86 protein-coding genes, 3 rRNA genes, 4 pseudogenes, 1 CRISPR repeat array and 1 riboswitch (2 of these 95 running past the window's edge) are annotated in these 115,343 nt (G+C 30.0%); of the genes and pseudogenes, 73 read left to right on the top strand and 20 right to left on the bottom strand.

Translation table 11 applies throughout. The annotated features are described in order from the left end of the window. From cobJ to JJC02_16620, 15 genes are all read left to right on the top strand, one after another. A protein-coding gene (gene cobJ, locus JJC02_16690; GenBank protein ID UDN54478.1) for a precorrin-3B C(17)-methyltransferase crosses the window boundary here: on the top strand, positions 1-221 show its 3' end. It extends 505 nt beyond the left edge of the window; 221 of the gene's 726 nt are visible here — the last part of the coding sequence; its start codon lies beyond the left edge, outside the window; its stop codon occupies positions 219-221. After that, positions 218-967 carry a precorrin-6A reductase gene (gene cobK, locus JJC02_16685; protein ID UDN54477.1) on the top strand — a complete coding sequence of 250 codons (750 nt, stop codon included), beginning with the start codon at positions 218-220 and terminating at the stop codon, positions 965-967. The genes cobJ and cobK overlap by 4 nt, the downstream gene beginning before the upstream one ends. Positions 968-986: 19 nt before the next feature. Next, complete coding sequence (locus JJC02_16680; GenBank protein ID UDN54476.1) at positions 987-2,465, top strand: cobalt-factor II C(20)-methyltransferase; 1,479 nt, start codon at positions 987-989, stop codon at positions 2,463-2,465. Between the two features lie 25 nt (positions 2,466-2,490). Continuing rightward, positions 2,491-3,396: a hydroxymethylbilane synthase gene (gene hemC / locus JJC02_16675; GenBank protein UDN54475.1), complete on the top strand. Its 906-nt coding sequence runs from the start codon at positions 2,491-2,493 to the stop codon at positions 3,394-3,396. Continuing rightward, complete coding sequence (gene cobA, locus JJC02_16670; GenBank protein UDN54474.1) at positions 3,386-4,885, top strand: uroporphyrinogen-III C-methyltransferase; 1,500 nt, start codon at positions 3,386-3,388, stop codon at positions 4,883-4,885. Before hemC ends, cobA begins: the two co-directional genes overlap by 11 nt. Positions 4,886-4,900: 15 nt before the next feature. Beyond that, on the top strand, positions 4,901-5,866 hold the full coding sequence (gene hemB / locus JJC02_16665; protein ID UDN54473.1) for a porphobilinogen synthase: 966 nt from the start codon (positions 4,901-4,903) through the stop codon (positions 5,864-5,866). A gap of 152 nt (positions 5,867-6,018) precedes the next feature. After that, the gene (locus JJC02_16660; GenBank protein ID UDN54472.1) at positions 6,019-6,597 is read left to right on the top strand and encodes a bifunctional precorrin-2 dehydrogenase/sirohydrochlorin ferrochelatase; all 579 of its coding nucleotides are present in this window, start codon (positions 6,019-6,021) and stop codon (positions 6,595-6,597) included. A 193-nt stretch (positions 6,598-6,790) separates the two neighbouring features. After that, a 16S ribosomal RNA gene (locus JJC02_16655) occupies positions 6,791-8,293 on the top strand. A gap of 284 nt (positions 8,294-8,577) precedes the next feature. Next, positions 8,578-11,474, top strand: a 23S ribosomal RNA gene (locus JJC02_16650). Positions 11,475-11,600: 126 nt separating this feature from the next. Further along, a 5S ribosomal RNA gene (gene rrf, locus JJC02_16645) occupies positions 11,601-11,717 on the top strand. The 16S, 23S and 5S rRNA genes sit together here, the layout of an rRNA operon. Positions 11,718-12,229: 512 nt before the next feature. After that, on the top strand, positions 12,230-13,300 hold the full coding sequence (locus tag JJC02_16640) for an ABC transporter ATP-binding protein (GenBank protein UDN54471.1): 1,071 nt from the start codon (positions 12,230-12,232) through the stop codon (positions 13,298-13,300). After that, positions 13,284-14,153: a sugar ABC transporter permease gene (locus tag JJC02_16635; protein UDN54470.1), complete on the top strand. Its 870-nt coding sequence runs from the start codon at positions 13,284-13,286 to the stop codon at positions 14,151-14,153. Before JJC02_16640 ends, JJC02_16635 begins: the two co-directional genes overlap by 17 nt. A 54-nt stretch (positions 14,154-14,207) precedes the next feature. Further along, a complete protein-coding gene (locus JJC02_16630) occupies positions 14,208-15,068 on the top strand; it encodes a carbohydrate ABC transporter permease (protein UDN54469.1) in 861 nt (286 codons plus the stop codon). Between the two features lie 30 nt (positions 15,069-15,098). After that, positions 15,099-16,403: an ABC transporter substrate-binding protein gene (locus JJC02_16625; protein ID UDN54468.1), complete on the top strand. Its 1,305-nt coding sequence runs from the start codon at positions 15,099-15,101 to the stop codon at positions 16,401-16,403. 61 nt (positions 16,404-16,464) lie between these two features. After that, on the top strand, positions 16,465-17,727 hold the full coding sequence (locus JJC02_16620) for an alkaline phosphatase family protein (protein UDN54467.1): 1,263 nt from the start codon (positions 16,465-16,467) through the stop codon (positions 17,725-17,727). A 367-nt stretch (positions 17,728-18,094) separates the two neighbouring features. Here the strand turns inward: JJC02_16620 and JJC02_16615 are convergent, their stop codons facing one another. The 6 genes from JJC02_16615 to JJC02_16590 all read right to left on the bottom strand — a co-directional run bounded on the left by JJC02_16615 (position 18,095) and on the right by JJC02_16590 (position 24,574). After that, a complete protein-coding gene (locus tag JJC02_16615; GenBank protein UDN54466.1) occupies positions 18,095-20,842 on the bottom strand; it encodes a sigma 54-interacting transcriptional regulator in 2,748 nt (915 codons plus the stop codon). Positions 20,843-20,966: 124 nt separating this feature from the next. After that, positions 20,967-21,935: an SIS domain-containing protein gene (locus JJC02_16610; protein ID UDN56448.1), complete on the bottom strand. Its 969-nt coding sequence runs from the start codon at positions 21,933-21,935 to the stop codon at positions 20,967-20,969. Positions 21,936-22,025: 90 nt separating this feature from the next. Then, a complete protein-coding gene (locus JJC02_16605; protein ID UDN54465.1) occupies positions 22,026-22,856 on the bottom strand; it encodes a PTS system mannose/fructose/sorbose family transporter subunit IID in 831 nt (276 codons plus the stop codon). A 24-nt stretch (positions 22,857-22,880) separates the two neighbouring features. Further along, positions 22,881-23,663 carry a PTS sugar transporter subunit IIC gene (locus JJC02_16600; GenBank protein UDN54464.1) on the bottom strand — a complete coding sequence of 261 codons (783 nt, stop codon included), beginning with the start codon at positions 23,661-23,663 and terminating at the stop codon, positions 22,881-22,883. A 24-nt stretch (positions 23,664-23,687) separates the two neighbouring features. Then, positions 23,688-24,158, bottom strand: a complete 471-nt coding sequence (locus tag JJC02_16595) for a PTS sugar transporter subunit IIB (GenBank protein ID UDN54463.1) — start codon at positions 24,156-24,158, stop codon at positions 23,688-23,690. Beyond that, complete coding sequence (locus tag JJC02_16590) at positions 24,155-24,574, bottom strand: PTS fructose transporter subunit IIA (GenBank protein UDN54462.1); 420 nt, start codon at positions 24,572-24,574, stop codon at positions 24,155-24,157. Before JJC02_16590 ends, JJC02_16595 begins: the two co-directional genes overlap by 4 nt. 502 nt (positions 24,575-25,076) lie before the next feature. Here JJC02_16590 and uvrB point away from each other — a divergent pair. From uvrB to JJC02_16565, 5 genes are all read left to right on the top strand, one after another. Continuing rightward, positions 25,077-27,047: an excinuclease ABC subunit UvrB gene (gene uvrB, locus JJC02_16585; GenBank protein ID UDN54461.1), complete on the top strand. Its 1,971-nt coding sequence runs from the start codon at positions 25,077-25,079 to the stop codon at positions 27,045-27,047. 18 nt (positions 27,048-27,065) lie between these two features. Further along, the gene (gene uvrA, locus JJC02_16580; GenBank protein ID UDN54460.1) at positions 27,066-29,891 is read left to right on the top strand and encodes an excinuclease ABC subunit UvrA; all 2,826 of its coding nucleotides are present in this window, start codon (positions 27,066-27,068) and stop codon (positions 29,889-29,891) included. 257 nt (positions 29,892-30,148) lie between these two features. Next, complete coding sequence (uvrC, locus tag JJC02_16575) at positions 30,149-31,966, top strand: excinuclease ABC subunit UvrC (protein UDN54459.1); 1,818 nt, start codon at positions 30,149-30,151, stop codon at positions 31,964-31,966. Continuing rightward, positions 31,966-32,895 (top strand): HPr kinase/phosphorylase, encoded by a 930-nt coding sequence (locus JJC02_16570; protein ID UDN54458.1) that lies wholly within the window; start codon positions 31,966-31,968, stop codon positions 32,893-32,895. Before uvrC ends, JJC02_16570 begins: the two co-directional genes overlap by 1 nt. A gap of 147 nt (positions 32,896-33,042) precedes the next feature. Beyond that, the gene (locus JJC02_16565) at positions 33,043-34,839 is read left to right on the top strand and encodes a mannonate oxidoreductase (protein ID UDN54457.1); all 1,797 of its coding nucleotides are present in this window, start codon (positions 33,043-33,045) and stop codon (positions 34,837-34,839) included. 200 nt (positions 34,840-35,039) lie between these two features. Here the strand turns inward: JJC02_16565 and JJC02_16560 are convergent, their stop codons facing one another. The 4 genes from JJC02_16560 to cls form a co-directional block, all read right to left on the bottom strand. Then, positions 35,040-36,821: an iron hydrogenase small subunit gene (locus JJC02_16560; GenBank protein UDN54456.1), complete on the bottom strand. Its 1,782-nt coding sequence runs from the start codon at positions 36,819-36,821 to the stop codon at positions 35,040-35,042. 22 nt (positions 36,822-36,843) lie between these two features. Further along, positions 36,844-38,730 (bottom strand): NADH-quinone oxidoreductase subunit NuoF, encoded by a 1,887-nt coding sequence (locus tag JJC02_16555; GenBank protein ID UDN54455.1) that lies wholly within the window; start codon positions 38,728-38,730, stop codon positions 36,844-36,846. Positions 38,731-38,746: 16 nt separating this feature from the next. After that, positions 38,747-39,244: an NAD(P)H-dependent oxidoreductase subunit E gene (locus JJC02_16550; GenBank protein UDN54454.1), complete on the bottom strand. Its 498-nt coding sequence runs from the start codon at positions 39,242-39,244 to the stop codon at positions 38,747-38,749. A gap of 318 nt (positions 39,245-39,562) precedes the next feature. Beyond that, entirely contained in the window at positions 39,563-41,041 is a 1,479-nt protein-coding gene (cls, locus tag JJC02_16545; protein ID UDN54453.1) for a cardiolipin synthase, read from the bottom strand. 317 nt (positions 41,042-41,358) lie between these two features. Between cls and JJC02_16540 the strand changes: the two genes are divergently transcribed. From JJC02_16540 to rlmD, 13 genes and pseudogenes are all read left to right on the top strand, one after another. Further along, positions 41,359-42,129, top strand: coding sequence for a formate/nitrite transporter family protein (locus tag JJC02_16540; protein ID UDN54452.1), 771 nt, complete (start codon positions 41,359-41,361; stop codon positions 42,127-42,129). A 272-nt stretch (positions 42,130-42,401) separates the two neighbouring features. Continuing rightward, on the top strand, positions 42,402-43,316 hold the full coding sequence (gene murB, locus JJC02_16535; protein UDN54451.1) for a UDP-N-acetylmuramate dehydrogenase: 915 nt from the start codon (positions 42,402-42,404) through the stop codon (positions 43,314-43,316). A 3-nt stretch (positions 43,317-43,319) separates the two neighbouring features. Then, positions 43,320-44,033: a PHP domain-containing protein gene (locus JJC02_16530; protein ID UDN54450.1), complete on the top strand. Its 714-nt coding sequence runs from the start codon at positions 43,320-43,322 to the stop codon at positions 44,031-44,033. Between the two features lie 30 nt (positions 44,034-44,063). Further along, complete coding sequence (gene rapZ, locus JJC02_16525; GenBank protein UDN54449.1) at positions 44,064-44,921, top strand: RNase adapter RapZ; 858 nt, start codon at positions 44,064-44,066, stop codon at positions 44,919-44,921. Positions 44,922-44,932: 11 nt separating this feature from the next. Next, positions 44,933-46,039, top strand: a complete 1,107-nt coding sequence (locus JJC02_16520; GenBank protein ID UDN54448.1) for a YvcK family protein — start codon at positions 44,933-44,935, stop codon at positions 46,037-46,039. A gap of 68 nt (positions 46,040-46,107) precedes the next feature. Further along, positions 46,108-46,533, top strand: a complete 426-nt coding sequence (locus JJC02_16515; GenBank protein UDN54447.1) for an NUDIX hydrolase — start codon at positions 46,108-46,110, stop codon at positions 46,531-46,533. Between the two features lie 16 nt (positions 46,534-46,549). Then, entirely contained in the window at positions 46,550-47,503 is a 954-nt protein-coding gene (gene whiA, locus JJC02_16510) for a DNA-binding protein WhiA (protein UDN54446.1), read from the top strand. 150 nt (positions 47,504-47,653) lie between these two features. Continuing rightward, positions 47,654-49,690: pseudogene (locus JJC02_16505) on the top strand (DNA polymerase III subunit alpha). Positions 49,691-50,520: 830 nt separating this feature from the next. After that, a complete protein-coding gene (gene ltrA / locus JJC02_16500; protein UDN56447.1) occupies positions 50,521-52,305 on the top strand; it encodes a group II intron reverse transcriptase/maturase in 1,785 nt (594 codons plus the stop codon). A gap of 151 nt (positions 52,306-52,456) precedes the next feature. Then, positions 52,457-53,992 (top strand): annotated as a pseudogene (gene dnaE, locus JJC02_16495) (DNA polymerase III subunit alpha). 208 nt (positions 53,993-54,200) lie between these two features. Beyond that, on the top strand, positions 54,201-55,160 hold the full coding sequence (gene pfkA, locus JJC02_16490; protein UDN54445.1) for a 6-phosphofructokinase: 960 nt from the start codon (positions 54,201-54,203) through the stop codon (positions 55,158-55,160). A gap of 51 nt (positions 55,161-55,211) precedes the next feature. Beyond that, on the top strand, positions 55,212-56,972 hold the full coding sequence (pyk, locus tag JJC02_16485; protein ID UDN54444.1) for a pyruvate kinase: 1,761 nt from the start codon (positions 55,212-55,214) through the stop codon (positions 56,970-56,972). Positions 56,973-57,145: 173 nt separating this feature from the next. Further along, complete coding sequence (gene rlmD, locus JJC02_16480; protein ID UDN54443.1) at positions 57,146-58,504, top strand: 23S rRNA (uracil(1939)-C(5))-methyltransferase RlmD; 1,359 nt, start codon at positions 57,146-57,148, stop codon at positions 58,502-58,504. A gap of 685 nt (positions 58,505-59,189) precedes the next feature. After that, positions 59,190-59,746: direct repeats of the CRISPR family, unit length 29 nt; unit sequence GTTTTATATTAACTATATGGAATGTAAAT. Between the two features lie 242 nt (positions 59,747-59,988). Here rlmD and JJC02_16475 read toward each other — a convergent pair. Beyond that, positions 59,989-60,165 (bottom strand): hypothetical protein, encoded by a 177-nt coding sequence (locus JJC02_16475; protein UDN54442.1) that lies wholly within the window; start codon positions 60,163-60,165, stop codon positions 59,989-59,991. A gap of 51 nt (positions 60,166-60,216) precedes the next feature. After that, a riboswitch (cyclic di-GMP riboswitch) is annotated at positions 60,217-60,313 on the bottom strand. A 436-nt stretch (positions 60,314-60,749) separates the two neighbouring features. Between JJC02_16475 and JJC02_16470 the strand changes: the two genes are divergently transcribed. From JJC02_16470 to JJC02_16450, 5 genes are all read left to right on the top strand, one after another. Continuing rightward, on the top strand, positions 60,750-61,418 hold the full coding sequence (locus tag JJC02_16470; protein UDN54441.1) for a hypothetical protein: 669 nt from the start codon (positions 60,750-60,752) through the stop codon (positions 61,416-61,418). A 965-nt stretch (positions 61,419-62,383) separates the two neighbouring features. After that, positions 62,384-63,379: an ATP-binding cassette domain-containing protein gene (locus JJC02_16465; protein ID UDN54440.1), complete on the top strand. Its 996-nt coding sequence runs from the start codon at positions 62,384-62,386 to the stop codon at positions 63,377-63,379. Further along, entirely contained in the window at positions 63,366-64,220 is an 855-nt protein-coding gene (locus JJC02_16460) for an ABC-2 family transporter protein (protein UDN54439.1), read from the top strand. The genes JJC02_16465 and JJC02_16460 overlap by 14 nt, the downstream gene beginning before the upstream one ends. Further along, positions 64,220-65,011, top strand: a complete 792-nt coding sequence (locus JJC02_16455; GenBank protein ID UDN54438.1) for an ABC-2 family transporter protein — start codon at positions 64,220-64,222, stop codon at positions 65,009-65,011. The genes JJC02_16460 and JJC02_16455 overlap by 1 nt, the downstream gene beginning before the upstream one ends. 614 nt (positions 65,012-65,625) lie before the next feature. Next, positions 65,626-67,005 carry an MATE family efflux transporter gene (locus tag JJC02_16450; protein UDN54437.1) on the top strand — a complete coding sequence of 460 codons (1,380 nt, stop codon included), beginning with the start codon at positions 65,626-65,628 and terminating at the stop codon, positions 67,003-67,005. Positions 67,006-67,377: 372 nt separating this feature from the next. On the opposite strand, the gene JJC02_16445 is transcribed toward JJC02_16450, so the two are convergent. Next, positions 67,378-68,916 (bottom strand): ABC-F family ATP-binding cassette domain-containing protein, encoded by a 1,539-nt coding sequence (locus tag JJC02_16445; GenBank protein ID UDN54436.1) that lies wholly within the window; start codon positions 68,914-68,916, stop codon positions 67,378-67,380. Positions 68,917-70,095: 1,179 nt separating this feature from the next. Between JJC02_16445 and JJC02_16440 the strand changes: the two genes are divergently transcribed. Continuing rightward, the gene (locus tag JJC02_16440) at positions 70,096-70,284 is read left to right on the top strand and encodes a hypothetical protein (GenBank protein UDN54435.1); all 189 of its coding nucleotides are present in this window, start codon (positions 70,096-70,098) and stop codon (positions 70,282-70,284) included. Positions 70,285-70,312: 28 nt separating this feature from the next. Next, positions 70,313-70,480: an EAL domain-containing protein gene (locus tag JJC02_16435; protein UDN54434.1), complete on the top strand. Its 168-nt coding sequence runs from the start codon at positions 70,313-70,315 to the stop codon at positions 70,478-70,480. A 53-nt stretch (positions 70,481-70,533) separates the two neighbouring features. Here the strand turns inward: JJC02_16435 and JJC02_16430 are convergent, their stop codons facing one another. Further along, positions 70,534-70,857 carry a helix-turn-helix transcriptional regulator gene (locus JJC02_16430; protein UDN54433.1) on the bottom strand — a complete coding sequence of 108 codons (324 nt, stop codon included), beginning with the start codon at positions 70,855-70,857 and terminating at the stop codon, positions 70,534-70,536. 151 nt (positions 70,858-71,008) lie between these two features. Between JJC02_16430 and JJC02_16425 the strand changes: the two genes are divergently transcribed. Further along, complete coding sequence (locus tag JJC02_16425) at positions 71,009-71,527, top strand: nitroreductase family protein (GenBank protein UDN54432.1); 519 nt, start codon at positions 71,009-71,011, stop codon at positions 71,525-71,527. A 181-nt stretch (positions 71,528-71,708) separates the two neighbouring features. Here JJC02_16425 and JJC02_16420 read toward each other — a convergent pair. After that, positions 71,709-72,378: pseudogene (locus tag JJC02_16420) on the bottom strand (hypothetical protein). A gap of 42 nt (positions 72,379-72,420) precedes the next feature. On the opposite strand from JJC02_16420, the pseudogene JJC02_16415 reads away from it, so the two are divergent. Further along, a pseudogene (locus JJC02_16415) lies at positions 72,421-73,125 on the top strand (PLP-dependent aminotransferase family protein). A gap of 483 nt (positions 73,126-73,608) precedes the next feature. Here the strand turns inward: JJC02_16415 and JJC02_16410 are convergent. Further along, a complete protein-coding gene (locus JJC02_16410) occupies positions 73,609-74,100 on the bottom strand; it encodes a DUF2284 domain-containing protein (protein ID UDN54431.1) in 492 nt (163 codons plus the stop codon). 278 nt (positions 74,101-74,378) lie between these two features. Between JJC02_16410 and JJC02_16405 the strand changes: the two genes are divergently transcribed. The 4 genes from JJC02_16405 to JJC02_16390 all read left to right on the top strand — a co-directional run bounded on the left by JJC02_16405 (position 74,379) and on the right by JJC02_16390 (position 80,009). Further along, positions 74,379-75,455: a glycosyltransferase gene (locus JJC02_16405; protein UDN54430.1), complete on the top strand. Its 1,077-nt coding sequence runs from the start codon at positions 74,379-74,381 to the stop codon at positions 75,453-75,455. Positions 75,456-75,521: 66 nt separating this feature from the next. Beyond that, a complete protein-coding gene (locus JJC02_16400; GenBank protein UDN54429.1) occupies positions 75,522-77,444 on the top strand; it encodes a spore surface glycoprotein BclB in 1,923 nt (640 codons plus the stop codon). A gap of 871 nt (positions 77,445-78,315) precedes the next feature. Then, complete coding sequence (locus JJC02_16395) at positions 78,316-78,993, top strand: response regulator transcription factor (GenBank protein UDN54428.1); 678 nt, start codon at positions 78,316-78,318, stop codon at positions 78,991-78,993. Next, positions 78,990-80,009, top strand: coding sequence for a sensor histidine kinase (locus tag JJC02_16390; GenBank protein UDN54427.1), 1,020 nt, complete (start codon positions 78,990-78,992; stop codon positions 80,007-80,009). The genes JJC02_16395 and JJC02_16390 overlap by 4 nt, the downstream gene beginning before the upstream one ends. Before the next feature lie 124 nt (positions 80,010-80,133). Here JJC02_16390 and rhaM read toward each other — a convergent pair whose 3' ends face one another. Then, complete coding sequence (gene rhaM / locus JJC02_16385; protein UDN54426.1) at positions 80,134-80,454, bottom strand: L-rhamnose mutarotase; 321 nt, start codon at positions 80,452-80,454, stop codon at positions 80,134-80,136. Between the two features lie 387 nt (positions 80,455-80,841). Here rhaM and JJC02_16380 point away from each other — a divergent pair, with 387 nt between their 5' ends. The 10 genes from JJC02_16380 to JJC02_16335 all read left to right on the top strand — a co-directional run bounded on the left by JJC02_16380 (position 80,842) and on the right by JJC02_16335 (position 91,462). Next, positions 80,842-81,318 carry an AraC family transcriptional regulator gene (locus JJC02_16380; protein UDN56446.1) on the top strand — a complete coding sequence of 159 codons (477 nt, stop codon included), beginning with the start codon at positions 80,842-80,844 and terminating at the stop codon, positions 81,316-81,318. Further along, a complete protein-coding gene (locus JJC02_16375) occupies positions 81,299-82,270 on the top strand; it encodes a helix-turn-helix domain-containing protein (GenBank protein ID UDN54425.1) in 972 nt (323 codons plus the stop codon). The genes JJC02_16380 and JJC02_16375 overlap by 20 nt, the downstream gene beginning before the upstream one ends. A gap of 209 nt (positions 82,271-82,479) precedes the next feature. Next, positions 82,480-83,874 (top strand): rhamnulokinase, encoded by a 1,395-nt coding sequence (gene rhaB / locus JJC02_16370; GenBank protein UDN54424.1) that lies wholly within the window; start codon positions 82,480-82,482, stop codon positions 83,872-83,874. 20 nt (positions 83,875-83,894) lie between these two features. Then, on the top strand, positions 83,895-85,151 hold the full coding sequence (gene rhaA / locus JJC02_16365) for an L-rhamnose isomerase (GenBank protein UDN54423.1): 1,257 nt from the start codon (positions 83,895-83,897) through the stop codon (positions 85,149-85,151). Positions 85,152-85,160: 9 nt separating this feature from the next. Further along, entirely contained in the window at positions 85,161-85,976 is an 816-nt protein-coding gene (rhaD, locus tag JJC02_16360) for a rhamnulose-1-phosphate aldolase (GenBank protein ID UDN54422.1), read from the top strand. A gap of 297 nt (positions 85,977-86,273) precedes the next feature. Then, positions 86,274-87,725 (top strand): sodium:proton antiporter, encoded by a 1,452-nt coding sequence (locus JJC02_16355; GenBank protein ID UDN54421.1) that lies wholly within the window; start codon positions 86,274-86,276, stop codon positions 87,723-87,725. A gap of 96 nt (positions 87,726-87,821) precedes the next feature. Then, positions 87,822-89,012 carry a PLP-dependent transferase gene (locus tag JJC02_16350; protein ID UDN54420.1) on the top strand — a complete coding sequence of 397 codons (1,191 nt, stop codon included), beginning with the start codon at positions 87,822-87,824 and terminating at the stop codon, positions 89,010-89,012. Positions 89,013-89,257: 245 nt separating this feature from the next. Beyond that, positions 89,258-90,019, top strand: coding sequence for an epoxyqueuosine reductase (locus JJC02_16345; protein ID UDN54419.1), 762 nt, complete (start codon positions 89,258-89,260; stop codon positions 90,017-90,019). 309 nt (positions 90,020-90,328) lie between these two features. After that, positions 90,329-90,607, top strand: coding sequence for a hypothetical protein (locus JJC02_16340; protein ID UDN54418.1), 279 nt, complete (start codon positions 90,329-90,331; stop codon positions 90,605-90,607). Between the two features lie 279 nt (positions 90,608-90,886). Continuing rightward, positions 90,887-91,462, top strand: coding sequence for a DUF1062 domain-containing protein (locus JJC02_16335; GenBank protein ID UDN54417.1), 576 nt, complete (start codon positions 90,887-90,889; stop codon positions 91,460-91,462). Positions 91,463-91,805: 343 nt separating this feature from the next. On the opposite strand, the gene JJC02_16330 is transcribed toward JJC02_16335, so the two are convergent. Then, entirely contained in the window at positions 91,806-92,435 is a 630-nt protein-coding gene (locus JJC02_16330; GenBank protein ID UDN54416.1) for a DUF3786 domain-containing protein, read from the bottom strand. A 311-nt stretch (positions 92,436-92,746) separates the two neighbouring features. Here JJC02_16330 and cprR point away from each other — a divergent pair, with 311 nt between their 5' ends. The 7 genes from cprR to JJC02_16295 all read left to right on the top strand — a co-directional run bounded on the left by cprR (position 92,747) and on the right by JJC02_16295 (position 100,641). Further along, complete coding sequence (gene cprR / locus JJC02_16325) at positions 92,747-93,406, top strand: two-component system response regulator CprR (protein ID UDN54415.1); 660 nt, start codon at positions 92,747-92,749, stop codon at positions 93,404-93,406. A 210-nt stretch (positions 93,407-93,616) separates the two neighbouring features. After that, on the top strand, positions 93,617-94,675 hold the full coding sequence (locus JJC02_16320; protein UDN54414.1) for a flippase-like domain-containing protein: 1,059 nt from the start codon (positions 93,617-93,619) through the stop codon (positions 94,673-94,675). A 251-nt stretch (positions 94,676-94,926) separates the two neighbouring features. Further along, a complete protein-coding gene (gene fdhF / locus JJC02_16315) occupies positions 94,927-97,071 on the top strand; it encodes a formate dehydrogenase subunit alpha (GenBank protein ID UDN54413.1) in 2,145 nt (714 codons plus the stop codon). Between the two features lie 48 nt (positions 97,072-97,119). Beyond that, positions 97,120-97,953 (top strand): formate dehydrogenase accessory sulfurtransferase FdhD, encoded by an 834-nt coding sequence (gene fdhD, locus JJC02_16310; GenBank protein ID UDN54412.1) that lies wholly within the window; start codon positions 97,120-97,122, stop codon positions 97,951-97,953. A 220-nt stretch (positions 97,954-98,173) separates the two neighbouring features. Beyond that, complete coding sequence (locus tag JJC02_16305; GenBank protein UDN54411.1) at positions 98,174-98,725, top strand: 4Fe-4S dicluster domain-containing protein; 552 nt, start codon at positions 98,174-98,176, stop codon at positions 98,723-98,725. Positions 98,726-98,749: 24 nt separating this feature from the next. Beyond that, the gene (locus tag JJC02_16300; GenBank protein UDN54410.1) at positions 98,750-100,126 is read left to right on the top strand and encodes an iron hydrogenase small subunit; all 1,377 of its coding nucleotides are present in this window, start codon (positions 98,750-98,752) and stop codon (positions 100,124-100,126) included. Beyond that, positions 100,126-100,641, top strand: coding sequence for a 4Fe-4S dicluster domain-containing protein (locus JJC02_16295; protein UDN56445.1), 516 nt, complete (start codon positions 100,126-100,128; stop codon positions 100,639-100,641). The genes JJC02_16300 and JJC02_16295 overlap by 1 nt, the downstream gene beginning before the upstream one ends. A 77-nt stretch (positions 100,642-100,718) precedes the next feature. Here JJC02_16295 and JJC02_16290 read toward each other — a convergent pair whose 3' ends face one another. Then, positions 100,719-102,002, bottom strand: a complete 1,284-nt coding sequence (locus tag JJC02_16290) for a conjugated bile salt MFS transporter (protein UDN54409.1) — start codon at positions 102,000-102,002, stop codon at positions 100,719-100,721. 187 nt (positions 102,003-102,189) lie between these two features. On the opposite strand from JJC02_16290, the gene JJC02_16285 reads away from it, so the two are divergent. The 8 genes from JJC02_16285 (at position 102,190) to clpX (ending at position 111,324) form a co-directional block, all read left to right on the top strand. Then, positions 102,190-102,612: a DUF3783 domain-containing protein gene (locus tag JJC02_16285; protein ID UDN54408.1), complete on the top strand. Its 423-nt coding sequence runs from the start codon at positions 102,190-102,192 to the stop codon at positions 102,610-102,612. 100 nt (positions 102,613-102,712) lie between these two features. Further along, positions 102,713-103,651 (top strand): phosphoglycerate dehydrogenase, encoded by a 939-nt coding sequence (locus JJC02_16280; GenBank protein ID UDN54407.1) that lies wholly within the window; start codon positions 102,713-102,715, stop codon positions 103,649-103,651. 186 nt (positions 103,652-103,837) lie between these two features. Beyond that, positions 103,838-105,862, top strand: coding sequence for an NAD-dependent DNA ligase LigA (gene ligA / locus JJC02_16275; GenBank protein ID UDN54406.1), 2,025 nt, complete (start codon positions 103,838-103,840; stop codon positions 105,860-105,862). Between the two features lie 159 nt (positions 105,863-106,021). Next, the gene (rph, locus tag JJC02_16270; GenBank protein UDN54405.1) at positions 106,022-107,371 is read left to right on the top strand and encodes a ribonuclease PH; all 1,350 of its coding nucleotides are present in this window, start codon (positions 106,022-106,024) and stop codon (positions 107,369-107,371) included. After that, positions 107,371-107,841: a metallophosphoesterase gene (locus tag JJC02_16265; protein ID UDN54404.1), complete on the top strand. Its 471-nt coding sequence runs from the start codon at positions 107,371-107,373 to the stop codon at positions 107,839-107,841. Before rph ends, JJC02_16265 begins: the two co-directional genes overlap by 1 nt. A 193-nt stretch (positions 107,842-108,034) precedes the next feature. Further along, a complete protein-coding gene (locus tag JJC02_16260; protein UDN54403.1) occupies positions 108,035-109,321 on the top strand; it encodes a trigger factor in 1,287 nt (428 codons plus the stop codon). Between the two features lie 149 nt (positions 109,322-109,470). Continuing rightward, on the top strand, positions 109,471-110,055 hold the full coding sequence (gene clpP / locus JJC02_16255; protein ID UDN54402.1) for an ATP-dependent Clp endopeptidase proteolytic subunit ClpP: 585 nt from the start codon (positions 109,471-109,473) through the stop codon (positions 110,053-110,055). Positions 110,056-110,073: 18 nt separating this feature from the next. Then, positions 110,074-111,324 carry an ATP-dependent Clp protease ATP-binding subunit ClpX gene (gene clpX, locus JJC02_16250; protein UDN54401.1) on the top strand — a complete coding sequence of 417 codons (1,251 nt, stop codon included), beginning with the start codon at positions 110,074-110,076 and terminating at the stop codon, positions 111,322-111,324. A 71-nt stretch (positions 111,325-111,395) separates the two neighbouring features. On the opposite strand, the gene JJC02_16245 is transcribed toward clpX, so the two are convergent. Both JJC02_16245 and JJC02_16240 read right to left on the bottom strand, forming a co-directional pair. Then, the gene (locus JJC02_16245; protein ID UDN54400.1) at positions 111,396-111,923 is read right to left on the bottom strand and encodes a chromate transporter; all 528 of its coding nucleotides are present in this window, start codon (positions 111,921-111,923) and stop codon (positions 111,396-111,398) included. Next, a complete protein-coding gene (locus JJC02_16240; protein ID UDN54399.1) occupies positions 111,911-112,423 on the bottom strand; it encodes a chromate transporter in 513 nt (170 codons plus the stop codon). Before JJC02_16240 ends, JJC02_16245 begins: the two co-directional genes overlap by 13 nt. Before the next feature lie 171 nt (positions 112,424-112,594). Here JJC02_16240 and lon point away from each other — a divergent pair, with 171 nt between their 5' ends. After that, entirely contained in the window at positions 112,595-114,958 is a 2,364-nt protein-coding gene (gene lon / locus JJC02_16235; GenBank protein UDN54398.1) for an endopeptidase La, read from the top strand. Continuing rightward, a protein-coding gene (locus JJC02_16230; GenBank protein UDN54397.1) for a YihA family ribosome biogenesis GTP-binding protein crosses the window boundary here: on the top strand, positions 114,948-115,343 show its 5' portion. It continues 216 nt past the right edge of the window; only the first 396 of its 612 coding nucleotides appear in the window; it begins with the start codon at positions 114,948-114,950; the stop codon falls past the right edge of the window. Before lon ends, JJC02_16230 begins: the two co-directional genes overlap by 11 nt.

Below are 115,343 nucleotides of genomic sequence, written 5' to 3'. Positions count from 1 at the left end.
ATTTAAGTAAAGCATTTAAAATAATGGGCGAATTTAAAAATGGAAATACACCTGTTGGAGTGGTCAAAGATGTAGGTAGAGAAAATGAAGAAAAATTTGTATGTACTTTTGAAAGTATGGACTTTGAAAAAGTCGATATGACTACAATGGTTATAATCGGAAATAAATCTACTTATATTGATGGTGAGTTGATGATAACTCCAAGAGGTTATACAGTATGATTTTGATTTTAGGAGGAACTTCAGATAGCTTATCTATATGCGATAAGATAAATGAACTAAATCAACCATATATACTTTCAGTAACCACAGATTATGGAAAGGAACTTGCACAACGACATACAAAAAATGTAATTTTAGGGAAACTCGGAAAAGAGGAAATGCTAAAATTTATAAAAGATAATCGTATAGTAAAAATAATAGATGCAACTCATCCTTATGCAGTTGAAGTATCTAAAAATGCTATGTATTGTGCAAAACTATCAAATATAGAATACATAAGGTTTGAGAGAAAATCTCTAATTGAAGAAATAGATTATGATAATAAGTTTATAGTAAATACAATTGAAGAAGCCTGTGAAATAGCAAATAAAATAGGAAAAAATGTATTCATAGGAACAGGAAGTAAAAATTTGAATAGATTTGTAGAAGAAATAAATGATAAAAACTTAGTAGTTAGAGTTCTTCCAACTAGTGAAGTTATACTAAGTTGTGAAAAATTAGGTTTAAACGCAGATAATATAGTAGCTATGAAAGGACCGTTTAGCCAGTGTATAAACGAAGAAACTTATAAGCATTATGGCATAGACTTAGTTATAACAAAAGAAAGTGGAATAGCAGGTGGTTTCTTAGAAAAAGTAAATGCATGTAAAAGTTTCAATATACCAGTGATAATTATTAAGAGAGAATCAATTAACTATGAAAATGTAATCAATGATATAAATAAAATTAAAGATATACTTGTGTAATTTTTTAGGAGGAGAACATATGAAGAAGGCATTATTAGTAGTGAGTTTTGGTACAAGCTATAATGAAACGAGAGAAAAGACAATAGATATATGTGAAAATAAAATAAAAAATTCATTAAAAAACTATGATTTTTTTAGAGCTTATACATCAAATATGATAATAAATAAAATAAGAAAAAGAGATGGAATAGAGATAGATAATCCAATACAAGCTTTAGATAAAATATATGAACAAGGATATGATGAAGTAATAATTCAAACTCTTCATATTATATGTGGAGAAGAATTTAATAAGTTAAAAGAACAAGTGGAAAGCTACTCATCTAAATTTAAAAAGATTGTATTAGGAAGACCTTTACTTACACATATTGAGGACTATCAAGAATCTGTAGAGGCGATTAAACATCAAATGCCTCATATGGAAAATGACGAAGCAGTAGTATTTATGGGACATGGAACTCTTCATGAATCACATTCAGCATATCCAGCATTGGAATATATGCTTAGAGATAATGGAATAAATGCTTATGTTGGGACAGTTGAAGGATATCCAGAAATAGAACATGTAATAAGAAGGCTGAAAGAAGGAAACATAAAAACTGTAAATTTGATGCCATTTATGTTAGTTGCAGGTGACCATGCTGTAAATGATATGGCAGGAGATGAAGAAGATTCTTGGAAAACAATCTTAGAAGAGAATGGGTTTAATGTAAACATACATTTAAAAGGTCTGGGTGAAAATCCTTATATACAAGATAAATTTGTTCGTCATGCGACTAAATGTGCAGAAAATGTTAAGTTTTATGGTATAGGAGCAGGTCCAGGAGATAGTTCTTTACTTACTATGAAAGCAGTTAGTATATTAAAAAAATTAGATATTTTATATACTCCAGAATCAAAAAAAGGTGGAGATAGCTTAGCTTTATCAATAGTTAAAGAATACTTAAATGAATCAATAGAGATAAAATCTAGACATTTTCCAATGTGTTTTGATGGAAATGAAAAAAATATAGCGTGGGACAATATAGCTGAAGAGATTGTTTCAGATGTTAAGAATGGTAAAAATGTAGGATTTGTTACATTAGGAGACCCTATGATTTATAGCACGTATGTGTACATAATGAAAAGAATATCAGATGAGATAGAAGTGGAAACTATACCAGGAATTTCATCATTTTCTAATATAGCATCCAATCAAAATTTCCCATTAGTAATGGATAAGGAAGCCTTAGTAGTAGTTCCTTGTACTATGGAAGATGATAAAATAGAACATGCTTTACAAAATTATAACTCAATAGTATTGATGAAAGTATATAAGAACTTTAAAGATATAATAAAAAAACTAGAAAAATATAATCTAATAGAACATGCTATTTTAGTAAGCAATTCGTCTCAAGAAGGTGAAACTGTATTTAAAGATTTACGAGAGGCACATCTTGAAGATAAAATATCTTATTTTTCTACAATACTAATAAATAAAGAGAACAAAATAAACTAAGGTAACATTTTAAAGGAGATTTGGTATGAATATTGTGGTTGGAACTAGGGGTAGTAATCTAGCACTTATACAAACAGAATGGGTAATTAATGAACTAAAAAAGAAGTATCCAGATATTAGTTTTGAGATTAAAGTCATAAAGACAAAAGGGGATTTGATTCAAAATGTTTCCCTAGATAAAATAGGCGATAAAGGGTTGTTTGTCAAAGAAATAGAGCAACAATTATTAGATGGAAAGATAGACGTAGCAGTACATAGTATGAAGGATATGCCATCTTATTTAGCAGATGGACTAAAATTTGCTCACACACCTAAGAGAGAAGACCCAAGAGATGTTCTGATACTTAGAGAAGGATATAAAAACTTAGATGATTTACCTCATGGAGCAGTAATAGGAACAGGAAGCAAAAGAAGAAAATTTCAATTATTGAAACAAAGACCAGACTTAAATGTGGTTCAAGTTAGAGGTAATGTAGAAACTAGGATACGAAAAATAAAAGATGAAAATATGCATGGGATTGTCTTGGCGGCATCAGGAATAATAAGAGCTAATTTACAAGATAAAATAAGTTCTTATTTACCTGTTGATGTTGTTATTCCAGCACCTGCCCAAGGAGCTTTGGCTATAGAGATTAGAAGTAACGATAGTAATATAGAGAAAATAGTGAATTCGCTAAAAGACGAGAATACAGAAATCCAAATATTGGCTGAGAGAGGTTTTTTGGATGGTGTAAATGGAAGTTGTCATATTCCAATGGCAGCTTATTGTGAAATAATTCAAGATAAAATACACCTTACTGGTTTATATGGAGATTCAGAAGGAAATAAAATAGTAATCAAGTCTATAGATGGAGATATTTCTTCTCCTAGAGAGTTAGGTTTAAAGTTAGCTAAACTTGTATTGAAGGAGTATGAGAATTATGAAGGGTAAGGTTTACTTAGTAGGGGCAGGACCAGGTGATTATAAACTTATGACTTTAAAAGGTTTGGAGTGTATAAGAAAATCTGATGTAATAGTATATGATAGATTAGCAAATAGTAGTTACCTAAGGGAGGCTAAGCCTGGTTGTGAACTTATATATGTAGGAAAGGCATCAAGTAATCATATTTTGCCACAGGAAGATATAAATAGAATTATAGTAGAAAAAGCTAAAGAAGGAAAATATGTGACTCGTCTTAAGGGAGGAGACCCTTATGTATTTGGTAGAGGAGGCGAAGAAGCAGAGACTTTAGTAGATGAAGGTATAGAATTTGAAGTAATTCCAGGTATAACCTCTGCTATAGGAGGTTTATGTTATGCTGGTATTCCTATAACACATAGAGATCATGCTTCATCATTTCATGTAATAACAGGTCATTTGAAGGATGATGATAGTGAAGAATTAAATTGGAATGCTCTTGCGAATAATAAGGGTACTCTTGTATTTTTAATGGGAATCTCAAACTTAAAGAGAATAAGTGAAAACTTAATGAAAGAGGGAAAAGATAAAGATACAGCAGTTGCTCTTATAAGTTGGGCAACTAGATATAATCAAAGAGTTGTTACATCTACACTTGAGAATGTTTATGAAACTGCTATTAAAGAAGAAGTAAAGCCACCAACCCTTATAGTAGTTGGAAGTGTTGTGGGTCTTAGAGAAAAGTTGAACTTCTTTGAGAATAAGCCTTTGTTTGGAAAAAGTATTGCTGTAACTAGGTCTAGAAATCAAAATAGTGTATTGGTAGAAAAAATAATGGATTTAGGTGGAAATCCAGTTGAAATACCTACTATAAAGATAGAAAAGCTACAAAATAATATTAAGTTAGAAAACGAAATAAAAAGTATAAACAAATATAATTATCTAATATTAACTAGTAAAAATGCTGTAGAAATCTTTTTTGAAAAGATATATGAAATGAATTTTGATTTAAGGATATTATCTAATTTAAAAGTATGTGCTATAGGTTCTGCTACATCAAATGAATTGAGAAAAAGAGGAATTATAGCAGATATAGTACCAAAAAAATTTGTGGCAGAGTCACTGTATGAAGAGTTAATGCCTATTTTGAAAAGTAGTGATAATATACTTATACCAAGAGCAGAAAATGCTAGAGACTATCTAGTTGACAAGCTTAAGAATATTTGTGAGGTAACAGAAGTACATACGTATAGAACCGTAATAGATGAAAGTAAAAAAGATGAGATATTAGATATTTTAAATTCTAATGATATAGATTATATAACTTTTACTAGTTCCTCAACAGTAAATAATCTTGTTGAAATTATAGGAAAAGAAAATATTAAAATATTAGACAAAATAAAAACACTATCTATAGGACCTATAACTACAGAGACAATAAATAGTTTAGGTATAAAGTTATATAAAGAAGCTACTAAATCTACGATAGATTCGTTAGTAGATTTAATTATAAAGAATTAATTTTGGAGGCTTGATATGTTAAGAAGACCAAGAAGACTAAGAGCAAGTAAAGCAATCAGAAATTTAGTGAGAGAAACTAAAGTTAATGTAGAAGATTTAATATATCCACTATTTGTAGTAGAGGGAGAACATATAAAAGAAGAAATTAAATCTTTACCAGATGTCTATCATTTATCAATTGATATGTTAGAAGAAGAAGTAAAAGAAATTAGTGAGTTGGGAATTGAACATATAATGTTATTTGGTGTTCCAGATGAAAAAGATGAGTGTGCTTCACAAGCATTTAATGATAATGGAATAGTTCAAAAGGCAATTAGAAAGGTTAAAGAGATAAATCCAGATATGAATGTAATAACAGATGTCTGTATGTGTCAATATACAAGTCATGGACATTGTGGAATTCTAACTAATACTGGTTATGTTGACAATGATAAATCATTAGAGTATTTGGCTAAAATATCTGTAAGTCATGCTAAAGCAGGAGCAGATATGGTTGCTCCGTCTGATATGATGGATGGAAGAATACAAGCAATAAGAGAAGCTTTAGATAAAAGTGGATTAGAAAATGTAGGAATAATGGCTTACAGTGTCAAATACGCTTCAAATTTTTATGGACCTTTTAGAGAAGCAGCTCATTCAGCGCCATCTTTTGGAGATAGAAAAACGTATCAAATGGACCCAGCAAATAGCAATGAAGCTATAATAGAAACGGAGCTTGATATATTAGAAGGTGCAGATATACTTATGGTTAAACCTGCATTATCGTATTTAGATATAATAAGAAGAGTTAAAGACAATTTTGATTTACCCTTAGCAGCTTATAATGTAAGTGGAGAATATTCTATGCTTAAGTTTGCAGTTAGAGAAGGGTTATTAAATGAAGATGTAATTCTTGAATCAATTACCTCTATAAAAAGAGCTGGAGCAGATATAATAATAACTTATTTTGCTAAAGATATTGCTAAGTTGTTGAAAAAATAAATTCTAGAAGTATAAAGAATGTTGAAAAGTATAGGAATTTTAGTTAGCTATTTTACAGTATTTTTATTTAGAAATTTATTGAATAAGAATATATACTAATTTATAATTTCTATACTTTATTTATGTAATTAAATAAACTTTGGAGGTGGAAAATGCTGTATCCTATTAATTTAAAATTAGATGATTTAGATGTAGTTATAATTGGTGGAGGAGAAGTTGCATATAGGAAATGTAAAAATTTTTTAGAATTCAATAAGAGTGTTACTATAGTTTCTAAACAAATTTTAAATAAGTTTTATGAGTCAGAAGGAAATATAAAAATAATAAAGGATGATTATAAAGAAGTGTATATAGAGAGTGCTTCTGTAATAGTCGCTGCTACAAATAATAGGGAATTGAATATGGAAATAGGATTATATTGTAGAGCAAAAAATAAATTAGTAAATGTTGTTGACAACGTAGAAATATCAAATTTTACTGTTCCATCATATATAAAAAGAGGCGATTTACTTATAAGTATATCTACTGGGGGTAAAAGTCCTTCATTATCATCAAAGATAAAGAAAGAGCTTGAGGAGAGATACACTGAAGATTATGAGGAATATTTAAATGTATTAGGTGATATTAGAAAAAAAGTTATAAAAAAATATGAAGATAAAATTAAAAGAAAAGATATACTCAATAGGTTGATAACACTAGATTTAGAAGAGTTAAAAAAATTTGATATATAAAAAATAAAATAAAAAATATTAAAAATGTATTGACGGATTATTTTTAAGGTGATATAGTATTACTTGTCCTTAAGAAAAGGGCAGACATAAAAAATGAACTTTGAAAATTAAACAGTAGGTTAATTTATAAAACAAGAAACAAACCATAAAGCCAGATATTTTGATAACAATAGTATCTGAGCCTGATAAACTTTTATTTGAGAGTTTGATCCTGGCTCAGGATGAACGCTGGCGGCGTGCCTAACACATGCAAGTTGAGCGATTTACTTAGGTAAAGAGCGGCGGACGGGTGAGTAACGCGTGGGTAACCTACCCTGTACACACGGATAACATACCGAAAGGTATGCTAATACGGGATAACATATTTGAGAGGCATCTCTTGAATATCAAAGGTGAGCCAGTACAGGATGGACCCGCGTCTGATTAGCTAGTTGGTAAGGTAACGGCTTACCAAGGCGACGATCAGTAGCCGACCTGAGAGGGTGATCGGCCACATTGGAACTGAGACACGGTCCAAACTCCTACGGGAGGCAGCAGTGGGGAATATTGCACAATGGGCGAAAGCCTGATGCAGCAACGCCGCGTGAGTGATGAAGGCCTTCGGGTCGTAAAACTCTGTCCTCAAGGAAGATAATGACGGTACTTGAGGAGGAAGCCCCGGCTAACTACGTGCCAGCAGCCGCGGTAATACGTAGGGGGCTAGCGTTATCCGGATTTACTGGGCGTAAAGGGTGCGTAGGCGGTCTTTCAAGTCAGGAGTGAAAGGCTACGGCTCAACCGTAGTAAGCTCTTGAAACTGGGAGACTTGAGTGCAGGAGAGGAGAGTGGAATTCCTAGTGTAGCGGTGAAATGCGTAGATATTAGGAGGAACACCAGTTGCGAAGGCGGCTCTCTGGACTGTAACTGACGCTGAGGCACGAAAGCGTGGGGAGCAAACAGGATTAGATACCCTGGTAGTCCACGCTGTAAACGATGAGTACTAGGTGTCGGGGGTTACCCCCTTCGGTGCCGCAGCTAACGCATTAAGTACTCCGCCTGGGAAGTACGCTCGCAAGAGTGAAACTCAAAGGAATTGACGGGGACCCGCACAAGTAGCGGAGCATGTGGTTTAATTCGAAGCAACGCGAAGAACCTTACCTAAGCTTGACATCCCAATGACATCTCCTTAATCGGAGAGTTCCCTTCGGGGACATTGGTGACAGGTGGTGCATGGTTGTCGTCAGCTCGTGTCGTGAGATGTTGGGTTAAGTCCCGCAACGAGCGCAACCCTTGTCTTTAGTTGCCATCATTAAGTTGGGCACTCTAGAGAGACTGCCAGGGATAACCTGGAGGAAGGTGGGGATGACGTCAAATCATCATGCCCCTTATGCTTAGGGCTACACACGTGCTACAATGGGTAGTACAGAGGGTTGCCAAGCCGTAAGGTGGAGCTAATCCCTTAAAGCTACTCTCAGTTCGGATTGTAGGCTGAAACTCGCCTACATGAAGCTGGAGTTACTAGTAATCGCAGATCAGAATGCTGCGGTGAATGCGTTCCCGGGTCTTGTACACACCGCCCGTCACACCACGGGAGTTGGAGACGCCCGAAGCCGATTATCTAACCTTTTGGAAGAAGTCGTCGAAGGTGGAATCAATAACTGGGGTGAAGTCGTAACAAGGTAGCCGTATCGGAAGGTGCGGCTGGATCACCTCCTTTCTAAGGAGAATTACCTACTGTTTAATTTTGAGGGTTCGTTTTTACGAATACTCATTGTTAGCACTTTAAGCAACGGAATTTATTCGTTGACACTGTGCGTTAGCACTTTAAGCAACAGAATAAACTGAACGCATGTGAAGTTTGTTTGTTGGCGCTGTGCTTTAGCACTTTGAAAACTGCATATATATATTTAGTGATATGACATCTAATTTGTAATATATAAAGCTGATAACTTTTTAAAATTATCAAGTTGATAGACTTTAATCTATCAAACCTTTTTAACTGGTCAAGTTATTAAGGGTGCAGGGCGGATGCCTTGGCACTAGGAGCCGATGAAGGACGTGATAAGCTGCGATAAGCTTCGGGGAGTTGCACGTAAACTTTGATCCGAAGATTTCCGAATGAGGAAACTCACTTAGAGTAATGTCTAAGTATCATTAAGTGAATACATAGCTTAATGAGGGGAACTCAGGGAACTGAAACATCTAAGTACCTGAAGGAAGAGAAAGAAATTCGATTCCGTAAGTAGCGGCGAGCGAACGCGGATTAGCCCAAACCAATAAAGTTTTCTTTATTGGGGTTGTGGACATATCATAACGAAGAGGTATCGTAATTGAAGAGGTTTGGAAAGACCCACCACAGAAGGTAATAGTCCTGTATGTTAAACGAGAAGACTTCAGATATGATCCAGAGTACCACGGGACACGTGAAACCCTGTGGGAAGCAGGAGGGACCACCCTCCAAGGCTAAATACTACCTAGTGACCGATAGCGTATAGTACCGTGAGGGAAAGGTGAAAAGAACCCCGGGAGGGGAGTGAAATAGAACCTGAAACCCTGCACTTACAAGCTGTGGAAGCACATTTCTTGTGTGACCGCGTACTTTTTGTAGAACGGGCCAACGAGTTACGTTAAGTAGCAAGGTTAAGCACTTAAGGTGTGGAGCCGTAGCGAAAGCGAGTTTTAACTGAGCGTTCAGTTACTTGACGTAGACCCGAAACCGGGCGACCTACCCATGAGCAGGATGAAGCGAAAGTAAAATTTCGTGGAGGTCCGAACCCACGAGCGTTGAAAAGCTCGGGGATGACTTGTGGGTAGCGGTGAAATTCCAATCGAGCCCGGAGATAGCTGGTTCTCCCCGAAATAGCTTTAGGGCTAGCCTCAAGGTGAGAGATACGGAGGTAGAGCACTGAATGTCCTAGGGGGTATTGCACCTACCGAAGACTATCAAACTCCGAATGCCGTCATCTTATACTTGGGAGTCAGACTGTGGGTGATAAGATTCATAGTCGAAAGGGCAACAGCCCAGATCGTCAGCTAAGGTCCCTAAATGTAAGTTAAGTGGTAAAGGATGTGGGATTGCACAGACAACCAGGATGTTGGCTTAGAAGCAGCCACTCATTCAAAGAGTGCGTAATAGCTCACTGGTCGAGTGATCCTGCGCCGAAGATTTCCGGGGCTAAAACTTACTACCGAAGCTACGGCATCATTATGATGGGTAGGGGAGCTTCCCATACGGGTTGAAGCATGACCGTAAGGACATGTGGACAGTATGGGAGTGAGAATGTTGGCATGAGTAGCGAGATGTGGGTGAGAATCCCACAGGCCGTAAACCCAAGGTTTCCAGGGGAAGGTTCGTCCGCCCTGGGTTAGTCGGGACCTAAGCTGAGGCCGAAAGGCGTAGGTGATGGACAACAGGTTGATATTCCTGTACTACCGATAACCGTTTGAGAGATGGGATGACACAGTAGGATAAGCTAAGCACACTGTTGGTTATGTGTGCCCAAGCATTGAGGCAGTCAGAGTAGGTAAATCCGCTTTGATAATGCTGGGATGTGATGGGGAGCGAAATTTAGTAGCGAAGTAGCTGATTTCACACTGTCAAGAAAAGTCTCTATCGAGGTTAAAGGTACCCGTACCGCAAACCGACACAGGTGGGTGAGGAGAGTATCCTAAGGCCAGCGAGAGAACTGTTGTTAAGGAACTCGGCAAAATGACCCCGTAACTTAGGGATAAGGGGTGCCACCATCCGGTGGCCGCAGAGAATAGGCCCAAGCGACTGTTTACCAAAAACATAGGTTTCTGCTAAGTCGCAAGACGATGTATAGGAGCTGACGCCTGCCCGGTGCTGGAAGGTTAAGGGGATCTGTTAGAGCAATCGAAGCAGTGAACTTAAGCCCCAGTAAACGGCGGCCGTAACTATAACGGTCCTAAGGTAGCGAAATTCCTTGTCGGGTAAGTTCCGACCCGCACGAAAGGCGTAACGATTTGGGCACTGTCTCAACAACAGACTCGGTGAAATTGTAATTCCGGTGAAGATGCCGGATACCTGCGACAGGACGGAAAGACCCCATGGAGCTTTACTGTAGCTTGACATTGGGTCTTGGTACTACATGTACAGGATAGGTGGGAGGCTTTGAAACCAGGACGCCAGTTTTGGCGGAGCCATCCTTGGGATACCACCCTTGTAGTACTGGGACTCTAACCATAGGCCATGAATCTGGTCTTGGGACACTGTCAGGTGGGCAGTTTGACTGGGGCGGTCGCCTCCCAAAAGGTAACGGAGGCGCTCAAAGGTTCTCTCAGTACGGTCGGAAATCGTACGTAGAGTGTAAAGGCAAAAGAGAGCTTGATTGCAAGACATACAGGTCGAGCAAGGATGAAAATCGGACTTAGTGATCCGGTGGTTCTGCGTGGAAGGGCCATCGCTCAACGGATAAAAGCTACCCTGGGGATAACAGGCTTATCTCCCCCAAGAGTCCACATCGACGGGGAGGTTTGGCACCTCGATGTCGGCTCATCACATCCTGGGGCTGTAGTAGGTCCCAAGGGTTGGGCTGTTCGCCCATTAAAGTGGTACGCGAGCTGGGTTCAGAACGTCGTGAGACAGTTCGGTCCCTATCCGTCGCAGGCGTAGGAAATTTGAGAAGACCTGTCCTTAGTACGAGAGGACCGGGATGGACGTACCTCTGGTGTACCAGTTGTCCTGCCAAGGGCATGGCTGGGTAGCTATGTACGGAATGGATAAGCGCTGAAAGCATCTAAGCGCGAAGCCAACTTCAAGATAAGATTTCCCACCGCAAGGGTAAGACCCCAGAAAGACTATCTGGTTGATAGGTCGAAGGTGTAAGTGCAGCAATGTATTTAGCTTATCGATACTAATAGGTCGAGGACTTGACCAATATTTATTTGATGTTCATTAATTAAGATATATATGTAGTTTTTAGAGTGTTAACTCTAAAGAAACTAGTGTTACTAGATTCTAAAAACTTACTAAAACTTAATAGAAATATTAAGCATAGAGATTATGTGGTTACAATAGCAGAGAGGATACACCTGTTCCCATTCCGAACACAGAAGTTAAGCTCTCTAGCGCTGATGGTACTTGGTGTGAAACTGCCTGGGAGAGTAGGACGTAGCCACGTAATTTTTTTGAGTAAACTTATTAAAATTAAAAAAAGTTTTGTTTTTTATGTTTAGACCCTATAAAATTGGGACATAATATAATTGTAAAACTTAATATAGCAAAAATAAATTACTCAATCTCCCCCACTTAAAGACCTCTATCCCCCATAGAGGTCTTTTTTATTGTACTTTTGTATTCCAATCATTAAATTTTTCTTTATTGAATTTAAAATAACATTACACTCCCAAATGCAGTTTTATAAAAATAATTAGTTTTATATACTTTATTATAAATTAAATTATATCTTTATAGTAAATCGTAGTTATGAAAATTATAGAAAGTTATAAACAATACAAATTGGATATTTACTTAATCTTTAGTATATTTAACAAAAAATGTGTATAATTTAACCTTAATTTTAATAAATTTACTATATGTTCACTTTGCCTTAATATATCCTTTACAAATTAAGAGTATTATTAATTTATAAGTAAATCAAAGGACTAAATAAAATATTTTAGGAGGATAAAAATGGCAAATATAAGACTAGAAAATGTCACAAAATCTTATAATAAAAAAAATACTGTTATAGAAAACTTAAATCTTACTATAGAAGATGGTTCTTTTACAGTGTTGGTAGGTCCAAGCGGATGTGGGAAATCTACAACATTAAGAATGATTGCAGGTCTTGAGGATATAACTTCAGGTAAGTTGAAAATTGAAGAAAATGATGTAACAAAAATGGATGCTAGTAAAAGAGATATAGCTATGGTATTTCAAAACTATGCACTATATCCACATATGACTGTTAGAGAAAATATAGAGTTTGGACTTAAAAATAAGAAAGTAGCAAAAGAAAAAAGAGAAAAACTTATACTAGAAGTTATTGATGTAGTAGGGTTACAAGATTATTTAAATGTGAAACCAGGTAACCTATCTGGAGGTCAAAGACAAAGAGTAGCACTTGCTAGAGCAATGGTTAAAAATCCAAAGGTATTTTTAATGGATGAGCCATTATCAAATCTAGATGCTAAATTAAGAAATCAAATGAGAACAGAATTAATACAATTACATCAAAAGCTAAAATCAACATTTGTTTATGTAACTCACGACCAGGTTGAAGCAATGTCTATGGCAGATAAGATAGTTATAATGAACAAAGGTAAGATAATGCAAATAGGTTCTCCAAAGAAAATATATCAAAATCCTAAAAACTTATTTGTGGCGCAGTTTATTGGAAATCCTTGTATGAATATACTAAATATGAAAAATGATGTCAAACTTGGATTTAGACCAGAAAAAGCAACACTAGAGAGTATAAATATAGATGGAAAAAATGATAGTGTATTTAGCCTATTTGGAAAAGTCATGACTAAAGAAGTCTTGGGAAATGAAACTATATATTGTCTGTCTGTTCTTAATAGTGAGGTAAGAGTTAAAACAGAAAATGATATATTTGATATTGGAAGAACTTTAAGAATAAGTTTGTTAGAAAAAGATTTATATTATTTTGATAAACATGGAGAAAGAATAGAAGATATAAAAAAATGTAAAAATATGTATTCTAAAATTAAAGGAGATATTTATGAAAAAGCGATTTAATAAAGCCTATTTATATATAACACCTGCTATTATAGGAACTCTATTGTTTATAGTATATCCAATAATTAAGACAATATCTCTAAGTTTCAAATCAGGTAGTCTTCTTAGTTCAACTTTTGAAAATGTAGGTTTAAACAATTATATAGAACTTTTAAAGAATCCAGAATTTATACAGACTATAATAAATACTGCAATCTATACTTTTTTTATGGTGGCTATATCTATCTCATTAGCTGTAGTTCTTGCTGTTTGGTTAAATAAAAACTCTATAATACACAATTTGACACAAAGTATAATCTTTACACCACATGTAATTTCATTAGTATCTGTTGCTGTATTATGGCTTTGGATTATGGAGCCACAATATGGTTTTTTAAACTGGATACTGTCAACATTGCATTTACCAACATCAAAGTGGCTTTCAAGTGAAAATTCAGCTTTGATGTCACTAATTCTGATAGGTATATGGAAAACTCTAGGATATAATATTTTAATAGTGTTATCATGTCTTAAATCTATACCAAACTATATATATGAGGCATCTAAATTAGATAATGCAAACAAAATAACTAATTTCTTTAAGGTGACCTTACCACTATTATCACCGACAATATTTTTTCTTATGATAACAACAACAACTGCATCATTTCAAGTATTTGATGAGATAAGTATAATGACACAAGGTGGTCCATTAGGTTCGACCAACATGTTATCTTATTATATATATGAGTCTGGGTTTATATATTATGACATAGGACAAGCAAATGCAGCGAGTATGTTTTTATTAGCTATAGTTATGATTGCTACATATGCTAATTTCAGATTACTGTCAAAGAAAGTTCACTATCAATAAAGAAAGTAAAATATAAGGTCTATCGAGATAAGGTCTATCGAGAAGGAGGAGAAAATGGATATTATACAACCTATCAAAAAAGACAAAATTGATATAAAAAAAATAGCATCAAAATCAATAGAAGTATTAATTTTACTACTTTTATCTGCAATATTTATATTCCCTTTTATATGGATGTTATCAACATCTTTTAAAAATCCACAAGAAATGATGCAATTACCGCCTACTATTATACCAAATGATATAGTTTTAGAAAATTATAGTACAGCATGGAATTCAGGTCCATTTTTTAGATACTTACTAAATAGTGTATTTGTAACAGGAAGTGTTCTAATTATACAGTTTTTAGTGATGGTTCCAGCAGCTTATGCATTTTCTAAGATTAAATTCAAAGGTGAGAAAATGTTATTTGGGCTTTTGCTTATAGGACTTATGATTCCGCCACAAGTAACTTTTCTACCGGTGTATATGATGATGAGTAAGCTTGGATTTATAAACACATATGTTCCGCTTATAATTCCATTTATGACATCTTCATTTGGCATATTTCTACTTAGACAAAATTTTATGCAGATTTCAGATGAGATTATTGAAGCAGCTAAACTAGATAATGCTTCTGATTTAAAAATAATGTTTAAAATAATGGTTCCTATGGCAAAACCAGCAGTAATAACATTTATATTATTCAATTTTATATATCATTGGAACAATTACTTCTGGCCTTTAGTAATGACAAATACAGATGCCATAAGAACTTTACCAATAGGAGTAGCACTTCTTAAATCTTCAGAAGGAATTACTGCATGGAATGTAATAATGGCAGGAAATATAATTCTAATTTTACCAATAATTCTTGTATATATATTTGCAAATAAAAAGGTAAAGGAAGCTTTTATGTATTCAGGAATAAAATAAAAAATTAAAGACTAAATTTGGAGGATGAAAATGAAGCTTAAAAGAAAATTAGCAACAGGATTAGCAATAACATTATTATTAGGTTCTTTAGTTGGTTGTTCAAATTCTAATGATTCAAATGCATCTAAAGGAGAAAAGACTGATAGCAATATTACAAAGATAGATTTCTGGGCTCCTTTAGGTGGAACTAATGGTGAAACTGCACAAAAAATGGTTGACCAGTTTAATAATGAACATAAGGATGTACAGGTAAATATGTTAAAACAAAAAGATTATTATGAAAATGCAACAAAATTACAGGCAGCTTTAACTTCTAAAGACCAACCAGACGTAACATTATTAGAAATAACTCAAACAGGTACATTTGCATCAGCAGGTGCTTTAGTAGATATGAGCAAGTATTTTGATAAAACTTACCAAGAAAGATTTTTTTCTGGTCTTTTAACAAATTCCTATTATGAAAATAAGTTTGTTGGAATGCCATTTAACAGAAGTACACCAATATTATACATAAATAAAGACATGGCAACTAAAGCAGGTCTTGACCCTTCAGGTCCAAAATCATGGGAAGAGCTTAAAGAGTATGCTAATAAAATGACGAATAAATCAGAAGATACTTATGGTTTTGAAACACCAATAGATATTTGGTTCTATGAAGCTATGGTGATGCAAAGTGGTGGAGAAATAGCTAATGGTAAAAAAGTAGCATTTAATAATGAAGCAGGACAAGCACCAGTTAAATTCTGGCAAGATATGATGAAAGCTGGAATAATGAAAATGCCTCCTGGTGAAGATTATAATGCTTGGGATGTGGCAAAACAAGACTTTGTAAATAGTAAAGTAGGTATGATATTCACATCAACAGCAGATTTAGCAGGGCTTATGCAACAAACAGAAGGTAAATTTGAAATATCAACAGCATTTTTACCAAAAAATCAAAAATATGCAACTCCTACAGGTGGAGCAAACTTAGTTATGCTTGAAGGTGGGACTGATAAGGAAAAAGAGGCAAGTGTAGAATTTATAAAATGGATGACACAAACTGATAAAATAGTTCAATTTAGTTCATCAACAGGATATTTACCAACAACTGAAGATGCAATAAAATCAGAAGAGTTACAAACATTATATAAAGAAAAACCTCAATATAAAGTTGCAACTGACCAATTACAATATGCCGTTGCACTTCCAATGTTAAATGGATATAAGGAAGCAACTGATAAGCTAATGGATGAGATTAAAAAGGGGCTTACTGATTTAAATGTAAATCCAAAAGATACAGTCAGCAAAGGAACTACTGCAATGCAGGCAGTAATAGATAAAACAAATAAATAATTATGTAGACTTGTAGCAGATTAAAAGTATTTAATAATATATGAATGAAGAGGTAATGTAAATGACAAAAGTTATAGTATTATCAGTAGATTCTTTATTTGAAAAAGATTTGGAATTCGTAAAAAATCTACCCAATTTTAAATATATATTAGAAAATTGTTCTATAGTAAAAAATATAAATTGTGTGTATCCTACTTTGACATATCCATGTCATACTAGCATGGTTACGGGAGTATATCCCAAAAAACATGGTATATATCATAATGAAAAATTTAACCCCAACAAAGAAAATAAAGATTGGTACTGGTATTCAAAAGACATAAAAGTAAAGACTATTATAGATGTAGCAAAAGAAAACAATCTAACTACCTCTAGTGTATTATGGCCTGTAATGGGAGCAAATCCAAATATAGACTATAATATTGCAGAAATATGGGCTCCTAATAGAGAAGATGACCCAAGAGAGGTTTTTGAAAAAAGTTCCAGTAAGATTATAATGGATGGCATTTACAACAAACATTGTCATTATATTGATTGGAAGTTAGAACCGAACATGGATTTGTTCGGAGTAAACTGTGCAGTGGATATTATAAAGGAACATAAGCCAGATTTAATGTTAATACATTTGGCTACATTGGATCATACACGACATAATTACGGTTTATTTAATGATGAAGTAAATAAAGCGTTGAAAATGAATGATGAATGGCTAGGATGTATAATTCAAGCTACAAAGGATGCTGGTACGTATGAAGATACTAATTTTATAATACTTGGAGACCACGGTCATCTTAGAGTTGATAAAGTTATAAATCCAAACGTCTTGCTTGAATCAAAAGGATTTATAACAGTTGAAAATGGCGAAGTTAAGAACTTTGATGCCTATGTAAATTCTTCTGGAATATCAGCTCAAATAATAGTAAATAATTTAGACAGATTAACAGAGCTAAGAGAACTGCTTGAAGCATCTAGAGAAGAATTATTTATAGAGAATATTTTTAGTAAAGAAGAAGCATCTAGTCTTGGTCTTGAAGGTGATTTTGAAATGGTAATTGAAGGAATTGAAGGAATTTCCTTTGGAAATGATTTAGAAGGAAGCATTATAAAGGATTCGGATATAAAAGACTACAAATTTGCTGTGGCGACACATGGTCATTTACCTACTAAGGGTAATAGACCTCCATTTATAGCTTTTGGACCTAATATTAAAAGTGGTGTGATTATAAAAGAAGGTGACTTAAGAGCTCATGCTACAACTATATTAAAATTATTTAATTTAAAGTTGGATGGAGTTGAAAAAGAAGCATTTGATTTTATTGTATAAGTTGATAAAGTATTTATTTTCAATGTATAATGGCAATACCACTCATTTATAACATCCGTATTTAATATAATTAAAATGTGGTTTTTCAAAGAACAATTATCACATAGATTAGGGGTTCTTATGAACCCCTTCTCTTTTTTTGCACAAAAAGAGATGACTCAAATTTTTATTTTGAAATCTTCCCAAATATTAAAAAGTATAAAGAGAACTTAATGGTTAATCATATGAATTTTATTTATACAACCTTAGTTTTAGAGATTGCTTTAATATGTTCTAAAAATCTAGTTAGGTAGATAATAGATTGATTTTTAACCCTAAAATAGAACTATGGAGGGGTTTATTATATAAATGAAAAATTACTATTCATCTATTCAGTAAATAAAATATCAAATATAAGACGTATTTCTAAATCAGAAATTTCTATAGTATATTCCTTTTCAATTTCTGCAAAAGAATATTTTATGACTTCAATTTTTCTTTTTTGTTTTTTTAAAAACTCATCAATATCTAACTGCTCATCAACTTTTTCTTTTCTAAGTATTCTTTCTACCATGCAACATGTATGTAAATATAGTAAGAAACGTCTATTGTTTGAAAGATTAATATCAAATTTCTCTTCCATCTTATCAACAGCTTTTTCGATTGACTTTAATATTTTTCCTACATCCAATATTGTTAGATTTTCAATTATTTTTTTTATTGAAAAATTAAATACTAAATCCTTTTTTAGTTGCTCTTCATCAATTTCAAAATTACATTTTAATAAACTAATAAATTCATCAATTTCATCTCCAACTATTAATTGATCTAAGCCTATATAATTGACTCCTTCAATCTTAGGATTATTGGTTCCTATAATTGCAATAACTTTGTAGACTTGGAATGGTAGTTCTTTTAATTTATTTTGCTTCAACTTTTTATAGTCATAAGGAATTATTGTAAGTGATTTCTGATATTGTTTTAAACTATTTTCGAGTATTTCTTGTATTTGGATAGCACTTCCCATTCCTGTGTAACAACAAGTCAGTATTGCCTTTTTCTTTTTCTCAGTTGGATAAATTAACTTTCTATTGATATTTACATTGTTTAAAACTTCATTATTAATCTCATTTATATTTTTTTCTTTTATTAATAGACTGCCTACCTCTAAAACCAATGGAGTGGATACATAATCTATAAGCAATAATGGACCTTTTATTTTTTCTTTTAATCTATTACCTAAATCTGATAAAGATCCCATATCTACTAATAAAATCAAACCATTCTCTATGTTATTATTATCAATAAATTCAATAATCTTATTTTCTATATCATCAATTGTTATATCAATTGGCATATCAATAGCTTGAAAAAAATTTTTCTTTAATAACCTATTAGCTACATTTGCCATACTACTAGCTGTAGAATAACCATGAGCTAAGATTATTGCATTTATTCCACTTTTAAATTTCTGCATACTAGTACTATTTAAATAAAATGAAATAACAATTAAATCTTCCTCTAAAAACTCATAGTCTAATTGCTCACTTAAATTTCTTAGCATTAGTTTGGCTAACCATACTGAATTTGCCATATGATTATTTATAAAAGTTATTAACTTTGGTCTAATGCTGTTCCAATCTGGATGATTAATTAAAATTTCATGTTCTTCTTTAAAATATAATAGACTTGCTATTGAGATAATTTTATTACCATCCTGTTTGGTACCATAATTTTCCTCCATAAATTTAAATGTATGTCTTATATTAAATGATAATATAGAAAATAAACTCTGATTTTTAGCATACTCTGTATTAAATACTAAATCATCTAGTAATATATTTACATTGCTCATCATCTTTTTTATGTAGTATTCATATGTTATATTTCCACTTTCTGCAGATTTGAACTCTTCTATAAATTGAAAATATGTAGTAGCAATATTTTTTTCTTCTCTACTACTTATATTCAATAGTTCTGGACATCTATAATCATAACTTCTACATTGATATCTATTCGTAAACTGATAATTAAATGTTTCTTTTATATACTCCTCACAATCAGTAGGTAAATCGGTAATTTTTACCTTAATTAAATCAGTATTTTCTCCTCTTGTATAACTACTACCACAACTATATTTGACAATATTTTTTATCTTTCCTACATTTCCTTCATAATTACTTGAAAGTAGAAATGATATAACTTGACCTGAAACTTTTATAGATTTATTAAGAATCTCACTTTCTTTTAAAAAAAAACTATCTATCAAATTAAGTTTCTCATGCTGAGGTCTCTCTGAAAAGCTAGGTATATTCACTATAACAGGTAATCTCCTTATAAATGTTGGTAAAAAGGTTGATTGTATTGACTCCGTTGTAGCAAAAATTAATCTTACCTTAGCTTTCTTTTTTATGCTATTATCTCCAAAAGGAGAAAATTCACCTGAATCCATAAAAGTAAATAACTTTTCTTGACCTTCATCAGTTAATCTATGAACTTCATCTAAAAATAAAATTCCTCCATCTGCATTTTCAAGTAAACCTTTCTTATCTTTATCAGCACCAGTAAATGAGCCTTTAGCATGTCCAAACAAAATACTTGATAATAATTCTGGATTATGATAATACTGAGCACAATTTAAAGAAATAAATGGTGCTTTTTTAGAAATAAGATTTTCTTGTATGGAATAATCATATATACTTTTTGCTAAATAAGTCTTTCCAGAACCACTAGGTCCTAAAAGCATTATAGGTAATCCATTTTGGGGATATAGTATAGCTGTTTTTATCTGATCAATTTGTTCTTTTAAACTTCCTTTTGCACCAATTACATTATTTAAAGAAGCTTTAGAACTATTACTTTTATTCTCATTAAATAATTCTTCCAATGATTCGTATTCACTTAATTCTACCTTGAAATAAAATTTTGAAAAAACATCTTTATCTAAAAAAATTACTGGATATTCTTTAACTTTTATGACGTTACCACGTTTAACTTCTTTATTTAAATAACTACTTACAGTACTTCTACTTAAATTTATATTATTAGCAATAGAATTTGTAGAATGCAGTTTTATATTATCCTTATCAAAATTTTCAGTAATTTTCTTTAAATAATTAGATAAATATTTTTCCATAGCATCTACACCCTTCCTGTAAATGTTTTTTATTATAGTTTATTTTATAATATTTCACAATTTTTAAAAAGCAAAGAAATTGAATGCTTTCAATTTCTTTGCTAGAGTTTCGTTTAATTCAATATTAGTATTCTAATTTCCACATATATCTTCTCCTAGTTAATGGATGTTGACGTGCTTCTGATAATTCTTCAGCATATACTCTAAACACAGCCGTTAACAACATAGGGTTGAAGTAATCTATTACTGATTTTGAAATTTCAGCTGATAGCCCATAGTCTAATGCATCTACTACAGTTGTTTTTGCATTAAAACGATTTAAAAAAGTTAATGCACGTGAATCTATTGCTCTTGTTCTACCATCATTCATAAATAATATAAATGGCACATCTTTATCCACTATCTCAAATGGTCCATGAAAGAATTCCCCTGAATGAAATGTTCCTGAGTTAACCCATTGCATTTCCATCATTAAACAAATTGATGTAGAGTAAGCAACCTCAAGTGTAGCTCCACTACTCATTACGTATATAACTGGTGCATCTTTATATTCTTCTGCAAATTTTTTAGCATATAATCTAGCTGAAATAGCAGCTTTATCTGCTAAATCATAAATCTTATCAAATCCATCTTTCATTACTTCATAATTATCATATCCTTCAAATTGTTGTAATATCTCCATTGCTAACTCTAAAGCAAATCCCATTTTTTCTATTTTTGCACCATAGCTTTCAGCAAATCTATGATAGATTACATATTCTGCATCCTTAGTCAATGGTGATTCTACTGAATGAGTTAACGTTATAACATGAGCTCCTAATTTTTTTGCTCTCTCATTAGCTTTTACAGTTTCTGGAGTTGTTCCACCTAATGATGCTGATATAACAATTGTTGTTTCATCTACAGCTTCTGGAGTAGCATAGTTAAATTCGTTTGCAGTATAATGGCTTATACGTATTTTTTTTGAATTGCCATCTAAGAAATATTTTGCTGGATATAATTCTGCTTTAGAAGCTCCACATCCTACAAAAACTACACTTTTAATTTCACTTTGCTTTACCTTGATGTCCTCAATAATTTGTTTTGGTGTCATATTAGTAATCATTTTTAAATCCTCCTGTTTTTATAAAACTTATACATATTTATTAAATTTATTTTCAATTCCATTTGGAATCTTTAGCTTTTAAGCAAATATGCCTAGAGCACTAAATAATAATCCGCTAGCTATGCATATTGTAAGCATCCATCCTGTTTTAACTTTTTTCCTTAATAGCCAATACATAAGAAAAGTTATCCCTAATGGAATAATTTGTGGTACAATTCCATCTAAAACATCTTGTAATATAAATTTATTAAAAGTTATTGGAGTAGTAATTCCTATCATACTTGCCATCATTGAGCCAATAACCATCAACCCAACTATCGAACAAACATACATTACTTTCTCCATAAGTCCTTCATTATATAATTTTGATAAATATTTATTTCCCATTAAATAACCAATTTTGCCACCATAGTATGTTACAAAATAAGATGGTATAAAAGATATTAAAATTGCTAATATTGGTCCTGCTATACTTCCTTGCTGAGCAAGATTTATTCCCAGACCAAATGCTAAGATACGAATAGTACCTTGAAAAAATGAATCGCCAACGCCTGATAAAGGTCCCATTAATGAGGTTTTCATTGCATTTATAGATTCTGGATCAATATTTTCTCTATGTTCATAATATTGTTCTTCCATTGCAGCACTCAAACCTAACACAAATGCACTTGTTTGAGGTGTACAATTATAAAATCTCAAATGTCTTTTATATGCATCTTTTTTAAGTTCAGCATCTTTAGGATCTTTATAGATTTCATCAAGAATAGGTGAAATACCATATAAAAATCCCATGTTCATTTGTCTTTCATAATTCCAAGATGCTTGAATACTCCATGAACGCCAAAAGAATTTTCTATACTTCCAAGCATTTTTATCTTTTTCTTTTTTAAAAATTTTTTTGCTTTCCATTTCTATTCCTCCTTCTTTTGAGATTTATAGCGTATCAAAATCATTAATGCTATCTAATTCATCTACTGATTGATTTTCTTTTTTAAACTTAAATTCAGCTAATATGAAGGATAATGTACAAGCAAATATTGCTATACCTGTTACACTTAACCCTGAGTATGCGGTGATAAAGAATCCAATCAATAAGAAAGGTAACATTTTACCTGAAAGCATTGTACTTAGTAATAAAGCAAAACCATAAGCAGGTAATATTTTACTTGCAAGTGTTAAACCGTTTGTTAACCATCCTGGAATATTGTCTACGATACTTTTTACTAAATCTGTTCCAAAATATATAGCTAAAAAAATAGGTAAAAAGTACATAAATGAATATAAAATCGGCCCCCAAATGATATGAACTCTACATGCATTTTTATATTCGCCTTTTTCTATAAAATAATCTGATGTATGAGTCATTTTTGAAAGTATAGTTCTAATTAGTATTGCGAGCATCTGACCAAATACAGCAATTGGAATTGCAATTGTTAATGCTGTTTCAGCATCTGAATTAGAAAGTATGGCAAATGCTGTTGCTATTATTGATCCCATATTCATATCAGGCGGTGCAGCTGCTCCTATATTTACTATACCAAGTGACATTAATTCAAGAGAAGCACCTACCATCAACCCTTTTTCCATATCACCTAGAACTATACCTACTAAAGTACTCACAATAAGAGGTCTCTCAAAATTTAAACGGCCTAATAATCTAGAGTCCAGAATACAAAACACACCTATAAGACCTAGTAATATTGATTGAAATAACATATTTTAACCTCCTTATATATAAATTTAAATTTTAGATGTTAAATCTTCTGATTTAGAAGTTGGTATCTGTTGCATATATAGCTTAATTCCCATTTCTTTAAGCTTTATTGAATCGTTTAATTCTTCTTCATTTAAAAAAATTGCATTACTATATTGAGTTGAGTTTTCCTTCTTAGCAATTCCTCCATAATTTATTTCTTTAATATTGGGATATTCCTCACAAAATTTACGTATTGATTTAGTACTACCAAATACTAACATTATATTTTCATTTAATTGTTCTATCTTTTTCATCTTAAAAAGTGCATCTTTAACTGTAAAAATATTCAACTTTACACCTGAAGGTTTAGATAAGTTTAAAGATATTTTCTTTAATTCATCTGTTGCTGAAAAATCATCAATTATAATTATTCTTGAAATACTCAAGCTCTTTGTCCATGAAAAAACTACTTGTCCATGTAATAGGCGATGGTCAATTCTAACTAATTTAATCATAAATCCTCATCCTTTCCACTGATTGATTCTCTAATTAATTCGTTGCAATAAACGATTGATTGCTGACTATCTTTAATAAATTCTTTTAATAATTCTATAGAAATTTCATTACATATTGCTATAGAGATAACTAATGGTAGATTAATTCCAGAAATTATATGTATCTTTGGATAATCCTTAAGTAAAGACATCATTTCATTATTTACGCTTCCCCCTAAAATATCTGTTAATATAAAAATTTCCTTTGTTTCATAATTTTCTTTGATAACTTTTTCAATTAATACTTTTATATTTTCTTCCTCATCTCTATACGAAGAAAAAGCTTTAACTGATTCTGCATTCCCTATAATCATCTCTAGAGCATTTTTTATTCCTTTTGCCATGCTTCCATGACTTGCTAAAATAATCTGATTCACATTTTTACCTCCCTTCTTATCTATACAATTATTTATAGCAATCTACATGCCAAATTTTTAATTATCTGATGCAATACAGACAAATTCAACGTTTCTAGAAAATGAACTTTATTAAATCAACACTTATTTATTTAATATTAACAGTGTTGAATATAACTGTTGAATTTTTAGGTAAAACCGTGTAACCATAAAACTGATAGGCTAAATAAATTTAAGAATCCTGTGTCAATTTAAAATGAGATGAGAGCAAAGCAGAAGAACTAAATTATTATCTGTGATATTAATAACTGTTAATCACAAAACTTTGCTCTTAACAGAAGGGGATGTCTTAAAATAAACATTTGATTAGAAAAAATGAATTTCGAGATAACTCCTTTTTTTATATTTTAGATTTAAGTAAAATTTAAATGGGTAAAATATTTAAAATAACTTAAACAATTTTATAAAGGTATGATATAATAATACATGTTAGGAACTAATGTTCGAAAAAAGGAGTGATATAATGGATTTTAAAATAAAATCAGACTTCAAACCTACAGGTGACCAACCAGAAGCTATTAAATCAATAGTGGATTCTATAAATAGAAACGAGAAATTTTCAACTTTATTAGGAGTAACGGGTTCAGGAAAAACATTCACAATGGCAAATATCATTCAGCAAGTTAAGAAACCTACCCTAATAATGGCTCATAATAAGACACTAGCGGCACAGCTTTACAGTGAGTTTAAAGAATTTTTCCCAGACAATGCAGTTGAATATTTTGTAAGTTACTATGATTACTATCAACCAGAAGCATATGTAGCTCACAGTGACACTTATATAGAGAAAGATGCAAGTATAAATGACGAAATAGATAAGCTTCGACATTCTGCTACAGCATCTATTTTAGAGAGAAGAGATACTATAATAATATCTTCTGTATCTTGTATATATGGGCTTGGTGACCCAAAAGACTATAAAGAACTTATGTTATCTATAAGACCAGGTATGCAAAGAGACAGAGATGATGTAATAAAAAGGTTAATAGAGATACAATACGAAAGAAATGACATAAATTTTACAAGAGGTACTTTTAGAGTTAGAGGAGATATACTAGAGATATTCCCAGCTAGTAATGATGAAAAAGCAATAAGAATAGAGTTTTTTGGAGATGAAGTAGATAGGATAACGGAGATTGATTATGTAACAGGAAAGATTGTTGGTACTAGAAATCATGTTGTTATATTCCCAGCATCTCACTATGTAACAACTCCAGAAAGAATTGAAAAGGCGATTGTAGAAATAGAAGATGAACTTCAAGAACAAATTAAATTTTTCAAGGAGAATGATAGACTCTTAGAAGCACAAAGAATTGAGCAAAGAACTAAGTACGATATAGAGATGCTAAAGGAAATAGGGTTTTGTCAAGGAATAGAGAACTATTCAAGACATATTACAGGAAGGTCAGAAGGAGAGAGACCATATACCTTAATGGACTTCTTTCCAGATGATTATTTAATAATTGTAGACGAGGCACACGTTACTATACCACAAGTAAGAGGTATGTATGCAGGAGATAGGTCTAGAAAGACATCACTTATAGAGAATGGTTTTAGATTACCTTCTGCACTTGACAATAGACCATTAAATTTTCAAGAATTTGAAGGAAATATAAATCAGATGTTGTTTGTAAGTGCCACACCAGGACCTTATGAAATCCAACATTCAGAGACTATAGCAGAACAGATAATAAGACCAACTGGGCTTTTAGATCCAATTGTAGAAGTAAGACCTATCAATAATCAAATAGATGATTTAGTAGGAGAAATAACTAAAACTATAGAAAAAAATGAAAGAGTACTTATAACCACTTTAACTAAAAAAATGAGTGAGGACTTGACTAATTATCTTAAAGAGATAGGAATAAAAGTTAAATATTTGCATTCAGATATAGTTACACTAGAAAGAACAGAAATAATAAGAGATTTAAGACTAGGAAAATTTGATGTACTTGTAGGAATAAATTTACTTAGAGAAGGGTTGGATATACCAGAAGTTTCACTGATAGCAATTTTAGATGCGGATAAAGAAGGTTTCTTACGTTCCGAAACAGCGTTAATACAGACTATTGGACGTGCTGCTAGAAATGAAAATGGAAGAGTAATCATGTATGCAGACAGAATAACTGACTCAATGCAAAATGCTATTGATGAAACAAAGAGAAGAAGAGATATACAAAATTTATATAATGAAGAGCATAATATCACTCCTAAGACTATACAGAAAAATATAAGAGATAGTATAGAAGCTACTAAGGTGGCAGAGGAAGAAGTTGTATATGGAATATCTGACACAGATGATAAAGATGAAATAAGAGATAATATAGAAAAATTAAAATCAGAAATGATGGAGGCTGCTCAAAATTTACAATTTGAGAGAGCAGCAGAACTTAGAGATAAAATAAAACAATTAGAAGAAAAATTGGAAAAATAGAAAGGTAAAAACAACGTTATGGAAGATAAAATTATAATAAGAGGAGCAAAAGAGCATAATTTAAAAAATATAGATTTAGAACTACCAAGAGATAAATTTATTGTTTTTACAGGGTTATCAGGTTCTGGGAAGTCTTCTTTGGCATTCGATACAATATATGCAGAAGGTCAAAGAAGATATGTAGAGAGTTTATCTGCTTATGCTAGACAATTTTTAGGTCAAATGGAGAAGCCAAATGTAGAATATATTGAAGGTTTATCACCAGCTATCTCAATTGACCAGAAGACTACATCAAAAAATCCACGTTCTACTGTTGGAACAGTAACAGAAATATATGACTATCTAAGACTATTATTTGCAAGAGTAGGAGATGTGTATTGTCCTACATGTGGTGAAAAAATAAGTCAAATGACTATTCAAGAAATAGTTGATAAGATGCTAGACTTTCCAGATAGAACGAAGTTACAAATACTTTCACCAATTGTTAGAGGGCAAAAAGGTACACATAAAAAAGTCTTAGATAGTATCAAAAAAGAAGGATTTGTAAGAGTTAGGGTTGATGGTGAAAACTATGAAGTCAGTGATGATATAGCTCTAAATAAAAACCAAAAACATAATATAGAGGTTGTAGTAGACAGGATAGTAATTAAAGATGGAATTGAATCTAGATTAGCAGACTCAATTGAGACTGCAGTTAAGCTATCTGATGGTCTTGTAATAGCCCAAATAATAGATGGAGAGGAAATTCTTTTTTCAACTAAATTTGCATGCCCAGAACATGGAATAGGTATAGAAGAATTATCTCCAAGAATGTTTTCATTTAATGCTCCTTTTGGTGCTTGTGATGTTTGTAATGGTCTTGGGGAAAGTAAGGAAGTTGACCCAGAATTGGTTGTACCAAATAAAGATTTATCAATAAAACAAGGTGCAGTGGCTGCATGGGGGTCAACAGGTGTTAATGATGATACTTATTATAGTAAAATGATAAAAAGCTTAGCAGAACACTTTAATGTATCTTTGACAACTCCATTTAAAGATTTACCAGAGGATTTTGTTGAGGAATTACTTTATGGTAAAGACAATATAATTGTAGAGTTTACTTATGAATCAAAATTTGGAGGAACTAGAAATTATAAGTCATATTTTGAAGGAGTAATAGTAAACTTAGAGAGAAGATATAGAGAAACCAACTCAGAGTACATGAGAGATAAGATTGAAGAATATATGGCAGAAAGACCATGTCCAAAATGTAAAGGGTTAAGACTTAAAAAAGAAGTTTTATCTGTTTTGGTTGATGGAAAAAACATAATGGAAGTTACAAACTTATCTGTAAATGAATTGATTAACTTTATGGAAAATATAAATCTTACAGAAAAACAAAGATTTATAGCTCATGAGATTATAAAAGAGATAAAAGGAAGAGCTATGTTTTTAAGAGACGTAGGTCTTGATTATTTAAATTTATCAAGAAAAGCTGGAACTTTATCAGGAGGAGAAGCACAACGTATAAGATTAGCAACTCAAATAGGTTCTGCATTAGTTGGAGTTTTATATGTACTTGATGAGCCAAGTATAGGTCTTCATCAAAGAGATAATGATAGGCTTATAGCTACTCTTAGACATCTAACCGATTTGGGAAATACTTTAATCGTTGTAGAGCATGATGAAGATACAATGAGAGAAGCTGACTATGTTTTAGATATTGGTCCAGGTGCAGGCATACATGGCGGTGAGATAGTTGCGCAGGGTACTTTGGATGAAATAATTGAAAATGAAAACTCAATAACAGGTCAGTATCTAAGTGGTAGAAAACAAATATTGCTTCCAGAGACTACTAGGGAAGGAAATGGAAATTTTATAGAAGTAGTTAAAGCATCAGAAAATAATTTAAAAAATATAGATGTAAAATTCCCATTAGGTAAATTTACATGTATAACAGGTGTTTCAGGTTCTGGAAAAAGTACATTGATAAACGACATACTTTATAAAGGTGTTGCAAGTAAAGTAAATAGGTTTAAACAAAGAGCAGGTAAGCATAAGGAAATAAAAGGAATCGAAAATATAGATAAGGTTATAAATATAGACCAAAGCCCAATTGGAAGAACACCTCGTTCAAATCCTGCCACTTATACAGGCGTATTTGACTTTATAAGAGATATTTTTGCAGCTACTAATGAAGCTAAAGCAAGAGGTTATAAAAAAGGAAGATTTAGTTTCAATGTAAAAGGTGGTAGATGCGAAGCTTGTAAGGGTGATGGAATAATAAAAATAGAAATGCACTTCTTACCAGATGTATATGTTCCTTGTGAAATTTGTAAAGGTGAAAGATATAATAGAGAAACATTGCAAGTAAAATACAAAGATAAAACTATATCTGATATACTGGATATGAATGTGGAAGAAGCTGTTGAGTTTTTTGAAAATATACCGAATATAAAAAGAAAACTAGAGACTTTAATGGATGTAGGACTTTCGTATATCAAATTAGGACAGCCTTCAACTCAATTATCAGGAGGGGAAGCACAACGTATAAAATTAGCTGCTGAACTTAGTAAAAGACCAACAGGAAAGACTTTATATATATTAGATGAACCTACTACTGGACTTCATATGGCAGATGTAGATAAGCTAATCCAAGTATTACAAAGATTAGCAGATACAGGAAATACAATTATAGTTATAGAGCATAATCTAGATGTTATAAAGACTTGTGATTATGTAATAGACTTAGGACCGGAAGGTGGAGATAAAGGTGGAACTATAGTTGCAACTGGAACTCCAAAAGAAGTATCTAGAGTTGAGGGTTCTTATACAGGTCAATTCCTAAAGAAATATTTTTCTTAAATTATATAAATTGTGAAAAATTTTAGAGATATATAAGCTAAGTTGCTCTGTTATAAGTAAATTAGTCAAATACAAGTTGTAAATAGTAATCCAAAGTAAAGTCCATATTACTCTTCATGGTTAAAATTGTTTTTAAATCAATTATAGAAGGGAATATGGGCTTTAACTTGTCTAAAGTGCTGGAAATTGTATAACTTTTTAAATTTCATATTTTAGGGTATAATTTTAGTATAAAATTTAATGTTTTGGAGGGCGAGATGTTTGATATACAAGAGCATTTAAAAAAATTACCTTCTGAGCCCGGAGTATATTTAATGAAAGACAAATACGACCATATAATATATGTGGGAAAAGCCATATCTCTAAAAAATAGGGTAAGGCAGTATTTTCAATCTTCAAAAAACCATACATCTAAAGTAAAATCTATGGTTAAGAATATATATAAATTTGAGTATATTATAACGGATTCAGAATTAGAGGCATTAATACTTGAATGTAATTTAATAAAAAGATACAGACCAAAGTATAATGTAGTGCTTAGAGATGATAAAACTTATCCATATATAAAAGTAACTACGAATGAAGATTATCCAAGAATCTTAAAAGTTAGAAGAGTTCTTAAAGATAAGGCAAAGTATTTTGGTCCATATACCAATATAACTGCTGTGAATGATACTTTGGAACTTATAAGTAGTACGTATCCAATAAGAAGCTGTAAAATAGATATAGATAAAGCAATAAAGAATAAGACAAGACCTTGTTTAAATCTACACATAAATAAATGTTTAGGACCTTGTACAGGAAATGTTTCTAAAGAAGAGTATGGAAAAATGATAGAAGAGATTATAATGTGTCTATCTGGTAAAGAAGAAAAATTGATGGAGCTTTTAAAGGAAAAAATGAATGAGAGTTCTATGAACTTTAGGTTTGAAGAGGCTGCTGTATATAGAGATAAGATAAAGAGCCTTGAAGAGATGATACAGAAACAAAAAATAGATGCTAATGTAAGTGACTTGAACCAAGACATAGTTGCAATGGCAAGAGCCCATAATGAAGCCTGTGTACAAGTCTTTTTTATAAGAAATGGTAAGATTGTAGGTAGAGAACATTTTATATTAGAAGGGGTAATGGATAGTCCAAGAGCTTCTATATTAGGTTCATTTGTAAAACAATTTTACAATGAGCAAGAATATATACCTAAAGAATTAATTATAGAAGATGAGATAGAAGATAGTTCTATATTAGAGGAATGGTTGTCATCCAAAAAGGGTCAAAAAGTAACGATAAGAGTTCCACAAAAAGGAGAAAAGAAAAGCTTAGTTGAAATGGTCAGAAAAAATGCTGTAGAGTATCTTGAAAAGTTTTCTGATATGAACAAAAGAAAATACGAAAAAAGCATTGGTGCATTAGAAGAATTAAAAAAATTATTAAATTTGGAAAAGTTGCCAATAAGAATAGAGGCTTTTGATATATCAAATATACAAGGTGTAGATTCAATTGGTTCTATGGTAGTATATACAAATGCTAAGAAGGACAAAAAAGAATATAGGAGATATAAAATAAAAACAGTTATTGGACCTAATGATTATGATTCTATGGCTGAAATTGTAGATAGAAGATTGAAGCATGGGAATTTACCTGATTTGATATTATTAGATGGTGGAAAGGGACAGGTTAGTGCAGTAAAAAAAGCATTAGAACTTAATGATATAGATATACCTCTTTGGGGAATGTATAAAGACGATAAACATAGAACTAAAGGATTGATATGTAAAGAAAAAGAAATAGAACTAGATAAAACAACTAATTTATATAGATTTATTGCTAGTATACAAGAAGAAGTTCATAATTATGCAATAACATATCATAGAAGTTTAAGAAATAAAGCTTTGACAAAATCTATCTTAGATGATATACAGGGAATAGGTGAAAAAAGAAAGAAATCATTACTAAATCACTTTAAAGACGTAGATGTTATAAAAAAAGCTACTATGGAAGAACTTTTAGAAGTAGATGGAATGAATAAAAGCACTGCAGAGAATGTTTATAATTTTTTTAGAAAGGAAGAAAATTAATGGAAACTAGCAATAAGGTGTCAATAAGAGATATAATAAAAGAGTTGAAGTTAAAAGTAGTATACATGCCCGATGATGTAGATTATTATGTTTACTCACAAGATATAAATAGACCAGGATTACAGTTTGCAGGATATTTTGATTATTTTGCGTATGAAAGGATACAAATAGTTGGAAAGACAGAATATAATTTTTTTGGATTAATGGATAATCATATTCGAGAAGAAGTACTAGATAGATTTTTCTCATATGAAATACCAGCTCTAATAATTTCTAGAGATTTGGAAATTAAGCCCGATGTAATTGAAAAAGCTAAAAAATATAAAAGAATACTTTTGAGTACAAACAGAAATACCACTAGACTTATAAATAGACTGTCAAATTATTTGGATAATAAGTTAGCACCACATACAACAATTCACGGGGTGCTAGTAGATATTTATGGTATAGGTGTACTGATAAAAGGTGAAAGTAGTATAGGAAAATCAGAAACAGCGTTAGAATTGATTCAAAGAGGCAATAGATTAGTTGCAGATGATGCTGTAGAAATAAGAAAACTAGACGAAAGTATGCTTATGGGGCAGTCACCTGAATTGATAAGACATTTTCTTGAGATAAGAGGAATAGGAATAATAGATGTTAGAAGTCTGTATGGAGTAGGGGCAATTAAAAATTCTAAAATGATAGATTTAGTAGTCCATCTAGAAGCTTGGGATGAAACTAAGTACTATGACAGACTTGGGCTTGATAAAGAATATGAGGAAATACTTGGTGTTAATGTAGAGAAATTGGTTGTACCTGTTAAACCTGGAAGAAATACTGCTATGATATTAGAAGTAGCAGCAATGAATTTTAGACAAAGAGGAATGGGGTATGATGCAGCTCAAGAGTTTACTAAAAAATTATCAAAATTAATTGATACTAAGTAGCACAGAATAATATTAAAATTAAATTGTATATAATATTTATTAATAATATATCATCATATAAGGACAATTTAAAATAATAGATTAAAATTATACTAGATTAATTTTATATTTGAATTTTATTATATAATAAGAAAGTTGGAATTTTTTATGGGAATAGATTATTTTAGTAAACTTTTAGAAAGTACTACTGAAAAAGAATTGCTATTAAGTAAAAAATCAAATAATATAAGCACAGCAAGATTAATCTCTTTTTTGATAGTGATAGCAGGGTTTGCTATTGGATTTTATAATAAAAATATAGTGGGTATTTTTGTTGGAGTTATAGCAATTATATTATTTATATCACTCTTAGTTATTCATAATAAAGTAAAAGAAGAAGAAATGTATTTTAAAAGTAAGAGTGAAATAATAGACAAGTATATCAAACGATTTGGAGATGGATGGAAAGAGTTTAAACTAGATGGCAAAAAATATTTAAAAGATGATAATTCACAAGCAAAAGACTTGGATTTATTTGGAAGAGCTTCATTGTATCAATATATCTGTGTGGCTAATACATCTTATGGTAAGAAGTCTTTGGCTAAGTCATTGTGGAATGAAAATCCAGACGAAAAGATAATATCAGAGAGACAAATGGCGATAAAAGAACTTTTATCAAAAGATGAGTTTTCTATTCATATTCAAACACTGAGTAATATAATTGGTAAGGAGCAAAAAAATAACTCTGATGGGAGTATAGAAACATTTATAGAGTATGGAGAAAATAAAAATGTATATATACCCAAATGGATGCATATTTTTACTTGGGGTTTACCTACTGCTACAATCTTATCTTTTATATTCTTTGCGTTAGGTTTTTTACCTATTTTACCTGTTTTTTTACTTTTTATAATCCAGTTGGGATTTAGTGGTTTTGGACATCCAAGACTTATGCAAACTCTTTCTCCATTATTTTCATTTAGTAGAAGTATACAAGTATATGAGAAAATGTTTGAGGTTTTAGAAAAAGAGACGTTTGAGAGTGCTTATCTAAAAGAATTGCAAGAGAAGCTTTCTAAGGGAAGTGGAGTTTCAAAAGGTGTTAAACAATTGAATTCAATAGGAAATGCTGTAAATCTAAGATATAATCAGATAATATATATAATTGCTTGTGGTGCTTTAATGTGGAACTATCATTGTGCAGAAGCTCTGGAACGATGGAAAGGTATATATGGAAATCAAATTAGAGGCTGGCTTGAATCTATTGGGGAATTTGAAGCTCTAATAAGTTTAACAGTTATTGCCAATGTAAAGGAGAATACATGTTTTCCAGTAATAAAATATGAAGATACTCCAAGATTGAAAGTGGAAGAAGTGTACCATCCACTAATCGCAGAAAAAAGTGTCATAGCAAATTCAATACAGTTAAATTCTCAGACATGCATTATTACAGGGTCAAATATGTCTGGAAAGACAACATTTTTAAGAAGCATAGGTGTAAACTTGGTATTGGCGTATGCAGGTGCTCCAGTATGTGCTAAGAGTTTTGATGCGACTTGCATGGCTATATTCACATCTATGAGAATACAAGATGATGTAAGTAAAGGAATATCAACTTTTTATGCTGAGATTCTTAGAATAAAATCAATGATTCAATATAGTTTAAAAGAGTTGCCAATGTTGGTTCTAGTAGATGAAATTTTTAGGGGTACTAACTCTGCCGATAGAATTGTTGGAGCAAGTGAGGCAGTGAAGAAATTATCAAGACCATGGATTATAAGTATGGTGACAACACATGACTTTGAGTTATGTGACCTTTCAGGTAGTGGAGATATTGAAGTTGTGAACTATCATTTCTCAGAGTACTATGTAGATGATAAAATTCATTTTGACTATAGGATAAAGAATGGAAGATGTAAAACTACAAATGCAAAGCAACTTATGAGAATGGCAGGGATTATTTAATTAATAGATAAGCTTATTTAGAAATATAATTTAATTGATTAAACTAATAAGGGGCTGTCTCAAAATAGAGAAGCCTCTTTTTCATTGTTGAAATTATGAAAATATATTTGATTTCATAAAAAAGAGTGCCTCATAAACTAAAAAGTTCATTTTGAGACACCCCATTTTATTTGAGAATAAATTTTTTAATTTGTTAGAGGTTATTTAGCTTCTTCACAAGCACATTCTTGTGGACATTCTCCATAAATACAACTCTTATCAAAGTAATGAGTATGAAGGTATTTATGAGCTACGTCGCTATTTGGTTCTCCAAAGAAATCTTTATAAATAGCTTGTAAATCAGGATTCTCATGAGATTTACGGATAGCTTTATTTCTATCTATTTCATATAACGCATTTGCACGTCTATCAACTATTTCAGTATTACCATGGTGATAAGGTTGACCAGCACCTCCAACACATCCACCAGGACATGCCATAACTTCTATGATATGGTATTTACATTCTCCACTTCTAACCTTATCCATAATCTTTCTAGCATTTTTAAGTGTATTTACAATACATACATTAACTGTAGTTCCATCAACATCTATACTTGCTTCTCTAATTCCTTTAAGACCTCTAACATTAGTGAAGTTTACGTTATCTAAAGTCTTATTAGTTATCTTCTCATATGAAGTACGTAGGGCAGCTTCTAAAACTCCACCACTTGCTCCAAATATAGATGCAGCACCTGTAGATTTTCCTAAAGGATTATCAAAATCTTGGTCTTGAAGATTAGGTAAATCGATAGCAGCTTCTTTTATCATCTTAGCTAACTCTCTAGTAGTTATAGAAAGGTCAACGTCTAGTATTCCAGATTCACTTAATTCTTCTCTTGAAGCTTCATATTTTTTAGCTACACAAGGCATTACGGACACAACATAAAGTTCTTCAGGCTTGATTCCTAATATTTTAGGTGCATAGTAGTTTTTAGCTATAGAGCCGAACATACCTTGAGGAGACTTACAGCTAGATGCTAAGTTTAATTTATCTGGATAATTATGCTCTAAGAAGTTTACCCATGCAGGACAACAACTTGTTAGTATAGGAAGATTTTCACCTTGTTGGATTCTTTCTATAAATTCAGTAGCTTCTTCCATTATAGTAAAGTCTGCACCAAAGTTTGTATCAAATACATGTTCAAATCCAAGTGCCTTTAAAGCAGCTACCATTTTTCCTGTAGAGATTGAACCTGGTTCTAAACCAAACTCTTCTCCAATAGCAACTCTTACAGCAGGGGCAACTTGTACCACTATAGTTTTTTCTTTTTTATTTAAAACATCCCAAAGTTTAGGTACATTATCTACTTCTGTTAATGCCCCAGTTGGACAGACAGATATACATTGACCACAGAATGTACACTCTGTTTCAACCATATCAGAGTTAAAGAATGTACTAACTAAAGTATTAAATCCACGATTAACTCCAGATAATGCTCCTACTGTTTGTATATCATTACATACAGTTTCACATCTTCTACATAATATACACTTAGAATGGTCTTTAACTAAAGATTTAGTAGAAGTGTCTTTACCTGCAAAAGATTTAGAACCTTGATATCTTATTTTTCTTACTCCCAAATCAGCAGCTATAGTCTGTAATTCACAATCTCCATTTTTTTCACATACAAAACAATCTTGTGGATGGTCTGATAACAGTAATTCAACAATAGTTCTACGAGCATTTAATGCTTTTGCACTATTAGTCTGAACCTTCATACCTTCCTTTATAACTGTTCCACAAGCTGGAACTAAGCCTCTCTCTGTCTCAACCATACAAACACGACAAGAAGCACAAGTGTCAAGCTTATCTATCTCATTCATATGTAAATGACAAAGGTTGTGTATTTTTATATTTATTAATTTCGCAGCATCTAAGATAGAAGTTCCACTAGGTGCTGAAACGTGTTTGCCATTAATAGTTAAATTAACTAAACTCATTGTTATTCCTCCTCCAAATAAGTTATTTCTTGATTATAGCGTTAAATGTACAATTATCTATACAAGCACCACATTTTAGACACTTAGAAGTATCTATTGTATGTTGTTCCTTAACAGAACCTGTTATACAACCAGCAGGACACACTCTAGAACATTTTGTACAACCCTTACAGTCATCTGTTATAAAGTAAGAAAGTAAGTTCTGACATTTACCAGCAGGACATTTCTTATCTACAACATGAGCTATATACTCATCTTTGAAATATTGAAGAGTACTTAAAACAGGGTTTGGAGCAGCTTTACCAAGACCACATAATGAAGCAGTTTGTATAGTTTCAGCAAGGTTTTCTAGGTCATCTAAATCTTGTAGAGTACCATTACCTTCTGTAATTTTAGTTAATATTTCTAATAATCTTGTAGTACCTATACGACAAGGTGTACATTTACCACAAGATTCTTCAACAGTAAACTCAAGGAAGAACTTGGCTATATCTACCATACAGTCAGATTCATCAAGAACAAGCATACCACCAGAGCCCATCATTGAACCGATAGAACTTAATGAACCAAAGTCTATAGGAGTGTCTAAATGTTCAGTTGGTATACATCCACCAGATGGACCACCTGTTTGAACAGCCTTGAATTTCTTATCTTCAGGGATTCCTCCACCAATTTCAAATACAATATCTCTTAAAGTAGTACCCATTGGAACTTCAACAAGTCCTACATTCTCTACTTTTCCACCAAGAGCAAAGACTTTAGTACCACTAGAATCTTCAGTACCTAAGTTAGCAAACCAATCTCCACCCTTAAGTATAATAGCAGGTATATTAGCAAAAGTCTCAACGTTATTTAAGCAAGTAGGAGATTTCCATAAACCACTCTTAGAAGAACTATAAGTCTTCATTCTAGGCTCACCACGTCTACCTTCAATTGAATGCATTAGTGCTGTACCTTCACCACAAACAAAAGCACCTGCACCATATTTTAATTCTAATTTAAAGTTAAATCCAGTACCTAAGATATTTTCACCAAGTAAACCGTATTTTTCAGCTTGAGCTATAGCTACTTTTAATCTTTCTATAGATTTTGGATATTCTGCTCTTATGTATATATATCCTGTATCAGAACCTATAGCATATCCACATATTGCCATAGCTTCTAGCACACTATGTGGGTCACCTTCAAGTACAGATCTATCCATAAATGCACCTGGGTCACCCTCATCAGCATTACATACAACAAACTTTTTATCTGTTGGACCAGCTGGATTTTTTGAAGCAGCTTCCCATTTAGAACCTGTAGGGAAACCAGCGCCACCTCTACCACGAAGACCAGAAGTTTTTACCTCTGCAATAACTTCTTGAGGAGTAAGAGAAGTTAAACATTTGCCTAGAGCCAAATAACCATCATTGGCAATATATTCTTCTATACTATCTGGGTCTATAAGCCCGCAATTTTTTAAAGCTATACGTAACTGTTTTTTATAGAAGGACATTTCTTCTTGTTCTTCTACTTTTTTATTTGAAGATTCTTCTTCATATAATAATTCCTCAACAACTGTATTTCTAATTAAGTGGCTTTGAACTATCTTTTCAGCATCAGATGGATCAACCTTTACGTAGAAAACGTTATCAGGATAAACTTTTACGATAGGACCTTGAGCACAGAAACCAAAACAACCTGTCAAACGAACACTAACCTTGTCTTGGATTCCTGATTTTTTTATTTCATTTTCTAATTCACTAACTATTTCCAGACTGTTTGAAGATGTACATCCAGTATCACAACAAACAAGTAATTCTCTTCTTAATACATTTTCCTTAGAATAATTTTTTCTTAAGCTAAGATTAGGTTTCAGCTCATCAGCTAAAACTTTTAATTCATCAAATGAATTTACTTTACGCATTATTTATTCACCCCTCTTAACAATTCAATTCTAATTCTCTATAAGTATCTAATATTTCGCTTACTTGGTCAGGTTTTACTTTACCATAAACTTTACCATTTACAGTAACAACTGGAGCTAAACCACATGCCCCCAAACATCTTAAACCTTCTAAAGAAAATTTAAAATCACTAGTAGTTTCTCCAACTTTTATACCAAGTTGTTTTTCAAAAGCACTTAAAATTTTGTCAGCACCTTTTACAAAACATACAGTCCCTAGACAGACACTGATTTTATACTTACCTACAGGTTCTGTAGTAAAATAAGAATAGAATGTAACAACCCCATACACCTTTGCAGGAGCTACTCCAAGTTTTCTGGCAACATGAAGCTGAACTTCTTTTGGAAGATATCCAAATATGCCCTGAGCTTCATGTAGAACTTGTATTAACGCGCCTTCCTTTGTTGCAAGAGAGTCAATAAATATATCTAGTTCGTCAAATAATTGCTTGTTGTGTGAAATAAAATCGCACATAACAAATCCCCCTTTTCTTTTTAAAGTTATTATTTTTCATAAAATAATTAACCATGAGTTGACTCCAACATTATGTTGGTGAACAAAACCAAAACAATAAAGAAAGAATAATATACAACAATTTCTTTATTCATAAAAACAATGCAAAAAAGTTACCTAATTAAAAATAAAAACTATACTAGTCTATTATAATATAAAATAATTCAGAATAGTTAAAAAAAATAAAAAAAATGAGCTAAATTCAATAAAAAAAAAATAATACATATAAAAAACTTTAAAAAATAAACTAAAATGTAAAATTTTTATAAAATAAAAGATTTATAAAACTGCTGATAATAGTCTGGAAATTGATTCTTTGATTTTTATATAAGTAGACCTAGAATTATATATATCTAATGTTATTTCTTTTGAATTTAAAATATCATTTTCAAATATAATTCTTTGCTCTAATGCTTTTTTTGAAGAGTACATAAATGCATTTACTTCAAAATTAAGCTCAAAACTTCTTATATCCATATTGGCTGTTCCTATAGAACATATAGAGTCATCTATAACTATTGTCTTAGCATGTAAAAATGCATTTTGACCATAAGTGTAGATTTTAGCTCCAAATTTTAAAAGTTCTCCAGCATATGAATATGATGCCCAGTATACAAAGGGATGGTCAGGTTTAGAAGGAATCATAATTCTCACATCAACGCCAGATAAACAAGCTATTTTTAAAGTATCTATAAATGTTGAGTCAAGTATTAAATAAGGACTCTGTATGTATATATACTTTCTAGCTTTCTGAATCATTTTGAGGTAACCATATTTAATCTCGTCAAGTTCTAATATATCTGGACCACTTGATACTATCTGAATTCCAATATTTTCAGAAAGGTGATTAGAGTTTGCTTCTTCCAAAAAGTACTTTTCTAAGTCTAAATCTTCTTTAGTTGTGTATCTCCAATCAAGGATAAATCTCATATTTAGGTCAATTACACAATCACCAGTAAGCTTAGTATGTGTATCTCTCCATAGGCCAAATTTTGGATTTCTACCTAAATATTCGTCACCAATATTATATCCACCTACAAATCCTACTTTACCATCAATGACAATAATTTTTCGGTGATTTCTATAGTTTAAGTTAAAGTTTACAATTTTTAAGAATGATGGGAAGAAGCTTCCAACTTTAACACCACTTTCTTTAAGTCTGGAAAGTGTACTATTTTTTAGTGTTCTACCACCAACTGCGTCAAATAAAAGTCTTACTTCAACACCTTCTTTAGCCTTGTTTACTAGAACGTCTATTATTTCAGTTCCAATTTTGTCATCTTTGAAAATATAAAATTGTATGTTTATATATTTTTCAGCTTTTTTAAGTTCTTCAAGAAGACTGTTAAAAAATTGACTAGACTCAGCATAAATCCACACATCGTTATTATTGGTGTAATGAGCATTATTTGAATTGGCCAATGCATAAATCATATCCTTATGTTGATGTATATCTGAATCAATTTCAGATGTAGATTGGAGTTTAACCTGAGTATCTAGTATATTACTTTTGATTATCTTATCATCCTTTTCTTTCAATCTAAACATATTGTTTTTTGAAATATTTCTACCAAAAGCTATGTAAAGTATGAATCCAAGGGCAGGAATCAATACTAATATAATAAGCCATGTTAGAGTTGTATTTATGTTTCTCTTTTCTCTAAAGATAAGGTTCAGTATAACCATAAAATTAATTATATATATTGTAGTAACTGTTATTTCATATATTGACATTTCGAAAAATGATATATCGAACATAAAACTTCCTCCTTCAAATATTTATTAAAATAAGTAATTATATATAATAACACAAACATATATCTATTATATATAATACCTCAACAATAAAAAAGTAAAATAAATAATCGAAAGGTAAATTTTTCAAATTCAATATAAATTATTTCGAAGTTAACAAAATTGTTATATAATAAATAATATAATTATATAAGACAAGTATATATAAGCGTATAATATATTTTTTATGTTAATAAAAATTATTATATATTATATTGTTATTATATAATTGTTGCCATAAAAAGACAAGTAAAAGTATAATTTTTAAGGGGGAAGGATTTATGAGTAAAGGATTCTTGACACCTGGGGAAACTGCACAAGCAACTATAAGTGCAGGCATTAAAAAAGCAAACATTTCAACACAAAATGCAATTTTATTAGGTTTATTTGGAGGAGCATTTATAGGTTTAGGGGCATTGGGGAGTATGATAGTTAGCCAAACTTTTGGCAAGATAGACCCAGGAGTAGCGGGTTTTTTAAGTGCTATGGTCTTTCCAGTAGGTCTTATGCTTGTAGTGGTAGCAGGAGCAGAGTTATTTACTGGAAATACTTTAATGCTTATTCCACTTATGGACAAAAAAATAACATTAGGAAAAATGTTAAGAAACTGGGGACTGGTTTATTTTGCAAATTTAGTAGGTTCAATTTTGTTAGTAGCACTTGTATTTTATTCTTCTACATTGACAGGGGATGCAGCTACAAAAGCTATAGCTGTGGCAGAAGCTAAAGTTAATTCAACTATAGTTTCAATGTTTTTAAAAGCAATACTTTGTAATATTCTAGTAGTTTTAGCTGTATGGATGTCTACAGCATCTCAAGACGTAATATCAAAATTAGCTTCATGCTGGACAGCAATAATGCTATTTGTGTTATGTGGATTCCAACATAGCGTTGCAAACATGTTTTTTATACCAATGGGAATGGCATTAGGAGCAAATATAACTATGGTTCAATTCATGACTAATTTGGTGTTTGTAACACTTGGAAACATCATTGGAGGTTCTATAGTAGTTGGAGGAATTTATTATCTTTGCTATGTTAAAAATAGTTAGATAAATAATACGAATTAAATTGCCTTTTAAAGCATTGATATCAGTGATATTGATGCTTTTTTTAAAGTATTTATATTCTTTTATATGTTGTTATTTTTTTTTTTTTACTTTATTATATATTTATTGAATATAGTTTGTAATTAAGAAACTTAAAATATAAAATCCATATGATAAGCAAAATCATATATTATTGAATATAGTTAATACTATATATTAATGTAATTTAAATAATAATGACAGCTAAAGTTCAGTATAATTTGGGAGGAAATATAATGAATAATCAAGATATATATGAAAGTTTATTAAATATATTAAGTAAAGATGATATAAAAGTCGATGAACCTATGAAAAAACATATTTCATTTAGGGTAGGAGGACCAGCAGATATATTAATTAGACCTAGAACTGAAGAACAACTGAAGAATATACTTCAATTGGTAAAAAAAGAATCTATTCCATATTTAATAATTGGAAATGGTTCAAACATTTTAATTAAAGATGGTGGAATAAGAGGAATGGTAATAGAATTAGCTGATAATTTCAATTCTTATGAGATAAATGATACTAGGATGACTGCTCAGTCAGGAGTTTTGTTATCAGTTTTAGGTAAAGCTCTCCAAAAGCAAGAATTAAAAGGATTTGAGTTTGCATCAGGGATACCTGGGACATTAGGAGGAGCATTAGCCATGAATGCTGGAGCATATGGCGGTGAAATGAAGGATATAGTAAAGTCAGTAAGACTTATGGATATGGAAGGAAATATTTTTGAACTGTCAAATGAACAGATGGAATTTGGGTATAGAAAAAGTATAATATCGAAAAATGGGTATATAGCTCTATCAGCAGAATTAGAGTTACAAAAAGGAAATTATGATGAAATAAAAAGTTTAATGGAGGATTTAGCAACAAGAAGAATAACTAAACAACCATTAAATTTTGCTAGTGCAGGAAGTACATTTAAAAGACCAACAGGATATTTTGCCGGTAAATTAATAGAAGAAACTGGATTAAGAGGTCTTACTTTGAGAGGAGCACAAGTATCTGAGAAGCATTGTGGATTTGTAGTTAATCAAGGAGAAGCAAGTGCTAAAGATATTTTAGATTTAATATATGTTATAAAAAGTGCTGTCTATGCCAAGTTTGGAGTTATGTTGGAAGAAGAAGTCAAAATACTTGGAGAGGATTAACAAATGAAAATACTGGCTGATTATCATACACATACATTATATAGTCATGGCAAAGGGACTATTGAGGACAATGTAAAGGTGGCCATTTCTAAAGGAATAAAGACAATAGGAATATCAGACCATAGTTATAAACATATTGCATATGGTGTAAATAAAAAAGATATTCTTAAAATGAGAGAAGAAGTAAATTATTTAAATGATAAGTATAGTGATATAAATGTACTTTTAGGTATGGAGTGTAATATATTAGATGATAAAGGTAATATAGATATGGATGATAAATTTATTAAAGAATTTGACTATATTATGGCTGGATATCATTTTGGTTCTACTCCAACATCATTCAAAAGTTTATTAAATCATTGTAATAATTATATATTTAAAACTGAAAAGGCTAAAGAATATAATACAAAAGCTGTAATAAATGCGATAAGTAATAATGATATTTTTATAATTACTCATCCTGGAGATAAAGGTGATGTGTATATAGAAGAGGTAGCAAAGACAGCAAACAAGACAGGTACTAGACTTGAAATAAATAGTAGTCATTCTTTTTTGAATGTAAATCAATTAAATAAGATAAAAGAGCTAGAAAATAAATTTATAATAGGCTCAGATGCACATTGTCCAGAAAGAGTTGGCGATTTTAAGCTAGCTATGAAGACTATATCCGGCTCTAATCTGGATATATCATTAGTAGAAAACATTATAATATGATAAACATAAGATAAAAGGGAGGAGTTAGCAATGAAATTTGTTATAGTTACAGGTCTTTCAGGATCTGGAAAAAGTGAGACAATGAGAGCTTTAGAGGATATGGGATTTTATTGTGTAGATAATCTACCTCCTGCTTTGATAACTAAATTTGCAGAATTATGTTATCAACCAAATTCAAGTATTGATAAAGTTGCTCTAGGGATAGATATAAGAGGGAGAAAGTTTTTTGAAGCTCTTCATGAAAGTTTAAATTACTTGGAAAAAGAAAATTATGAATATGAAATGGTATATTTGGATTGTAATGATGATGTATTGTTGAAGAGATATAAAATGACAAGAAGAAATCATCCATTAGCAAAAGATATGCAGATTCCAGAAGGCATAAAAATGGAAAGAAAAATAATGGAGCCTTTAAAAGAATTATCTACATGTATAATTGATACAACTAATATGAAACCAAAAGACCTTAAAGAAGAAATAAAGAAAATATATTCTTCTGGTGAAGATAATCCAAACCTAACTATTTCTGTAGTATCTTTTGGATTTAAACATGGTATACTTGCTGATGCAGATTTAGTATTCGATGTAAGATTCCTTCCAAATCCCTATTATGTTGAAGAATTAAGAGCTAAAACTGGTGATTATAAAGAAGTTAGAGATTATGTTATGAATTCTAAAATCAGTGAAGAATTTTATGTGAAACTTTTAGATATGATTCATTTTTTAGTACCTCAATATATAGAGGAAGGAAAACAACATTTAGTAATTGGTATCGGATGCACAGGTGGAAGACATAGGTCAGTTACTATAACAAATCTTATAGCGGAGGATTTATCTAATAAGGGATATAGAGTTGTAAAGAAACATAGAGACTCTATGTTGCGATAATGGAGGCAAACATGACTAAATTACTTATTATTGTAGGAATTTTAGGTTGGATTGCATTAATTGTATCGTTATTTATATATAAGAAAGCAAAAAATGAAAAAGTAAAACTGTTTCAAAGGTCTATTGTTGAGAATAGAGAACCAAATGTGGTTGTGATAGGTGGAGGTACTGGGCAATCAGTATTTTTAAGGGGTCTTAAACATTCTACACAAAACATAACTGCAATTGTAACTGTTGCTGATGATGGTGGAGGTTCAGGAGTATTGAGAGAAGACTTGGGAATGCTTCCACCAGGAGACATAAGAAACTGTCTATTAGCACTTGCAAATATAGAGCCAACAATGAATGAAGTTATGCAATATAGATTTACAGAAGGGCTTTTAAAGGGTCAGAGTTTTGGAAATTTATTTTTGGCTGCTATGAATGGATTGTATGGAAACTTTGAAAAAGCTGTATATAAATTAAGTGAGATTTTTGCTATAACAGGAAGAGTTTTGCCAGTAACTTTGGAAGATGTAAACTTAGTTGCCAAATTAGAAAATGGCAATATAATAAATGGAGAATCTAGCATACCTGAAGAGTCAAAAAGTCAAAAAAGCTCTATTGATAAAATTTTTTTAAATCCAAAAGATGTCAAGCCATTAAAGGATGTTATTGCATCTATTTATGATGCTGACATTATAATTATGGGTCCTGGAAGCTTATATACGAGTATAATACCAAATTTACTTGTAGAGGGTATTGTAGACGCTATTAAGTCGTCTTTAGCTCCAAAGGTATATATAGCAAATATAATGACTCAGCCAGGTGAGACAGAAGGATACAATGTATTAGAGCATGTTAATGCTATAGTAAAGCACACTGATGAAAATTTAATAGATTATGTAATAGCAAATAATGAAATATTGCCAGAAGAAATGCTTGACTTATATAAACAAGATGGAGCAGAGCAAGTTTTGTTAGATAAAAAGCAAAAAGATAAATTAAAAGAGATGCGTATAAAAACTGTAGAGAAGAATTTAATTGAAATAAAAAATAATTATATAAGACATGATGCAAAGTATATATCTAACATAGTTATTGAGTTAGCCCTAAATCATAATTACAACAAAAGTTAGTAAAAAAGGATTTTAAAAAATTGTGTAGAAATCCTTATCATTATGTTAGTTTTAAGGAGTGAACATCGATGAGAGAAGAGGTTAGTGCTGGTGGTGTAGTCCTGTTTGGCAATACGATTCTTTTACTAAGGAAGTTCAATGGAGATTGGGTTCTACCCAAGGGAAAAGTAGAAGAAGGGGAAAATAACCAAGAGGCAGCATTGCGTGAAGTAAGTGAAGAAACTGGAGTAAAAGCAGATATATTGAAATATTTAGGCGAAATACACTATACATTCAAAGAAAACTGGGATGAAAATAGAGCAGTTCATAAAACAGTTTTTTGGTATTTGATGCAAGCAAAGAATATGGATACTATTCCACAAAAAGAGGAAGGCTTTATTGATGCTAAATTTATCCATCTAGATAGAGTAGTAGACCTAGCTAGGTATGATGATGAAAAGGAGATAATAAAGGTTGCCTTACAAGAAATAAAAAAAAGGTTAAAGAAAAATTAGTTAATAGGTGATAGATATGTCTTTTTCAACTGAAACCAAAAATGAACTAGCGAGAATTGTATCTGGGAATGAATGTTGTAATATAGCTGAATTATCAGCTCTAGTCAAATCAGGGGGAAGTATACAAATTGTTGGATATAAAAAGCTAAATCTAAAGATAACAACAGAATTAAATTCAATAGCCCGTAAAATATTTAAGCTATTAAAAAAGAATTTTAATATTAATACTACAATCTCTGTAAATAAGAACCAAATGCTGAAGAGAAATAACAGTTATGTATTAATGGTAACAAGTGAAATGGGTTCAGAAATGTTATTAAAAAAGTTAGGTATACTTGAAAACAAAGAAGGATTTTTTACCATAAACAAAATTTCAGAGAACTTAATTAAACATGAAGGATGTAAGAGAGCTTTCATAAGAGGAGCTTTTCTTGGTGGAGGTTCTATAAGCGACCCAGAAAAGAATTATCATATGGAATTTGTAACTAACAATGAGGAGTTTGCAGATTCTCTAAAAGAACTTATAAATTCTTTAGGTTTTAATAGTAAAATTGTGGCTAGAAAAAATAATCATGTTGTTTATATTAAAGAGAGTGAACAAATATCAGATTTATTGAGTATTATAGGAGGACACCATGCTCTTTTAAGTCTTCAAAACACTAAAATAGTAAAAGAAATGAGAAATAATGTAAACAGGATAGTAAATTGTGAGACAGCTAACCTTTCTAAAACAGTAAATGCGGCAGTAAGACAAGTAGAAAATATTAAGCTCATACAAGAAACTATAGGAATTAGCAGTTTGCCAGAAAATTTACAAGAAATAGCTAAGATTAGAATTGAGTATGAGGATATGACTCTCAAAGAACTTGGAGAGATGTTAGAACCACCAATAGGAAAATCTGGTGTCAATCATAGGCTTAGAAAAATAGAAGAAATTGCGACAGATTTGAAAAAAAAATCATCACAATAAATTGAAGGGACAATCTCAGAATAAGCATTAATTTCTAACATATAATGAAATATGTTGAAGTTAATTCCTATTTTGAGATAAAAGTCTCTGTTTTTGTTTTAAGGCATATATTTGTGGTAAAATTAAATTTATAAAACAGGAGGTGATTTAATGAACAAAGATTTTGCTCATCTTCATGTGCATACTGAGTATAGTTTACTTGATGGATTTTCGAGGGTGAAAAAACTTATAAAAAGGGCTAAGGAATTAAACATGAGCTCAATAGCTATCACTGACCATGGTTGTATGTTTGGTGTTATAGATTTCTACAAAACAGCGATAAAAGAAGGAATAAAGCCAATTATAGGGTGTGAAGTTTATACGGCTGCACGTGGACTTAGAGATAAAGACCCAAACTATGACAAATATCAAGGTCATTTAGTTCTGTTAGCTAAGAATATGGAAGGCTATAAAAATTTAATAAAAATAGTTTCAACTTCATATGTAGAAGGTTTTTATTATAAACCTAGAGTTGACATGGAAGAACTTAAAAAACACAACCAAGGAATTATAGCACTTTCTGCGTGTCTTGCAGGAGATGTAGCACGTGCTTTAATGAATAGAAATTATGAAAAAGCAAAACAATTTGCTATTGATTACAAAGATATATTTGGAGAAGAAAACTTCTTTTTGGAAATTCAAGACCACAATTTACCTGAACAAAAAGAAGTAAATTCTGGATTAGTAAAATTATCAAAAGAGACTGGTATTCCGCTAGTTGCTACTAATGATGTTCACTATGTAAATAAAGAAGATTCAAAGATACATGATGTCCTTATGTGTATTCAAATGGGAAAAACATTAAATGACCCAAATAGAATGAGATTTGGTAGTGATGAGTTTTATTTAAAATCAAGAGAAGAAATGGAAGAATTATTTCCGTATGCATTAGAGGCTATTGATAATACTGTGAAAATAGCTGATATGTGTAATGTAGAGTTTGACTTTAATACTATACATCTTCCTAAGTATGATGTTCCAGAAGGATATACACCAGAAACTTATTTAAGAGAGTTATGTTTTAATGGACTGAAAGAAAGATATGATAATCCTAGCGATGAGATAATAGAGAGATTAAAGTATGAATTAGATGTAATTGAAAAAATGGGTTATGTAGAGTATTTCTTGATTGTATGGGATTTCATAAACTTTTCTAAAGAAAATAATATTATAGTAGGACCAGGTAGAGGTAGTGCAGCTGGTTCAATAGTAGCATACACACTTAAGATAACTGATATAGACCCAATAAAGTACTCTCTCTTGTTTGAGCGTTTTTTAAATCCAGAGCGTATATCTATGCCAGATATAGATATCGATTTTTGTTATGAGAGAAGAGAAGAAGTTATAGATTATGTAAAGAGAAAATATGGTGATGACCATGTCGCACAAATAATAACTTTTGGGACAATGGGTGCAAAAGCTGCAATAAGAGATGTTGGAAGAGTATTGGATATAGGTTACAATAAAGTTGACAAGGTAGCCAAGGAGATACCATTTGCTTTGGGAATGACAATAGATAAGGCTCTAGATACAAATCCTAACCTTAAAGAATTGTATGACCAAGACCCAGAAACAAAAGAGATAATAAATATATCGAAACAGATAGAGGGAATGCTAAGACATGCTTCTACACATGCTGCGGGGGTAGTTATATCAAAAAATCCTGTAGATGAGTATGTGCCTTTATACAAGCATCAAGATGCAATCACAACACAATTTACTATGACAACACTTGAAGAACTTGGTCTTTTAAAAATGGATTTTCTGGGACTAAGAACCCTTACAGTTATAAGAGATACACTTGATTTAATAGAAAAAAATAGAGTCATAAAAAACTACACAGAAAAAATAGACTTTTCAAAGATGGATTATGATGACCCAAAGGTATATGAAATGCTTTCATCTGGAAATACATTAGGGGTGTTTCAATTGGAGAGTGCTGGTATGAGAAGTTTTATGAAGCAACTAAGACCAGACAATTTTGAAGATATTGTAGCGGGTATATCCCTATTCAGACCAGGTCCAATGGATTCTATACCTGCGTATATAAAAAATAAAAGCAATCCAGAAGATGTAACATATCTACATGAAAAATTAAAGCCTATAATGGAAGTTACATATGGTTGTTTGGTATATCAAGAGCAAGTTAGTGCGACACGTTTCGCAGAAAGATAGAAATATTAAGGATGCGACAATTGAATTTATTCAATTAGAACTTATAGCTTGAAGAGTAGAATGATGGAGTAACGCCCTGAAATGCTCTCTCTAATAGTCCCCACATGCATGAGAAGTTGAATATTTGATTGTATGAAGCTGGGTAAGGCAGGTTGAAAATTGCCCTAACAGAGAATTTCATGTATTTAATGAATGAAGCTGAGGAAAGTAGCATAGAGGTATGCAATGCAATCTATAGACCGTGAGGCTACAAAATATCCATGGTGAGAATGTATTATAAGTACTGACGAACTTCCGAATGTACGGGTCCTTAGTTCTAAGTAGTAGAAATGCTACACCCTCTTGTGAGGTGTCAGTGAGGTTTAGTAAGATTTGACTTTATGAAAGACCTTATAGTGTTATAGGCACTATCAAGCTGACGGGCTTAAAGGAAGCACCTAAAGATATATGTATAGCTAAAGCTATAGGAACGTGGAAAGCTTGGAACATGGAGGAAATTCAATTCTGATGAAGTGTTGATAAGGAAAGGTATTTAACTATAACTTATCTTAATCCAAGTGATAGTGAAGCCATAGTACCAAGGAAACAGAGATAATAATCTGTGGAGGGATGGGCTTTAGTCGGAAATATTAATAATTAAAATATAATATTATTATCATAAAAGATAATTTCAAAGGTTCGAGTAAGACTAAGAGAATGTACTGTCAAATTTATTTTGATGGGACGTGACTTTGATAGATAGAAATCAAGAAGAAAAGAAAAAGGATATTCTTAGATATAATGAATATTATGGAACTCAAAAAATGTTTGATAATTTATATGCAAGAGCAGAAAGAAATGAAAATTTTTATAAACTATATGAATTAATCATAAGTGAAGAAAATATCCTTTTAGCATATAGAACAATAAAGTCAAATAAAGGTAGTACAACAAAAGGTAGCAACCCACATACAATTAAAGATATTAAGAAATGGAGTGAGGAAGAAATAATATTATATGTCAGAAAAAGACTTGTAAATTACAATCCTCAAGCCATTAGAAGAATATTTATACCAAAGCACGATGGGAAAATGCGACCATTAGGAATACCAACGATTGAAGACCGTATTATTCAACAATGTATCAAGCAAGTATTAGAACCGATATGTGAAGCAAAATTTTATAACTATAGTTTTGGATTTAGACCGAATAGAAGCGCAAAACATGCAATATCAAGATGCTATCATTTGATGCAGAGAGCAGATTTACATTATGTAGTCGATATTGATTTAAAAGGATTTTTTGATAATGTTAATCATAGTAAATTATTAAAACAAATGTATAGCTTGGGCATTAGAGATAAAAGGGTAATAAGTATTATATCAAAAATGCTAAAGTGTGAAGTTATAGGTGAAGGTATACAACAAAAAGGAACTCCACAAGGGGGGATATTATCTCCACTACTATCAAATATAGTTCTAAATGAACTTGACTGGTGGATACACTCACAGTTCTATGGTATGCCAACTAAACATAAGTATAGCTGTCAATTAGCACATTGCAGAGCACTAAAAGGAACAAATCTAAAAGAAATGCACATCGTAAGATATGCAGATGATTTTAAAATATTTTGTAGAGATTATAAAACTGCCTGTAGAATTAAAATAGCAATTACAGATTGGTTGAAAGATAGATTAACTCTTGAAATTAACCAAGATAAATCAAAAATTGTAAATTTAAGAAAGCATTATTCTGAATTTTTAGGACTTAAAATGAAAATTCACAGAAAAGGAATAAAAGACTATAATGGTAACAAAAAAGATAAGTATACAATTAAAAGCTGTATGTCAAATAAAGCAGTTAATAATCTGACAGATAAAATTAAAAGACAAATTAAAGTTATACAACACTCTGATAAACCAAAGGTTGAGTTAGCAAAGCTAAATCAAATGATTTTTGGTTATCATAATTATTATGATAGTGCTTCTCATGTTTGTAAGAGTTTTCATACTATAGAATATAATGTTCTGAAGTATATGAAAAACAGGCTTAAACCTTTTGCAACAAAAACAGGAACAAAGAATAATGTAATTGAGAAATATTATGGAGAAAGTAAAGCGATTAAATATTATTGCCAATACGCACTAATACCAATCTCATACGTAAAAACAAGACCTCCAATGCAGTTTAAACAAGAAACCTGTGATTACACAGAAAGAGGAAGAGAATTAGTTCATGATTATTTAAAACTTACAATAACAAGTAGGATAGCAGATATGATGAGATATTTCTCGAAGAATGAGAGTGTAGAATATAATGATAATAGAATATCACTATTTTCAGCACAAAATGGTCAGTGTGCAATAACAAAATGGGTTCTTAAAACTTTTCACTTCCATTGTCATCATAAAATACCAAAACATTTGGGTGGTGATGATAGCTATCAAAATCTTGTAATAATGGAAGGTAGAGTACATAAATTAATACATACAGTTGATGAAGAGTTAATAAATAAAATAGTAAAAGAACTTTCGCTAAATAAAACTCAAATTAATAAAGTAAACAAATACAGAGTACTTTGTAATCTAAATAAGATAAATGTTGCATGATAAATGAAATAATAATTTATTCTTGATAATATCTTAATATTAATTATTCAAATTATTGGTATTTCGATGGAACGCCGTATGAGCAGGAAACTCTCATGTACGGTGTGAAGTGGGGGAAAAGATGGAGATGACTTCAAAATCTTACCTATCACTATTGCAGGTCGTTAGAGATTTAGGTGGTTATAGTTATGGACGAAGTGACCTAGTTAGAAGAGCCATGAGTAAGAAAAAGATGGATGTGATGGAAGAAGAAAGACAATATTTTATTCATGGTAAATTTGACGAAGATGGTAATATAGAAATTGCAGGGTGTATTAGAAATGGTGTAGAAGAGGAAATAGCTAATAAAATATTTGATGACATGATAGACTTTGCTAGATATGCATTTAATAAATCACATGCGGCTGCATATGGAGTTTTAGCATATGAGACAGCTTATCTAAAAACATATTATCCAGTTGAATTTATGGCAGCGTTGATAACCAGTGTAATGGGAAATACTGATAAGGTAGTTGAGTATATAAGAGAATGTAAAGCATTGGAAATAGATGTATTGCCTCCAGATATAAATAAAAGTTTTTCAAAATTTTCAGTTGAAGGTGACAATATAAGATTTGGTCTAGCAGCTGTAAAAAATGTTGGTGTAAACATAATAAACAATATAATTGCTGAAAGAGAATCTAATGGACTATTTGTAGATTTAGTAGATTTAGTTAAAAGATTAGACCAAAAAGATACAAATAAGAGAGTAATAGAAAGTCTAATAAAATGTGGAGCTTTTGACAATATAAGTGAGAATAGAGCTAGTTTGATGGCTGGTTATGAAAGTTTATTAGAAAGTGTATCTATGGACAGAAAGAAAAATGTTCAAGGTCAGATTTCTTTATTTGATGCTTTTGGAGGTAATGAGGAAGATAGTGATTTTCAACAAATATATAGTTTGCCTAAAAGGCAAGAGTATGAAGAGAGAGAGAGACTTAACCTTGAAAAAGAAGTCTTGGGAATGTATGTAAGTGGACATCCTTTATCACAATTTGAAAAAGAATTACAAGAAAAAACATCTATGGATAATGGAAAATTGAATTCATTAAAAGAGGAAGAAGAATCATACCTACAAATGAATGAAACAGATGTTATAATGGGTGGAATGATTGTAACTAAAACTATAAAAACTACAAAGCGAAATGAAATTATGGCATTTATTGAATTAGAAGATTTGTATGGTGCTATAGAAATAGTAGTTTTTCCTCAATTATTACAAAAATACAATGTCATTTTGAATGAAGATAACATAATCTATGTAAAAGGAACATTAAGTATAAAAGAAGGCGAAAATGCAAAACTTATAGCTAGAGAGATAAAAGATATAAATGATGATACTGATTTTGAAGATAGAAACTACAATTCGGGAAGAACTAGAAATGTGGAAAATATTAAGCTAGAAAGTGGTAAAAAATTGTATTTGAAAATAGATAGTATGTCTGATACCGAGACAACTAACAATATTGTAGAAATAGCTAAACAATATCCAGGTAATGACAGTATATACTTATATCCTATGGACGAAAATATAAATGGTAAACGTAAAGCATATAAAATGACAGGAGCATTAACTTGTATATGTGATGAATTTATAAATAACTTAGAAAAGTTACTTCCTAAAGATAACATAAAAATAAAAGCTTGATTTTTTATATAAAAATCTAAATATATTATAATAATATGAAAAATATTGTCCGTTTTGTGATATAATATCACAAAATGGACATTTAAGGACATTTAATTTTTTTAGTCTTGATGGGATTGAAAAATGATATAGGGACAAAAAAAGTCCATTAAGATAAAATAACAACGATTATAATAAAAAATTGACATAAAATCCAAGGAGGTAAAAAATGAAAACTATAGGATTACTAACAAGTGGAGGAGATGCTCCAGGAATGAATGCTGCGATTAGAGCGGTTGTAAGATCAGCAATATATTATGGATGCAAAGTATATGGAATCAATAGAGGATATAAGGGGTTACTAGAAGAAGATTTAACTGAAATGAACTTATCTTCTGTTGGGGATATTATACACAGGGGAGGAACTATATTAAAATCTTCTAGATGTGAAGAATTTAAAACAGAAGAAGGACGATTAAAAGCAGTAAAAATTCTTAAAAAGTATAAAATCGATTGCTTAGTTGTAATTGGTGGAGATGGTTCATTTGTAGGAGCTCAAAAACTTAGTGACTTAGGATTCCCAGCCATAGGTATACCAGGAACTATAGATAACGATTTAGCATATACAGATTATACTATAGGATTTGATACTGCAATGAATACTATTATAGACGCAATAGGTAAGATAAGAGATACATCATCATCTCATGAAAGAGTTAATATAGTGGAAGTTATGGGAAGACATTGTGGAGATTTGGCTTTATATGCAGGTCTTGCAGGAGGAGCGGAAACTATAATAGTACCAGAAGTAGAAATTACGGTAGATGAAGTTGCTCTAAGATTAAAGACTACTCAAAAAAGAGGTAAGAGACATAGTATAATCGTTTTAGCAGAAGGAGTTGGAAGTGCTAGTGATTTAGAAAAGGAACTTAAAAAAGAGTCAGGAGCAGATTTAAGAGTAACTGTATTGGGTCATGTCCAAAGAGGAGGAAGCCCAACTGTATCTGATAGAATACTAGCAAGTAGACTTGGCGTAAGAGCAGTAGAATTATTACTAGATGGAAAATCAGCTAGAGTTGTAGGAATAAAAGAAAATAAAATAATTGACTTAGAAATAAGTGAGGCTTTAGCTCAAAAGAAAGTATTTGATAAAGAAGCTTATGAGATGGCAAAAATATTATCTATATAAGTTTTAGTATTAAAAATAAATCTGTGGAATAATATCTCAGGAGGAGCAAATATGTTAAATAATGTAAAGAAGACAAAAATTGTTTGTACACTAGGTCCAGCATCACAAAGCGAGGAAGTTTTAACTCAACTTATGCAAAACGGTCTAAACGTGTGTAGATTTAACTTTTCTCATGGTTCGCATGAAGAACATAAGGAAAGAATAGATATGGCAAAGAAAGTTAGAGAAAAATTAAATAAGCCAGTTGCTATATTATTAGACACTAAAGGGCCGGAAATTAGAACCGGTAACTTTGAAGACCCAGAGGTATTTTTAGAAGAAGGACAAAAGTTCACTATAACTATGAAAGATATTATGGGGACTAAAGAAATGTGTACGGTAAGCTATAAAGGTCTTGCTGAAGACGTTAAAGCAGGAGATTCTATACTAATAGATGATGGTTTAGTTGGTTTAAGAGTAAAAGAAATAAATGGAGAAGACATAGTTTGTATTGTTGAAAACTCAGGAATAGTTAAAAATCATAAAGGAGTAAATGTACCTGGTGTTAAGATAAATTTACCAGCGATAACTCCTAAAGATATAAGCGATATAGAATTTGGAATAAGTCAAGGAATAGATTATATAGCTGCTTCTTTTGTAAGAAAGGCATCTGATGTATTAGCAATAAGAGAAGTATTAGAGAACAATAATGCAACTGATATACAAATAATATCTAAAATAGAAAACCAAGAGGGCGTAGAGAACCTAGACGAAATACTAAAAGTTTCTGATGGTATAATGGTAGCTAGAGGTGACTTAGGTGTTGAGATACCAACTGAAGAGATGCCAATAGTTCAAAAAATGATGATAAAAAAATGTAATGAATTAGCAAAGCCAGTTGTAACTGCTACACAAATGCTTGACTCTATGATAAGAAACCCAAGACCAACAAGGGCAGAAGTTACAGACGTTGCTAATGCTATTTATGATGGAACAGATGCGATAATGTTATCTGGAGAAACTGCTGCTGGAAAATATCCTGTAGAAGCAGTAAAAATGATGGCTACAATAGCAAAAAGAACAGAAGAGACTTTAGATTATGATAGATTATTAAAGGAAAATGGTACTAACAATGTTACTGTAACAGATGCAATAAGCCATGCAACTTGTACAACAGCAGTAGATTTAAATGCATCAGCTATAATAACATCTACTTCTTCAGGATACACTGCTAGAATGGTATCTAAGTTTAGACCAAAATCTCCGATAATAGCTACTACAAATAATGAAAAAACTATGAATAAATTAGCTCTTACATGGGGAGTTTATCCAGTTAAATCTTCTGTTGCGGGAAATACAGATGAAGTTATAGAAAAAGCAATTGAGGCAGTTAGACAAGCTGATTATATAGATAATGGAGAATTAGTAGTTATAACTGCTGGAGTACCAGTAGGAGTAAGTGGAACTACTAACTTAATAAAGGTTCATGTAATAAGTGAAGAAATAGTGCAAGGTATAGGTGTAGGTACTCAAACAGTAGAAGGGAAAGTTCGTGTAATAAAGAATGGAGATACTTGTATAGACTTCAATGAAGGAGACATACTTGTTTCTACTGCTACTGATGCCGAGATGAACAATTATATAGAGAAAGCAGGAGCTGTAGTAACTGAGAATGGTGGAATGACATCACATACAGCTATTGTAGGTATAAATTTAGATATACCAGTTATTGTGTCTGCAACTGATATAACAAATCTAGTAAAAGATGGAGAAGTTGTCACTGTGGATGCATCAAGAGGTGTGGTATATAGAGGTTCAACTAGAGTTTTATAAGAAAAATAATAAATTTATTTACCAAGGGGCTTTATAAGCTCCTTTTTTTTTGGTAAAATAAAATATTGTAGCTTAGTAAAAATATAGTTTAATTAATAGCAATATTTTAATATAAATTTAAAGAAAAGAGTTTGTAAAGATTTAAATATAATAGATTGATTGGAGGGTGATTTATGCTTTCGAAAAACGAGGTGTATATTGTAGATATAGTAGACATTGGACAAGGCGGAGTAGGAGTAGGAAAGTACAATGGTATTACAGTTTTTGTAGAGGGCGGATTGATACAGGATAAAGTTAAAGTTAGGATTAATAAAGTAAAGAAAAATTATGCTGTAGGAGATATTGTTGAGATAATAGAAAAGTCTCCATTCAGAGTGAAAAGAGTGTGTAGTGATAATCTTAGGGATTGTGGAGGGTGTCAGATACAAGATTTGGATTATAATAAGCAACTTGAAATGAAAACGAATGAAGTTAAGCAAGTACTTACAAGAATAGGTAAGTTAGAGGATGTAGAAGTTCATGACACTATAGGAATGGAGAATCCATATAGATATAGAAATAAAGCACAATTTCCAATACAAAAGAATGATGGTGTTCCAATTATTGGTTTTTATAAAAAGAAGACTCATGATGTAATATCAACAGAAAAATGTGTAATACAGCATGAGATAAATGATAAAATTGTTAAGATAATAAAAACATATATAAGAGCCTATAAAGTAAGTATATATGATGAAAAAACTCATACAGGGTTGATTAGACATTTGGTAACAAAAATAGGTTTTACGACTAAAGAAGTAATGGTTGTATTAGTAGCTAATGGAAACAAACTTCCATATCTTAAAGAATTAGCTTCAGTGCTTAAGGAAAATATACCTGGATTTAAGACTTTAGTTATAAATGTAAATCAAAAAGATACGAATGCTGTTCTAGGAAGAGAAAATATAGTTATATATGGAGATGGTAAAATAAATGATTATATAGGTGACTTAGTATTTGAGATTTCGCCATTGTCATTTTTCCAAGTAAATCCTGTCCAAACTAAAGTATTATATGATAAAGCTCTTGAATATGCAAATCTAAAGGATACTGATACTGTTTTTGATATTTACTGTGGCATAGGTACAATATCTTTGTTTTTGGCACAAAAGGCTAAAAAGGTTTATGGAATAGAAATTATAGAGGATGCTATAGAAGATGCTAAGATAAATGCTAAATTAAACAATATACATAATGCTGAATTCTATGTTGGAAAAGCAGAAGAAGTTGTCCCTAAGATGTATAGTGAGGGTAAGACTGCCAATGTAGTAGTTGTAGACCCACCTAGAAAGGGCTGTGACGAAAAGGTATTAGAAACTATTGTTTCAATGAATCCAGAAAGAATCGTTTATGTTTCTTGTAATCCTTCTACTTTAGCAAGGGATTTAGATTATCTAAATATACACGGATTTAAATGTGTTGAAGTACAGCCTGTAGATATGTTTCCTCATTCTACACATGTGGAAACTGTAGCTAAGGTAATCAAGCAATAGCAACGTTTATATAGATTAGTATATTAATAATATATTGTATTTGACACTGGTTTACCACCATAAAGCGATTTCGGTGGCAAATTTAGTCTACAATATTATCAAAAATCTCTACAGTTTCATTTTATCAGTTATATGTGAATAAGTCTGGTCAATATGCAAGCTAAATTGACTGCAATAGATATGTAGATGAAGTACACATAGCATATGGATTCCACGATTTAAAGGGTGCAGAGCTACAAAATAGTTATGGAGTTATGAGATAAGCTCAATTATTAAAAGTAATGCTTACATCAGAAAAATATGTAAGCATTATATATTATAATCATTTTAGCAAGGAAAATAAAATTGAAAAGCTAAGGGTGATTTTATCATATAAACGCCAAAATAAATAATTTTTAAATTATACTCAATTAGAGAAATTCACCTTTTACAAAGTAAATTTTATTTCCTTGTTTTTATTATATAATAAATTTGTATAGATATTCAAAAATAATATTTTTATGATATAATAAAAATATAGAAGTTTTGCAGTGTGCGATTTTTCTAGTAAAGTATGGTTTAACAGTTGAAATATAAGGAATTGAGAGCATATGATAAGTGTTATCAGTTGCACTATTGACCGCTCACTGCAAATTTTAGAGAGTTGTATATGTGTAAGTGTTGGAAATGCTAAGTTTATTTTGGGGTTTTATATTAACTATATGGAATGTAAATGTTGCTGTTGCTATTGTCTTTGCTAATTCTTGCATCTGTTTTATATTAACTATATGGAATGTAAATTCTAATAAAAACCCTATGTTGGTTGTCATTTCTGCTTGTTTTATATTAACTATATGGAATGTAAATCTTGCATATCGAGGTCAAGGAATTTTAGTGATGACCGTTTTATATTAACTATATGGAATGTAAATCTGACTCATTTTTTGATGTTAGTGGTAGCAAAAATTATGTTTTATATTAACTATATGGAATGTAAATTATGAACTAGAAGATTCAGATATTTTATCTGATAATTCGTTTTATATTAACTATATGGAATGTAAATATTTCTGACAATGAAATAGATAGGTGTATAGAAGAAGTTTTATATTAACTATATGGAATGTAAATTTTTCATTTTGCAATGATACATTAGCGAGCAATGAAAGTTTTATATTAACTATATGGAATGTAAATCAGGAGAAGCAAATGCCGAAATAAATGGATTTGGCGAGTTTTATATTAACTATATGGAATGTAATTTTTATTATTAAAAGTAACATATTTATTATTAGCTTTATCTACTCTTTTAATAATAATTTATTTAAAATAGATTTCATATAAGAGTTATAGAAAAGATACTGTATAAATTCTTACTTTTTAGAGAAATAAATCTAAAAATAACAGAAAGTAAAAAAGAAATATATTTTGATGAGTTTTTTAGCAACAGTTTATTTTAAATTGTAGATAAAACTAAAAAGGGTTCTCTAGAAAACAAAATCTATCTAATTATACTTACTTACCAATACCATCACTTGATGTAAGCAAGATTCTACCACATTTTCTCCGTACTCCAGTATAAAATCATCTAATTGTGTATCTATAAAATCACAATAATCATATGAACTACCGATATAAGCAGTCAACATATGTGTACATCTATCCATTTTATCTCTAAACATATATTATTATCCCCCTAAAAAACTTTCATAAAAACAAAAAGAATACATCTTTTTGGCAACTGGCTGACATAACTCATAAGATACTCTATAAGTCTTAGTCCCTATAGCTTTGCGTCACTAAATTTCTCTAGTTTTGCCGATTTAGTTTTATTCTACAATTACAATAATACAATAGAATTGGTTATTATTCAACATGCTTGTATGAAAATTGAATAAATTTATAGATATGAACGTTATTTTACTCCTAAAGAACCAAACTAAACATGTAGAATATGTAGTAAAAATTAATTGTAGTTTTTGTGATAAAAAGTTCCTATTACTATTTTAAATTGGATAAATTGAGGAAATGACATAAATTGAAAGAAAAAATATTAATAGAAAAATGCTTTAGGAAAACTTGATATTTCCGATAATATATATGATTTATATAAAATATTGAGTTTACTTAACTTATAAAGAACCTCTTACTAAAGAGATTTTACTTTTTAGAAATATTGAAGTTGTTAAAATTGTAAAAAAATAATGGTGATATTTAACTGTTAATCTATACTTAAAAATTAGTTCATTTTGGGAGGGGAAAATTAATGAGAATTTCTAATCAACATGAAAGTCAGTACTTGTTTAGATGTGAAAGTGATGTAAAAAATAAAAAAGCTAGTGAAAATATTAGTAATAAAAATCTTACTACAGAAAAAGACAATTATTTATCTAATATCATGAGACAAAAACAAGAACTTAATAATAGAATTAAAGATTTAAAAGAGAGACAAGATATTTATACTAAAAAAATAAATGAGGCAATTAGGAATTTATCTAAGTCAGAAATAAGAGAAACAGTCAATAACTTTTCTAATGTAGAAATAGGGATTAAAAATAGCGACGTAGAAGATGAAAATTCGACTTACTTAAATATGGGTGAGAAAAGAGAAGCTTTAATCACTAAGGAGCTTAATGAAGAAATTAAGGATAAAAAATTAAATGATAAAGAATTAGAACAAAAAAAATCTGATGAAGAGGATAACATGTTTAAAGAGGATAACATGTTTGGAGATTTACTTTTATTAGGTAAAACTCGAGAAGAACTTGAAGGCATGCTTAAAAATTTTATAAATATGACACAAGAAGAAATAATTGAACTCAAGTCGAGAATAGAAAAGTTAGATGAGGAGGCTAAAGAATATAAACAAAATTCAAATACTAATATATTTTATAAAACAGATGAACAAAAAAAGCATATAAATACATTAGTTTAAATATTGTGTTTTAAGAGAATAAATTTATGATGTAATGAAAAAGTAAAGATGTAATGTTAATACATTTCTACTAAATTAATAATTCGCGAATTAGTCTTAATTTCAATTATATTATTTGGAAAAATTGCCACCATATAAGTAATAGCTAATGAAGAAAGGATTTCTTACAAACAAGCTCAAGATAAACTTACAATAATCAGGAATTTTTTTAATAGTTTTGACTGAAGGAATGCATCTGAGATGGAAAGAGCCAATAAAGTTTAAAATTGGTAACCAGAGTAAAATATGATTAAATAAAATAAGTAGTTCTTGTATCATATTTTTAGAATAATGTTATGAAATAAAAACTTTATAGAATTATCTTTATTTTCTTTATATATTACCATAAGGAAAAAATATAAAAAACACTTATTATAAAAAATTAATATTGAGTGAACATTAGGTTTGAAAACACCAATAAATGGTGCAGAATAAAGAAATGAGACAAATTTAAATATATGAGTTTGTTAGATTAGACTTGAACATAAAAAAATTTTATGTTAAAATGTGAATAATAATATTAGTAAAGGAGTGTCTTAATGTCGGAATTATTTATAATGGTAACCAACAATTAAATAGTTGGAGACGCATATGTATTCTGTATAATCAGAATTTTTAAATGTATTTTTGATACATTTAATTATTGTGTCTTACTCTGCCTTTATAGATAACTAACATATGACAACAAATAATATTTAAGATATGTATTACTTTGTTAAATTGTGGTGTAGTAGGCTTTAATCTGCTACACTTTTATTAATTTTACATAGTATTCTTTTGATTATAATTATGTTGAAATAGAAAATATTAAATTTTCTAATCCACAGGAGTTTTCTGTTTTTGTATGGGTAAATATAACCATACAAAAAGGCAGATATAAACCTGTGGATTTTTTTATAGAAATTATGAGATATGGAGGTAATGAAATGAGCATAATTGAACTTAATAAACTGACTAAATCTTATAGAAGATTTGAGAAAGAGCCAGGTCTTATGGGAAGTGTAAAGTCTTTATTTAAAAGACAATATACAGAAAAAATAGCTATATCATCATTTGATTTAAAAATAGAGCAAGGAGAATTTGTTGGATTAATAGGTCAGAATGGAGCTGGGAAAACGACCCTTGTCAAGATGTTAACTGGGATTATCGCCCCATCTTCTGGAAAGATTTCTGTTATGGGTTATTATCCTAATAAATTGGAAAATAACTTCAAAAAACAATATGCTGTTGTTATGGGGCAAAAAAGTCAGCTATTTTTTGAATTGACACCAGCAGATACATTTCTATTATTTAAAGAATTATATGATATACCTGATGATGAATATAAGAAAAACTTAGATTATTTTATTGAACTATTTGATGTATCTGATTATCTAAATGTTCAGGTCAGAACACTTTCTTTAGGAGAAAGAATGAAAATGGAACTTATTGTAGCACTTCTTCATAATCCCAAAATTTTGTTTCTAGATGAGCCAACAATAGGTCTAGATGCTGTGGCACAAAAGCAAATCAGGTATTTTTTGAAAGAAGTAAATGAAACGAAAGGAACTACAATCATGCTTACATCTCATTATATGGAGGATATTAAGAGTCTTTGTAGTAGAAGTATTGTCATAGAAAATAGTCATAAAATATATGATGGGTTTACAGAAGAACTATTTAATCATTTTCAAAAATATAAGAAAATAACAGTTAGTCTTGATAGTGAAACTAAGATTTTATTTCCAGAAAATTGTAAGGTTATTGAACAAACAAATCATAAAACATCAGTAATTGTACCAAAAGAAAAGGGAAAGGAAACTGTTAAATGGTTTTTTGATAAGTATGATGTTAAGGATGTAATAATTGAAGAAGAAAATATAGGAAATATTGTTGAGAGAATATATAAAGAAGGAAGTGAAGAGTATTATGAACAACTATAATCAAGTGTATTCAAGACAATCATTATTTTATAAGTTTAAGCAAAACATAAGAAAGTATTATGAAATAGCTAAAATCAATTTCAAATTACAACTTATTTGGAGGTTTGATGTAGCAGTTAACATGATGTTTACTATTGTAAAAATTTTATTTGCTTATATCTTATGGAAATCAATTTTTGGTGAAAATAACCTAATTTCGGGTTTTACATTTAATTCAATGCTATCTTATTATATAATAAGTTCATTTTTATCAGGTATTGATATGTCAAGAAGTACTAGTGAAGAGATATGTAATCGTGTAAAGATAGGTACATTTTCAAAATATATGATTATTCCAATTGATATTCAAAATTACTTTTTTTCTAAAAACTTTGGGATGACATTTTTTTATTTGGCATTTAACATGCTTTCTGCCTTTGTATGGATTTTTATATTTAGAATAGACTTTGCTTTTACGTCAAATCCAGTGCAGATATTAATTTCAATTTTGATGATTGTTTTAGGGCTTATTTTTATGATGCAGCTTCATTTTTTTATTGGAATATTATCATTTAAATTTATTGAGATTAGTTTCTTTAGAATGATAGTCGATAATATGACTGAATTTGTTACAGGAACAATGATACCACTTGTACTTTTGCCAGAAACTGTAGTGACGATTATGAAGTTATTTCCATTTTACTACACAACATATTTACCATCTATGCTACTTATAGGTAGAAATAGTAATGAGGCAATACAAGGATTAATTATTATAGCATTGTGGGTAATATCCTTTTTTATAATAAATAAAATCATCTATAAAAGGATGAGAGTACTATTTGATGGGGTGGGAATATGATGAAAAAAAATTTCAAAATAATATTTATGTTATTGAAAATGAAGTTATCAAAAATGATGGTATTTAGATTTGATTTCTTTGGAGGATTTTTTGTAGATAGTTCCTTATTTATATTACAGTTATTAATGTTTAATAGTATTTATTCTCATGTAGACTCAATAGGAGGTTGGCAACGTGGGGAGATGTTAATATTTATAGGAACTTTTTCATTAATAAATGCAATAAACATGACAATTTTCTGTTTTGGAATTTATGATATTCCACGAAAGATTCAAGAAGGGGAATTAGATTATTATATTACAAAACCAATAAATCCATTATTTAGATTGGCATTTGAAAATATTAGTATTGGTTCATCTCCTTTAATTTTTGCAAGTATCCTTATAGTTATATATGGAATATCTGAACTAAATTCAGATATAACTTTTGTTATAATAATAGCATATATATGTATGGTTTTATTGATGACATTGCTTTTTTACGATATATGTATTATATTTCGAACAATTCCATTCTTTGTTATATCGTCAACTGCTATAATGAGATTAGAAGATAATTTAATACCAATGAACATGAAAATTCCTGGTGTAATATATGAAGGTGTCTTTAAACTATTATTCTACTTGATTTTGCCATATGGAATTATGTCAACAATCCCAACCCAAATCTTAGCTGGAACTCTAACAATAAAAGGATTAGTCTATTCAATTTGTATTGTATTCGTGTTTACGGTATTTATGTGGAAATTTTGGAAGTTAGGGATGAGACATTATAAAAGTGCAAGTAGTTAATAAATTTAGGTCTTTAATGTGATGAAAATTAAAGGTATAGCAGATATATATATTGTAATCTCAGGCTTTATTGTTATGATTTAAGCACTAAAGATACCAAAGTATATAGTATTATGGAGATTAATAATTGCTGTTATTCGTATTACATAAATAATCATAGTGATTTTTAAATACAATACATTTTTCATGTTATATATATATGTAAATAAATTATATGAGTTTATGCTGTTCTGTTTCCACCTACTTTATAACATTGTTAATATAAATTTTCTTAGTATTATAATTTGTGTTGTAACAAGTATTTCGGCTATTGAAGAAATAATGATGTGTATATTCTCTAAAGAATTGAAAGGTGATACTATGCAAGTATTTATAATTAAACATGTTTCATACGATACTAAACAGTAAAAACAAGTAATTAAATTAAGGAAAGTTAAGAGTAATGAAAAGATAGAGGCGTTATTTTTAGATGTTGTAACAACATAGAATAGCAAGATTAATTAAAACTATATCCAAATAATTAGATATAATCTTTATGAAGAAAGGAGGTCTTTTAATGTCTAATAATTTGGATATTATTTTAGATAGAATTAAGGTACAGGAGAATGATTTGAATGAGTGATATATCCTATTCAAAAAATCAAAAGCAAGATAATGTTAATGTGCAAGATAATTTGCTTGCACAAAGATTTAATATGTTTTCTCTATTAAAATTTGCATTTCCTACTATTTTTATGATGATTTTTATGGGGTTATATACAATTGTTGATACTATATTCGTTTCAAGATTTGTTAATACAAATGCATTATCAGCAATTAATATTGTATGCCCTATTATTAATATTATCGTTGGGCTTGGAACTATGCTTGCTACTGGTGGAAGTGCTATAGTAGCCCGTAAGATGGGTAATGGTGATATTGATGAAGCAAAGAAAGCTTTTACTTTAATTGTATTATCTGGAGTTGTACTTGGGATGATTATTACAGGTATTGGGATTATATTTATGGACTATATTATTATATGGCTAGGAGCAAGCGAGATTTTGATTAAATATTGTCGCTCATATCTTTTTATTATTTTAGTTTTTGCTTTTGCCAATATATTACAAGTATTATTTCAAAGTCTATTTGTAACAGCTGGAAAACCTCAACTTGGATTATGGTTAGTGATAGGTGCAGGATGTACTAATATAATTTTAGATTATGTTTTTATTGTTTTATTACAAATGGGTATTGGTGGAGCAGCACTTGCAACTGGTATAGGATATTTAATTCCTACTATTGCAGGTATAGTTTTCTTTTCAAGAAATAAGGGAGTACTTAGATTTTGTATACCTAAACTAGATAAAAAAGTATTATTTGAGACTTGTTTTAATGGTTCATCTGAAATGGTAAGTCAATTATCAACAGCGGTTACTACTTTTTTATTTAATATTATAATGATGGAGTTGATTGGTGAGGATGGAGTTGCTGCTATTACAATAATTATTTATTCTCAATTTCTTTTAACCTCACTTTATATAGGTTTTTCAATGGGAGTTGCTCCAATAATAAGTTATAATTATGGAAGTAAAGATAATATCCAGTTAAAATATATTTTTAAAACTTGTATATTATTTATCTCAGTGGCCTCATTACTGGTATTTGTGTTTTCTATACTATGTTCGCCAACTATTGTAGATATTTTTTCTCAAAAAGGAAGTGATGTCTATGAGATTACAAGTTCTGGATTTTATATATTTTCTTTTAGTTTCATTTTTTGTGGATTTAATATTTTTGCATCATCTATGTTTACAGCATTATCAAATGGAAAGATATCTGCAGTACTGTCTTTTTTGCGTACCTTTGGTTTTATAACTATAGGTTTGTTGATATTACCAAAAGTCTTAGATATAGATGGTATTTGGCTAGTAGTGCCAATTGCTGAGTTTTTAACTTTATTCTTAACAGTTGTTTTTATATATAAATATAAGAATAAGTATAACTACATATAAACATAACAATAAATATAATTAACATATATCATTTAGCCCATAAATAATGGTTTTCACTTTATTTATGGGTTTTTATTGTATTCTTTCTTTTATAATTCTGTTATCCACATATTGCATAATTAAATCAGTACCTAATTTATTGACCTAAATTTCTAAATGTCAATAACAAAGATACAATAGAGAAAGTGTGGATTAAATGACTGATTATACTGGATTTTAACATCTTTTAGGCGCCCATTTATGAGCGCCTATCAATGTATTTATGTTCTAGAAAAATATTTACTTTCTAAATACAACAAAGACTAAAATATCAAAACCATTAATAATTAGTACTATCTATAAATATATAATATATTCTATTTATATAAGAGTTTACATCAATTGTTTTTCTATATTAAATACTTTGTCAATCCAATCTTTGTAAAATTTTTCTTCATGAGAAACTAGGAGGATGCTTCCTTTAAATTGTTGTAAAGCATTTTGTAAAGCCGCTTTTGTTTCTGCATCAAAGTGGTTAGTCGGCTCATCTAAAATCAAGAAATTACAGGGAGATAACATCATACAACATAATTTAACCTTAGACTGTTCGCCACCACTTAGAGTGGATACACATCTTGAAACATGTTCTTCCTTTACACCACATCTTGCTAAGGAACGTCTAATCTCTTTTGTACTTAACTTTGGATATTTATCTGCTACTATTTGAAGTGGTGTTCTAGTAGGATTATCCCATTTTAAATCCTGTTCATAATAACCAACTTTCACTTGCTCTGAGAACTGAAAATTTCCAGAAATACAAGGGATATCTTTAACTAATGTCTTTAACAAAGTGGACTTACCGATACCATTAAATCCAGTTATAACCACCTTTTGACCTCCATCAACAGAAAAATTTAATTTTGGAAGTAAAGGATAATAGTAACCGACCTCAAGATTAGTTATTGTAAGTGCGTTTTGAGCAGATATTTCAATTTCTGAGAATTTGATAGACGGTTTTCCTGTAAAGCTAGGGGGAGCTATTCTTTCTATTTTATCCAGTTGTTTTTGTCTTCCTCTAGCAATTTTTGAATTTACTCCAGCTTTGTTTTTACGTATAAATGTCTCTTCTTTTTCTATTTTCTTTTGTTGTGCTTGAAATCTTCTAATATAATCCTCTCTTAAGTGTGATTTTTGTTTAAGGAAATCTGAGTATTTTCCATGATATTTTTTAATCATTCCAAACTCTATATCTAAAATACCTGTGGAGATTTTTTCTAGGAAATCAAAATCATGGGAAACTACAATAAATGCACCACTAAACGTATTTAAATAGCTTGCAAGCCATTCGACATGTTCTTTATCTAAAAAGTTTGTTGGCTCATCTAGTAATAAAACCTCATGATTAGAAAGTAGTAACTTTGCCAAGATTACTTTTGCTCTTTGTCCACCACTAAGTTCTCCAACAATACGATTCATTCCTATTGAATCTAATCCAAGACCATTTGCTATTTTGTTTACTTCATTATCTATAGAATAGAAGTTGTTTGCCATTAATTGTTCCTGATAATTTGCTGCCTTAATAAGTTGCTGTTCATTTCCAGATATGGCACTTTCTTGATATAGCAAATTCATCTCCTTTTCTATTTTATAAAGCTCTTCAAAGGCAGTGTGTAAATAGAGAGATATTGTAGTATCTCTATTAATTTCTGCATACTGGTCTAAGTGACCTATTTTGATATTAGGTTGCCACTTGATTTCACCTTCATCTGGAATAACTTCTCCTAATAAAATTTTAATTAAGGTACTTTTACCTACACCATTTTGACCAACTATACCAATATGTTCACCTTTGAATAAATCAAAGTTAGCTTTTTCGTACAGTGATTTATCCATAAAACCTTGTGATAAATTAGTTACTTTTAATAAACTCATAATTCAAACTCCTTTTCTTTTATTAAAAAATTTATGGAAATAAAAAAGCAGAGGAAAGACATTCTAAAATGCCGACCTCTGCTTTTGGAAAAACAAAAGGTCATAGACAAGCATTGTTGTCTATGACCAGAAAATCTATATATCTATCGGCAAATAGGCAATTTTAAATAAGCATAGCTAAAAAACTATACTAACCTTATTTGCCGATGAAGATAGAAAGCTCTAAGCTTCCAGATTAACCTCTACACAACGCTTCATCGTATACATTTGTGTAGAGTTAAGTTTTCTAACAAGTTTAACTAATTCTATATAAATCATAATTATTCACATCCTAATCTTAATATTAATTCTAGTTTATTTATACTCAAATTGTACTTTGTACTTTTGTTATTATCTTATTTATTTAAAATATATTTTGTTAATTATAGCTTAAATCATATTATCATAATACATGTTTATAGTCAACAAAAAAGTTATTTTTATATAGTCACTTTGATAACATAATAAATTAAATTCTATATTATAACCTGTGGAAGCAGTTGAATACTATTGTTGAATTTTCAAGGATGTGCTAATATGCTAATATACATATATAATTGCTAGAAACAAAATAAATATAAATTTTATACATGGAAGTATACATTTAAAGTAATTAGTAAGGATATATATTTATTTATGATTATATAAACAGATATACTTTGAATATAATATTATTAAGCAACATGATGTAAATAAGTATTATTATTAAAATAATAATAATCAATTTCAATAAAAACTTTTTATAAATGGGAAATCAGGTTTGTGTCAATTAAAAGAATTGTTTTTATAATGTATTTAATTATCACGTATTACAGTAAAACGTGGAAATTCAAAATATTTACAAAATGATTATAAAAATTTTAATGAAATAGTGATTGGATTACATGAAAGTAATAGCAGAAATGAAAATTTAAAAAGATTTGCGTACGAAAAAGAATTTAATTACACATTTAAATATTTCAAAAATCAAAAAGAACTAATGCATTAAAAAATGGAAAAGTATATGCTATATTAACTAGTAGTTTAAGAACTGCTGAAAACGAAAATGTAATTGCTCAATTTTTTTCCATCTCCATTTTATTGTACTGTAAAAATGCTTAATTACTAGAAGAGGTTAATAATGCACTGGAAGATATTGAAATGGATAGTCTGCATATAAGTTTAACAATATTGCTGTTGTGGACAATGATAAATTTAATGATAAGTATATCAAAAAACGTTATAAAAAAGCTAATATTAAAAGTTATAAATCTGAAAAAAATGGATGTAAATGCAGTAGAAAGAAGCGATGCAGATGTAGCATTTATCTCTGATAAATTCTACAGGTGAAGGTAAGATTATAAGTGAAGCAGTAGAGATGGCAAATGACTTGGGTCTAGAAGTAATTTGTGAAGGTGTTGAAAATATAGAACAGGCAGAATTTTTAATGAGTATTAATTGTTATTATGCACAAGATTATTTATATGCTAAACCTATTCCAAAGGATATGTTTGTTCAAAAAGTGGAAAAGTCTAAAGAGATATAGGAAATGATGTAACTACAAAAAACTAAAATTTTAATTGAAAAAAATATAATTAGTTATAAATTTTCTAAGTAATCAGAACCCCATTCACACATGCAATCTAAAATTGGAATAATACTCTTTCCAAAATCGGATAGTGAATACTCTACTTTTGGAGGAACAACAGGATAAACAACTCTGATAATTAAACCATCTGCTTCTAATTCACGTAACTGTTGAGTTAACATCTTAGGTGTTGCTTTAGGAATTAATTTTCTTAGTTCATTAAATCTCAATATAGTGTCTTTAAGATGCCAAAGTATAAGTGTCTTGTATTTACCACCAATCAATGCAAGTGTTGCTTCTATTGGACAACTATAATCACTAGAACATTTTTTCATTTTTAAGCTCCTTTCATATATTTTAAGTATCTTTTTAAGTACTATATTACAAAAAAGTGCATTATTGTAATATAAAACTATAGTGATAAAATTATAGCATAGGTTAAATGAATCATCAACTTAGCCTAATAAAATGATAGGAGGTAAGTAAATGAATTTTGTTGAACTTGCAAAAAAAAGATATTCTTGTCGTAATTATCAGGATAGAAAGGTAGAGAAAGAAAAACTTGAGAAAGTTTTAGATGTTGCAAGAATAGCTCCAACTGGTGGTAATCGTCAACCACAAAGATTAATTGTTATTCAAGAAAAAGAAGGTCTGAATAAACTTTCTAAGGCTGCCAATATATATGATGCACCATTAGCAATTATTGTGTGTGGAGATAAGGAAAAAGTTTGGACAAGACCTTTTGATGGTAAGCAACTTACAGATATTGATACAAGCATAGTTACTGACCACATGATGTTACAGGCAACTGAACTTGGATTAGGAAGTGTCTGGGTATGCTATTTTAATCCAGATGTAATTAGAGAAGAGTTTAGCTTGCCAGATAATCTAGAACCAATAAATATATTACTGATAGGATACGAATCTAAAATACCAGAAAGCCCAGAGAGACACGGAAAAACTCGTGTTCCTTTAAGTGAAATTGTTTTTTATGAAACTCTTTAGTCATGAAATCAGGTTATTTACATAATAAATGTCATAAAATATTTACTGTAAGTAAAATTCAAAATAAGTAATATATACGTGAAATTAACTTTAGTGAAGTGTATCTAGTTTTAATAAAAGATATACTTCACTAATTTATTTTTTAAAAATATTTATTAAACATTAAGGTTTTACGAATTAACTAAAATATATTTATTGAACTAACTTTTAAATCTGAAAAAGCACTTGAAATATAGTCTTTTATATCATTTAGATGGTCTTGAATTTGTTTTTCTGATATTCTATCAGCTCCATATACAAAATACATAATATTTTTAGTATCTTTTGTTATAGATGTTCGATTATCTGGTCCATTAAGAATACTGGATAATATACCAATGTTATCAGATAAAAATAAATCATACTTTGTTAAAACTTGTTCTTTCCCACCTATCCCATAAAAATGTTCACTACCATTTGCTACATCTATTCTCAAAGGTAATTCTATCTTATCAAAGTCATGCCCTACTGTTAGAAGAAGGTTTTTTAATTCTGCTAAAAACATTGATTCAACTGTTATTCCTACATCTGGAATACCTTTTGATTTTTAATAAAAGAGAGTCCAGATGTAGGAATACAGGGTAAGTTTTCTTAAATTTTTTATAATATTTTATATAACTTGAAACTGGTTCTGTTTTAATTTTTTCTTTACGATTGTACTCTGGGTGTTGTTCAATAATATTTTCAGTTATAGAGTTTTTAAGGAATAGAAAATTTTCTTTATTAGGATTTGAATATGTAATATTTATAACCATAACTCCGAATTTAATATTAGGATAAATTTCTTTTACCTTACTTGATATTTCTAGCATAATATAGACTCCTTTTTATTTTATGATATAATCTTAGTAAGATTATCTCTAATTTCACAACTTTTATATAAAAATAATAAAAAAGTAGTTGTAGAAGACCCTATTCAAAGAAGGTTAGAGCTTATTAAATGTGCAACAGATAATAGTTACTATATAATTGAAGATGACTATGACGGTGAATTTAGATATGAGGGACAACCAATTAGTTCTCCTTATGAACTTAATCCAAATAAAGTAATTTATATAGGCTCTTTTAGTAAAATATTATCTCCAGCTATTCGTATTGGATTTATGTTACTACCAGACAATATGCTAGAGAATTATAAAGTTTTAAAAATGTACTCTGATGTTCATACAGAAAAAATATTTTAGTATGTATTGGCTGAATTTATTAGAAATGGAAGCTTAGAGAAGTATATTTTTAGAATGAAGAAGCTATATAATAGAAAACGTAAACACCTAATTGAAGTATTAAACACTGAGTTTGGAAATGAATTTAAAATAAAAGGTGAGGTAGCAGGTCTTCATATAGTTGCTCATTTTTATAATGTTAAGTTTACAGAAAGCTTGATTAATAAAGTTTTTGAAGAAAATATAAAAGTTTATCCTATACAACAGTATGCAATTAAAAATACATTAGAATATGACCATTAAATTATACTAGGTTATGCTCATCTTAGTATTGATGAAACTGAAAAAGGTATAAAAATACTCAGTAAAATAGTACATATGAAGCAAGATACATAGATAGAATCTATAGCGATTTATATATAAGACGCAATCGAGTTGAAATTTTAATAATAGTATTATATTAATGATATCTATTATTATTTTTATGTTGGAATACTTAATATTGTGTTGTGGATATTTTGTCACTATTAACTAATTTAAGATAGCAATTTATATTAAGAAAAAAGTTTTTGTATAAGTTATGATACTTAAAAGGAGATGATGAAGTTGAAAACAAATACAGATGTGATTATGGAAATCATTGATTATATACTAAATAAAGAAGAGTAGAAAGATAATTTTACAATCTAATCCATAATATATAGATAATAAAAAAAGGGACTGTCGCATAAACAAATTTAATTTGCTCATGCGACAGTCCCTTTTTTTAGAAAAAGAAACTTTTCTTGGAATTATAGGTACATTGGTTAATATTTGTACAAAGATTTATTATAAATACAAACTTTATAATATTAAAATGAAAATAAGATATTAACATGTTTAATCAACCAGCAATAAACCAAAATGATTTTGAATTTCTCCTTTTTTTCGCAAAGTATTTATTTCTAATCCATTTGACCTTACTGTAGCAAATACGTCAATTCCACAAGCTTCCATTGATGGAACCGTTTTGTTAGGAAAATTACAGGTAGTAGGGTTACACTTGGCACACATTGTGCAAGGTCCACTTCCAAAAGCAATTACTTTATAATATCCATCTAAAAATAGTTCTCTTGCAAGTTTGACAGCTAAAGGAGTGACAATACTCATTTCATGACATCTAAATAGAATAGCTTTATCATAACAATCTATTATTGCTTGTGTCTGTTGATAGGTTGGTACATTAGGTGGACAACAATGGCTATGTCCAAATGTATTACAACCAAACTGGCACTTGTAAATTGTCCATGCTGCTGTGAGAATCGTTTTAGGGTCTATTGAAATAGCAATATCAGCTCCATTAGATTTTAATATTTCAAAGTATTTTTTCATAATTTGCCTCCAATAAAAAGTAGTTTAATTTTTTGTACTATGAATGAATAAATTTAACAATTTCTTATGATTATGATAGCTCAAAAGTATCTATTAAACAAATCAAAGTATTAGAATTCTGAATTAAATAAAAATGAACTATAAAGTAAGTATTGTAGATAGAGTTATATACTGTTTTTTTGTCGTTAAAAATTTCTGAAATTTCAATAACAAATTAAAGAGAAATACCATATATTACTTATGTCTGTAATATATAGAAGACAAAGGAGTTGTACATTATGATTACAATAAGTTTGTGCATGATTGTTAAGAATGAAGAAGAAGTTATAGGCAGATGTTTAGAGTGTGTAAAAGATATAGTAGATGAAATTATAGTCGTAGATACTGGTTCTACAGATTCCACAAAAGAAATAGTCTCAAAATATACAGACATGGTGTATGATTTCGAATGGATAGATGATTTCTCTGCTGCAAGAAATTTTTCATTTTCTAAAGCTTCTAAAGACTATATAATGTGGCTCGATGCAGATGACATGGTTTTAGAAAATGATAGGGAAGAATTATTAAAAGTTAAGGAAAGCTTAGATACTTCCATTGATATTGTTATGGCAAAATATAATGTGTCCTTTGACGAAAACGGTAAACCAACTCTCTCATATTATAGAGAACGATTATTTAAAAGAAGTTCTAATTACAAATGGGTTGACCCTATTCACGAGGTAATACCTCTTGTTGGAGAAATATTTTATTCTGACATTGCAATATCTCATAAAAAACTCCATAGGCAGGAACCTCTAAGAAATCTTAGGATTTTTGAAAAAATGATTTCAGAAGGAAAAGTGTTGGAGCCAAGACATCAATTTTATTATTCAAGAGAACTATACTATAATGCCAGGTATGAAGAAGCAATAGAAGGATTTACTAAGTTTTTAGATTCCTCAAGAGGATGGCTTGAGGATTGTATTAGTGCTTGCAGAGATTTAGCCACATGTTATTACTTAATCAATGATGAAAAGAGTGCCTTATATTCTTTATTTAGAAGTTTTGAATTTGATGAACCAAGAGCAGAAGTTTGCTGTGATATAGGAAAACATATGTTTGATAGACAAAGGTATAAAGACGCCATTTTTTGGTATAAGGTAGCATTAACAAGAGATAAAAATGATATTAATGGAGGATTTAAGTCGAATGATTGTTATGAATACCTACCATATATACAATTGAGCGTTTGTTATGACAGATTAGGAGAAATAGATAAAGCTATTTATTGTCATGAAAAAGCTAAAGAAATTAAACCTAATGATAGTTCTATTTTGTACAATGAAAATTATTTTAGTAAATTTAAAAATAATTGATAAATCACAATAATACTAATTTTGACATATTATATATAGAGCTTAAAAGCTCAAATATATTAGGAGGTGCTTTTAATAATGAGTAGAAATAAATATTTTGGCCCATTTGATGATAATGATTACGATAATAGCTATGACAAATATGATGATTGCAACAATGGTTGCGATAGTTATAATAGCTGTGATTGTCATCACGGTTGTCCATCATCATGTGTAGGTCCAACGGGACCAATGGGTCCAAGAGGTAGAACAGGTCCAACGGGACCAACAGGCCCAACAGGTCCAGGTGTAGGAGCAACAGGCCCAACAGGCCCAACAGGTCCAACGGGACCAACAGGCCCAACAGGAAATACAGGAACAGGAAGTACAGGACCAACAGGCCCAACAGGCCCAACAGGTCCAACGGGACCAACAGGCCCAACAGGAAATACAGGAACAGGAAGTACAGGACCAACAGGCCCAACAGGCCCAACAGGTCCAACGGGACCAACAGGCCCAACAGGAAATACAGGAACAGGAAGTACAGGACCAACAGGCCCAACAGGCCCAACAGGTCCAACGGGACCAACAGGCTCAACAGGAAATACAGGAACAGGAAGTACAGGTCCAACAGGCCCAACGGGACCAACAGGCCCAACAGGAAATACAGGAACAGGAAATACAGGTCCAACCGGAGCAACCGGAGCAGATGGAGCAACAGGTCCAACCGGAGCAACAGGAGCAACAGGAGTAGGAATAACAGGAGCAACAGGTCTAATAGGTCCAACCGGAGCAACAGGGACAACAGGAGCAACAGGTCCAACAGGAGCAATAGGTCCAACCGGAGCAGATGGAGTAGCAGGTCCAACCGGAGCAACAGGAGCAACAGGATTACCAGGAGTAACAGGCCCAACAGGTCCAACCGGAGCAACAGGGGCAACAGGAGCAGATGGATTAGTAGGTCCAACCGGAGCAACAGGAGCAGCCGGATTAATAGGTCCAACCGGAGCAACAGGGGCAACAGGAGTAGGAATAACAGGAGCAACAGGGGCAACAGGAGCAGATGGATTAGTAGGTCCAACCGGAGCAACAGGGGCAACAGGAGCAGATGGAGTAGCAGGTCCAACCGGAGCAACAGGGGCAACAGGAAATACAGGAGCAGATGGATTAGTAGGTCCAACTGGAGCAACCGGAGCAACAGGAGCAGATGGAGGAGCAGGAGCGGCAGGAGCAACCGGGGCAACAGGGGCAAATGGTGTGGCAGGAGCAACAGGAGCAACAGGAGCAACCGGAGCAACAGGAGCAGATGGAGTAGCAGGCCCAACCGGAGCAACAGGGGCAACCGGAGCAGATGGAGTAGCAGGCCCAACCGGAGCAACAGGGGCAACCGGAGCAGATGGAGTAGCAGGCCCAACCGGAGCAACAGGGGCAACCGGAGCAGATGGAGTAGCAGGAGCGACAGGAGTAACCGGAGCAACAGGCCCAACAGGGGCTAGTGCAGTAATACCTTTTGCATCAGGTACACCATTATCACTTACAACTATAGCTGGTGGATTGGTAGGAACACCAGGATTTGTTGGATTCGGTAGTTCAGCTCCAGGTGTAAGTATAGCTGGTGGAACAATAGATCTTACAAACCCAGCAGGGACATTGACTAACTTTGCATTCTCAGTACCAAGAGATGGAACAATAACATCTATTTCAGCATACTTTAGTACAACAGTAGCACTTTCACTTGTTGGTTCAACAATTACAATTACAGCAACACTTTATGAATCAACTACACCAAATAACTTATTTACAGCTGTTCCAGGAGCAACAGTTACACTAGCTCCACCACTTACAGGGGTATTATCAATTGGTTCAGTTTCTACTGGAATAGTAACAGGATTAAATATACCAGTGACAGCACAAACTAGATTTTTACTAGTATTTACTGCAACAGCTTCAGGTCTTTCATTAGTTAATACTGTAGCTGGATATGCAAGTGCAGGAATCTCAATTAACTAGAATAGATAATTAAAAAAAGGAGGGTGTCTCAAAAACGATTTTTAAAATTATTTCTGAGATTACCTCCTTTAATTTTTTATGTTTAGCTGAATTCAATGCATGTTTCTTCTAATGTTTTTTTATTGAGAGTATTATTTCTAAAAATAGTCATAAGAAAATAAGGTTATGTAATTTAATAAAAAAATTAACTTAAATCGCCTGCTTTGAATAAATATTTTCCTAATCTTTTTTTGTGAAGTTGAAGATTTCTTCAACGTGAATAGAGCGATTCATTCTGATTAAAAAATACTAATTTTAGTCATAAACTTATACTTTGCAAGGATAACCATTCTTACTTATTCTATATTTTAATATACATTGGTTTCAGCTTCCTCACATTAGAACAAGTGTATATATCAGATTTTGAATCATAATCCATACTTTATACTCACTTTAAACATCAATTTGAATATTAGAAGCAGGCTTTAATTGTCCGTTTTTCATAGGATTTTATTTAAAATGCATAAAAGTTGCATCAACATCAGTTTTTCTTTTTTTCTATGTACAAAAGTAATATTATTTGATTCAGATAAAGAGTCTCTTGTTTGTTTCATAGAATTTATTGATATTATATCTTGAGTGAGTTTTTATCATAAAATAGTATTAATTAAATTTTTAATTTTAGAGTGAAGTTTCAACTAATTGTGTAAAGTAATCTTACTGAATCATCTTAGGGTATAATTGTTTCTATGTCAAGCACTACTTGATTATAAACCTTATATTTGCTATAACTACAGTGTGATTTTTTGTTTGTAATAAATTTATATAAAATGTGTTATGATATTAATAATTAATAGAATAGCAAAATATTAAGATAATGGAGAATATACAAATGTATAGAATTTTATTAGTAGAAGATGATATTGATTTGTCAAAAGAAATTGCTTTGGCACTTGAGAGATGGGGGTTTAAAGTAGAATTAATTGATGACTTTGAGGTAGTTTTAGATGAATTTATAGATAAAAAACCAGACGTAGTACTTTTGGATGTCAATTTACCATTATATAATGGTTTTTATTGGTGCGAAAAAATAAGAACTATTTCAAATGTACCAATAATATTTTTATCATCAAGGGATTCTGATATGGATTTAATAATGGGCATAAATAATGGAGCAGATGATTATATTACCAAACCATTCTCTATAGATATATTGGTTACCAAAATAAACGGTATAATAAGGAGAGTTTACAATTATAGTGACTCTAATAGTGTTATGTATTGTGAAGATTTGATGTTCGATGTAGGAAAAGGAATCATAAAGCATAAGTATAAGGATAAAAGTATAGAATTGACTAAAAATGAAATAAAAATTTTAACATTATTATTGAAAAATAAGAACAGGGTTGTATCAAGGGAGAATCTTATGATGACTCTATGGGATAATGATGAGTTTGTGACAGACAATGCACTTACTGTAAATATGAATAGATTGAGAAGTAAAATTAAAGAGTTAGGTTTTAATGATTTTATAAAAACTAAGAAGGGAATAGGATATATAATACAATGATAGTAAAATATTTAAAAAGCAGATTCAAATATATTGTACTTTTTTTTATTATCATTAGTATAATAAACATTTACTTACTTGCCATAGATATATTTAGAGATAAATATGAAGACCTAATGTACTTAGATTTTTTAGTACTATTTATAATAATAGTATTTTTTGTTGTGGATTATATAAACTTTAGAAATATTTATAAAAATTTATATAATTGTCTAGAAAATAGTGATGAAATAGATAGTCATTTAATTGATGGACAATCTTTTGAAGAAATTTTAATAAGAGCTATTATAGAGAATTTAAAAACAAAAAGTAATAATGATATAGAAATTTATAGACAATCATTAAAAGAATTAGACGAGTATATAGCTAAGTGGGTTCATGAAATAAAAATTCCAATATCTTCTTTAAGTATAATTACAGATAGGTTAAGCAGTATAGAAGATAGTATAGATATTAAGAATCAGGTTGCCAAAATAAATTTTTTAGTAAATTCTATCTTATACAGTAGTAGAAGTAATACTATGTTTGAAGATGTATTTATAAACAAATTTAATTTAGAAAAATTGATAAAAATGTCTATAAAAAATAACTCATTTTTACTTATAAAAAATAATATTGAGGTTAGTTTAAATAAATTAGACTATGACGTTTATACAGATTCTAAATGTATGTCATATATTTTAGACCAAATTGTTAATAATGCTATAAAATATTCAAAGGAAATTGGTAAAATTGAATTTGATTCAAAAAAGTTAGAAAATGGAGTAGTATTATCTATAAAGGATTTTGGTATAGGTATAAATGAAGAAGATATAGCTAGAGTTTTTGACAAAGGCTTTACAGGAACCAATGGAAGAAATCAGTTGTATAAGTCTACTGGAATGGGGCTATATTTTGTAAAAAAAATGATAGACAATTTAGGTCATGATATTGAGGTATGCTCAGAAAATGGGATATACACAATTTTTAATATTTATTTTTATGATATATCAGATTATTTGAATTTGGATAATTAGCTTATTAGAAAGCTTATAAGAAGAGGCTGTCTCAAATATAGAGATAAGTTTCTTTTTTATTATTGAAATGATAAAAATATATTTAAACTTGTATCTGCTATTAATATTGAATTAATTATATATATTATTTTAAATAAAACATAGGTTGAAGTTCTATAGATACCGGACTATTATCTTCATTAGTTTCCATTATATCAGTCATATAAGCCCACCACTTTTTACAGATTGCTGTTTCTACACTTTTATCCCAAAGTTTCTCATCTTTAAGTTCTATATATCCATATAAATAATTAGTTTCTTCATCTAAAAATATAGAATAATTACTACCTCCATATTTATGAATCATGTCTATCATTTCAGGCCATAATTCATCATGACGCTTTTTATATTCATTTTCAAATCCTTTAAAAAGTTTCATCTTAAAGCACTTACGCGTATTATTCATATAAAATTCCTCCTAAAATTTGAGTATTTACCTACAAGTGTATTTTAGATTAAAAAAAAGTGTTTTTTAATAACAGAATGTAATAAGATTACTATCAAAAACTAATATTATACAATTAAATGAAGAATATTTATAATATAATTAAAATATAATAAAGTTTGTCATAATATTAGGAGGTCATATATGAAGGATGAGACACTAGAATACATACTTAAACAAAAAACAACAACAGAAAGTTACATACTAGAATCTATTGGCACCAATAATTCAAAAAAATTAGATAATAAAAAAATAATGTCTATACTGCACACTATTTTGTGTTGGGAAGAAATAGATGAGACTATAATACTAGTAGATAAAAATATATTTTCTCCAGATGAAGATATTATGATATCCAAACATCATAGATTTGTAGATATACCTAGACATAAGCATAATTTTATAGAATTAGTTTATGTGTATAGTGGTTCATATACTCAAATTGTGAGTGGAGAAAAAATTGTATTAAATAAAGATAAGATTTCAAAAATATTGATATATATAGAAGAAAATTATAAAAAAATAACATTAGGAGAAGTTGCTAAAGAATTTCATTTCCATCCAAATTATTTAAGTACTTTAATAAAAAAAACAACTGGTAAATCATTCAAGAATATTATTCATGAACAAATAATTAAAAAAGCAGTAACATTATTAAAAAATACAGATATGAACATAGAAGATATATCTATTGAAGTTGGATATAATAATCAGACTTTTTTTTATAAAAAATTTAAGGAATTATATGGAATGACTCCACAAATATACCTTATAAAATCAAATCTTTTATTGAGGGAGGTAAGTTGTGAAAAGATATATTCATAATATGTTAAGCGAAATAACAGAAGAAGAAAAGAATATACTAGAAGGTAATTATAGAATAGATAAAAGCATTTATACTGACAATTCTCAATTTATAATAGATAGCAATAAACTATTGAATATAGGGGAATTGATACATATAAGAAAACACACAAGATTTATACAGTTTCCAAAACATAAACATAATTATATAGAATTTAATTATGTTTATAAAGGAAAATTAGTACAAACTATAGATGAATATAGAATTAATTTAAAACAAGGAGAGTTAATATTTTTAAATCAACATGTTATTCATGAAATAGAAGCTAGTGATGAAGAAGATATAATAATTAATTTCATTATAAAACCAGAATTTTTTAATTATATTATATCATTGTTAGAAAATGATAACAGTATAGTGAACTTTCTAATGACTACACTATATACTAATTACGACATGGGAGAGTACTTATACTTTAAAGTATCTGATAAAAAAGAGATTCAGGATATAATAGAAAACATTGTAATAGAATTGTATGAACCAAGTGTGATTAGTAAAGTAAAAATTAAATTGTTAGTAGGATTACTATTGGTAGAATTGGTTAAAAATTCTGAAGATGTAGAAAATCATGCAGTAGATAATTATGAGAAAATGATAATTATAGAAGTACTAAAATATGTTGATAGAGATTATAAAAAAGGTAGTTTAACTGAAGTTGCAAGCAATCTGAAGCAAAGTGACTATAAGATAAGTAAATTAGTAAAAAAACATCTTGGTTATACTTTTAAGGATTTAGTACAAGAAAAAAGATTAAGTAAAGCATGTGAATTACTCTTGTCTACCAATTTATCAATAGCTGAAATTATAGAGAGTGTAGGTTATGAAAATTTAACTTATTTTTATAAGATATTTAAGAATAGGTATGGATTTACACCAAAAGAGTACAAAGAAAATATAAAAAATAGCCAATAATGAAAAAAGAATCTATTTTATAGATTCTTTTTTCATTATTGGAACTACTGATATTAATAGCTTTTAAGAGAATATATCTGAATAAGTTATTATTAATAATAAGATTATATTGCAAATTAGGTCAATAAATAGAACAAATTTAGATATTAAATACATATACTAACCTCTTGTATAATTCAATTAATAAATAAAGTTAAGGAGGAGAAGTCTTGAGATACTATTTAGCAATCGACATAGGGGCATCTAGTGGAAGACATATTATCTCTTGTATAAATAAAGGAAAATTAGAAATAGAAGAAGTCTATAGGTTTGAAAATAATCTAATTGAAAAAGATGGATATTTTTGTTGGGATATATCGAGATTATTTTTTGAAATAAAAAATGGAATAAAAAAATGTATAGAAATAGATAAAATTCCAGTAAGTATGGCTATAGATACATGGGCTGTAGATTTTGTTTTGCTTGATGAAAAAGATACTGTAGTAGGAAATTGTGTATCATACAGAGATAAAAGAACTGATGGAATGATGGAAGAAGTCTTTAAAATAGTTGATAAAAATGAACTATATCTAAAAACAGGAATACAATTTCAAAAGTTCAATAGTATATATCAATTGTTAGCAATAAAAAAACAACAACCTGAATTATTAAAAAGGGCAAAAAGTTTTCTAATGATTCCTGACTATTTTAACTTTTTATTAACTGGAAAAAAAGTTGCAGAATATACGAATGCTACAACTACACAATTAGTAAATGCCACAACCAATAATTGGGATGAAGAAATAATAACTAGACTTGGGTTTAATAAGAAATTATTTAGTAAAATAACCCCCCCAAAAACAATACTAGGTAGTTTAAAAAAAGAATTAGTAGAAGAGTTAGGATATGATTTAGAAGTTATTTTGCCAGCTACTCATGACACAGGGTCAGCTTTTATAGCCATTCCAGCAAAAGATAGAAGTATTTTACTGAGTTCAGGAACATGGTCTTTATTAGGAGTGGAGTTAGAAAAACCAGAGTGTAAATTAGAAGCTTTAAAATATAATTTTACCAATGAAGGTGGCTATGAATATAGATATAGATTTTTAAAAAATATAATGGGGCTATGGATGATACAAGAAGCTAGAAGGTGTTATAAGAATAAGCACTCTTTTGAAGAATTAGTAGAATATGCAAGACTATCTAAAGGATTTAAATCTGTAGTAGATGTAAATGATGATAGATTTTTAAAACCTGAAAATATGGTACAAGAAATAAAAAAATATTGTATAGAAACTAATCAAACAGAGCCACAAACAGTTGGAGAGGTAGCATATTGTATTTTTAATAGTCTGGCAAAAAGTTATAACAAGTCTATAAATGAAATAGAAGAAATCACAGGTGAAAAATTAGAAACTGTAAGTGTATTTGGTGGAGGATGTCAAAACGAGTTATTAAATGAACTTATATCGAAAGGAAGTGGAAAAAAAGTATTAGCAGGACCTGTTGAAGCTACAGCATTAGGAAATATAGTATGTCAGCTAATTGCTAAGAATGAGTTAAAAAATTTAGAACAGGCTAGAGATATAATAGGAAATTCATTTGATATAATTCAATATAATTAATCTGTAAAAGGAGATAAATAATGGAATTAAAGCAAAAGTATGAAATAGCTAAAAAAGAATATGAAAAATGGGGAATAAATGTAGATGAAGTATTAAGAGATTTATCAAAGGTCAAAATATCTATTCATTGTTGGCAAGGTGATGATGTAACAGGGTTTGAAGCAAATCAACAAAAATTATCAGGAGGAATTGCATCTACAGGAAATTATATTGGAAAAGCTAGAAATCCTCAGGAACTAAGACAAGATTTAGATAAGGCACTAAGTTTAATACCAGGAAAACATAAGGTTAATTTACATGCTATATATGCAGAAACTAGTGGAAGTTTTGTAGATAGAGATGAATTAAAACCAGAGCATTTTGAAAATTGGGTAAAATGGGCTAAAGAAAGGGGCTTGGGATTAGATTTTAATCCAACAATATTCTCACACCCAAAATCAAGTGATGGATTAACTTTATCACATCCTGATATAGAAATACGTGAATTTTGGATAAATCATTGTATAGCTTCTAGAAAAATAGGAGAATACTTTGGAAAAGAACTTGGTCAAACTTGTTTAACAAATATATGGATACCAGATGGATATAAAGATATACCAAGTGATAGATTAGGACCAAGAAGGCGTCTAAAAGAATCTTTAGAAGAAATATTAAAGGTTGAGATAAACAGAGAATATAACTTAGATTGTGTTGAATCAAAAGTATTTGGATTAGGTGTAGAATCTTACACAGTTGGCTCAAATGAGTTTTACTTAAACTTTGCTAGTAAGAACAATATAATTTCATTATTAGATACAGGACACTATCATCCAACAGAGCTTGTTTCAGATAAGTTATCATCAATGCTATTATTTTCTGACAAAGTTGCGCTTCATGTAAGTCGTCCAGTACGTTGGGATAGTGACCATGTAGTTATATTAGATGATGAATTAAAGGAAATAGCCAAAGAAATAGTAAGAAATGATGCCTTAGATAAAGTAATAATAGGTTTAGATTTCTTTGATGCAAGTATAAATCGCATAGCAGCGTGGGTAATTGGAACTAGAAATATGATAAAAGCATTACTATCAGCTATGTTAATGCCTCATGAAGAATTAAGACGTTTACAAGATGAAGGAAGTTTTACAGAGAGATTAGCTATAATGGAAGAGTTTAAAACATATCCTATGGGAGATATATGGAACTATTATTGTAAAATTAATAATGTTGCTGTTAAAGAAGATTGGATAGAAGTAGTAAAAGAATACGAATTAACAGAATTATTAAATAGAAAGTAGGTAGAATATATGTCTATAATGGAAATGAATTTTATTAAGGATTTTATGAAAATAACTCATGATGCTTGGTTAAAGGGATGGCATGAGCGTAATGGTGGGAATATAACATATAGATTAATATCTGAAGAAGTATTTGAAGTTAAAGAATTTATAAAAGAAGAAGTAGAATATATTCCAATTGGTGTAACAGTAAAAAATTTAGCTGATGAATACTTTTTAGTTACAGGAAGTGGTAAGTTCATGAGAAATATTTCTATAGATATTGTTCAAAATGTAGGGATTGTTAAAATAGACGAAAAAGGTGAAAATTATGCAATAGTTTGGGGCTTAGATAAGGCTAAACCAACAAGTGAATTTCCATCTCACTTAATGAGTCATTCTATAAAAAAAGAAAAAACTAATGGATTACATAGAGTAATAATGCATTCTCATACCACTAATCTTATAGCATTAACTTTTATACTACCGCTCAAAGGGGAAGTATTTACAAGAGAATTATGGGAGATGGCTACAGAATGTCCAGTAGTATTTCCAGAAGGAATTGGAATAGTACCCTGGATGGTGCCAGGTGGGATAGATATAGCAAAAGCTACACAAAAACTAATGGAAAAGCATAATATAGTAATTTGGGCTCATCATGGAACCTTCTGCTCTGGAGAAACTTTAGACTTAACATTTGGTCTTATGGATACAGTAGAAAAATCAGCTGAGATATTGGTAAAAGTAATATCTATGGGTGGAAAAAAACAAACAATAACAGCAGACAATTTCAAAGATTTAGCAAAAGATTTTAAAATTTCAATATCAGAAGATTATCTGTACTAAATAAAATAAGAAAAGAATAAGATTATGCCAAGCATACTATATGGCAGCAACAAACTCTATATAAGTAGATAAATTAGAGCAGTTATTATAGAAATTTAATAAAGAATAAATAATAGTATTGTTTAAGAAAATAGTTTGAGAATAAATTGGATTTTATAATAAAATATGAAATAATATATTTATATATAAATATATTATTTCATATAAATGTAAGTTTTTAAATTTATTAATCAGGTTTAGGAAAACGTTATTCAGAATTTGAGTCAATGACTAAATAAAAATGGGAGGAAATAAGAAATGAAGAAAGAAGTTACAATTCAAAAGCAGGCTACAGCTATAGTTTTGTTTATGGTAGTTTTATTTTGTGGACTAGTACTTCCAATGATTACTAATAAGCCAGAATATAGTTTACCAGTAGAGTCAATAATGCTCATTTCAGCATCAGCAATATCACTTTTTATAGTAACTACAACAAATAAGACGTGGGAAGAAGTATTTGAAAGTGGATTAAACGGTGTAAGAGGTGCTCTTCCAGGTTTAATAATATTGTTAGTAATAGGTCCACTTATAGCAGGGTTTATTATGAGTGGACTGATGCCTATGCTAGTCTATTATGGAGTAAAATTAATAAATCCAAAATTCGTGTATGCTATAGCATTAATATTAGCAGCATTATTTTCTTCATTTACAGGAACATCATGGGGGTCAGCAGCAACTATAGGTGTTGTAATGATGGAAGTAGGCAGTGCAATAGGGGCAAACAATGCTATTATAGCAGGGGCTATAGTAGGAGGTTCATATTTTGGAGATAAAATGTCACCATTATCAGATACTACAAATATAGCTGCAATAGCATCAAAAGTAAATTTATATGATCATGTTGCATCTATGCTATGGACAACAGGTCCAGCAACAGTAATAGCTTTAGCTATATATATTGCTTGTGGATTTATATTTCCAGCAACAAATACAAATTTAAACAGCCCAGAGATAACAAGATTATTATCTGATTTATCAGGGATGTTCAATTTCAATATAATTCTATTTATACCTCTTTTAATAGTATTAGTAGGTTCAGCAATGAAAAAGCCTGCAATACCAGTAATGGCAATAGCTGGATTTTTATCACTTTCATTTGCAGTAATCTTCCAAATGTTCTCTTTAGCAGATGTTCTTGCAGGGCTTAATAGTGGATTCTCACTAGATATGGTAACTTGGCATGAATATGCTAAACCTATAGAAGGACAAGCTTACATATTAGGATTTTTCCAAAAAGGAGGATTCTGGGAATTAGGCAAATTATTACCAATATCAACATCTATATTATTTGTTGTTGGAGTACTTGGAAGTATAAATGCTATGCCAGCAACAGTAAATATTATATTTGGAAGAGTTAAATCTAGAACAGCTATAATATGTTCTTCATTATTAACAGGAATAGCAATGATAGGAATGACTGCAAATGGTATAGCATGTAGTTTTGTAACAGCGGGTATATTTGGAGAAAAATATGATGAAAATAATATAGATCGTAGAGTTTTATCAAGAACTACGGAAGATGCAGGTACGTTGTTAGAAGTATTATTTCCTTGGACACCAGCTGCAATATTCTTTACCCAAACATTAGGAGTTGGTGTTGGAGAATACGCATTGTGGTCTATAGTGAACTGGGGAACGCCAATTATAGCAGTAATATTAGCCATTACAGGAATCGGTACATATAAAAAACAATCTAGTAGAGTAGCGTAATAAAGGTTTTAATTTTATAATTTAACATAGCCTATAAAAATAGGTTATGTTAAATGTATCTTTGATATAAAGACATTTTATAAGGAGATTAAAAACATGGATAAAAAAAAATACAAAATAGATACATTAATAAATCATGCAGGAGAAAATTTAGATGGAAATTACGGAGCTGTAAATCCACCCATATATCAATCATCAATATTTGCAAGAAGTACATATGAAGATATAGAGGCATATTTTGAAGGTTCAAAAGATGGGTATCTTTATTCAAGAACTAAAAATCCAACTAATGATGTTCTAGAAGTAAAATTAGCAACATTGGCTAATGCTGAAGCAAGTATAACTTTTGGTTCAGGAATGGGTGCTATATCAAGTGCTATACTTCATTTTGTAAAAAGTGGTGACCATATAATAGCTTCAAACAATTTATATAATCCTACAATGAACTTTATAACAAAAGAATTAAAAATAAAAGGAAATATAGAAAATACAATAGTTGAGGGTGATAAAATAGAAGATTTTGAAAATGCTATAGAGGCAAATACGACTTTAATATACCTAGAGTGTCCTTCAACAGCAGTATTTAAAATGCAAGATATAAAAGCCATTGTAGAGTTGGCAAAAAAACATAATATAAAAACAGTAATAGATAATACTTGGGCCACACCATTATATCAAAGATGTATAGAGATGGGGGTTGATTTAGAAGTTCATTCTCTATCTAAATATTTAAATGGCCATTCAGATGTAGTTGGTGGATGTATAATAGGTAGCAAAAACGATATAGAGGAAATAAGAGGTAGTGAACTGGCTCTGTATGGTGCAAAATTATCACCTTTTGAAGCATTTTTAGTCATAAGGGGGTTAAGAACTCTACATGCTAGATTATCAATACATACTAAAAATGCTAAAGAAGTAGTTGAATTTTTAGACAATCATCCATCAGTTACTAAAGTATATCACCCATTATCTAAAGATTTTACTCAGAAAGAACTAGCAAAGAAACAATTACTTAACTATACTTCATTATTAAGTTTTGAAATAGATGCAAAAGAAGTAACTGATGTTAAAAAATTTATAAATAAATTAGACTTATTCAAAATAGGCGTAAGTTGGGGAGGTCATGAAAGTTTAGTATTTGCTCCAAATATAGCTATATTAAATGAAATGACTTTAGAACAAGCGAAAGCATTAAATGTGTCACCATATACAATAAGAATAAGCTTAGGTCTTGAAAATAGTGAAGATTTAATCAATGACTTAAATGATGCTCTATCTATTTTATAAAATAATAATTATAAATAAAAAAACATACTGACTAGATAGTCTGTATGTTTTTTATTTATAAAGAGATTATTTGAAGATGGTTTTTATAGAGTGATTCAAATTTTTATTTTGAGACATCACCTTTTTTAATATTAATTTATAAACATAATTTTAATATTAATTGATAAGCAGGATATAGAGTACTATTATATAATATAAAATAATAACATTAAATTGGAAATACAGAATTATATAGGGGGGATATTGTGAAAAATAAGATTGAAATATTAATGAACAACTTTGTAAAAGATTATTATAAATCAAATAATATAACTACAAAGTGGCAAGAACTTTTATTTGCTTATGCATCTGCCGAAGATGATATGTTTCAGAAGTTAAAAAGTGCTGTAGGAACATCTCATGCTATGCCGAAAGATTTTTTGAAAGATGGCAAAACTGTAATTACATATTTTATACCTTTTGATGAAAGTATAAATAATAGCAATATTGGAGGATTTGAATGTTCTGAAATATGGGCAAGAGCATACATAGAAACTAATATATTGATTTCAAATTTAAATAGTTTTTTATGTGGAGAACTAGAGAAGCTAGGATTTAATTCATATGCTATTCCTGGGTCATATAATTTTGATAGTGAAAGATTGGTCAGCGATTGGTCACAAAGACATGTAGCATTCATAGCAGGTCTTGGAACTTTTGGCTTAAATAATATGCTTATTACAGAAAAAGGGTGTTGTGGAAGAGTAGGAAGCATAATCACAAGTTTAGAATTAAAACCAACTAAAAGACCAAAAAATGAATACTGCTTGTATAAACATAATAATACCTGCAAAAAATGTGTTGGTAAATGTGTAAAAGAGGCTTTAAAAGAAGACGGATTTGATAGAGATAAGTGTTATGAAATGTGCATGATAAATGAAAAAAAATATGCTCATATAGGTGGATGTGACATTTGTGGAAAGTGTATAGTTGGAGTTCCTTGTTCAGCAATAAACCCATTAAAATAACGGGTTTATTGCTGATTAATAACTTTAAATATAATTTATAATGAAAAAACTTTAGTTACTAAAATAAAGATAATATGAATACTAAATAAAGTAAATATAAATACTAGATAAAGAATTTATGTTAATTGACAACTATTTATACTGCTGATAGAATTATATGTATCCTGTAACATACAAGGAGGGTTGAGACTTTATGTTTGATTTAATCTTTATTTTTGCATAGCAAGGGCTATTGCAATTGTAAAATTTAATATATAAATAGCCCTTTGTTATTCCTAATGAAAAATTACTATTTAATAGGAGAGCAAAATGAGCTATAAAAAAGCAATACATATATTACCAGAAGAATTACTTGAATTGATACAAGAATATGTAGATGGCGAATGTATCTATATTCCTAGAAAATCAAATAATAAAAAAGAATGGGGAAGCAATACATCTACTCGTGAAGATTTAGCAATTAGAAATATGCAGATTTATGAAGATTACCAAATTGGGTACGATTTACAATATTTATCAGAAAAATATTATTTATCTTTGAAAAGCATTCAAAGAATTGTATTACAAGAAAAAAGAAAAGATAGTTAAAAATGAGCCAGTATAATTATGCTGGCTCATTTTCTTTTACTAAGAGTGTTTGAGGTATAGTTTATTATAAATGGATGTTATAATTTAAGTAATTTCAATAACTTATACAGTAAGATAATAACTCTAGTTGTAAAGTACATATTAAGAATTTTTTATATGTGTGAAATTAAAATTTATTAAAAGTTTAGGAGGGTCTGTTTTGAAAAAAATACTTGATTATATTCCACCTTTTCATAACTTTCTATTAGTTTAGTAACTTTATAGAAAGGAAATTGTATTATGCAAAAAATTATCTGGGAGGTGGAATATATCTCCCAGCTACCAGTAATTAGGTATTGTAAAAAATGCGGAAAAAAGACTGAATATGTTTGTTCAGGTTTATTTAGAGTTAATGCTCAACATAAGTATTTGGATATATGGTTGATATATAAGTGTTCAAAATGTGATACAACATGGAATTCAACTATATATTCTCGTATAAATCCAAAAAACTTAAATCCAGAAATACTAGAACAATTCCATACAAATGATGAGAATCTTGTTAAGCAATATGCTATGAATGTGGAACTTTTGCATAGAAATGGAGCAGAAGCTGGTATTCCAAAATATAAAATAGTAGGTCAAGAAATTAATATTAATGACCTTACACAACTTCGTATTGTAAGTAAGTATCCATCTCAATTAAAGGTGTCAATATTATTACGTGAAAAACTAGGTTTATCTAGGAAAGCATTTGATGAAATGTTAGATTTTGGGACTATTAAAAGTATATCTGGAGTTGATTTAAAGAAAAGTAAATTAAATTATGAAATTGTATTAGAGGTAGGCAAGGAGAAGAAAACGTCTTCAAATTGATTATGCAAAATTCTATGAAGCAGGAACACTGTGACTTTAGTCATGTGAGGTTTAGTAGAGTAACTAACTTAATATGTTTTCTAGAACAACATTTTTAAAGAAAATAGTGGCTATAAAAAATGAAAAGCCACTATTTTTGTATATAACTGTTATTTTTCTAGTTTTTTAATATTTCATAATAGTGTGTTGTAGCTACTTCACTTGGCTTACCTTTTTTACAAAAAGATAGTTTATATAGTTTAAATGCCAATCTTCTCGCCATGTACTAAATATCAATTCAGCACACACTTGAAGCAAAGTATCTTTGGGGTTCATACCTAATTCTAACAGATAAAGGATACTATTATAATTTATTTATTTTATTCAAAATTGCATCTATAGCTGTATCAGGAACAACTGCTAAATCTTCAGCATTAAAGTAATAAACTATGTTAGAATCAAATAATATATTTGAATTTGGAGGGAATTCGTCATCTCCAAACCAAAGTATAAATATCATAGATGTATTACCCATATATGTAAACTTATAGGCTAAATCTCCCATATCTACTTTTTCAGCTCCAATATTTTCCATAACCAACTTATACTTGTCTATTTGTGATATAAAAACTTCTGAAAGTCTAGACAGAGTTCTGTTTAAAAAGTTTGGATAGTAAACATTGCCTCCTGGTATTTCCTTAAAAGTCACATATTTATTAGTTCTAGGGATACCTTTAGCATTGATTAAGTATCTAATTATCAAAATTTTAAGTTCAAAGTTTCTACAGATACTACCATTATCATTCCAAACTTCTCCACTTGGATAATCTATGATATATTGTCTATCAAAAAAATTGAGTGTAAACCTGCTTAAATAACTGTTGAAAGATATATTACTTAAATTACTAATTGTATGAGGGTCTAATTCCTTAAATTTTTCTCGAGCATAGTCAAATGGAACATTATAATTACTTTTTGTTAACTTTTCGTCCATAATTTTTCCTCCAATTTAAATAATTAAAGATGTGTTCATAATAAGTTCTCTTATTATTGATTTTATTACATATTTAGAATATTACAATAATAAGTTATTAAATAAATTTTGATATTTAAGTAAAACATAGGTAAAATAAATACAAAGTGTTTGAAATGAGAAGTTTTTGTATCTAAAATATTTTATTTGTAAAATATTAAGTAGTTATTATAAACTGTAATATGGGAGTATGATAGTAGATGTAAATTTGCAAATATATTATTAAAGGTATGAATTAAAATGTTATTAAACATATAAATGGAGGAGTTAGTATGTCTAAGATATTAGTAATAGATGATGAGCTAGATATGTTAAAGCTGATGGAAAATGTATTAAAGAAAGATGGTCACGAAGTAAAGGTGATTAGTGATGTAGAGAATGCTATGGATATAAATTTTAACTCTTTTAATCTAATAATATTAGATGTAATGATGCCTAAGATTGATGGTTTTGAAGTGTGCAAAGCTATAAGAAATAAGGTTGATTGTCCAATACTATTTTTGACAGCCAAAAATATGGAAAGTGATATTATGTATGGTCTTGGTATAGGGGCAGATGATTATATAACCAAACCTTTTGGTGTAGGAGAATTAAGGGCTAGGATAACTGCTCATTTAAGAAGAGAAAATAGAGAAAAAAAGAATTTATTAACTATCTCAAATGTTCAATTTAACTTTTTAGGTAAAGAAGTTTCAGTTGATGGTAAGAAAATCAATTTTACTAAAAGTGAATATCTAATATGTGAATTTTTAGCAAAAAATAAAGGGCAAGTATTTTCAAAAGAGAGAATATATGAGTCAGTATATGGATTTGATGGAGAAAGTGATATAAGCACTATTACAGAGCATATAAAAAATATACGAAGTAAATTAAAACAATATGATATTTATACAATAGAAACAGTATGGGGGATAGGGTACAAATGGGTGTAGTAAATATAAGTATTTTTTAGTGAAAATATTATATATGTCTACAAAATGTTTGTAAAATATTAATCTATATATTAAAATTTAATTTATAAATTAATATTTTTTGTAAATGACAAAATTGTAAGGTATTTTGTTATAAAATATTAAGATTCGTAGTGTATACTAATAATATAGTATTTAGTATAAATCTTGAGCAAAGGAAGGTTATCTCTGATGGATAAACTAAAGAATATTAGAAAGAGTTTACTGCAGTATACATTTTTAGTTTTGTTAATAGGTATAACAATTTACCTAGTATTTAAAACATTGGATATTAAAATGCTATCAAATGTTATAGTTATGGTAGATAAGAAGTTTTTATTCATAGGTGCTTTAGCAATAATGTGTCATATAATGCTTGAAGGAGTAGTAATGAAGATAATTATAGAAAGCACTCACAAAGTTAATATTAGATTTATTGGTTTTAAGCTAGCCATTATGGGATTTTATTATAATTTAATAACTCCTTTTGCTTCAGGAAGCCAACCAGTACAGATATATGTACTTAAAAAATGTAAAATGCCACTTAGTAAAGCAAGTGCAGTTGTTACTAATAAGTCTATTATTTTTCAAATAGTAGTTACTTTTTATTGCACAATACTTGTGTTAATGAATTTTGCCATGTTAGAAAAACAGATGAAAGTGATTATGCCTTTGGTGTTTTTAGGGATAGCTATCAATTCGTTTGTCTTAATTATGATAATATTAGTTATTTTAAATCCTCAAAAAATAAAATATTTTACGAAAATTTCTATAAAGTATTTATCAAAATTTAAATTTTTAAAATTTTTAGATAATAAGGTTGAATCTATAGAAACTTTTATAGATGATTATAGTAAAGCAATAAGTTTTTTTGCTAAGAATAAAAAAGTACTAATATCAACCATAATAGTGACTTTTATTCAATTAACTGCTTATTTTAGTGTTTCATTTTGGATATATAAAGCATTTAATCTACAAGGTTATAGTTATATATATATATTAACATTACAAGCATTTTTATATATGGCAATATCTCCAATACCAACACCTGGAAATGTAGGAGCCAATGAATTGGCGTTTTTCACTATATTCAAATCAGTATTCCCTCAACCTTTGATGGGATATGCAGTATTTTTATATGGTGGATTTATGTACTATTTGATTCTAATTGGAAGTGGAATATTTACTGTAATTACTCATTATAGAATGAAAAATAGAATTGGCAGAAATATTGTTTTAAGTGAAAACTAAATAAGTTTAAAGAAACATATATTAAGTATATTAAAAAATATGTCATAAGAACTAGAATATTTTAATTAAATGGTTGAAATATAAAGATTATTATGACATATTTTTTTTGAAACTTAAAAGGACTTGTGAGAAATTTGTTGAATTTAATAGATAGTATTGCAAAATATTTATGATTTTGCATATTATAAAAACACTCATTATCTTTAAGATAAATTTTACTTATCAGGGGATAAATTTAAGGGGGGAAATGTATGGAGAAAAAAATTTTAACAGTTTGTCCATACTGTGGAGCTGGATGTCAATTATATCTAGTCGTAAAAGATAATAAGATATTAAGAGCTGAAGCAGCTAATGGTAGAACAAATGAAGAAAGTTTGTGTTTAAAAGGTCGTTATGGATGGGATTTTCTAAATGACCCTAAAATTTTAACACCTAGGCTAAAAAAGCCAATGATAAGAAAAGAAGGTGTACTAGAAGAGGTTGAATGGGATGAGGCTATAAGTTACACAGCTTCAAGGTTAAATGAAATTAAAGAAAAATATGGTCCTGATTCTATTATGGGAACAGGTTCTGCAAGAGGACCTGGTAATGAAGCAAACTATATAATGCAAAAATTTATGAGAGCTACAATAGGAACTAATAATGTTGACCATTGTGCTCGTGTCTGACATGCGCCATCTGTAGCCGGTCTGGCTTACTCATTAGGTAGTGGTGCAATGTCTAATTCTATACCAGAGATAGAAAATGCAGATGTTTTATTTATATTTGGATATAATGGAGCAGATTCACATCCAATAGTGGCAAATAGAATAGTGAAAGCTAAAAAAAATGGTGCTAAATTAATTGTTACTGACCCTAGAGTAACTGAATCTGCAAGAATTGCTGATATACATCTACCTATAAAAGGTGGAACAAACATGGTTTTAGTAAATGCTTTTGGAAATGTCTTAATAGAAGAAGGTCTTTACAATAAAGAATTTGTTCAAAATCATACACAAGGATTTGATGAGTATAAAGAAATTGTTAAACCATATACAGCTAAATATGCTGAAAAGATTACAGGAATTCCAGAAGAGCTTATAAGAAAAGCTATGAGGGAATATGCAAAAGGTAAAAAAGCTATGATACTTTACGGAATGGGTGTCTGTCAATTTAGTCAAGCTGTTGATGTAGTTAAGGGGCTTGCATCAATTGCTCTACTTACAGGTAATTTTGGTAGAGAAAGTGTTGGAATAGGTCCTGTACGTGGACAAAATAATGTTCAAGGAGCTTGTGATATGGGAGCTCTTCCTAATGTATATCCTGGTTATCAAAATGTAACTGATGATAAGGTAAGAGAAAAGTTTGAAAAAGCTTGGGGGGTAAAACTATCTCCTAATAATGGTTATAGTTTAACTCAAGTTCCAAACTTAGTACTAAAAGAGAAAAAGCTTAAAGCTTATTATATATTTGGAGAAGACCCAGTGCAAAGTGACCCAGATGCATCAGAAGTTAGAGAAGCTTTAGATGAATTGGAGTTTGTCATTGTTCAAGATATATTTATGAATAAGACAGCACTTCACGCTGATGTTATACTTCCAGCTACTTCTTGGGGAGAGCATGAGGGAGTATATACATGTGCAGATAGAGGATTCCAGTTGATGAGAAAGGCTATAGAGCCACAAGGAGATATAAAACCAGACTGGCAAATTATAAGCGAAATTTCTACAGCAATGGGTTACCCTATGAATTATAAAAATACTAAGGAAATATGGGATGAACTTAGACAATTATGTCCAAATTTCTTAGGTGCTACTTATGAGAAGATAGAAGCTCAAGGATGTGTTCAATGGCCTTGTAAGAGCGAAAGTATGGAAGATAAAGGAACTATGTATCTATATGAAGGTCAAAAGTTTTCTACTCCTAATGGTAAAGGTAATTTGTTCGCTGCTGAATGGAGACCTCCTATGGAAGTTGAAGATGATGAATATCCATTTAGCTTATGTACTGTAAGAGAGGTTGGACACTATTCAGTAAGAACAATGACTGGTAATTGTAGAACGCTTAGTTCATTAGAAGATGAGCCAGGGCGTGTTCAAATAAATTCTAACGATGCTGAAAAATTAGGAATTGAAGATGACGAATTAGTTAGAATTAGTTCAAGAAGAGGAAGTGTAATAACAAGAGCAACAGTTACTGATAGAGTTAATGAAGGTGCAACATATATGACTTATCAGTGGTGGGTTGGAGCCTGTAATGAACTTACAATAGCAAACTTGGATCCTATATCTAAAACGCCAGAGTATAAATATTGTGCTGTTAAACTTGAAAAACTTGAAGACCAAGAATTAGCAGAGAAATGTGTAAGAGAAGAGTATCAAAGTCTGAAAGATAAAATGACAGCTACAAATATTTAGTGGCTTATTAGATTAAGAATTTATAAAAAGCAGAAAGGCTAATATTTTATGAACAATATATACTCAAAAACTAAATTACAAGAAAATAGTAAGGATAAAGTTTTTGAAAACAGTTATAGTCTAGTAGATTACAAATATTTAAATTCTTTTAATGTAGAAGTAAGTAAAATAAATGAACATGAAGTATCAACAGAGAATGAAGAAATAATAGCAGAATACCCACTTAGTTTTATTTTAAATGATAAATATGTAAACACATTTCTATGTACACCATATAATTTGAACGAACTTATAGTAGGTTTTTTGAAGACAAAAGGATATATAGAAAACAAAAAAAGCTTATTAAATATTGAGATAAATGAGAGTGAACGTTTTGCGAAAGTAACTATTCAAGAGAAACAAAAAAATAAAGATGAGCAAATTATATTTTTAAATTCACTAGACTATATAAAATGTACTCCTGTAGAGAGTAATATAAAAATAAATTATGATACGATTTACAGTATAATGGATAGAAATTTAAATTCATCCGAATTATTTAAAAATACAGGTGGGGTACATAGTGTCTCCGTATTTAATTTTGATAAAAATATAGTGACTTGTGAAGATGTAGCAAGACATAATGCAATGGATAAGGCTATTGGATTTTGTGTTTTAAATGAGATAACATTGAAAGACAAAATTATAGCCGTAAGTGGAAGAATATCATTGGAGATGATATTAAAAGCAGCTATGACTCAAATTCCTATAGTAGTATCAAAATCAGCACCAACTAATTTATCAATAGAGCTTTCTAAAAAATTAAATATAACCCTTATTGGATTTGTAAGAGGAAGACGGATGAATATTTATGCAAATCCACAGAGAGTTATTAAAAAGTGAGAATGAGTATATGTCTACTAAAAAAGAGGAGCAAAAATATTCAAAGTGTGAAATCTGTGGAGTATTAATTAATGATACTGATAAGGTGTATAATAATACATACAATTTGTGTAAAAAATGTAAGCGAAGCATAAGTATTGAGAAAATATTAAAATATATAAATATATATAATGAAAGTAACTAGAGAGTTACAAATATACAAATTGAAAGGTGGGATAATATGAAAAATAAAATAGGCTCTTTTGTAATAGCAGACCCAAACAAATGTACGGGATGTAGAGCTTGTGAAGTAGCTTGTTTTACAATGCATAATCAACATAACAATGTAGGTTATACAGTTGGAACAGTTGATATACCTGTTATACCTAGACTTTATTTAGTAAAAGGTGACACTTTCTGTATGCCAATACAATGTAGACATTGTGAAGATGCTCCTTGCTTAAACTCATGTCCACAAAAAGCTATAATCAAAGAAAATAATATTATGTCTGTAAATGAAGAAAAGTGTATAGGATGTAAAACTTGTCTTCTAGCATGTCCTTTTGGAGCTATAGACTTACTTCCACAATATGAAGATGGTAAAGAAGTGGAACAAGTAATTTTAGACGAAAATAAAAAGATAGCTTATAAATGTGACTTATGTAAAGATAATGAAAAAATAGCTTGTATAAGTGCATGTCCTCATGAAGCATTAAAACTTGTTACTCCAATAGATGACAAAAAAGCTAAGAATAGACAAGCTGCACTTAGCTTATTGTTAACAAATAAATAAAGGATACAGGGGTAGGTGACGTTTATGATAATAAATATAGATAAAGATTTATGTACTGGATGTAGAGAATGTTCAAAAGTCTGTCCAGTAAATGCTATTGAAGGTGAAGAGGGAAAGCCACAAGAAATAAATTTAGATAGATGTGTTATGTGTGGTCAATGTGTTCAAACTTGTAAATCTTATGCGTCAGTTATAGATGAAGGATTTGAGTTTTTACAAGAAAAAAAACAAGAAAGAGAGATACCAGAGTCTATAAATGAGCCTATATTTGCAGCATACAATGTATGTGATGTAGATAGGGTGAAAAAAGCTTTAAGTGACCCAAACGTATTTACTATGGTTCAATGTGCACCAGCAGTTAGAGTTGCCTTAGGAGAAGATTTTGGATATTATTTAGGATACCTAGGTGCTGGTAAAATGGCAGCAGCACTTAGAGCTTTAAATTTTGATAGAGTCTATGATACTAATTTTGCGGCAGATTTGACTATCATGGAAGAAGGCAGTGAGTTAATTAAGAGAGTAACAGAAGGTGGAACTCTTCCAATGTTTACATCTTGTTGTCCAGCATGGGTAAAGTTTATGGAAAAAAATTATCCTAAATTAACTAATCATCTCTCTTCTTGTAAATCACCCCAACAAATGGGTGGTGCAATATTTAAAACTTATGGTGCAGAAATAAATAGTGTAGATGCTTCAAAGATATTTAGTGTTTCTATAATGCCATGTACATGTAAAAAATATGAATGTGATAGAGAAGAAATGGATTCTAGTGGATATAGAGATGTAGATGTAGTGCTAACTACTAGAGAATTAGCTTATCTAATAAAAGATATGGGAATTGATTTTAAAAACTTAAGAGAAGAAAAATTTGATTCCCCTTTAGGTAGTTATAGTGGAGCTGGAACTATCTTTGGTGTTACTGGTGGAGTTATGGAAGCTGCTATAAGAACAGGTTATGAGCTTATAACTGGAGAAAGTATTCCTAATGTAGAGGTAAAACAAGTAAGAGGAGAACATGGTTTTAGAAAGTCAACTATTAAAATAGGAGATTTGAACCTAAGAGTTGGAGTAGTAAGTGGACTAAAAAATGTAATACCAGTACTTGAAGATTTGGAAAAAGGAAAGTTAGATGTAGATTTTATTGAAGTTATGACTTGTCCTGTTGGGTGTGTAAGTGGTGGTGGTCAGCCAAAAATTTTACTAGAAGAATATAAGGAATTGGCCTATGAAAATAGAACAAAGGCAACATATGTGCATGATGAACATTTAGCAGTTAGAAAATCTCATGAGAACCCTGAAATTAAAAAATTGTATGATGAATATTTAGTAGAGCCATTAGGAGAAAAATCTCATCATTTATTACACACTACGTATTGTATAGGAAAGGAAGTGGCTAAGTGATGAACTATTTTGTTATAGCAGACCCTGATAAATGCATAGGATGTAGAACTTGTATGATAGGATGTGTAGTTGCACATTCAGATGAAGATATTTTTTACAAAAATCCAGATGAAATAAATTTTAACCCAAAACTTTCTGTCATAAAGACAAAGGAAGTCAGTGCTCCAATACAGTGTAGACATTGTGAAGATGCTCCTTGTGTAAAGGCATGTCCAAATGGTGGTATAGTTAGGGTTGGGAATACAATAAAAATAAATGAAGAAAATTGTATAGGATGTAAGACTTGTATGTTAGCATGTCCTATAGGTGCAATAGACATAGTTACATTAAAAGATGTAGATGAAGGAAAGCTTTGTTTTAGAGAAAGAATGACAGCAAATAAGTGTGATTTTTGTATAGAATCGCCAGAAGGACCTGCATGTGTAAATGTCTGTCCAACTAAGGCATTTACTATAGTTAAGGATGAGGATATAGATAGTAAAGTTAAAAATAAGAGAAAACTAGCTATACTATAATATAAAAAAGATGGAGTTTTATTTATGATTAAAAGCTCCATCTTTTTTATTATAATATTTATATATCTAAAAATCAATTATTGCATTAGTTTATCTAATCTTTCTTTATTCAATTTTTTCATTCCTATAGAAGTTACAATAAGTAAAGTATAGGCAATTATAACTGATAAAATTATAATAGACCAAGAAAATCTATATCCAAAATTATCAACTAGTAATCCAAATAATGTTGAACCTAATGCAAATCCTACTGCAAAAATTAATTGTACGATTCCATATATGCTACCAAACTCCTTTTGCCCAAAGAAAGTGCCAGTTAAATAAGCAGGTCCAATCATATAAGCAAATACAGAAAGTCCTTTCAATATAGCAAACACAAATGCAAAAGCAGAAGATTTATCTACAAATAGTAGCGATAAAGTTGCTATAAGCACCAATATAAAAGATATAATAAGTGGTTTTATTTGACCAAATTTGTCAAACAATAATCCTCCAAATAAATTACCAATGAGAGCAAATAAAGCAAAAGTTGAGCCTATTGTCCCTATTAAAATAGGATTTAAATAATTTCTAAGATAAGTTGGATATTGTACAGATAATGATGAAACATATATACCAACAAATACAAATCCAATTGTCATAATCCAAAAATATTTAATTTTTTTAGCTTCTTTTAATGTATAACCCCATACTGAAGGAGAAATATTGCCAGATGATTTCTCTTTTTTACCTTTAGATTTTACTTTTTCATTAGTATCTTTAGGCATCCTAAGTATGAATAATATTACAGGTATACCAACTATTAATGCTACAATTCCAAAGATTAGATAAGAACGACTGTATCCTTGAGTTGCTAACAGGCGAACTGCAAGTGGTTGAAGAAATATACTACCAATAGAACCACCAGCAAAAGCAAAGCCTAGAGCTTTTCCTTTGCTTTCTTCATCAAACCAAGCACTTATTAAAACTGGTATTCCTATGGCAGATATGATTGTAGCACCAATTTGCACAATACATGATACAGTGTAAAATTGCCATAGTTCAGTACATATAGAAAAAGTAGCAAAAGCAATACTAGAAATTATACAACCTAATAAATATAGTATCTTAATATTGACTTTAGAAAATAATACACCTATAAAAGGTGATGCAATTGCTGAAGCGATAGTACCAATTGTAAATATTAGGGAAAAAGATGCTAAACTAAAGCCTTCTCCTTCTACAACATAACTTATAAACTGAGGCTGTATACTTGCTACAATACTAAATGGAACAGCTTGTATCAACATACAACCAAGTACTATAACCCAAACATTTGAAAAGTTTTTAATGCTAAATTTATTGTTTAGTAATGTATTCATGGTATCTCTCCTTTAGGTTATGATTTGTAGATATTAATCTAATTATTCTAATTTTATATATTAGTTTTGGATAGCCTAACTATTTAAATATAATATTGGGTATTAGTATAAAATTAACTATAAAAATTGATTATTTTAAATGTATAGGGTAAATTAAAATATATAGATAAATGAAAGGATGGATAAAATGTCATTTGAAAAAATAAATAATAATAACCTAGATAAAATACACAATAGGAAGTGTATTATGCTTGTAAATTTTAATAAAAAAGAATTATCATTAATTAAAAATGTCAGCAACTTTGCTGGAATAAGAGACCATATCATCTTAAGTGATAAAAATGGAGAGACCATAATAAGAGACATTCTAGATGGAAGTATATCAAATGAATGTGAAAACGGGATTAAGAGTAAATCTGTAATATTTAATAACACTCCAAGTACACAGGTAAATGCATTTTTAGAAGGACTAAAAAAAGTGAGAGTAAATAGACCTTTTACAGCTATGGTAACTGAGACATCTATTGATTGGACATTAAATAATTTAATAGAAAATTTAGTTCAAGAACGTAATGCTATGGCTTTAGGAAAAACAATTGAACATAAGTAAATTTGAGACATCTTCTAGTAAGTTTAACTAATGTACACCAAGTATCATATTATACTATAGAATATAAAATTTTTAATGTGAGTGGATGAAGGAGATTAAGATGAAAGTTTTATTTACAATAAATTATGGAAAAGATAAGTTTGAGAAAATAAGAGAATTAGGATATGAGGTTATACATTATTCTGAAGATAGTATTGAAAATAATGAAGATGTAAATACCGCAGATGTACTAGTTACATATAATCCTTTTAGTAGATTAGATATTTCTAAGATGAAAAATTTAAAATATATACAAACAACTAGTGTAGGTATAGACCAACTTCCAAAAGAAGAAGTATTAAAGAGAAATATTAAGATAGCAAATAATAGAGGAGGGTATAGTGTACCTATTGGTGAATCTATTGTTCTATATATTTTGGAAATCTATAAAAATAGTGCAAAGTTTTTTAAACAACAACAAAATAAAGAATGGAAGATGGATTTTTCTGTATCAGAATTGTATGGACAAAGAGCTGGATTTCTTGGAACAGGTACTATATCTTTAGAAGCAGCAAAGAGATTAAAGGCTTTTGGTCTAGAAATATGGGGTGTCAATACTGATGGGAGCAGTAAAAAATACTTTGATAAATGTTTTGCTACTGATGAGATGAGTGTTGTATTTGAAGAATGTGATATAGTTGTTGTAGCAATGCCTTCTACAAAAAGTACAGATGGAATAGTAAACAAAGATATGTTTAAACTTATGAAAGAGGGTTCTGTATTTATCAATGTAGGTAGAGGAAATACAATTAATCAGAAAGACTTAGAAGAATATATAGATAAATTTAGAGGTGTAGCATTAGATGTATTTGAAAGTGAACCTTTAGGCAAAGATAATAAGTTATGGGAGTGCGAAAATGTCATAATAACTCCTCATAATTCTTGGGTGTCTGATAAAAATAAAGAGAGAACATTTAATATGGTTTATAATAATTTGAAACATTATATAATGGAGAATAAACCTGTAGATAATGTTGTAGACATATCAAGAGGCTATTAAATATAAAAAAGTTTTAATAAAAATAAAAAACTCTTATTAGTCGTATTAGAGATACTAATAAGAGTTTTTTTGTAGTAAATTTAAAGTCAAAAAAGTGATATACTAAAAAATATATAAATAGGAAATAATTAATTATAAGGAAATTTCAAAATAATTTAATTTAAAAAATATGAAGAGGTGCAAAAAGTGAGCGTAAAAGATGAAATTAATAAACTTATAGAAAAAATAAACTACCATAATGAAAGGTATTATAATCAAGATAGCCCAGAAATATCAGACTATGAATATGATAAGTTAATGCAGGAGTTAATTTCTTTAGAAGAAGAAAATCCAGAACTAAAGAGAGTTGATTCTCCAACAAATAGGGTAGGAGGTAAGCCATTAGATAAATTCAATCAAATTGTACATAAAACTCCTATGTTGAGTTTGTCAAATGCTTTCTCAGAGCAAGACTTAAGAGACTTTGATAAGAGAGTTCAAGAATATGTAGGAGATAATGTTGAATATGTTGTTGAATTTAAAATAGATGGTCTTTCTGTAGGTCTAACTTATAATAATGGAGAGTTTGAAAAAGGAGCAACTAGAGGAGATGGAATTGTAGGAGAAGATATTTCTCAAAACCTAATGACTGTAAAAAGCATACCTCTTAAAATAAATGATAAAAAAGAATTAATAGTTAGAGGGGAAGTGTATATATCAAAGGATAATTTTAGAAAAGTAAATGAGCAACAAGAAGAACAAGAACAGCCATTATTTGCTAATCCAAGGAATCTTGCAGCAGGTTCATTGAGACAATTAGACCCCAAATTAACTGCAAAGAGACCGTTGGACATATTTGTATTTAATATGGAAAATATAGAAGATTACGATTTAGAAAGTCACAGTGAATCACTAGAGTATTTAGAAAAATTAGGATTTTCAGTAAGTCAGAGTTATAAAGTTTGTAAAAATATAGATGAAGTTATTGAACACATTGAATATTGGACAGAGAACAGAGGCAATTTAGAATATGAGATAGATGGTATGGTAATAAAAGTAAATAGTATAAAACAAAGGGACGAAATGGGATATACAGCAAAAAGTCCTAGATGGGCAATTGCGTATAAGTTTCCAGCAGAAAAGAAAAAAACTAAAATAGTAGATATAATAGTAGAAGTTGGGAGAACTGGTACAATAACGCCTTCAGCAATACTTGAACCAGTTAGACTTGCAGGTACTACTGTAAGTAGAGCTACACTTCATAATGAAGACTATATAAGAGAAAAAGATATAAAAATAAATGATATGGTATTAGTTCAAAAAGCAGGGGATATAATACCTCAAGTTTTAGAAGTTATAAAAGAAGAACGTACTGGAGATGAAATAGATTTTAAAATGCCAGAAAAGTGTCCTGTCTGTTTAGAGCCAACAATAAGACTGGAAGGAGAAGCTGCTGTAAAATGTATAAACATGTCTTGTCCAGCCCAAATAAGAAGAGGAATTATACACTTTGTATCAAGGGATGCAATGAATATAGATGGTTTAGGAGAATCTATAATTACGTTGTTATTAAATGAAAAAATAATTCAAGATGTATCTGATTTATATTATATAAAAAAGGAAGATGTAGTCGACTTAGAGAGAATGGGTGAAAAGTCTGCTGATAATTTAATAAATTCAATTGAAAAATCAAAAGAAAATGATTTATGGAGACTTATAAATGGATTGGGTATTAAATTTATAGGAGTCAAAGCAGCTAAGATACTTGCATATAACTTTAAGGATTTAGATGAAGTGATTTCTGCAACTAGTGAGCAACTAGAAGAATTAGAAGAATTCGGAAGTATAATGGCAAACAGCGTTGTCGAGTTTTTTAAGGAAGATAAAAATATGAACGTTATAAACAAGTTAAAAAAGGTAGGAGTAAATACAAAATCATTGGATAATACAGGCGAAAAAGTAGAAAAAATATTTGAAGGAATGAAAATAGTCTTGACTGGGACACTTCCTACATTAAAAAGAAATGATGCAAAAGATATGATAGAAAAAAGAGGTGGGAAAGCCACATCTAGTGTAAGTAAATCGACAACATTTGTTTTAGCAGGAGAGGAAGCTGGTTCTAAACTCACTAAAGCAAATGATTTAGGAATTAAAGTTATAGATGAAGAGAGATTTTTAGAATTATTAAATTTATCATCGAAAGAAGAAGTAAAAGCTATATTAGAGAGTTAAAAAGTCGCTTAATTTAGTAGAAAACTACTATGATTAGTGATAGAATAGTTCAGTAAGCTGATAAGATTATGAAAAATGACAATACTTAATATTTGACAAAATTAAAAATTATAAAAATGACTTTATAAAATATAAAAAATATAAGAAAGGATATGAAAAATGACCAGAAGTTATGATAGAAGTAACGAACAGATAAGACCTGTAAAGATAACTAGAGATTACACAAAGTACGCAGAAGGTTCTGTTCTTATAGAAATGGGAGAGACAAAGGTTATATGTACTGCCTCAGTAGAAGATAAAGTTCCTCCTTTTTTAAGAAATAGTGGTACTGGATGGATAAATGCTGAATATTCTATGCTGCCAAGAGCAACACAACAAAGAAAGATAAGAGATGCATCTAGGGGAAAAATTGACGGAAGAACACAAGAAATACAAAGATTAATAGGAAGAGCGATAAGGTCTGTTGTAGACTTAAATAAGTTAGGAGAAAGAACTATTTGGGTAGATTGTGATGTGATTCAAGCAGATGGTGGAACTAGAACTGCATCTATAACAGGGGCGTTTGTAGCAGTTGCAGAAGCAATATATAAATTATATAAAGCAAAGACAATAAAAGAAATGCCAATAACAAATTTTGTATCTGCAATTAGTGTTGGTATAGTAAATGAAATACACATGCTAGATTTATGTTATGAAGAAGATTCTAAAGCACAAGTAGATATGAATATAATAATGACTGATAAGTGTGAGTTTGTAGAAGTACAGGGGACTGGAGAAGAGAAACCTTTTTCGAGAAAAGATTTAAATTTATTGTTAGAGTTAGGAGAAAAAGGGAATAAAGAATTAATAAGGCTTCAAAGAGAAGTTTTAGGTGAAATAGCAGATGAGATATTAGGTATGGATTATGGCAATGAAGTAGTGATTGCTACTAATAATGCTCATAAACTAGAAGAAATAGGCGAAATTTTAAAAGACTTTGAATATAAAGTATATTCTTTAAAAGATGTTGACTTAGCAGGGATAGAAATAGTAGAGGATGGAAAAACATTTGAACATAATGCATTGATAAAAGCTAGAACAATAGCCAAAAAGACTAAACTTATAGCTATATCAGATGATTCTGGATTAGAAGTAGATGCTTTAGGCAAAAAACCTGGTGTTTATTCAGCTAGATATGCAGGAGAACATGCAACAGATGAAGAAAATAGAAAAAAGCTATTAAAAGCTATGCAAAATATACCAATGAGTAAAAGAAATGCAAGATTTGTCTCTGCAATAGCAGTGGTTTTTCCAGATGGAAAAGAATTTGTAGTAAGAGGAATCTGTGAAGGAAAGATAGGCTTTGAAGAAAAGGGTAAAAATGGCTTTGGATATGATAGTTTATTTATAGTAAAAGGATATGATAAGACTTTTGGAGAAATACCTAGTGTTATAAAAAATTCAATCAGTCATAGAGCAAATGCACTAAAACTTATGAAACAAGAGTTTATAAAAAGGGTAGTGAAGTAATGAAAATAGGCATAGTGAGTGATACACATATGATGACTAAAAATATGGAAAAAACAATACCATATTTGAAAGAATGTGACCTAATAATTCATGCGGGTGACAACTTTACAGACTCAAGATATATTCATAGTATGACTAATGTAGGAATTATTGCAGTTAAAGGTAATTGCGATTTTGATGCTGTTGAGGAAGAAGTTATCTTTGAAGTAGCAAATAAAACTATATTTTTATGCCATGGAGATAAGTATGGTGTAAAATATGGTACACATATGTTAGAAAAGAAGGCAACTGAAGTTGGAGCTGATATAGTTATATTTGGTCATACCCATACTCCGTTTAGAGAAATTAAAGATAGTGTACTTTACATAAATCCTGGAAGTATTTCACTTCCAAGAGGAGTATCGTATAAAAGTTTTGTCATTATGGATATAGAAGAAGATGAGATAAATATTGAAGAAATACGCATATAAAGGTGTATTTATCCAAAAAAATGGCAAAAAACGCTCAAAAAATTAAATTTTATCAAATAAGTACAACGATATTAATGGAACACTTGTAAATAAAAAAACTTATGTGATATAATTAAGTGGTTGAATTATAAATAGAATGAATTATGATACCATTATCGGGTATTACATAAATATCACTAGGAGGATTAGAAGGATGAAAGCAGAACTAATTAAAAAAGAGGGTAATAAAGTTACTTTAAAAATAACAGTAGATAACAATAAATTTGAAGCAGCAGTAAATAAGGCTTATAATAAAAGCAGAAATAAATACAATATACCTGGATTTAGAAAAGGTAAAGCTCCAAGAATTGTTATAGAGACTCAATACGGAAAAGGCATATTCTATAATGATGCTATAGAAATATTATTCCCAGAAGTTTATCCAGAAGCTATCAAGGAATTAGATATAGACCCAATAGACAATCCAGATTTAGATATAGAAGAAATAAGCAAAGATAATGGATTAGTTATGGTTCTTAATGTAGAAGTTAAGCCAGAGTTTGAATTAGGAAACTACAAGGGTATAGAAATAGCTAAGGTGGAGAATACTGTAAGTGACGAAGATGTTGAAGCTAAACTACAAGAAATGGTTGAAAAAAATGCTAGATTAGTAAGTGTAGAAGATAAAGCTTTAGAAGATGGAGACACAGCTATAATAGACTTTGAAGGATTTGAGAATGGTGTAGCTTTTGAAGGTGGTAAAGGTGAAAATTATAACTTAGTTATAGGTTCAAACACATTTATACCAGGATTTGAAGAACAATTAGTAGGTAAAAAAGCTGGTGAAGAAGTAGAAGTTAATGTTACTTTCCCAGAAGAGTATCACTCACAAGATTTAGCTGGAAAACCAGTTGTATTTAATGTGAAAATAAACGATGTAAAAGTAAAAGAATTATCTACATTAGATGATGAATTTGCTAAAGATACTAGCGAATTTGATACTTTAGATGAATTAAGAGCAGATGTAAGAGCTAAGTTAGAAGAAGAAGCTAAAAATAAAGCAGATGCAGAGACTAGAAATTCAGTAGTAGAAAAAGTTGCTGAAAATACAGAAATAGAAATACCAGAAGTTATGGTTCAACATCAAATAGATAATATGTTAAACGAACTTAACTATCAATTACAATATCAAGGATTTGGATTACAACAATTATTGGAGATGACTGGTAGAACTATGGAAGAATTAAGAGAAGAGAGAAAAGAAGATGCTAAAAAATTAGTTAAATCTTCTCTAGTATTGGAAGCAATAACTAAAGCTGAAGGAATTGAAGCAACAGAAGAAGAATTTAAATCTGAGTTAGAGAAAATGGCTTCTGCTTACAATATGGAAATAGAAAAAATAGAAGCTTCTTTAAGAGATGCTGATAAGGAAGACATAAAAGGACAAATAAAGATAAGAAAAACAATAGATTTATTAGTTGAGAATGCAACAATAGCTTAATAAAAGAAACGCTAACTAACATAGTTGACGTTATGAAATGTTTAGTATATAATGATGTGCAAATATAATTTAGTTAAATGCGTATAATAATTTACAGTAGCTTAGAAAAAGCTACTGTAAATTATATAGAATGAAGGGGGTATAAAACCATGGCATTAGTACCTGTAGTTGTTGAACAAACAGGAAGAGGAGAAAGATCTTATGATATTTTTTCTAGACTATTAAAAGACAGAATAATCTTCTTAGGAGATCAAGTTAACGATGCCACAGCAGGGCTTATAGTAGCACAGCTATTATTTTTAGAAGCTGAAGACCCAGACAAAGATATACATTTATATATAAATTCTCCAGGAGGAAGTATAACTTCTGGAATGGCTATATATGATACTATGCAATACATCAAACCAGATGTAAGTACTATATGTATAGGTATGGCTGCTTCTATGGGAGCGTTTTTGTTGGCAGCAGGAGCAAAAGGGAAAAGACTAGCGCTACCAAATAGTGAAATAATGATACATCAACCATTAGGTGGAGCTCAAGGTCAAGCAACAGATATAGAAATTCATGCAAAGAGAATTTTAAAAACAAAAGAAACTCTAAATGAGATATTATCTGAAAGAACTGGTCAGCCATTAGAGAAAATTAAAATGGATACTGAACGTGATAACTTCATGAGTGCATTAGAAGCCAAAGAATATGGTTTAATAGATGAAGTATTTACAAAGAGACCGTAGATAGAGAGAGGTGTTAATATGTCTAAATATGAAGAAAAACGACAATTAAAGTGTTCATTCTGCGGTAAAAATCAAGATCAAGTAAGAAGATTAATTGCAGGTCCAAATGTATACATTTGCGACGAGTGTGTTGAACTTTGTGACGAAATTATTCAAGAAGAAATAGAAGATACTATAGATGAAGATACTACATCTTTACCAAAACCAAAGGAAATGATGGAGATTCTAAATGATTATGTAATAGGTCAAGAAAAAGCTAAAAAAGCTTTATCAGTTGCAGTTTATAATCATTACAAGAGAATATACAGTAAAAAATCTAGTAGTAAGGATATAGAAATTCAAAAGAGCAATATACTTTTATTAGGGCCTACAGGTTCTGGAAAGACATTACTTGCTCAAACTCTAGCAAGAACTCTAAATGTACCTTTTGCAATGGCAGATGCTACATCATTAACTGAAGCTGGATATGTTGGAGAAGACGTTGAAAATATACTTTTAAAACTTATTCAAGCTGCTGATTTTGATATAGAAAAAGCTGAAAGAGGTATAATATATATAGATGAGATAGATAAAATTGCAAGAAAATCTGAAAACCCATCTATAACTAGAGATGTTAGTGGTGAAGGTGTTCAACAAGCTCTTCTAAAAATATTAGAAGGTACTGTTGCAAATGTTCCACCACAAGGAGGAAGAAAACATCCTCATCAAGAATTCTTGAAGATAGACACTACTAATGTATTGTTTATATTAGGTGGAGCTTTTGATGGATTAGAGAAGATAATTCAAAAACGTGGTGGAGATAAAACACTAGGTTTTGGAGCTAAAATAGAAAGTAAAAAAGAATTAGATTTAGGAAAATTATATGAAAAAGTACTTCCAGAGGATTTATTAAAGTATGGTATAATACCTGAATTTATAGGAAGAATACCAGTTTTAGCTACTTTAGAACTACTGGATGAAGATGCATTAATGCAGATATTACAGGAACCTAAAAATGCTCTAGTAAAACAATATAAAAAATTATTAGAGTTAGATGATGTTGAGCTAGAATTTGAAGAAGATGCTCTTCGTGCAATAGCTAAAAAGGCTATAGAAAGAAATACAGGAGCTAGAGGGCTTAGAAGCATAGTTGAAAGTGTAATGATGGAAACTATGTTTGAGGTACCATCTAGAGATAATATAAAGAAGGTTATAGTAACAGAGAAATCTGTGAACGAAGACTCAGTAAATCCTATCATAGTACTTAAGGATCAAGAGGAAAGTGCATAAGATGATGAAAAGGAGCTTTAAAAGCTCCTTTTTTTATTTTAATATACTAAATATAAAACTAAATCTCGGCATTATAAAAATGTGAGTAATATACCTAGAACACCAAAGACGAATACAATTGCAATAGAGCCAATTTTTCCTTTATATAAAAGATAAAATGACGCTATAAATGCAATTATTCCATATAAATCCCAATTAACTTCTTTAGCAGATGAAAAAGCTGCTGATAGTATGAATCCTAAAGTAATTGGTCTAAGAACTATCAATAAGTTTTCTACTTTTTTATTGTTTTTAAATTTAGAAAATAACTTTGATATAATAGTTAGACCTATTAACGCAAAAATCGTGACACCAATAGTTGCAGCCAGAGAACCAAAGAAACCTGCAGTCTTAAATCCTACGAATGTAGCACTATTTATTGCTACAGGACCAGGTGTAGATTGTGATATAGCAAGTAAATCCAAAAACTCTTGATTAGTTATAAGGTGGTGTTTAGATATAAACTCTTGTTGAATAAATGGCAGCATAGCATATCCACCACCAAAACTAAATGCTCCTATTTTAAGAAATATTAAGAAGAGTAGTGTTATTTCTGACATAGACTGTATACACCTCCTCCAATTATTAAATAAATAGGGCTTATATTGAATACACCAACAGATAAAACTGCTATAATTAATAGTAGTATGTTAGTTTTGGACTTTGGCAGTTTCTTAAACATGCTCGTAAAAGAATACAATATAAGAGCTATTACAACAGGTGCAACTCCTTTAAAAAATCCATCTAAAATTTTAGACGAGGAATTTTTAAAATACAAATATGACAGTACTAAGACTATACAAAATGATGGTAAAGCAGAGCCTAAGGTACATATAAGAACGCCTGGTATACCATAAAGTTTATATCCTAATAATACAGAGATATTAACTGCCAGTACTCCAGGATAACTTTGAGCTATGGATAAATAATCAATAAATTCTTCTTGCTCTAAAAGTTTTTGTTTGTTTACAAGTTCATCTTGTATAAGGGGAACCATAGCGTATCCACCACCAAATGTAAATGCACCAATTTTTAAAAAGGTTAAAAATAATTTCAACATAATAGAAACCTCCAAAAGATAAATAACATCTAAGTATACTAACATTAATATTATATCATAATAAAATAATAATATAATATTCTAAGAATTTATCATTAATGTTGAAAATTAACTGTTTCGAATATATAATATTAAAAGCAAAATAATTACACTAGAAAAGGAGTAATGTTGATGGAACAAAATTATACTAAAATAGATCATGAATTACCATTAATTCCTCTAAGAGGATTAGCTATATTTCCATATATGATATTAAATTTTGATATAGGAAGAGAGATATCTCTTAAGGCTTTAGACCAAGCTATGATGGATGAAGAGCTTATATTTTTAACATCTCAAAAAGAAGCAGAAGTTGACGAGCCAGGGGAAGAAGATTTTTATCATGTGGGAACAATCTGTAAAGTTAAACAAATGATAAAATTACCAGGAGATACAGTTCGTGTTTTAGTTGAAGGGGTATCAAGAGGTAGAGTAAAAAAAATAGAACAAGAAGAAGGGTATTTTAGAGCAGTAATAGAAGAAATAGTTTTTGATAGTGATAATCTAAATAGTGAGACAGAAATTGAAATTGAAGCATTTGTAAGAAATGTATTTGATGCCTTTGAAGAATATATAAATATTGGAAACAGGGTGTCACCAGAAATATTAATATCTTTGGCTGATATAGAGGATGTAGATAGATTTATAGATACAATAGCTGCAAACATATACCTAAAATCAAGCCAAAAGCAAGAAATATTAGAAGAGTTTGATATTAAGAAAAGACTTGAACTTATCTATTCTATATTATTAGAGGAAATAGATATATTAAAAATAGAGAAAAAAATAACTTTAAGAGTAAAAAAACAAATGAATAAAGTTCAAAAAGAATATTATCTAAGAGAACAATTAAAAGCTATACAGAAAGAATTAGGTGAAGAAGAAGATATAAATTCTGAAGCAGATGAATATAGAGAAAAGCTTAAAAAAATAAAAGCACCTAAGACAACTAAGGAAAAAATAGAAAAAGAAATAGATAAATTTTCAAAAATATCTTCAATGTCTCCAGATGTATCTGTAAGTAGAAACTACTTGGATACTATATTTTCATTGCCATGGAGCAAAGAAACAAAAGATAAATTAGATATAACTAAGGCAAAGGCTATATTAGATGAAGACCATTATGGATTAGAGAAAGTAAAAGAAAGAATATTAGAATACCTAGCCATAAGAACCCTTGCTAAGTCGCTTAAAGGTCCTATAATATGTCTAGTTGGACCTCCAGGAACAGGAAAGACATCTATAGTAAAATCAATAGCTAGAGCATTAAATAGAAAATTTGTAAGAATATCTTTAGGTGGAGTTAGAGATGAAGCGGAAATAAGAGGTCATAGAAGAACTTATGTAGGCTCAATTCCAGGAAGAATAATTAATGGAGTAAAAGAAGCACAAACAAAGAATCCTGTATTCTTATTTGATGAGATAGATAAGATGGCAGCGGATTATAAAGGTGACCCAGCTTCAGCTATGTTAGAAGTATTAGACCCAGAGCAAAACAAGGATTTTGTAGACCATTACTTAGAAATACCTTTTGATTTATCAAAAATACTATTCGTTACAACAGCAAATAGTCTAGGTAATATACCAAGACCGTTATTAGATAGAATGGAAGTAATAGAAGTATCTGGATATATAGAAGAAGAAAAACTAAATATAGCAAAAAAATACTTACTTCCAAAACAAATTAAAGAACACGCTTTAAAAGAAAACTTTATAAAAATAGATGATGAAACTTTAAGAAGTATAATAAACCATTATACAAGAGAAGCTGGTGTAAGAACCTTAGAGAGAACTATTGGTAAGATTTGTAGAAAAGTTGCTAAAAAATACGTTGAAGACCCAACTCTTGAAGAAGTTGTTGTAAATAAATCTGACCTAGAGACATATCTTGGAAAAGACATGTTTAAGTATCAACTTGCAGAAGTTAATCCTCAAATAGGATTAGTAAATGGTCTTGCATGGACAGCAGTTGGTGGAGTTACACTTGAAGTGGAAGTAAATGTGCTTAAAGGTAAAGGTGAAATTGTATTAACTGGAAAGCTAGGAGATGTTATGAAGGAATCTGCTAAGACAGGTATCTCTTATATAAGGTCAATAGTGGACAAGTTTGACATAGACCCTGACTTTTATAAGACTAATGATATTCATATACACATTCCAGAAGGTGCTGTTCCAAAAGATGGACCATCAGCTGGTATAACTATGGCCCTTGCAGTAATTTCAGCACTTACTAAAAGACCTGTACCTGGAAATATAGCCATGACAGGAGAGGTAACTTTAAGAGGTAGAGTGTTAGCAGTAGGAGGGGTTAAAGAAAAATTATTAGCAGCTCATAGAGCTGGTATAACAAAAGTATTAATTCCTAAAGAATGTGAAGCTGACTTAGATGAAATACCAGAAAATGTAAAAGAAAAAATGGAGTTTGTTCTTGTAGAACATATGGATGAAGTATTAGAACAAGCTTTATTAAAGAGTGGTGAAAAGAATGAAAATTAGAAGTTCAGAGATAACTATGAGTGCTGTGAATAAATCACAGTATCCAGCAGAAGGAATTCCAGAGATAGCACTAGCTGGTAGGTCAAATGTTGGAAAATCATCAATAATAAACACATTGCTTAACAGAAGAAACTTTGCTAGGACTAGTCAAACACCAGGAAAAACTAGAACTATAAATTTTTATTTAATAAATAATGAATTTTATTTTGTAGACCTTCCAGGCTATGGATATGCAAAGATAGCTAAGTCTGAAAAAGAAAAGTGGGGAGGTATAATGGAAAGATATCTAGAAAGTAGACAAGAATTATGTTCTATATTCCTACTTGTAGATATTAGACATGAACCTACAGCAGATGATAAGCTTATGTATGAATGGATAAAGCAT

The organism is Clostridioides sp. ES-S-0054-01 (genome assembly GCA_021561035.1).
Lineage (GTDB): Bacteria > Bacillota > Clostridia > Peptostreptococcales > Peptostreptococcaceae > Clostridioides.
This window is presented reverse-complemented; position numbering and strand designations above follow the sequence as displayed.

Coding starts and splice junctions, on each gene's coding strand:
- JJC02_16430 (UDN54433.1), bottom strand. CDS start 70,857: ATGAAAAAATGTTCTAGTGATTATAGTTGTCCAATAGAAGCAACACTT.
- pyk (UDN54444.1), top strand. CDS start 55,212: ATGTTAAATAATGTAAAGAAGACAAAAATTGTTTGTACACTAGGTCCA.
- hemB (UDN54473.1), top strand. CDS start 4,901: ATGTTAAGAAGACCAAGAAGACTAAGAGCAAGTAAAGCAATCAGAAAT.
- cobK (UDN54477.1), top strand. CDS start 218: ATGATTTTGATTTTAGGAGGAACTTCAGATAGCTTATCTATATGCGAT.
- rlmD (UDN54443.1), top strand. CDS start 57,146: ATGCTTTCGAAAAACGAGGTGTATATTGTAGATATAGTAGACATTGGA.
- JJC02_16630 (UDN54469.1), top strand. CDS start 14,208: ATGGATATTATACAACCTATCAAAAAAGACAAAATTGATATAAAAAAA.
- cprR (UDN54415.1), top strand. CDS start 92,747: ATGTCTAAGATATTAGTAATAGATGATGAGCTAGATATGTTAAAGCTG.
- JJC02_16595 (UDN54463.1), bottom strand. CDS start 24,158: ATGATTAAATTAGTTAGAATTGACCATCGCCTATTACATGGACAAGTA.
- JJC02_16440 (UDN54435.1), top strand. CDS start 70,096: ATGGATAGTCTGCATATAAGTTTAACAATATTGCTGTTGTGGACAATG.
- JJC02_16340 (UDN54418.1), top strand. CDS start 90,329: ATGAGCTATAAAAAAGCAATACATATATTACCAGAAGAATTACTTGAA.
- JJC02_16460 (UDN54439.1), top strand. CDS start 63,366: ATGAACAACTATAATCAAGTGTATTCAAGACAATCATTATTTTATAAG.
- JJC02_16475 (UDN54442.1), bottom strand. CDS start 60,165: ATGTTTAGAGATAAAATGGATAGATGTACACATATGTTGACTGCTTAT.
- rapZ (UDN54449.1), top strand. CDS start 44,064: ATGAAATTTGTTATAGTTACAGGTCTTTCAGGATCTGGAAAAAGTGAG.
- hemC (UDN54475.1), top strand. CDS start 2,491: ATGAATATTGTGGTTGGAACTAGGGGTAGTAATCTAGCACTTATACAA.
- JJC02_16530 (UDN54450.1), top strand. CDS start 43,320: ATGAAAATACTGGCTGATTATCATACACATACATTATATAGTCATGGC.
- rhaA (UDN54423.1), top strand. CDS start 83,895: ATGGAATTAAAGCAAAAGTATGAAATAGCTAAAAAAGAATATGAAAAA.
- whiA (UDN54446.1), top strand. CDS start 46,550: ATGTCTTTTTCAACTGAAACCAAAAATGAACTAGCGAGAATTGTATCT.
- JJC02_16605 (UDN54465.1), bottom strand. CDS start 22,856: ATGGAAAGCAAAAAAATTTTTAAAAAAGAAAAAGATAAAAATGCTTGG.
- JJC02_16260 (UDN54403.1), top strand. CDS start 108,035: ATGAAAGCAGAACTAATTAAAAAAGAGGGTAATAAAGTTACTTTAAAA.
- JJC02_16410 (UDN54431.1), bottom strand. CDS start 74,100: ATGAAAAAATACTTTGAAATATTAAAATCTAATGGAGCTGATATTGCT.
- JJC02_16520 (UDN54448.1), top strand. CDS start 44,933: ATGACTAAATTACTTATTATTGTAGGAATTTTAGGTTGGATTGCATTA.
- JJC02_16285 (UDN54408.1), top strand. CDS start 102,190: ATGTCATTTGAAAAAATAAATAATAATAACCTAGATAAAATACACAAT.
- JJC02_16455 (UDN54438.1), top strand. CDS start 64,220: ATGAAAAAAAATTTCAAAATAATATTTATGTTATTGAAAATGAAGTTA.
- JJC02_16625 (UDN54468.1), top strand. CDS start 15,099: ATGAAGCTTAAAAGAAAATTAGCAACAGGATTAGCAATAACATTATTA.
- JJC02_16290 (UDN54409.1), bottom strand. CDS start 102,002: ATGAATACATTACTAAACAATAAATTTAGCATTAAAAACTTTTCAAAT.
- uvrC (UDN54459.1), top strand. CDS start 30,149: ATGTTTGATATACAAGAGCATTTAAAAAAATTACCTTCTGAGCCCGGA.
- JJC02_16680 (UDN54476.1), top strand. CDS start 987: ATGAAGAAGGCATTATTAGTAGTGAGTTTTGGTACAAGCTATAATGAA.
- JJC02_16560 (UDN54456.1), bottom strand. CDS start 36,821: ATGAGTTTAGTTAATTTAACTATTAATGGCAAACACGTTTCAGCACCT.
- JJC02_16390 (UDN54427.1), top strand. CDS start 78,990: ATGATAGTAAAATATTTAAAAAGCAGATTCAAATATATTGTACTTTTT.
- JJC02_16610 (UDN56448.1), bottom strand. CDS start 21,935: ATGACACCAAAACAAATTATTGAGGACATCAAGGTAAAGCAAAGTGAA.
- clpP (UDN54402.1), top strand. CDS start 109,471: ATGGCATTAGTACCTGTAGTTGTTGAACAAACAGGAAGAGGAGAAAGA.
- JJC02_16445 (UDN54436.1), bottom strand. CDS start 68,916: ATGAGTTTATTAAAAGTAACTAATTTATCACAAGGTTTTATGGATAAA.
- JJC02_16465 (UDN54440.1), top strand. CDS start 62,384: ATGAGCATAATTGAACTTAATAAACTGACTAAATCTTATAGAAGATTT.
- murB (UDN54451.1), top strand. CDS start 42,402: ATGAATAATCAAGATATATATGAAAGTTTATTAAATATATTAAGTAAA.
- JJC02_16265 (UDN54404.1), top strand. CDS start 107,371: ATGAAAATAGGCATAGTGAGTGATACACATATGATGACTAAAAATATG.
- JJC02_16635 (UDN54470.1), top strand. CDS start 13,284: ATGAAAAAGCGATTTAATAAAGCCTATTTATATATAACACCTGCTATT.
- JJC02_16435 (UDN54434.1), top strand. CDS start 70,313: ATGGCAAATGACTTGGGTCTAGAAGTAATTTGTGAAGGTGTTGAAAAT.
- JJC02_16355 (UDN54421.1), top strand. CDS start 86,274: ATGAAGAAAGAAGTTACAATTCAAAAGCAGGCTACAGCTATAGTTTTG.
- rhaD (UDN54422.1), top strand. CDS start 85,161: ATGTCTATAATGGAAATGAATTTTATTAAGGATTTTATGAAAATAACT.
- JJC02_16245 (UDN54400.1), bottom strand. CDS start 111,923: ATGTCAGAAATAACACTACTCTTCTTAATATTTCTTAAAATAGGAGCA.
- JJC02_16335 (UDN54417.1), top strand. CDS start 90,887: ATGCAAAAAATTATCTGGGAGGTGGAATATATCTCCCAGCTACCAGTA.
- rph (UDN54405.1), top strand. CDS start 106,022: ATGACCAGAAGTTATGATAGAAGTAACGAACAGATAAGACCTGTAAAG.
- JJC02_16350 (UDN54420.1), top strand. CDS start 87,822: ATGGATAAAAAAAAATACAAAATAGATACATTAATAAATCATGCAGGA.
- JJC02_16620 (UDN54467.1), top strand. CDS start 16,465: ATGACAAAAGTTATAGTATTATCAGTAGATTCTTTATTTGAAAAAGAT.
- JJC02_16380 (UDN56446.1), top strand. CDS start 80,842: ATGATATCCAAACATCATAGATTTGTAGATATACCTAGACATAAGCAT.
- JJC02_16330 (UDN54416.1), bottom strand. CDS start 92,435: ATGGACGAAAAGTTAACAAAAAGTAATTATAATGTTCCATTTGACTAT.
- JJC02_16600 (UDN54464.1), bottom strand. CDS start 23,663: ATGTTATTTCAATCAATATTACTAGGTCTTATAGGTGTGTTTTGTATT.
- pfkA (UDN54445.1), top strand. CDS start 54,201: ATGAAAACTATAGGATTACTAACAAGTGGAGGAGATGCTCCAGGAATG.
- JJC02_16425 (UDN54432.1), top strand. CDS start 71,009: ATGAATTTTGTTGAACTTGCAAAAAAAAGATATTCTTGTCGTAATTAT.
- JJC02_16540 (UDN54452.1), top strand. CDS start 41,359: ATGAGTAAAGGATTCTTGACACCTGGGGAAACTGCACAAGCAACTATA.
- JJC02_16405 (UDN54430.1), top strand. CDS start 74,379: ATGATTACAATAAGTTTGTGCATGATTGTTAAGAATGAAGAAGAAGTT.
- cls (UDN54453.1), bottom strand. CDS start 41,041: ATGTTCGATATATCATTTTTCGAAATGTCAATATATGAAATAACAGTT.
- JJC02_16295 (UDN56445.1), top strand. CDS start 100,126: ATGAACTATTTTGTTATAGCAGACCCTGATAAATGCATAGGATGTAGA.
- JJC02_16305 (UDN54411.1), top strand. CDS start 98,174: ATGAAAAATAAAATAGGCTCTTTTGTAATAGCAGACCCAAACAAATGT.
- fdhD (UDN54412.1), top strand. CDS start 97,120: ATGAACAATATATACTCAAAAACTAAATTACAAGAAAATAGTAAGGAT.
- rhaM (UDN54426.1), bottom strand. CDS start 80,454: ATGAATAATACGCGTAAGTGCTTTAAGATGAAACTTTTTAAAGGATTT.
- lon (UDN54398.1), top strand. CDS start 112,595: ATGGAACAAAATTATACTAAAATAGATCATGAATTACCATTAATTCCT.
- uvrA (UDN54460.1), top strand. CDS start 27,066: ATGGAAGATAAAATTATAATAAGAGGAGCAAAAGAGCATAATTTAAAA.
- JJC02_16565 (UDN54457.1), top strand. CDS start 33,043: ATGGGAATAGATTATTTTAGTAAACTTTTAGAAAGTACTACTGAAAAA.
- JJC02_16240 (UDN54399.1), bottom strand. CDS start 112,423: ATGTTGAAATTATTTTTAACCTTTTTAAAAATTGGTGCATTTACATTT.
- JJC02_16550 (UDN54454.1), bottom strand. CDS start 39,244: ATGTGCGATTTTATTTCACACAACAAGCAATTATTTGACGAACTAGAT.
- JJC02_16395 (UDN54428.1), top strand. CDS start 78,316: ATGTATAGAATTTTATTAGTAGAAGATGATATTGATTTGTCAAAAGAA.
- cobA (UDN54474.1), top strand. CDS start 3,386: ATGAAGGGTAAGGTTTACTTAGTAGGGGCAGGACCAGGTGATTATAAA.
- clpX (UDN54401.1), top strand. CDS start 110,074: ATGTCTAAATATGAAGAAAAACGACAATTAAAGTGTTCATTCTGCGGT.
- JJC02_16555 (UDN54455.1), bottom strand. CDS start 38,730: ATGCGTAAAGTAAATTCATTTGATGAATTAAAAGTTTTAGCTGATGAG.
- ltrA (UDN56447.1), top strand. CDS start 50,521: ATGTTTGATAATTTATATGCAAGAGCAGAAAGAAATGAAAATTTTTAT.
- JJC02_16615 (UDN54466.1), bottom strand. CDS start 20,842: ATGGAAAAATATTTATCTAATTATTTAAAGAAAATTACTGAAAATTTT.
- JJC02_16515 (UDN54447.1), top strand. CDS start 46,108: ATGAGAGAAGAGGTTAGTGCTGGTGGTGTAGTCCTGTTTGGCAATACG.
- JJC02_16640 (UDN54471.1), top strand. CDS start 12,230: ATGGCAAATATAAGACTAGAAAATGTCACAAAATCTTATAATAAAAAA.
- JJC02_16320 (UDN54414.1), top strand. CDS start 93,617: ATGGATAAACTAAAGAATATTAGAAAGAGTTTACTGCAGTATACATTT.
- JJC02_16660 (UDN54472.1), top strand. CDS start 6,019: ATGCTGTATCCTATTAATTTAAAATTAGATGATTTAGATGTAGTTATA.
- JJC02_16470 (UDN54441.1), top strand. CDS start 60,750: ATGAGAATTTCTAATCAACATGAAAGTCAGTACTTGTTTAGATGTGAA.
- JJC02_16300 (UDN54410.1), top strand. CDS start 98,750: ATGATAATAAATATAGATAAAGATTTATGTACTGGATGTAGAGAATGT.
- JJC02_16280 (UDN54407.1), top strand. CDS start 102,713: ATGAAAGTTTTATTTACAATAAATTATGGAAAAGATAAGTTTGAGAAA.
- JJC02_16570 (UDN54458.1), top strand. CDS start 31,966: ATGGAAACTAGCAATAAGGTGTCAATAAGAGATATAATAAAAGAGTTG.
- JJC02_16450 (UDN54437.1), top strand. CDS start 65,626: ATGAGTGATATATCCTATTCAAAAAATCAAAAGCAAGATAATGTTAAT.
- uvrB (UDN54461.1), top strand. CDS start 25,077: ATGGATTTTAAAATAAAATCAGACTTCAAACCTACAGGTGACCAACCA.